Source organism: Mogibacterium diversum, from assembly GCF_938028775.1.
GTDB classification, from domain to species: Bacteria; Bacillota; Clostridia; order Peptostreptococcales; family Anaerovoracaceae; genus Mogibacterium; species Mogibacterium diversum_A.
Genome location: NZ_CALIZG010000023.1, coordinates 115,343 through 230,685, shown reverse-complemented (window position 1 = coordinate 230,685; position 115,343 = coordinate 115,343). Strand labels below are relative to the sequence as shown.

The window sequence follows — 115,343 nt, the reverse complement described above, 5'->3', positions numbered from 1 at the left end:
AACAGGTACTTAAGGATATAACTAACTATGTGGCAAGAGTACGCAGGGAGATGAAAAAGAGATCCAGCGAGCCAGTGAAATATGTGTATGTAATCTCAAATCACAAGGGAGATGATACTGGCTCAAAAGCTAGACCCCATATCCACATGATATTTGGAAATGTGGATAGAGACGTCATAGAGGATAAATGGAAGGCTGGATTTTCTAATTCTGACAAGCTCAAATTTGATGAATACGGAATCACTGGCAAAGCTCTGTATATGGCTAGACAGGGTAAGAGTAAAAGATGCTGGGGTAGTTCAATAAATCTAGAAAAGCCTGATCCTATAGTTTCAGATAAAGCTATAACGAAATCTCAGATGGAGAGAATTATTAATGACCCATCAGATGGACTATATATATCTAAGCTTATTAATAAAAACAACAAGACAAGGTATACCTTTACGGACTGCCTTGTTGAACATGATGGAAGACAATTGGCTTTGTTTGGGCAAGATGAAGAAAGCGGAGGTAATGGTTCCGGGTTCAGCTTGCTTATACGAATGCGAAAAACAGAATACTGCAGAAGATGATGAGTTACTCTAGCGAGTAAGATTGTTTAAGTGGGATGAAATATGACAAAAAAAGAAATGGAAGAGCTTATATCGATTAAGCAAGAAATAAACGCAATAGAGATGTCATTGTGTGCTCCTAAAAGCACATATACTTTTGCGTTCTATAAAGATTATAAAACTGGATATCCTGTTCCTAAAATAGAGATGGGATATGATGACGGTTCAATATGCAAGGACCAATTGATAAAAAAGCTTATTGCGACAAAGAAGAAGTTGCAAAGAAAAATAATTGAAGCAGAGAAATTTATCGAGATTCAAACAGATAGTGAACTTAGAACCATCCTGCGTAGCTATTACATAAATGGATTAAGCCAGGAAGAGATAGGGAAGCTTCTCGGTTATGACAGAAGCACAATAACTAAGAAGTTAAAACGGTTTTGGAAAATGAAGATTTAATAGTGAAAAAGTAAGATTCACACAATTCACCTTTTTTCCTGATAAAATGATAGTGTAGAAAGTGTCGAAGAGACACAGATTTTTCTCCCAAGCTATAAACATTCGGAAAAGGACGCCTTGCGGCGACCTTTTTCAATGCATGGGTATAAAGAAATCACCAGATAAGACGAATTTGAACAGCTGCTTCGTTGCATGCTGTTTTTTTAATGAATTTTAAACAGTGCAGGAAGAACGATGCAGTCGAATGAAGAAAAGAAAAAGACCGCAAAGGAACTTTATGAAAGCGGTGAAAACTTAATATTTATTGCCCAAAAACTAGAGGTCAAAGAGTCGACTTTAAGGTCATGGAAAAGACGTGGGAAATGGGAGCAAAGTGCAACGCCAAAAACGTTGCAAAAAATGCAGTCAAAAAAGGCTACTGAGAAGCATCTGAAAAAGGAACTCGGAGATGAGGCGGAAAAACTTGTCGAAAATAATTTTCTTACATCTAATCAAAAATTATTTTGCATGTATTATGTGACCTGTTTTAATGCTACAAAAGCATACCAAAAAGCATATAAATGTAGCCGTAAAACAGCAGGGTCAAATGGATACAGAATGCTGAAAAATGCTGAAATCAAAAAGTGTATTAGGGAGCTAAAGGAAAACAGGCTTAATAAAGCCATGCTAAATCCATCTGATATCTTCCAGAAATACATAGATATTGCTTTCTCAGATATAACAGATTTCGTTGAGTTTGGAAGTGAGAAATCCGAAGATGGGATTCGTTATGACTATATGAGATTCAAGAGTGATGCAAAAGTAGACGGAACCCTGATAGCCGAAATATCTATGGGACAGACGAAAAAGATTAAGCTCGAAGATAGACAAAAGGCTTTAGCCTGGCTAGCCGATCATATGGATTTAGCCACAGAAGAGCAGAAGGCTCAGGTTGAATATATTAAGTCAAAGACAGCTACAGTTAATAAGGCTTTAACTGGAGAAGGGGCAGAGATTGAAGATGTTGATGACCTAGAGGAAGAGATATATGGCAGCACCGAAGAGTAAAGAACCTGTTAAGAGAAAGAGTATTCCTTACAGATTTGGAGATAAGCACAAGGCGTATATGAGACGATCCAGGGACTGCACATACAATGTTGCGGAGGGGTCTATCCGTGCTGGCAAGACAACGGATAATATATTTGCTTTTGCTCATGAGCTGAAGAGGACAAAGGACAAGCTACATCTAGCTAGTGGTTCAACACTGGGAAATGCAAAACTTAATATCGGAGATGCAAACGGATTCGGACTTGAGCACATATTCAGAGGGCAATGTCACTGGGGAAAGTTCAAGGGTAATGAGGCTCTGTATATACAAGGACCGTCTACAAACAGGAAACTAAGAGTGGTTATATTTGCAGGTGGCGGCAAGGCTGACTCATATAAAAAAGTTCGTGGTAACTCATATGGTATGTGGATAGCCACAGAGATAAATCTGCATCATGATTCAATGATAAAAGAGTGTATCAACCGTACGGCAGCAGCTAAGATGCGTAAATTCTTTTGGGATTTAAACCCTGATAATCCATATGCATCGATATACAAGGATTACATAGGCAAGTATGCTGAGAAAGCAGCTGCAGGTGAGTTTCCTAGTGGATATAATTACGAGCATTTTACCTTGTTTGATAACGTAACGATTAGCAAGCAGAGACAGAAAGAACTGATGGCAGACTATGATCCTGCATCAATATGGTACAGGAGAGACATACTCGGAGAGAGATGTGCTGCAGAGGGTGTCATATATAAAAGCTTTGCTGATAATCCAAGTAAACACATTCGGATATTCAAGGACTATAGCGAAAAGCAGGAATGGTTAAGAACCATACACTTTATCTCAATAGGGATAGACTTTGGAGGAAACAGATCTCTAACAACATTCGTAGCTTCAGCAGTCCACTACAGATTCCAGGAGGTCGATGTAGTAAAAGATGCGAATATCGAAGGGAAAAAGGGTGATATAGATCCGGACAAGCTTAATAAGAGCTTCTTGATATTTTACGAGGAGCTGAAGAGGGAGTTTCCAGGAATCCCTATACTCTATATATTCGCCGATAATGAAGCACAGTATCTGATAAATGGATTGGCTAAAGCATGTAGGGCAGCGGGTATCACAGCAAGCATAGGTGATAGTGCGAAGAAGAAGATTACGGATCGTGTGTACTGCGGTAATACTTTGCTAGCTAGTGGAAGGATGAGGGTATTACCGGAATGCAAACTTCTGATAGCTGGTCTGAAGTCAGCGATATGGGACCCAAAGGAAGCTGAAAAGGGAAAGGACGTTCGCCTAGATAATTTTAGCAGTGACATAGATATATTAGATGCATGGGAATATTCATGGGAGCGATTTATGAAAAAGCTGCTTCCTGAATCCAAAAGGAGTAACTGATGAATATAAATACCGTTATTGATCACTTAAATAAAAAGTACGACATAAATCTTGATAGTAGCTATTACCAAAATATATCGATATGGAGAGAATGGTGGATGGGCTATTATGCTCCATTTCACACTTTTGCAGAGGTTGGATTGGATGGCAAGAAGAAAGAACGCAAACTCTATACATTAAAGATGGCAAAGCAAGTATGTGAGGACTGGGCATCAGGACTACTGAATGATGAGCTACATATTGCCATCGATGATGAAGCATCCGAGACGTACATACTCGGAGAAAAGGATGATGCTGAAGAGGGAAAAGAAGGCAAGAAACCTAAAAAAGATATATTCAAGGGTGTACTTAGAAACAATGCCTTCCGTCAGCAAGGTAATCGACTGATAGAAAAGAGCTTTGCATTCGGTACAGGTGCATTCGTGTTAAGAGCTGAAAATATAAAGCTCGGTAGGAACAATAAGATAATACCAAGTTCTGACATAGACATTAGGATTGAGTATCTATCTGCAGACCACATAATCCCTCTGTCTGTACATGCAGGCAAGATAACAGAGGTTGTATTTGCCTCTGAGGTGCTGCAGCTAGGTGAGAAGATGATATATCTTGAAACTCACAGGCTGATAGACGGACAGTATGTAATTACAAACGAGTACTTTAAAGCTGAAGAGGGTAGTCTGATAAAGCAAGAGCTTCCAGGTGGAATACTTAAAGAAATGACAACAGGGGGAAACGTTCCTCTGTTTTCTATCGTTATGCCAAATATCGAGAACAACATAGCTCCAGGGTCGCCACTAGGAATTTCTGTATTTGCGAATGCGCTAGATAACCTTGAAGGGGTAGACCTTGCATACAATAATTTCAACAAAGACTTCAAGCTTGGCGGCAAAAAGGTGTTCATGAATAGCCGCATTGTTCGTAGAAATGAGAACGGAGAGACTATTACTCCCGATGATGTAGCACAGCAGCTATTTGTGGAAACAGGTGATGACCTGATAGATGATGATGGAACAAAGAAGTTTATTCAAGAACACAATCCGTCCCTCAGAGTATCAGAGAACGTAGAGGGAGTTCAGGCTCAGCTAGATTTACTATCGTTTAAGTGCGGTCTGGGAACTAAATTCTATCACTTCAACAGTGGTACAGGGTCTGTTCAGGTAACCGCTACAGAATATCTTGGTGGACGTCAAGATTTGACTAGAAATACAGGGAAACACTCTCTTATTGTCAAAGATGCACTTGAATCACTTATCAGATCAATCCTATGGGTAAAGAAAGAGCTTGGAGGTGGCACGGTAGATCCAGAAACAAAGATTGAAATAGACCTTGGAGATAGCTTCATATCTGATAGTGCGTCTGAAAGGGCTCAAGACATGCAGGATGTAAGAGAAGGTATTATGAATAAATGGGAGTATAGAGCTAAGTGGTATGGAGAAAGTGACGACACTGCAAAAGCTAATATTCCTGAAAGCAATTATGAAGAGGATCCGTTCGGGTTTAATCAAAAATAGAACAGCTTATAGTTATTAAGGAGGATATATGCTTACACCGGAATTCTTGCATGAAGCACCAGAAGGTTTGCTTGAACTATATAGAGAAACAGAGGAAGCAATACTTGCTGATATGGCAAGGCGTATATCCACATATGATTTTTATATCCCTGCTGCACAGTGGCAGAAGAGAAAACTCGAAGCAATGGGAATGGTGGAATCCGAGATAAATAGGAGACTGTCACAGCTCACGGGAAGAAGCCTTGAAGAAATCAAGGAGCTAATGAAAGAAGCCGGAATGGAGACAATAGCTAATGATGATCGGATTCATACAATGGCAGGAAAGAAATGCCCACCACTGGAAGCTAGTCCATCTCTGATAGCTGTAATGAATTCTGGATATAGACGAACAGCAAAAGCTTTTCGTAATCTCACAAGAAGTACTGCAGCTAATGCATCCAAACAGTTTAGCAAGATACTTGACCAAGCATATATGCAAGTAATATCTGGAGCCTTTGATGCAGAAACCGCAATAAGGAATGCAATCAAGACATTAGCTGCAAAAGGAATTGAGTCTGTAAGGTATCCTTCAGGACGTGTTGATAATATAGAAGTGGCAGCTAGAAGAGCTATTGTGACCGGTATTAATCAGACAGCTGGAGACATGCAGCTTGCAAGAGCGGAAGATGTGGATAGCGAATACGTGGAAACGACAGCACATGCCGGAGCGCGTCCTGAACATGAGGTGTGGCAAGGCAAGGTGTTTAAACTACATGGTAAGGAACCGGGATACCCTAACTTCTATGAAGCTACAGGGTACGGAACAGGACCAGGGTTGTGCGGATATAATTGCAGGCACAATTTCCATCCGTTCTATCCTGGATTATCAACTTCTGCTTATAGCGATGAGATGCTGGCCGAATATGTAGCTAAGGATTACTTATACAATGGCAAGAAATATACAGAGTATGAAGTATCTCAGATGCATAGGTATTACGAAAGAGCTCGGAGGAGATGGAAACGAGAATACCTAATGCAAGAGGCTGCAGGACTTGATACAACAGAATCCAGTGTAAAGATGCGATCATATATGGAAAAATTGAAGAACCTGGAAGATCAGACAGGCATGCCATCACAGCATGACCGTATGATAGTAGCAGGTTTTGGAAAAGGTGAAGCCGGTAAATCTCAATGGGAAGCGAGGAAATATTACCAGTGGTTTCGTAAAGCTTATTCTCTTGAAGGTCAAGGAATGAGAAAAACACTTGCAAGCTATTACGACATGAAGTACAATAACCCTCCTGAGTACAAGCTATTCAAAAAATATGTGTTGGCTGTTAATAAAGCTGAGTTTTCCCCACTAACTGGGTTTCTTGTATATAGAGAAACAGCACGTCAGATTGAAGAGCAGATTATGGGGCTAAAGACGCCGCAGAATATCGAGATTATGGATTATTCCTCTCATTTTGTCGGCAGAATGATTGGGCGTTCTGCTTTGGATAGAGAATATAATAGAGCAGGTGTTAGTGTTGAACAATTAAAAGCTTGTATAACTAATGGAAAAGAGAAAAAGTCCGAACGTCATAAAGACACTATAATGTTGATAGGCTCAGGATGCCAAGTTACATATAATCCTAAAACTGGTATGCTTGTACAAACTAACAGAAAGGATAGAGGGATATGATTGTTGTAAAAATAAGTGGTGAAGAACAAGAATTTTTAAAACCATATGTAGATGAATGGTCTGAGCTAGCAGCAATTAAATTGGAACGTACTGATATTAGGAAATACCTTGATGCTCTTGATGACATGATTCTATGCTATGGTTTTGATAAAAAGATGGAGTTCTATAACGAGATTGGTGAAGGTGCACAATTGATATATGATCGCGTTTTAGATGCATGTGATGATTATGATGATAGAAAAGTTAAAGAGGAGTAATAGACTCAAAACGTTAAGTAATAGTTGAATTTTAAAGCAGACCAAGCGGTCTGCTTTTTGCATGCAAAGAAAAGGAGAGATAATGGAATCTTTAGAATTAAAAGACAAAGTAAATATACTTGGGACAGAATATAGCATCAAGGGGCAAATAGGAAAAGAAACTCCCAAGCTCCAAAACTACAAAAAGCATTTGAAGAGGCAGGGTGCTTATAACATTAGATAAATTGCAGAGGGTGCGCACCTCTGTTTTTTATATTCGCCCAGTCAAGGCGTAAAACTGACTGAATTTTATTACTCGCCTGCTCATCGGCGTAAAATGTGAGCCGCATCGGCGTCGCCTGCCGTAAAAGATGGCGTAGCGGATAAAAGAATGGAGGACACAATGAAAAGAGAAGAGATCGAGAAAGTTTTGAAGGAAGCTGGAGTATCTGATGAAAAGCTGAAAGATACCGTCGAAAACATCCTTGCAGAAAATGGCAAAGACATTAAAGCAGCACAGGATAAGACAGCACAGGACAAACAGAAAGAACTTGATATTGCTGATCAGACTATCAAGGGTCTGAAAGAGAAGGTCGATAAGTTCGATGGGGTCGATGTTGACAAGCTGCGTAATGATGCCAAGGAATGGCAGGATAAGTATGATGCTGATATTGCAGCAGAGAAAAAGAAGACTAGCGACCTACAAAAGGAATACGCCTTAAAGGATGCACTAAGAGGTCAAGGGGCACTGGATCCTGATTACATCATGTATAAACATGGTGGCATCGATAAGTTTGCTTTTGATAGTCAGGGTAACCCTATTGGTCTATCTGACATCCTAAAGCCAATGATGGAAGCATCACCCGCATTGTTTAAAAAGGATGATGGTGACGATGGTGTAACTGGCGGAGCAGGAGGGTTCTCGAGTGGTGGAAATCACGGAGGCGGAGCAGAGCCTGATCTCGACAAACTATCAGATGAAGAGTATTACAAAAGACTCGAAGAAAACGAAAGGAAGTAAGAATTATGCCAAACAATTTTCTTGAAGTAAAAAATATCGCAAGACAGACACTGCCTAGACTAGTGAACAATCTAGTGTTCCCTAACCTAGTGCACAGAGATTTCTCAAATGATTTTGTGCCAGGACTTGGAACCAAGATTCAGGTCAAGAAGCCTGTAAAACTCATTGCAGAGGAATTCAATGAGGCGCAGGGAGTTAAGCCACAGGGAATCGAGGAGGAATCTGTAGAGGTTAAACTAGACAAGCTAGCTACAGTAGATGTGGAGTTTAGCGCAATACAGAGAGCTACTAACGTAGATGACCTAAACAGACTATTTCTTGAACCAGCAGCAGTCGCTCTTGCAGAGAAGATTAACAATGATGGACTAGATCTATATAAGTTCATTCCTACAGCTGTGGGAAAGGCAGGTACGACGCCAACTGAACTGACGGATCTTGCAAATGTAAGAAAGCAGCTTAATAAGCAGCTCGTGCCAGTTGCTGGAAGAGTTGGAGTATGGGATGCTGAAGCTGATGCTGCATTCTCCACTGTCCCAGCAATCGTTAATGCTGAGAAGTCAGGTTCTACCAGTGCTCTCAGAGAGGGCTCAATCGGTAGAGTAATGGGACTTGATAACTACATGTCCCAGGCTGTGAGAAAACATACTGCAGGTACACTCAAGGTAACTAGCGGTAACATTACTGTTAAGACACAGGTTGTAAAGTCTAACGAGGTTGTACTTACAGGAACAGGACTTACAGGAACCCTCGTTAAGGGAGATATTATCACTATTGTTGGAAAGCAGTATGCTGTTACAGAGGATGTCTCAGTTTCAGGGACCGATATTCGCGTTAGTGTAGCTCCAGAGATTACAGCTAATGCGGGTGTGCAGGCTGAAGTGCTTAAGAGCCATACTGCAAACCTTGCATTTAACCCTATGGCTTTTGCGTATGTAACAAGACCACTTCAGGCACCAGCAGGAGTTGAGAGTTACGTAACTAGCTACAACGGAATCTCTCTTCGTGTAGTAAGAGGTTATGACATGACGAAGAAGAAGGAGATGCTGTCAATGGATGTGCTCTACGGTTACACAGCAATTTATCCTGAACTTGCGACAAGAGTGCTTGGATAAGCAAGGAGGCCTTAATGGTTGAATATAAGTTTTACACGGACGAATTCTGCGGCAAGGCAATATCTGAGGAAGACTGGCGGGGGCGTGAAGCTTTCGCCAGTGCTTATATTCGAAAGCATTTCGTAGGATTTAGTGTTGAAGCAGATGATTATAAGCATGGTATATGCGCTGTTGCAGAGGCAAAGCAGACCGTAGATCAGGGGGTGCTGGAGAGTCAGACTGTGGGGTCATGGTCAAAGCACTACAGCGTGAATAGTGTATCTGATAAAGATAGGCTTCTTAATGCAGCCATGCTTTATCTATCCGAATATCGGAAGGGAGTTGAGTGGGCGTGAACATGTTCACACAAACTGTAACGATTTATCACAAGGTGGAAGATAATAAGTGGCTGACTAGAGTGGTGAATGATGTGCATGTAGAGAAGATTGAGGGAGAAACAATCAGAAAGCATGGTGTTGAATCCTCATCTAAACTGATTGCATATATACCACTTACATCTATCAATGATGTAATCATAGAAAAAGGTGACATCATATACGATGGAATTTCACCTGTAACAGCCATAAATAAGGCAAACGATATCTTATATCACAAGAACGCATTTCTCGTCACATCGGCTGAAAATTTTGATTTTGGCGATGGGCAGAAGCATATAGAGGTGGTTGCAAGATGACAAACAAAATAGAAACACCGCGGGGGTGCATTGTTGTAACTAAGAATGGCACTGCGGAGCTAAAGTGGAATCCAGGATTTGGAAATCTATGGGGCAAAAGCTTTGATAAAGCTCAAAAGTTTATTGACCATGAAGTAATTAGGTTATGCAGCCCAATGGTTCCATTTCGCTCGGGTATGTTAGATAAGTCCGGCATACTAGGAACTGTACCAGGTGAGGGTGAAGTAGTGTATAACGCACCATATGCTAGATATCACTATTATGGCAGGCTGATGGTTGGGAAAGCACCTAAGAAGCTTACAAACCGCAATATGCAGTATCACGGAGCACCTAGGAGAGGACCTAAGTGGTTCGAACGAATGAAGAGGCAACATCTACACAGCATACTATCCGGAGCTGCTGCAATAACGAGGGGATAAAACTAATGAGTATCATTAAAAGCGTACAAGATTATTTAGCCAAGTATGATGGAATGCAGCTTATAAATATGTCAGAGATGGAAACGGACTATACACCGGGAAAGAGAGGTGTAAAAGGTGGAACTTCCGCACTTGCACCAACAGGTAATTCTAGAACGAGAACGGATGTTCTTGGGAATAAGACTTATGAAAATTCATATATTTTTTTCGCAAAGGATTTGGCCGTAGATAATTCTGCGAGAGAAGATATGTATGACTTTTTGGAGTCTCTTTCAGAATGGATTGAAACAAAGATTGATGAAGGACTCCTTCCTGAATTACCAGGTAAGTATGAAGCAGTCAATCTAGTTCCATCAAATCATATGCTATATGACATCGAGGAAAGTGGTGCAGGAGTATATCAAGTAGAGTTAATACTAACAATCAATAAGAGAAAATAGGAGGACAATATGAGCAATGTAATTAAAAGAGAACTATGGCAGACGTTTTTAGGAATTCCGGATGCAGGTGGGACTAACTTGGACTACGAGGCAATTGGAGAAGATAACGATACATTGACTGAAGAGCTCAATGCCAATGTCAGCAAGACCAAAAATGTTCTTGGTAAGAACAGTACGGCGGTAGACGGTTATTCTCCAAGTATGTCTGTTTCACCCTATAAGGCAGATAAGGGGACAAAGACCTTTGCATTCCTAAAAGGAATTGCTGATGGTCTCAAGACACATGGTGACTGCGAGACACACGTAATAGACGTAGACCTATTTGCTGAACCGGAATCATCTGAATATCCGGCAATCAAGAAGGGGGTAATCGTGGAGGTTAAGTCTCTTGGAGGCAACACGGATGCTTTCCAGATTCCTTACGAGCTGCACTACACTAATGTGAATGAGAAGGGTAAATTTAATCCTACGACAAAGAAATTCACAAAGACTCTATAAGGATAAGAAAGGATAATAGGTCATGGCTGGTACAAATTTGAATTTTGATACCGGGACAATCACCCTGTATGTGCAGGGTGATCCATCCCGAAAGTTTTCGTTTAATCCTACAGATCAGAAAGTACTTAAAGGCTTTTTGAGACTGGTTGATGAAGCGGAAGAAAAGATGAAAGATTTTTCAAAGAGGGCAGAAGGTATTGAGGAGTCAGGAGATATTACTGAAGCTGAATTTACATCTCAAACTGCAGACCTTATGGATGATATAGACAGTTGGTTCAGAGGTTCTTTTGATAGTATTTTTGGTGAAGGACAGGCTCAAATTGTTTTTGGAGACACATCCTCCGTTGCAATTAATAGTGATGGGGAGTACATCATGATAGCAATGCTCATGGCTTTGTATCCTATCTTTGAGAAGGAAATTCAAACTAGATCTGATAGAATCGACAAGGTTTGTTCTGAAATAGTAGAGGATTTACCTAGAGATGAAGAAGTAATTGATGCTACTGAAGAGGCAGAAGAAGAGAATGCTGACTCTGCCGAATAGCATTAAGCTAGGAGAAAAGGAATATTCTATCAGGAGTGATTATAGAGCTGGTATCCGCTTGATGCAGATGTTTGAAGATCCTGAACTGACAGATAGTGAAAAGCTTTTTATAGCAATGAAGGTAATCTTCAAAGATACAGTAATTCCAGGAGTTTATTTACAAGAAGCACTAGAGAAAACAGTGTGGTTTCTAAATGGTGGAGAGCTGAATCAAACATCTTCTGCCGGCAGTCAAAGAAGACTATATTCATGGAATCAGGATTTGAGATTCATAATAGCGGCAGTAGATAAAACCGTGGGGTTTTCCGTTCGTGGAAAAGCCTTTTTTCATTGGTGGGACTTTCTATCGGCCTTTTCAGAAGTTGGCGAATCCAGTTTCACAACGATAGTATCTCAACGTTTGCTGAAACAAAAGGGTAAGCAAACAGAAAGTGATATTGATTGGTGGGCGGAAAATGCAGATATTGCAGAGCTTAAGGTTCAAAGGTCAAAAGAGGAACAAAACGCTGTAGATAGATTCAATAAATTACTTAAAGAAGGGAATGGTTAGTTATGGCTCAAGAATATGCAGGATATCTGATGTTCAATACAAAGCTCGACTCAGGTGGCTTTAATAAGGGCGCTAAAAAGATAGGTGGCATGGGAGGTAAGCTTACAGATCAGCTTGCAAAATATGCAAAACGCGGAGCTATAGCTATGGGAACAGCTATTACAGCTGCTATGGTATCCGGTGTTAAGTATAACGCTCAAATGGAGCAGTACTATCAGTCTTTCAAAACAATGCTTGGTAGCACAAAGGAAGCTACAAAGCACATGCAAATGCTTAAAAAGTTCGCTGCAGAAACACCCTTTGAAATGACAGATTTGGCTAATGCATCCCAAACGCTCCTTGCTTTTGGAGAGAATGTCAATCTGATAGAAGGTGACCTCAAAATGCTTGGAGACATATCCCTTGGTAACAAGGAGAAGTTCTCGGCATTGGCTCTGGTATTTGGCCAGGTTAAGTCACAGGGTCGTCTAATGGGGCAAGATTTACTACAGATGATTAATGCAGGCTTTAACCCGCTTACTATCATATCCAAGAAGACCGGAAAGAGTATGGCTCAGCTGAAGGATGAAATGGCAAAAGGTCAAATCACCTTTGATATGGTAGCGGATGCTATGAAGACAGCAACATCTGCAGGTGGTCAGTTTAATGATGCCATGAAAACACAGTCAAAAACTGTAATCGGTCTTTGGTCGACCCTAAAGGATAATGTCCACGCGAAACTTGGCGAAGCAATGGAGAGCGTAAGCAACATAATTAAGTCATCGCTTCTTCCTAACGCTATCAAATTCGTGGATAAATTCAACGTAAAAAAGACTGTAGCTGGAGTAAGAACACTTATTGATGTTCTCAAGATAGTATCTCCTCTTATTGCAGGTTTATATGTAGCACCAAGAGTAACTTCTGGCGCTGGTGCACTAGCTGGTCTTTGGAGTAGAGGACTGCTAGAAGCAAAGAAATACAAAATTGAGATGGCGGCTATTGCGCGGTTGAGCTTGAAAGGCACAAAGGCGGAAATATCCGGTGTTGGTGTAGTGGTTGGATTGTTGACTCAGAAGCTTACAATTGCAGAAGCAAAAACTCTTGCTCTAGGTAGAGCGCAAGCTGTAATGGCCGGAATCAACCCTTATGTAGCTATAGTAGTTGGTGTACTGGCGTTTGTAACAGCAGTGGAGCTGGCAAAGAAGACGATGCAGGCACACGCTTTGGAAGCGGATAAGGATTACAGTGCAGTTCTTAAACTTGCTAAGGCTAACGAAGAAGCGGAGAAGGCGTATAACAGCCAAAGAAAAGCCGCTGCAAATGATATGGTTCAAAAAGGCGCGGAAGTAGAAAATGCTATTAATCTCAAGAGAGAGCTTGATGGTATCGTGGATGCATCCGGACGTGTTAAAAAAGGCTATGAAGGCAGAGCTGCTGCTATTGTATCGATATTGCAATCCCAAGGTGCTGAAATCAGCATGCAGAATGGAGTAATTAAGAACTATGGTGAGCTTAGCCAGGCCATAGATAACTACCTTGTTAAGAAAAGAGCTCAAATTGTGCTTGATGCATATGAGGAATCGTATAAGACTGCACAGAGAAATATTCGTAAATCGACAGAGGCATACACCAAAGCTAGCAGAGAGCTTGATAAGCATACCAAATCTCAAGCCGAAATTAATAGGATGTCTGCAAGGCAGGTAAGCGAATACGAAGAGAAACAGACAAAGCTCATAAAGGCCAAAAGCAAGGCGGCAGCCCAAGTTAACAAATACAATAAGGATATTACCAGATATGAACAAGCACTTGCTGAGTTTGAAAAAGGTAATTACTCCAAGATTAATGCAGTACTTGATGGTCATGCTCAAGCGATGGCTGATATCAACAAAAAGAACAAGAAACAACTTCGAAAGCAAAGGCAAGATACAGCTGAAGAGCTTAAGGCATTGAATAAGCTATATAAGAAGACTGGATCAGATAACGTAAAGGCTGCTGCAGAAGCTAAACAAAAAGAGCTAGCTGCTATAGATTCTAAGCTGGGAGAACAGACTGCGAGAGTCAAAGGTAATCGTGGAAAGATGAAAGCTGCAACTAAGGATATGATGGGCGGCGTACAAGAGGGCATCAAGGAATCAGATATATCTATTGATGATCAGCTTGATAAATTATCAGAGTCTCCTAAAAATTATGCTGGTGGAATTAAAGCTGCAATGAATAGTTTGGTATCTGCTGCAAACAACGCTGCAGGAGGAGCAAATCTTAAAGGCGCATTTGCTCCTAGATTATCTCAGCTATCAAGTTCTCCTCATGGATGGAGAGGTACAATTTCATCTGCTATGTCATCCCTCATGAATGCAGCGCGATCAAGTGCTGGTAGTGTTTCATTTTATGGCGTCGGATACAACGCAGGTACAGGTATTAAATCCGGCATACTTGCAGCAAAAGCACAGGTTATTGCTGCAGGTATAGCGATAGCGAATGCAGTTGTCGATAATATGAAAAAAGCAATAGAGTCTCGTTCTCCATCAAGGAAAACGGCAAGGCTTGTCGGAGCACCAATCACGCAAGGTGTGGGAGTTGGCATGATGCGCGAGTCAAAGGCTCTGTATAAGAAAGCTAGACAAGTAGCTAATAATACAGTGGCTGCTATGAAGGTTGATCCTGTCACCATAGGACTTGGTGTAAAAAAGCAAATTAACATTCCTATTGCTGCGAAAGGAACAACGCTTCCAGTGCAAGCTAGGACCTCAATTATGATGCAGTCAAAAGAACGAGGATTACTCGATAAACTCATAGACAAGGTTGAACAGATTAATGCTAGACCAATAACGCAAGAGATTAACTTCCATGAAAGAGTTTACACACCTGCAGATGCTCGTGACAGATTGGCTGAATTAGCTCGTTTGGGATTGGAGGTGGATGCATAAATGATATTTTTGAAGTTTATCAGAGACGATGGCGCCATCATGAATATAGGAGATGGTGCAGAAGATTACGAACTGCTCAGTAAGACTGGTACAAGTAACGTAGAAGTTGAACACTACTACGATGCGAAAGGAAGTGGATATGGTGATTGGCATTCAGGAGAAAGAGTTAAAGGTAGGACTCTGAAATATAAAATTACAAGTCATACAGGGATAACGGCTTCACGAAGATTTATGGAGTTTTTTTTTAATGTGCTTCATAAATTCAGAGTGGAGTCGTATTTTAATGGCAGAGAGGTTTACCTAGATGCTGAATTACTGACTCCTAAGCATACAGAGGATTTATATTCTCATGAAGAGGTTGAGATTACTTTTTATGCAGCTGATCCATATTGGAAGTCACTTGATGATACTGTAAGAAACTTTTACACCCAATCTGCACTCTGGCATTATCCGTATGCATTTATTGAACCGAATCAAAATCTACCGGCTAATGCATATACTGTATTTGAGAGAATCAACGTAAATAAAACAGTTTACGTATATAACGACGGAGATGCGCCGGCACTATTTACAATCACAATTCACGGTGCAGTTGATAATCCTGAAGTGAAAATCAATGATGCGCTTATCAAATACAACGGAACTGTCGGTTCAGGAGAGTCTCTATTTATAGATTCCGAAAATGGAGTTTATCAACTAGATGGTAAGAATGTGCTGAAGGATATGATTGTGCTTGGTGAACCTATGTTAAAGACGGGTGATAACGTGTTAGTCAGCAACAAGGAGATGTTTGGTACTGTCAATTATCATAAGTTGTATAACGGAGATATGTAGCTATGAAAGTATTTGCATTTGACGAAAATATGAACCGCATAGGAGAACTAAAGTATATACAACTTCTATGGGATAGGAACAATACAGAACCCGGAGGGTTTACGCTCTATCAGCAGTCAAAGCATTATATTGAAGCTGCTTACATAATGGCCGAAGGTCGCAGAGAGGTTGGTATTGTATACAAGCCCTCGTACAAATCTGATCCAAATGGTCGATATGTTACAACGGAAGGCAAGTTTGCAGAGGATATGGCCAATGATGCTACGACGGGTCATGGAATGACAATTGTTGCATCAAAACGCATGAATGACCAGCTCATGACGTACTTAAATGGTAAAGGTATTAAGGAAGCAAACGATAGTGAGTCTATGAAGCAGAGAGATGAAGTAATGACACGCTGTCTTGACGTTGGAGTGGAGATGTATCGAATCTTGGCTCTTGACCAGGAATCATTTCAGATCAACTGGAATGGTGGCTGGGAAATTAAGTTTGTAAAGCCGCGTGAGACTGGAATAAGATTTTCAAAGGGTATCGGCAATGCAAAAGAGATTATCTATTCCCAAGACATGTCGGTTTATAAGCATAAATGTACAGGGTATGTAGAAATCCCAGATGATGTTGTAAAAGAAGGGTACAGTGGAACTTCCTATGTAGGTGGCAAATACTATGAGACAGATTCTTTTATAAGCACTCTTAAAGTTGAGGATAGGTTTAAACAGAAAGAGATGTCAATGGACTTCTCTATGCCTGAAGGACTTGATATTACAGCATCTAACAAATCTAAAATTAAAGCGCAAATTGTGCAGATGTGTCAGCTTGAACTTTTAAATCATTATGTAATTAGAGATATAGAAGTTACACCACTACAGATAGCAGGTTGTCGATATCTAATAGATTACGATCTTGGAGATATTGTGTTGGTGGAAATCCCAGAAGTGGGGATTACATATGAGGCCCAGATTATAGAAGTTCATGAGGTTTGGGAAAAGAATACACAGACCTATACTATAACACTGGGGCATAAAAGAGTTAAACGTTAAAGAGAAGAAATGAAGAGGTGAGATATGAGAGCATTTCCTTATCAATCAATATATGACCAATCGGCAAACCCTCCTTGGGACCGTTTGACTGGAGCGAGTGACCATAGAATTGAGGCATTCGCAAACTGGACAGATGGAGTATATCCAGGTGGATGGGAAACTACTCCGGGAGTAGGGATGTCAGTTATGGTGAGTCCTGGTATGGGCAGAATTAGAGGAATTTTTTGTTACGATGACGACCCTCACTCAGGAGGCTTATCCACTGAGAGTAGGACCCTTGCAATTCAGGCAGCAGATGAAAGTTTGGATAGGATAGATAGAGTTATTGTTAGGCATAATGATGCCCTTGATGTAAGAGCAACGGATTGGTATATCCTTAAAGGGACTCCATCTGCGAATCCATCGGCTCCTGAGTTGACAAGAAACAGCAGCACATATGAGTTGTGTGTAGCTGAAATCTTTGTAGCTAGGGGTACAAATGCAATATCTGCACAGCGCATTACAGATACGCGCCTAAATTACAACTTATGTGGTATCACTACAACAAGAGTAATGGATTTAGCAATCGATGAGATTAAGAATCTACTAAGTTCAGCTATAGATGGAACCACTGCAGGAAAACTACGAAATAGCATGTCTAAAATGATAACAATTGAAACAGATGTCAAAATATACGGCTCTGTTGCTGTTGAAGATAATACGTATGCTAAATATCCTTTTAGAATTGATATACCTATTAATCGCTGTACAGAAGAACACATCCCAGATATTTATTTAGAATCAGGGAAAAGTGATCTAGTTTATGAAATTTGTGAGACGCGATCAGGGTTTGTAAGAGTGTATGTTTCAAAAAATACATTTGGCAATATTACAATCCCAGTAATAAGGCTAACAAAAGAAGTTACCGTTTAATCAGAAGGAGGATACGTAATAATGGCAATAGGCAAAGTTAATGGTGGGGGTAATGGTTTACTACAGCTGAAAGTTGCAAACAAAAGCGTAACAATAGCGACTAACGGTGGTGTAGCAATGTCGTCGATATCTATGGCGGAGCTAGGAATTCCACAAGATAGTGAGGTACTGCTAGCACAAGTACATCCTTTACATAAGGCTGGCGCTGATGATATATGGACAGCGGTATTTTATGGTTATTCTTGGGATAGCTCGAAGAAAACTGTTGAAATTGCAGTCAACGGAAGAGTGACAGGACTGCAAAAGCAGGTCTTTGAGATTAATGTTTTGTACCAATAAAAATAGCTAATAAGACTGGGTTATAAGCCCAGTTTTTTTAATGGTCAAAGAAAGGAGGTTTGAAATGTCACCAGAAGCATTAGGAACAATCATATTAGGATTATCAACATTAGCAGGTTTGATTTATAGCCTTAGCAAGTTAGTAAGCGAACCGATAAATAAGCTGGATAAATCCGTATCAGCATTTACAGTTCAAGTTGAAATACTTAGTAAAAATATTTCGAAGATTGAAGATGATGTAAAGGCTCAAGAAGCTCATGATCAGGAATCACATGCACGCATGTGGACGAAACACAATGAACACGATAGCCGATTAAACGAACATGAAAAACGAATCGGTTATCTGGAAAACAGGAAGGAGAAGTAGGAAATGAAGATAAATTGGAGGATTAGATTCCGGAATGGTAAATGGGTAGCTATGTTCCTTGGTGCAGCAGTAACCACAGGGTACATGATTTGTGAAACACTAGGAATTAAGCTTCCTATTCCTCAGACAGATGTTACTAAGATTGTAACAGCTATACTAGGACTTTTGAGTATGCTTGGGGTTATTACAGATCCTACGACAAAAGGCATAGGAGATAGTGACCTAGCTATGACTTACAAAAAGCCTAGAGGCGAGATTGGCGGAGAACATACACCAGGATTTACAGCAATATTACAAGAGGAACACGATCCATCAGACGCGCCAACAGACAAGGAGGTGTAAGATGAATGGGAACAAAGTTATAGAGTATGCTAGAAAATTCCTCGGACAAGGATCTGCGACATTCGCAGATTGGTACTATGGCTCATCCTCGTACAGAGGATGGGCGTGGTGCGCAGTCTTTGTGTCATACGTACTCTCCCACTTAGGAATTAAATGGGAAAAGAATAACAACGTTGCAAATGCGCAGATTTGGTGTAGTAAAAATCTGAAGTGGGTAAACCTATCAGAAGCTCAAGCTGGCGACATCGTGATATTCTGTTGGAGCGGTAAGGGAAACAATTCTGGAAGTGGTTCTAGAGACCACATAGGATTTGTTATAAAGAGAAATGCGAATGGCACACTTACAACGCTCGAGGGAAATACAAGCGGTTCAAGAGTAGCTATAAGAATCAGATATGCAAAGAACATCAGAAATATTTATAGGCCAGATTACTCGACCACTCCAACTGTAGGATGGATACAAGACTCCAAGGGTTGGTGGTATAGAACTAAAGAAGGTAACTACTATAAATCAACCTGGGCGCAGTTAGATGGTGCGTGGTATTACTTTGATAGCTCGGGTTATGCGGTTACTGGATGGCAACAAATCAAAGACAAGTGGTACTACTTTGATAGCAGCTGCAAGATGCACACAGGGTGGCTGTCAATTAGTGATAAATGGTATTATTTAGAACCTAACGACGGAAGTGCCTATATAAATGGTATGCATGCGATATCGGGCAAAAATTACTACTTTAACTCTGATGGAGCTATGCAGGTTGGTTGGGTAAAAACTGATAACGAGTGGCAGTTCTATAACAATAATGGCAGTAGAGTTGAAAAAGGATTAGTTATGGGCGATAATGCTGTCTTTGCTGTCAAAGACGGAACTCTTATCACTGATGGAACGGTAGACATTAAAGCAGACAAAGACGGAGCTATTAGCGTTGTGTAGCTGATATTTACGTATTAATAGAGCAGATGAGGAGAATAGATATACGAGGGAGGGCTATGCCCTCTCTTTTTTATTATCTCAAATATGATGAAAAAAATACCACACTTTGTACCACACCGACATGTGGTATTAGGTGGTAATATCGACAATAAGGGTAAACTCTAACAATAAAGAAAAACACCGTAACTCGTTGGAATTACGATGTTTTACGTGGTGCGTGATCAGGGGTTCGAACCCTGGACACCCTGATTAAGAGTCAGGTGCTCTGCCAGCTGAGCTAATCACACATATTAGGTTGTTTGCTTAACAGCTTATATAGTCTAGCATTGATTTATAAGGCAGTCAAGAAAAAGTTTGAAATAAATCGAATTAAATTAGAATTTAATTTAAGCGTTTAGTTGCGCATGCATTCAGATAGGGCGTGTGATGTGCATAAGCAATTTTATTTGCTTATATCTTATCGTTCATACACAAATGTATTTATAAAATACGTTAAAAACATTTCAATTCATCACAATAACTAAACCTTAGCAAAATCAATCATGATACAATAAAAAAAGAAGCAGCGCGATTTAAAACAGGTGCAGGAAATACAATATTTCCACAATAAATAGGAACACGGGTGGGACTAATTCCTATCTATTGATGTTGCGCGTGCCTCTTGACGGATAATGTTATCATAAAAAAGGCGGAAAAGATAGTACAAAATGACGATAATTTTGTATAAAATTATGTATTTATTGCGCGAATTCCACTAATCGCAAGCGAAATCTTGCTATTAACTTATCCTTGTTGTATAATTTCCAATGAATCTTTATAGAAGATTGACAACCAGCACAAAAGCGAGTTTCTCGCTCGAGTGTTTTTAGTGGATTTGGGAGGTAACAATGTTCTGTAGCAATTGTGGCAATGAAGTAACAGAAGGCGCTAAATTTTGCAGTGTATGTGGTGCAAGATTGAGCCTTGATGCAGAACCATCAGTACACGAACATACAGCGTTTAGTTCGTCGAATAGAGAAGGAAATATGATGGACAAGAGAGAATCTTCTACGAAGTTCGACTTTAATTTCGGATCCGAGGATTTAGAGATTAAGGAGCCTAAGAAGAAAACAAGTTCGGTTTCTTTCGATTGGAGCTCTGTAATTGAGGAGAGCCATAAGAAACCTACTAAGAAAATCAGATCCCCTTGGGAGACAACTGGGATTGACGATGAGGAAGCTGAAACCGTAACACAGTCGTTCAGTTCAGTTAATAATGATCGGGATAGGCACAATACTGCTGAGCCTGCGCATAAGGCTGAGGAGCCGGATTCCCTCGAGGAAATTCTAAAGCGTGATTCCGCAGCTGCTCCGGCATCTGGTCACGGACGCACTATGAACTTCATAGAGGTCATGAAGCAGGAAAAAGAAGAGCGAGAGAAGGCTGCGAAGGAAGCTGAAGAAGCATCCGTTTCGGCTGACTCTGATTTTAGTGATTCTATTCTACCTAATGAAGAAAGGGAGCACACTCAGGGATACACAGAACTCAAGGACGATATCGTTGCTGAACTGGAGAAGCAGGCAAGCGAGATGGATGAGAAGGAAGTTTCGCATAGACTAGATGCAGCTTCTGCGGATTTTGATGAGTATCTAAGTGCTCGCCGCAAGTCGCACGAGGAAGTGTTCCAAGCAGAGCCACCACATAACTTCGTTGATGATATGGTTCATGTGTCCGCAGCTGACACTAGGGACGAGTTTAAGCTTCCAGAAGATGAATTTGAGACAGAGCTTTCTGCATTTATCGGTAACCATGAGGACGCTGATAAAGAAGATGTTCATGCAGACAAATCAGACGATGATTTATTCAACTTTGATATTGATATTGAAGATACAGATGAAGATGAGGAGACTGTAAGCCAGTATCTCGACTACGTGAAGCCAAGCAGGGTTTCGCGTGCACAGGAACGCGCTGAAGCTGAGGAATTTGATCTCGATGATGAGGATGACGATGATGAGCCAGAGACATTCTCGTACGATGAGCTTACAGATGATAACAAAGAGCCAGAGACGGACTACGAACTTGAACCTGAAACTGAATCTACAGCAGAAGCAGATGATTTCGCATTCGGTAATGATGACATAGATGTTCCTTATGAGGAGCCTGTCAACTACTCTGAACTATACATGGATGAAGAGACAGAAAAGGCTGATAAGCCGGTGGCATTAGAGACTGCTGAAGCAGTTGATTCGCATGATACTAGTGATGATGCAGCTACAGAAGCAGTTGCAGCAGTTTCGGAAACTTCGACTGAACCAAAAGAGCAAGAGGAGCCAGTAGCTACAGAAGTTGCTGCGGAGCCAGTTTCAGAACCAACTGCAGAAATAGCTTCAAAACCATCACTGGCAGAGCCCGTAAATGCAGCATCAGAAACCGTAGAGGTAGCTTCAGCACCTGCTGAAAAGGCTGAGGATGCTGAGCTAGCAGCTGCAAAGGCTATAGAAAGTGAAATTGCAAACCTGCAGAAGCGTCTAGCAGAACTTCTCGGCAAAGACACTTCAGAAACAGTTGAACTGCCAGCAAGAGAAGTTGTTTCGGCCGAAGAACTAGTGCAGGAGCCTGTACAGGTGAAGGCTGAGGCGGAGACTGAAGCAAATGCTACAGAGACAGGGGCTCGCTCTGATTTAACTAGCTTAGAGGCAGAATTGGCTGCTTTAGGATTCGATACAATTGATGATGAACCAGATGAAGAGGCTGATATGCTGTTCTCTGCAGAAGATGTAGCAGATGCTAACACTTCAGCTGTGGAAGAGGATAACGAGGATCTAAATCAAGAAGAGGTTATGTCGATTGACGATCTACAGAAGGATCTCTTTGGTACAGATGTTGATGATGCAGGGATGGAGGCAACTCGTAAGATAGACAAGTTCTATACTCTCTATCGTAAGAATGAAGAGTTCCAGCAGCTTCTTGATGAGGAATATAAGAAACTGCAAGATGGCAGTGCTGACTATACGCTTATGGAGGATGTGCTAGCTGAGTATCAGGATGAGGAAGAAACTGAAGAAACTCCATCTGAAGCCCATCATGAGACAGTCGAAGCTGCAGTTAAGGCCGAGTCAGCTAAGCTTGAAGCAGCAAAGAAGGATGCAGGATCAGAACTCAGTAATAGCGCTAATGTTACTGAACCTATTACTGCTGCGACAACTCTAGTTAGTTCGCCAGCTCAGGCTGCAGTTAATACGGCAAGTAAGGCAAGCAGTGTAGCACCGTCTGTAGTCGACGATGACGATGAAGAGTCGCGCAAAGGCGGAGTTCTAACGGTAATTGCGGTTATCGTAGCAATCTTGCTAGTTCTGCTATTGGTTGTGATACTAATACTTAACTTTGCGCCGGACAGCAGTGTTGCGCAGCGAATCAGCGAAGTGATTGGAAAGTTTACAAATTTCGCATCGCTGGGTGATAATTCTGAATTGCTACTATAAGGGTGATTTATACGTATATGCAGCGGCAGGCTTGATGGCTACCGCTGCATTATGTGGTTTTTGGAGAAATTATGGCTAAGGATAAGAAAAAAGGAAAAGTTACGTACACATTTAATGGTGAAGGTAAGCGAAGGAATGTCTTTGGAAAGCTACTTGTTATAGCAATTTTTGTGATAGTTATAGTCGGTAGAAGTGTCGGTTTTCTCACAGACTGGATGTGGTTTAGAGAACTTGGCTTTACTAGAGTCTTTTGGACGCAGCTTGCAACAGAGTTAAAGCTCGGGATTGTAATATTCGTGCTTTCAGGGCTTTTGGTGCGAGTTTATCTAAATAGCCTTAGAAAGGGATATTTTAGTAAGATAGAATCACACGAAATTCCGGATATGCACAAGCTAAACGTGTTATCGTGGGTAATATCTGTGATTTTCGGAGTTGTGGCAGCGTTTGTATCGGCTACGAGCACGTGGCAATCATTTCTCATGTTTGCGAACTCCTCAAAGTTCGGATTAAAGGATCCAATTTTTGGACTAGATATTTCGTTCTATATATTTAAACTTGAGTTTTTAACTAAGCTTAATTCAATCGCGATATTCGTTATTGTCGGAGTGGTTATTGTAACGTTAATTTACTATGCCGTTTTGCTTTCGGTAAGGAAACCGGATATTTTCGACAAGAAGGATGTCTTTGAGGATCTTGAAGCAGATGATGCAGCGAAAGAGGCACAGGCAGTAGATGAAGCTTCGGCAGATGATGAAGTTAGGAGAGGACGTCCCGATAATAGTATTCCGTTCGGCAAGAGAGACCCTTTAGATGATGTCGCGAGAGTCATAAAAGGATTTACGGGTAAAGCGAAGGAGCAAGCTAAGAAACATAGAGAGAATAAACGCGAAGTCAATCGGTCAAATGTGGACCATCTATTTAGCCTAGCCTCTGGTAAGGCGATGATTTTAGGCGTTGTTTTCTACGTTATGCTAGGAATCCACTTCGTATTAAAGCAGTTCACACTCTTACATGCACATACTGGAACGGTGTATGGTGCTGGATTTACGGATATTGCTATTACGCAAAAAGTATATCTGCTGGTTATGATTTTAGCGGTAGTTGGGGCGATTAGCTTGGTAAGGCACGTGCATAAGAAAGAATATCTTAAGCTCGCTAGAGTTCCGATGCTCATAATAGGGGTGCTTTTCCTCGGAACTATTCTTAAAGTAGGTGTTCAGAGCCTGATAGTTGCTCCAGATGAAATCAACAAAGAAAGCAAATACATCAAGAATAACATCCAATATACAAATCATGCGTACGGTCTAGACAAGGTTAAGGTCGATTCTTTTGCAGCACAGAACAATCTGACAGCTGCAGATATAGCTAGTAACAAACCAACTATCAGTAACATCAGAATCAACGACTATGAGCCTGTAAAGGACTACTACAATCAAACCCAGAGTATTCGCCAGTATTACGATTTCAATGATGTAGATGTGGATAGATACGATATAAATAGTTCTGAAACGCAGGTATATCTGTCGGCGCGTGAGATTAACGAAGCCAAGATTAGCGATACATGGATTAACAAGCATTTGAAGTACACTCATGGTTATGGGGTTGCGCTATCCAAGGTTAACTCCGTAACTTCAAGCGGACAACCGGATGTGCTCGTAAAAAATATTCCACCTGAGTCAAATATTCCTGAAATAAAGATTAAGAGACCTGAGATCTATTTCGGTGAGCTCACGAACAACTATATAATCGTCAATGGGGATGAGCAGGAATTCGATTACCCAGATGGGAATAACAACAAGTATACCAAGTACAAGGGCAAGGCAGGTATAAAGCTCGGAATTTTAAGCAGACTGCTGTTTTCAATCAGAGAGGGAAGCATGCAGATGCTCGTGTCAAGGAATATCAACTCGGATTCGAGGATAATCATCAATAGAAATATTCTTGAGAGGGTAAATAAAATTTTGCCGTACCTCGAGTATGAGAAGGACCCTTACATGACCATCGTGGATGGTAGGCTGTACTGGGTTATAGATGCGTATACGACTAGCAGCAACTATCCGTATTCTGAGCCTTATTCGGGTCAGATTGGGACTACGAATTATATCAGAAACTCGATCAAGGTGGTTGTTGATGCTTACAATGGAGATGTAAATTACTACGTTGTGGATGATAAGGATCCGATTGCAAAGACGTATGCGAAGATATACCCGACGCTATTCAAGGGTAAGGATAAGATTCCTTCGGGATTGAAGAAGCATTTTAAGTATCCATCGACGCTCCTCAATATCCAGGCGGGTGCTTACACCAAGTATCATATGAATGAAGTCAAGGTCTTCTATCAGAAGGAAGATCTCTGGGATGTTGCAAATCAGATATATGGCACAAAAGAGAGACCGATGAGTTCGAGCTTCTTCATATTTAATCTACCGGGAGAAAAGCGTGAAGAGTTTATAAATATGATTCCGTTCACTCCTAAGTCGAAGCAGAACATGACGGCGATCATGATGGCGAGAAATGACGGAGATGAATACGGCAAGCTCGTTGTATATAAGTTCCCTAAGAACAAGACCGTATACGGTCCAATGCAGGTTGAAGCGCAGATAGATCAGAACTCTGAGATTGCCAAGGAGTTCTCGTTATGGAATTCATCAGGGACTACGTATAAACGTGGCGACATGTTTATAATTCCTGTAAATAATTCTATAATGTACGTAGAGCCGGTATATCTCGAGGCCTCAAATCAAGCGATACCTGAGGTTAAGAGGGTAATAGTCGCTTACGGAGACAAGATAGCATACGCATCTACACTGGATGAGGCGCTTGAGAGTTTATTTGGAGATGGCGCAGGGAATTCGGGCAGTGTTAGCAGCAATTCTTCAGGAGGTTCCGATGGGGCTAGTGGCTCCAGTAACCAGAAAGAGCTGATTGGCAAAGCCAAGGAGGCGTATGATAATGCCGTGAAGGCCCAGAAAAATGGGGACTGGAAGGCTTATGGCGAGTATCTAGATGAGCTGTCTGGATATCTCGATCAGCTTGCTGGATAGGAAGCTAGGATCAAATTACTTTTTACTTTGCGAGATAAGGAGATGTTATGATAAATTTCGATTTGGAAAAGATGCTCTTTACAATTCCTGCTGAAGAACATGGAGTTGAAGCGGTAGCAAATGTGCTTCGTGCACATACGGAGGTCAAGTTCGTGTCATTTGCGGGCGTTGACCTTGGTGGTCATTTTACGGATGAGAAAATTCCTATCAAGACATTCATCGATGATATGGAGAAGCTTCTTGAAAACGGTGTTCAGACCGACGGATCCAGCGTAGCGCTACCTGAGATTGCAAATCTTGCGAATGCCAGAGTTGACATACTTCCAGATAAGAATGTGAATTGGTACGTCGAGTATAATTTCAGCAACATGGATTTTGCGACCGGCTTGCCAGTCGGTACACTGAGGATTCCATCATTCCTAAGACACAACAATGATAGGATGGTTGGATCGAGAATTTTCTGCAAGGATTCTATACGCAAGTTCAAGACAAGACTCATGGAGATGCTGAAGCAGTATCCATATGTAGTCGAGTACCTAGACGGCATTAATTCGATAGACGATATTGAAGAGATTAACCTAACTAGTGCAACTGAGCTCGAGTTCTGGGTAAAAACCCCAGATGACAAAGCGGACAGAGATCAGCTTTCCACTTCGCAGGAGCTTAAGGAGCAGTACTGGAAGAGGACTATAGGACCTGTAAATACAGCTCTTGAGCAGACGCTCGAGATACTTGACCGCTATGGCTTCGGTGTCGAGATGGGACACAAGGAGGTCGGCGGAGTAAGAGCTAAGATGGGCAATTCTGGAAGCTATGACCATATCATGGAGCAGCTTGAGATTGACTGGAAATACTCATCGCCAGTGCAGGCTGGGGATAATGAAGGTCAGATTAAGCACATAGTGAGGGATGTATTTAGGGCTAACAACCTGGAGGTAACATTCCTTGCAAAACCTATGCCAGGCGTTGCAGGTAGCGGAGAACATACTCACCTCGGTGTATCTGCAAGGCTTAAGTCGGGAAAGGTCGTAAATCTATTTGAGTCAAAGGATAGAATGAACGAATATATGAGTCCTGTTGGATTCGGAGCGCTCATGGGAATTTTAAATAACTACGAGCTTTTAAATCCTTTCGTGGCACAGACGCATGATGCATTTAGAAGGCTAAAGCCAGGATACGAGGCTCCGGTCTGCATCGTAACCTCGCTGGGTAAGGACTGCGTAACACCTTCTAGAAATAGAACGGTTCTGATCGGATTAGTCAGAGACCAGAACAACCCTATGGCTACAAGGTTTGAGCTCAGGTCGCCTAACCCTCATAGCAACACTTATCTGGTTGTGGGAGCGTCGTTCATGCTTATGCTAGATGGCATTGAGGCGGTTCTCTCTAATGGCAAGACACCAACAGAACTCGCAGTATCTATCTCTAAAAAAGCAGGAGAAAAAGACTTCTATCTAGCAAAGGACAGGGAATATAGGAGTGAGCTCAACGTTTTCGAATGCTTCACGAAGAGAGAGAGAGAAAAGCTTTTCGGAAAAGCACCTGCTACGGTATGGGAGAATTTGAAGGCATTTGACACACACGAAGATGAACTCGCTAAGCTTACAGGCGGAGATGAGACGGCTAAGGATGTGATTATGTCATACCGTGCACAGATGTCTATGAAGTGGGTTATGGAGTTCCGCGATAGGATTTTGCCTAATTCAATGGATTTTGTCAGAAACTGCAAGAAGAGACATAATGAGCTCGAAGCGACTGATTATGATATAATGAACTGGAGAAGGGTCAACAGCCTGCGCATTGCGCTCGGCAAGGACTCCATCGATAGCAAATCGATTTTGACGCTTGCGAGAGAAGCGATTGATTCTGCGGATTTTGATGCGGCGTCTAGATATGAGCTGCTTATTCAGGAGAAAATCGAGGAGCTTAGAAGTGCGTACAGCACTTATATTAAGAACTTATTTTAATAGATTTAGGAAGATACGATAATATGGGGGTTAAGAAATGCTCGACGTCAAAAGAGTGAGAGAAAACTTCGAGAGCGTTAAAGCCGATGTGGAAAGACGTGGAAAAGGTGACTTTGGCATCGACAACGTGTTAAAGTTTGATACCAAGAGAAGGGAGCTTCTTGCGGAAGTTGAACAGCTTAAAAACAAGCAGAATACAGTATCGCGTGAAGTGCCAAAGCTCAAGAAGGAAGGTAAGGATACCTCGGTTCTATTTGCAGAGATGAAGGAGTTAAGTGCAGAGATTAAATCCTTAGATGCAGAGGTTAGCGAAGTGGAAGAGGAACTCAGAAAGGCGCTACTCTACGTCCCTAATACACCTCACCCAGATGTTCCAAGCGGAGAGGATGATAGCGAAAATCTCGAGCTTCGTAAGTTCGGAGAGCCGACTGAGTTCGCATTTGAACCAAAGGCACACTGGGATATCGGAGAAGCTCTAGACATACTGGATTTTGAACGTGCAGCCAAGATTTCTGGCTCGCGCTTTACCGTGTACAAGGGCATAGGTGCAAGGCTAGAGAGAGCTGTGATTAACTTCATGCTCGACCTCCACACGGAAGAACAGGGCTATACTGAAATCTTACCACCGTTCATGGCTAACCGTGATGCTATGACAGGGACAGGACAGCTGCCTAAGTTCGAGGACGACATGTTCTATGTGCCTGCGAAGGATTTTTTCTTGATTCCGACAGCAGAGGTTCCGGTTACTAATCTCCGTTCCAATGAGATTATCGAGCCAGAGGAAATGCCTGTTTATTACACGGCATATACGCCATGCTTCCGCAAAGAGGCGGGGTCAGCTGGACGCGATACTAGAGGGCTGATCAGACAGCACCAGTTCAATAAGGTTGAGATGGTTAAACTTGCGTATCCTGAGAATTCCTATGAGGAACTAGAAAAGCTCACACACGATGCGGAGGAAGTACTACAGAAGCTAGGTATTCCTTACAGAGTAGTTAGACTCTGCTCTGGGGATCTCGGATTCTCAGCGGCGATGACTTACGATATCGAAGTGTGGATGCCAAGCTACGGCCGCTATGTTGAGATTTCAAGCTGCTCAAACTTTGAAGATTATCAGGCTAGAAGAGCTAATATAAGGTTCAGAAGAGAGAAAAAGGCAAAGCCGGAATTCGTACACACGCTGAACGGATCCGGTCTAGCGGTAGGCAGAACTGTAGCTGCTATCCTTGAAAATTTCCAGCAGGAAGATGGTACCGTGGTAGTACCAGAAGCGCTGAGGCCTTACGTAGGAAGAGACGTGATCAAGTAGGAGATACTAAATTAGCCAATCGAGATTTAGATTGGAAAACGAGCGGAGCTCATTATATATGATGCGACATAAGCACAAGGAACTAGATGGCCAGGTAAGGTCGCAATCAGTTCGTTGTGCTTTTTTACTAGAGTAAGGCAGCTACACCTCAGCTGCCACCTGAGACGGAGGATACCGAAAGATGAAAGATAGAGTCAGCTTGACAGACTTCCTTATGTATCATAAGGAGACTCACCCGATTTCGTTTCATATGCCTGGACACAAGGGGAGAAGCACGCTGTATGGGATCTACGGCTTTGGCGACTTCATCAAGAACGTCGTGGGAAACGATATAACGGAGATTCCTGGAGCTGATGCGCTGCAGCAGCCACGAGAACGAATCAGGGATATGATGGAAGGCTACGCCGGGCTCTATGGGGCAAAGCATACGGAGCTCCTTGTAAATGGCAGCAGTGCAGGGCTCATGGCTTCGATATTAGGTAGTGTTCCAAGAGGAGGTAAACTTCTTATGGGAAGGAATTCCCATAAATCCGTATATGGAGCGCTCAGACTTGGCGGGATAGATCCTGTCTACATAATGCCTGAGATAGATGGCGAAACTGGGCTTCAGCTCGGATTAGACCCGGACAAGATTGAGGCGGCCTTGATTGAAGACGGTGGCATCAAAGCCGTGCTGGTGACCAGTCCGAACTACTACGGTGTATTATCAGATATCGAGCGAATTGCCAGCATCGTTCACCTGCACGGCAGGATTCTGATTGTGGATCAAGCGCACGGTGCGCACCTTAAATTCTTTGATTACCTGCGCAGTGAAGATGGGCTCCCGCACCGTGCGGCAGAGAATTGCGGAGCCGACATTGTGGTGGACAGCACGCACAAGACGCTGCTGTCATTTACGGGCTCCGCAATTCTCAACATCTGCACCGAGAGGCCAGATGTTTCTCGGATTAGCGAGCTCCTCCGCATGCTGCAGACTACGAGTCCGAGCTACCTGCTGATGGGCAGCCTCGATATCAATCAGCAGATACTCAGGATGGACGGCTACAATCTCATCAAGAACTGGGATGCAGATATCAAATACTTCTATGAGGAGGCTGCCCAGATCGCCGGCCTCGGGCTCATCGATCGCATCGACCTTGATGAAACCAAGGTCAGCATCACAATGTCAGCCCTCGGCTTCAGCGGCCCCGAACTGGCGGAGGAGCTCGAGAAGAGAAACATCTGGGTGGAACTCACGCATGGCGATTATGTGATGCTGATGACAGGGCTCGGAAACGAGAGAGGCGACTATGAAGATGTGCTTAGCGCCCTGCGTGACCTCTCGGCGCACCATGGCGGCAGAATCCAAGGTGTGGAACCGGAAAGCTCTGCCTCTAAAACCGAGTCTGCCGCCCAGGACGTGGCGCATAAGCAAGCTAAAAACGAAGCGCAGGCGATGGCTAAAAACGAAGCGCAGGCGGCGAACAAGAATGCATCACAGCCGGTAGACAAGATTGCAGAACTGAGAACTCCATCATCAGATTCAGCACTTATAGAGCGGCTAGAGCAGCGCAAAATCCCAGACACCTATGAAGAGATTCCTTTATATAGCGCCGAGGGAAGAGTTCTCTACGAGTCCATCATCCCTTATCCTCCTGGAACGCCAATCGCCTGCCCTGGTGAAGTGCTAAGCAAATCGGTTATCTTGTACGTCCGAGACCAACTAGTAGCACAACATGTGGTTCTAGGGGTAGATGAAGAGGGACGAGTTAAAGTTGAAAGCGATTGTGTACTTTTCAAGGAAATTTGAGGTGACTTATAGGGAATTTTGATGTATAATTTTTCTCATGCAATGGATATTATTTGTACGAATCTAAGAAAGGAAGGGTTCTTAAGGATGAGCCAAGGTAAACATTTACCAAGCATTTTGGTTAAGCATCACAAGAATACTGCAGGTCGTGAGACCGAAGTGATGCCGATTCCAGATGTGGTTGAAATCTGCATGTCGCAGAGTATTGGTGCTCCTTGTCAGCCTCTCGTAGCAAAGGGCGACTATGTCAAAGTCGGTCAGAAGATCGGTGACACAGAAGCTTTCGTTAGTGCTCCTATTCATTCCAGCGTATCTGGAACAGTTACTGATATCACATCAGTACGTTCCTCGATGGGCGGGATGGAGACACATATCGTTATTGAGACTGATAAGAAGCAGGAAATCAGTGAAGAGGTTCAGATTCCTCACATTGAGAGTCATGCTGATTTCGTCAAGGCAGTAAGAGCTAGTGGTATGGTTGGATTAGGAGGTGCTTCATTCCCAACGAGCATCAAGATGGATCCAAAGAATCTAGACGAATGTACTACCCTGGTTATCAACGGTGCTGAGTGTGAGCCATTCATCACAGGTGATAACAGAATTATGGTAGAGGATGGACAGGATGTTCTCGACGGTATGCTTCTAACTATGAAGTATTTGAACCTAGAGAAAGGTATCATCGGAGTCGAGGAGAACAAGCCTGACGCTATCGAAAATTTAAACAGACTGATTCAGCAGAACGGTATCGATAACATCGAGGTGTTCAAGCTGCAATCGAGATACCCTAAGGGAGCTGAGCGAGTGCTCGTATATGAGACCACCGGTAAGGTTATGAATGCTGGTGTTCTTCCTGCACAGCTTGGTGTAATTCTATGTAATGTTTCGACAATCGGAATTCTGGGACAGTACTTCAGAACAGGTATGCCTCTCGTTCAGAGAAGAATCACCGTTGATGGAGATGCTGTTGCTGAGCCTAAGAACGTATTCGTTCCAATCGGAACACGCATCGCTGATGTAGTTGCATTTTGCGGTGGATACAAGCAGGAGCCTAAGAAGATCGTGATGGGTGGACCTATGATGGGTCGTGCAACTCATTCAGATGAGACTCCAACTGTTAAGAATACTGGTTCGCTCCTATGCTTCGGCAAGGAGACAGCTACTGTAAAGACCGAGACTGGATGTATCAACTGTGGTCGTTGTCATCGCGGATGTCCATTCAAGCTCGTTCCTATGCTCTACGCAGATTTCTACGAGAGACATGACGCAGAGTCACTTGATAAGTTCAAGGTTATGCAGTGTATGGAGTGCGGAAGTTGCTCTTATGTATGTCCTGCAAGACGACCTTTGAGCTTTACCAATAAGCTCGCGAAAGGCTTGGTAAAGGAGGCAGCGAAGAAGAATGGATAATAAGAAATTTCATAACAATCTGATAGTATCCACATCTCCACACATTGTTACAGATGAAGATACTACCAAATTAATGGGAACTGTTCTGCTTGCAATGCTTCCAGCACTAGTTGCCAGCACATATATTTTCGGAGCTAGAGTTCTGCTGCTTGCAGCTGTATGTATCGTTGCCAGCGTAGGCTTCGAATGGATATACAACATGCTCGCTAAGAAGCCACAGACAATCAGCGATCTCAGTGCAGCAGTAACAGGTCTACTAATCGCATTTAACGTTCCATCCAGCTTCCCGCTATGGATGGCAGTAATAGGATGTTTCGTAGCTATCGTTGTTATTAAACAGCTCTACGGTGGAATCGGAAGAAACTTCGTTAACCCGGCAATCACTGCCAGAATCTTCCTTTTCATCTCGTTTGCAGCACAAATGACAACATGGCCACTTCCAAGAATGGCAGCTAAGACTGATGCTGTAACAGGACCTACACCTCTAGCACTCGTTGCTGGTGGCGCTAGCAAGTCTGATCTTCCATCCAACATGGATATGTTCCTAGGATTCACTGGCGGATCCCTCGGTGAAGTAAGTGCTCTTGCGCTTCTCGTTGGAGGACTTTTCCTAATCTGGAGAAAGGTGATTTCCCCAGCAATTCCATGTGCATTCCTCGGAACTGTATTTGTTATCGCTCTTGCATACTACAAGGGTGACTTCAACATGGCTATCTTCCACCTCTGTGCTGGTGGTGTAATGCTTGGTGCATTCTTCATGGCTACAGACTATGTAACATCGCCTAAGCTAACCAAGGGTCAGATTATGTTCGGTATCGGATGCGGAATTATCACTATGGCTATCCGTCTATGGGGTAACTATCCAGAAGGTGTTTCGTTCTCAATTCTACTTATGAACATCTGTACACCACTTATCAACAGATGGTCGTATAAGAGCTATGTAAAGGGAGGTGCGAAATAATGAAGAAAAAAGAAAGCACATTTTCAAGTTTCATTTCGCCGATCCTCGTGCTCGTACTGATTTGTTTCGTAGTTACATTTGCACTTGCTATGGCGTACGGTGTTACGAAGCCAATCATCGATAAGAACAACCTCAAGGAGTCGAACAAGGCTAAGTCCGAACTGATTCCAGAGGCAAAAGGCGAATTCAAGAATTACGACGGAAAGCTCGTGGTAGTTCAGAAGAATAAGATATACGTTACAGAGGCATCCAAGGCTGTAAATGGCTCAGGTGTAGTAGTGACTGTAAACTCAAACAGTTATGGTGGTACCCTAACTGCTATGATAGGTATCGACAACAAGGGTAAGATCACTAACGTTAAGATTATGAGTGCTCAAGATACTCCTGGTATCGGTACAAAGGCTCAGGATCCAAAGCACCTTGGACAGTACAAGGGACTATCGGATCTTGGAAGCGAGACTATCAAGGATTCAAAGTCGAAGGTTAAGTATATCACTGGAGCTTCGATTTCCTCACAGGCTATTCACGAATCTGTTTTTGCTGGTCTAAAGCAGTATAAGGCTATGGGAGGGGCTAAATAAATGAGCAATAAGAGTAAATTATCTATCATCACAAACGGTATCATCAAAGAGAACCCAGTATTGGTTCTTCTAATCGGTACCTGCCCTACACTAGCTACATCTTCATCCGCTTCGAACGGTCTTGGTATGGGACTCTCAACTACAGCGGTACTGATTGCAGCTAACGTAGTAATATCACTACTTCGTAAGGTTATTCCTGACAAAGTAAGAATCCCGTGCTACATCGTAGTAATTGCTGGATTCGTAACAGTAGTTCAGTTCTTGCTAGAGGCATACGTGCCAGCACTTTATAAGTCGCTAGGTCTATTCATTCCTCTAATCGTAGTAAACTGTATCATCCTCGGAAGAGCTGAGGCGTTTGCTAACAAGAACACTGTATTTGATTCTGCTCTAGACGGAATCGGAATGGGTCTCGGATTCACGCTCACACTTACAGTAATGGGTACAATCAGAGAGCTACTCGGAGCAGGAACGTGGTTTGGTATGACAGTATTCGGTTCATGGTTCACGCCAATCGGATTTTTCAACCTCGCACCTGGTGGTTTCTTCGTATTCGGAGTTCTCATCGCAGTACTAAATGTACTCACTAATGGCAAGGCTCTCAAGAAGAAATCGTTTAGCTGTGGCACATGCCCAATGTACAATTCATGCAACCTAGCAGAAGCTAAGGAAGTTGCAGCAGAGGAGAAAGGAGCTGAGGCATAATGTTAAATTTAGTTATCATCTTTATGTCGATCGTTCTTGTAAATAACTTCCTGCTATCGCAGTTCCTCGGAATCTGCTCATTCCTCGGAGTTTCTAACAAGATGGAATCGGCGGTTGGTATGAGTGGTGCGGTAATATTCGTAATGGTAATTGCGGAAATTACAACGTGGCCAATCCAACAGGTACTTAATAAGCTAGATATCGCATATCTACAGACTGTAGTGTTTATCCTCGTAATCGCGGCTCTAGTACAGTTCGTTGAGATGTTCATGAAGAAGTTTATGCCAGCGCTTCAGAAGTCGCTCGGTATCTACCTTCCGTTGATCACAACAAACTGCGCTATCCTCGGTGCGACAATTAACGCTATCAACTATAACTACACATACATTCAGGCTATCGTTTACACAGCTGGAGCTGGAGTTGGTTTCGGCCTTGCGATGGTACTGTTTGCAGGTGTTCGTGAAGAGAAGCTCTGGAATGAAGAGGGCGTACCTGCTGCATTTAAGGGAGTTCCAATGGTACTCGTAAGTGCAACAATCCTCTCGCTTTCATTCATGGGATTCTCAGGATTATTCCAGTAAGGAGGGGTATAGATGAATGCAATTATAACAGCAGTAGTACTTGTAGTTTGTGCAGGATTCATAGCTTCTCTCTTGCTAGTAATCGCTTCACACGCTTTCTACGTTCCAGTAGATGAGAGAGTATCCGAGGTAAGAGAGATTCTACCTGGCGCTAACTGCGGTGGATGTGGATTCGCTGGATGTGATGACTACGCAAACGCAGTAGTTAACGATGAGTCAACAAGCTGCAGTGCTTGTACAGTAGGTGGAGCTTCTTGTGCTGAGCAGATCGCTAACATACTCGGTCGTGCTGCAGGCGGCGCTGATAAGCAGATCGCACAGGTAATGTGCAACGGAACATGCGATGCTTCCAAGAAGATTCTTGAGTGGCAGGGTATGCAGTCATGTGCAGGTGCTAAGACCTTCTTTAACGGCAACTCAGCTTGTTCCCAGGGATGTATCGGTCTTGGAGACTGCGTAGGTGTCTGCGAATTCGATTCTATAGGCATCATCGATGGCGTTGCTAAGGTTAATAGAGACACATGTGTTGCATGTGGTAAGTGCGTAGTTACATGCCCACAGACTATCATCAAGATGGTTCCTTACAAGAAGGAAGTGCATGTGCTATGTATGAATACTGAAAAAGGCGGAGTTACTCGCAAGCAGTGTTCGAACGGTTGTATTGGATGTGCAAAGTGTGAGAAGACATGTAAGTTCGATGCAATTCACGTTAATAATAACGTCGCAGCTGTAGATTACGAGAAGTGTAAGAACTGCGGAATGTGTATGGGCGTTTGTCCTACAGGATCAATCAACAGCTACAATGAGAGACACGCTAAGATGGCAATCAATGCCAAGAAGAAGGCTGAGGCTGAGAAGGCTGCTAAGGCAGCTGAAGCGAAGGCTAAGGCGGCAGCTCAGGCGTAAAACACGATTCGTACAATCGAATATAGCGATTAGACACGACTGGCGGTATGCTGGTCGTGTTTTTTTGTTCAAAAAGTTAAATGATGTTGGGAATCATGAAGGACGCTCTACTTCATTTACGAGTTACTTTTATCTTAAGACATGATTTTGCTCATAACATGGAATTAGAACGGATTCAGTTGTATTGCGATACAAAATAAAGGCTTTGAATTGTTATACAAAACAATAAAATAAAAAATTATTTATGTGTTGACACAAATAAATCTCTTTGCTAATATAATTTTATGATGTACTTATAAAAGTACATCGCGCTAGGAATCATAAAGACTAGCAGTTAGGAATTATTTAGTTAAAGGAGAGAACAGATGCTTCCGATTGTGCAAGAGATAAATGCTTATTTATCAGACTATGTGTTGGTATTCATGTTGCTTGGTGTTGGACTATGGTATACGTTTAGGACTAGGTTTGTCCAGGTAAGATATTTCAAAGAGGGATTCAAGAGAACCTTTGGCGGAATATCCCTAAGAGGTCATAAGCACGATAACGGCATGAGCTCATTTCAGGCTCTTGCGACAGCTATTGCGGCTCAGGTTGGAACTGGTAACATCGTAGGTGCTTCAGGTGCTATTTTAACCGGTGGACCGGGTGCTATCTTCTGGATGTGGGTTATAGCATTCTTCGGGATGGCCACGATATACGCAGAAGCTACGCTCGCTATCGAGACTAGGCAGAAGGCACCATCTGGTGAATTCCTTGGAGGTCCTGTTTACTATATCAGGACTGCATTCAAAGGCGGTTTCGGAAGATTCCTGGCAGGATTCTTTGCAGTAGCTATTACGCTTGCGCTCGGATTCTTCGGTTGCATGGTACAGTCAAACTCCATCGGAGCAACATTTAGCACAGCATTTGGAGTACCTGGTTGGACAGTTGGCGTTGTTTTGGTTTTACTTTGCGGATTTATCTTCCTAGGTGGCACCAAGAGACTGGCTTCCGTTACGGAGAAAATCGTACCAATCATGGCAGCTATATTCATATTAGGTGGACTGATTCTGTTGATAATGCGTATAAAGTACATTCCAGCTACATTTGGCATGATTTTTAAGTATGCGTTTGAGCCACAGGCTATTATCGGCGGCGGCTTCGGTATGGCGCTTAAGACTGCTATCTCGCAGGGAGCTAAGAGAGGGCTTTTCTCGAATGAAGCCGGTATGGGTTCGACCCCACACGCTCACGCTCAGGCTCACGTTAAGAACCCTCATGAGCAGGGTACTGTAGCTATGATCGGTGTATTCGTAGATACATTCGTCATCCTAACGCTCAACGCGCTAGTGGTTATTTCGACCATGTACGCAGAAGACGGTGCTATCGCTGACGGAGTTATTCCTAAGGGCATAGATAAAACGAACCTCGCTCAGACTGCATTTGCATCAGCTTTCGGTGATAAGATAGGACCGATGTTCGTAGCTATCTGCCTATTCTTCTTCGCCTTCTCGACTATCCTAGGATGGAACATGTTCGGCAAGATCAACATGATTTACATGTTTGGTGAGAAGTCGGTAAAGGTCTATACGGCAATTGCGCTTGTATTCATATTCCTCGGCACTTGTGCTTCGAATGACCTTGTATGGGAGCTCTCAGATATGTTTAACCAGCTGATGGTAATCCCTAACGTTATTGCACTCTTCGCCCTCACAGGCATGGTTCTACATATAGAGCACACCAGAGATGAAGAAAAGCATAAGGTCATAGAGGAGAAGAAAAAGAAATAATATTCATTTAAATTGACAACATATCATTAAAGTACTTTCTTTCATGAACAGTGGGTGCGGGGTAGCGCATCCACTGTTTTTATGTGCGAGAATTGGAATAATTGCTATAAATTCAGTCTTAAATCCTGCTGATGGAGATTATAGACTACTGCAAATAAACAAATAAAATACAAGTGATTTAAAAGATTGATAAAAATTATATGTACTTCTATGATATACTAAAGTTAGTCATGGTTAACTTTAATTCAATCTATCTAACTATTATTTTAGGAGGAATGAATGGGTAAGAACGCGATCTTAAAGCCGATATTGATCGGCGCACTCATCCTAGCAGTGGCAGGGGGAATCGCTTTCGCTATGTTCGGAGGAGGGGCTGAGAAGTCTGGGAAATCTACAGTCTCCAACAAGAAAGAACAGACGGATGTAGCTGATGAGCAAAATATGCCACAGGAGAGTGAAGATAAGGGTACTGCAGGGGACTATGAGACTAATAGCAACGGGGAAAGCGGTAACAGCGCGTTAAACAGGAGCTCGGGCGATAGCCAGAGAGCAAGAAAAGTTATTTCTCATAACAGAGTTCAGAACCAGGCGGCTACTTCACGAGTGGCTAAGAACGGAACTAGCACAGCACCAGCTGTAAAGCCTTCGAAGCCAGCCGTAGAGCCATCAAAGCCTGTCGTGAAGCCATCTAAACCAGATGTAAAGCCAGGCGAAAAACCTGGAGTAAATCCTGGTACAAATCCTGGTGAAAACTCAGGCACACACCCTGGCTCAAATCCAGTGAACCCTGGTACTAATCCTACGGTTAATCCAGGAGAGCAGGTAACTCCTGAGATGGATCTAGATGCTAGGGTAGAAAAAGAGATCAGTGAATTCATGAGAACAGGAGAGCTTAAGGACGGAAAGTTCATCGGACTCGGTGATGGATTCGATGAGGCTAGAGGCGGAGTTAAGACTGTTGTCAATATCAAGAACAACGTCATCGAGAGCATCGTATTCGTCGAGGGTCAGGGCTACTCAGGACTCGATTACATGGGCATCTCATCGCGAGTAATACCATACCTATGCGGAGAAGCTGGCAAGAGAAATGTCGCTATTCTCAAGGTATACAGAAAGTACATCGACCAGATTGCTGGCGCAAAGGATCATGCCAAGGAGGCGGAGAAGCTTCTAGGTAAAGAGTATGCGAGCAAAATTACCGATGCGAGAAGAGCAGAGCTAGTTTCGCCAGTTATCAGACAGTATCTAGGAGAGCATCACAAATGCAAGAAGATGATGGATGCAATCTCCGGTGCTACACTAACTACAGGCGGAGTTGGGCTATCCGTGGATAACGCTCTAGAGCTTTCTGAGAATGACAAGAAGACCGGAAACGACATAACAGATATCAAAATGCTAGAGCCTACAGAGGTGAACGGATATACAGGTCAGAGAGTGCTAAAGTCCGATATAGCGAAGCCTCTTGATCTATCGAGCATAAAGGTTGAACTCGTTAAGGAAGATGGCACCAAGATCGTGGTTCCATACTCTGAGTTCGGCAAATACGGAATAGAAGTGACCAACAGGGACACCGGTGAGAAGCTTTATGATAAGATGAATCTTTCGGACGAGACTAAGAGCCAGGCGTTAATCGCTAGAGTTACGCATAAGGGCTCGAAGAGACGTACGGAGTTTGCGATATTCTTTGAATCTTACAGCACAGATTACATCACTAAGATGGAATACAGCTTCGATGGCGGCAAGACTTGGGAAGAGGTAACTGACCCTGCTAAGTCTGAAGAAAATAGCAATAACATAGCGTACAGACAGACGATAAAGCTCAATAAAGACTACTTCGGCAAGAAAGCTATATTCAGAACTACATCGATTAGTGGCAAGCACTATGTATACGAGAGCAGATTCAAGGTTGATGAATACAACTACAAGTTCAGCTTCAACTGCATCAACAAGGACTACGAAAAGAATAAGAACGCTAACTTTGCGCTCTACATCACTTTCGTAGAAGATGTCGACAATGAAGAGCCAGGCACCGTTGATAATAACCATGACGAGGGAAATCCTGACGAAGGAACTGAAGTTGAAGATGAATTCACACCAGTGCTATCATCTAAGATAATCAACAAGAAGGTTGGAGATGCAGAACCTACTCTAGACGAGTACAAGGCGCTCATCTCAAACTTCCCAAATGACGGAAGCGTAACACTGGAGGTGCTCGATCACCCAGATATGTCGGAGAACGGATACACTTTAGTAAAGGTAAAAGTAATCTCGCATAGCACAGGCAAAGAGTCCATCGTAACGATTGGAGTAAGTGTTGCGTAGGATGCGCATAAGGCGAACTAGGGGCATAGCAAGCACCTAGAGGCTATGATATTTAATCAAGTGATAATGGTAATAAGAGCGAGGCGTCTGCCCCGCTCTTTTTCTTGCGCAGATATTCGATAGTACTTAGCGCGTGTACTGATTGAGTGATATGTCAGGACTATTTTTGCAATACAATAAAAAAATTTTTATTTGTACAAAGCGTGAAAGTCTTGATTAAACTATGAAATATATATAAAATTTAAATATTAAAGGTAAAGATTAAGGACAATAGGAAATTAACTAGAGATAATGCTTTCGGTGATGTATTCGTAATGTAAAAGGAGCGAAGATACATGAATAAAAAACGCATTTGGAGTATTGTGCTCTCTATCTTCATGGTAGTGAGTGCAGGATTTAATTCACTTTTTGTATGGGCTGATAGCGGCTCTCCGTCAGGGACGACAGCTACTAGATCAGGCTCATCTCAGCCTCTTGACTACAATTTTAATGTAGACTGGGCTAACGGAGTATCATCTGGGGTAGTCGACTATCACTACGATGATGCTACAGACCCAGATCATAAGAAGCTTATTATGACACCTACTAACGACAATCTTAAGGTCGGGACTGTAGGGTATTCTTTGGCTATCAATAGCGATGCAAATACTAAACTCCCAGCAGGCTCTATCAAGATAACCATGCCGAACTACCTGTTCGATTCATGGACTGATAAGTATGCGGTGAATAGAGTAGATAGTGGCAGACCTAGGAATACAGTATCCTGGCAGATTCCTAAGTCTCCTGAGACATCTGCAGTGAGTGACTTTAATTACGTTGATAACGGCGACGGCACCTATACAGTGACCAACTTCAAGGAGGTTGCAGGTGGTGCTAAGCTTCACTTTGAGCAGGCATTTCAGTTCAGACCTTCATATATCAAGGTAGATAGTGACGGCGTACAGCAGAGGAATCTAGACTTTAAGCTTGAGATAGACACCAACGGTGACGGCACTCCTGATGTGACCACTAACCGTTCGCTTACGGCGGAGATACAGAACAAGACGAAGCCAGTATCGTTAAATCTAAAGAAGGATAATCTATCGAAGGCTAATGGCGTATACATGAACTGGCAGAACTCTTGGGGGCCAGCTCCTAGCGATGCCAAGGATTACTTCTACGTAGTGTGGTACGCAGATATGAAGCGCGGTAGGACCGATACCGTTCCTTTTGATTATGAAGTAGTTCAGGATAACAGCGATGGAGAGCTGGTTGGAGCGACTAAGCGAAACAGCTATTATGTGCCACCTTACGACAAGCGTGGATTTCTGAGTGCATTTGATATCGACCGATACACTGTTACATCATATCCAGATATCGCTGCCAGCGGATGGCAGAGCAGGCTTAACCAGACGGGAATGTTTAAAGAATACACACCTGGGTTTATGCTACATACATTGCAGGGATGGACTTACACAGACTGGGATAGTGATAGGATGGTAATGCTGAAGCGTTATCCTATGACGATGCTCGAAGATGCTAAAAACCGAGGTGTAGACCTCTCAACTACCGGTATACCGGTGAGCAATAAGGTTACGGTCAAGACTAAGCTTGCAAGTGGCAAAGTTCTAACTGAAACAGATACTGCTACAGCGACGGTTAAAGTAGGTAATTACACTGGTGCTAATAATATCTGGAAGTATGACTACGGTAACCACTCTTATGGCGGATCTAACATGTCAGGTGTTCTTGAGTTCGTTTTGAATGGGGAAACTAGAGAGCTTCGTAACCGTGGGCAGTATAAAACCTTTGAGACTGAGGTTGAGGGAAGTCCGCGAACTGAACCGACATACAACAATGCTACCGGGGAGTATACTGTGAAGCCGTATACTGCCGAGATTGAAGAGGGTCCTCTATACAGTTCCTCTAAGATGAACAGGCTTAGACCTAATAACAGTTTCAGCAGCAACATACCGGATATGACGAAGCTCCAGGATGAAGATGCGACCTACAAGAGTGTGGCGATAACGCTAACTTCTCATGATGGAATGAAGTCGGTGATAGGAGGATGGACCACAGATAACAACGAGGATGTTACCCAATCCAGATCGCATCCTATAGAGATATGGACTAGGAAGTCAGGTGAGAATTCTTACACCAGGTATGGCAAGATAACGTTTGACAGCACTGGCAAGTACACGTTCACTTCTGATGATGGTAATACAGTTGTAGACGATGCAAAGGGCAAGGAGATACCTCTGCCGGCTAATACGAGCGGACTGAAGTACAAGTACACCAGTGAGTACTACAATTACAACTTCAAAGCTGATACGGTTGTTGAGGTTCATCCGACGGCGAACATGAAGAGCATATTGCAGGCTGATAAGGATCAGTATGGGGCTTCATTCATATCATCTAGTGCAAAGGTGAGTTACTCCGAGAATGGACAGGCAGGTGTGACTACTAATACAGAAGGCAATCCGCTAAAGATACAGTCTGTGGCCATGACGGCTATAACATCGAGCTTCGGAGAGGGAATTGTTTACTATCCACAAGATATCGTAGATGACCCTGTAAGGGGTGTGCAATCCAACAGGGTAACAGCTCGCTATTATCAGATTTCATCTCTTAATGATACAGGGCTACCCGATAGGGACTATCTAAATAAGTACGTGTACAAGAAGGGTACGATTTACACGCTATTGCCACTAGGTACGAGCGTTCAAAAGTCAAGCGTGCAGATGACCGCTGGACCTGCATATCAGGATCGCGCTATCTCTCAGGGGAGTGACTTCAATGTTGAGATGATCGAAGACTGGGAAGGCTCAGGTCAGACCATGATGAAGGTTGACTACAAGCTTCCGCCTAGCGTTACAGATGTTAGAAACTTTGACAATCACAACTATTTCATATATTTAAGGTATACACTAGATAATCCGTACAGCAACATAGTTGACAGAGGTAATAGTGTCATGCTTACATCTGCCCTCAAGGTGGATCCGGATGGAAACGATTACGTGCTGCGTAAAGAAAGCGATATTGCTAATAAATTCAACAGACTTACGGAGAAGGATAAGTTCAATAGCCTCGTAAATGGTGATTATAAGTATTGGCGCTTTATTGGTGATCCCGTTCAGTTCAACCCTGTAACGGTTACACAGTCAGGACTTACCAAGGAAGTTGCTAACACTATTGACAATTCGTATGGTAGCAAGACAGATGCATTTATCGGCAACCAGTACAGCTATAGATTGGCATACACATCTTCCAACTATACGAGAACTGATAAGCTCGTGTTCTACGATGTGCTCGATAACGGAGGCGAGAATGCCCCTACAGAGTGGAAGGGAACGCTAGACAGAGTAGATGTTCGTTCTATGTCTAATAGATCTGCTTACGGCCGCCAAGGTGAGTATGCAAAGCCAGTCGTGTACTATGCGACAACGGTGCCAAGCACATTTGACGTAGATGATCACTCTGTATGGTCTACAACTATGCCTGCCAATAAGAAGGATATAAAGGCTATAGCCGTAGATGTCCGCAAGACGAATAAAGGCAATGATTTTATACTAGACCAAGGTAATAGCCTCAGCTTCTACGTATATATGAACGCGCCACAGGACAAAAACCTTGCAGGCAAGAAGGCAGTAAATGAGACTGTAGCCAATGCTCGTAACTTTGCTGGTGATTCGGCAGGACCAAGCGACAGGCTGTTAAAGTACAAGGCTCACTCGGAGATTACACTTCATAACCCTGAATTAGAGCTTCATAAGGAGTCGAACCCAGCTACTGGCACAGAAGCTGCGCCAACTGAGGTTACAAATGAAAAGGATACTCCTATCACGTACACTCTCAAGATCAAGAACAAGAATGACCTACTAGCAACCAGAGATATAAACGTCGAGGACGTTATACCTGATGGTCTGACAGTTGATAAGGATAATATCCGCATCAAATCAACTGAGTTAAGGCTCAATAATGTGCTGCTGAGAGATGCGACTGGAGTAGGGCTCATAACAGATGGTCAGAAGCTGAAGTTCAACGTAACTCTGCCAAAAGACAGTGATATGTCGATAACTATCCCAACCAAGCTAACGGATAAGACAGTTAAGACCACTGTGTTCAAGAATACGGCTAAGATTACAAGCGCCGACGGCGTACCGATGAATGTAAAGAGTGAGACTACATATCACAAGGCTATCCGCCAGTACGATTTAAATTACGTAGTGACAGGAGATTCTACTTACGGTCTGCCAACTGACAATGCAGTGCCAGCTACAGTAACAGGTATCGAATATGACCACAACCAGACATTAGCTGCTCCACTATCATCAAGCACACATGCTACAAGCGCAGGCGTACAGGGTGAATGGAAATTCGAAGGCTGGAAGAAAGCAGCTTCCGATACGAGCACGATTAGCTCAGTCAATGTTCGCAAGAACGAGACTGTGTATGGAAACTGGAGATTTGTGCCATATAAGAATGTTAAAGTCACTAAAAAGTGGACAGACCACACAGGGGCAACAGATACAGCGCCTGTTAACAGCGTAAAGGTTGATCTGCTTCGCGACGGCGTAGTAATAGATACCAAGGATGTTAAGGCTGCTGATAACTGGACTTATACGTTCAGCAACCTAGTGTCGTTCGACATCGCAACAGGCCATAGCTACACATATACAGTTCAGGAGCATGGACTTAACGCACAGTCCAAGATTGATTATGGCGCTTATAGGTACACTGCGACTACGACTGGTGATGTGACTAGCGGATATACCATCACTAATAAAAAATCCATGCCGTGGACACCTATGATTCCGGCAACTCGCAGTGTTACGGTAACGAAGCAGTGGAGCGGTGTATCGCAGAATTACAGGGATACACGTTCGGTAGTGGTGAAGCTGTATAAAAACGGAACTGCTACAAATAGAACAGCTACTCTGTCGAGCAGCAACAATTTCAAGGCGACATTTGCAGGACTCCTCGATTCGGATACGGTGACAGGTGCAAAGAACGTGTATACGTTCAAAGAGCTAGATGCTGATGGGAATTCGCTTGAGGAAGGTGCAACTCTTGACATCAACAATAGACACTTTACCGTGCACTATGATGGCAATAAGATTATAAATACGTTTAACAACGTAGAGCGTTCAGTATCCGGTGATAAGCACTGGGATGACGCCGATGATCAGGACGGAGTAAGACCTAGCGAAGTGACCTTTAAGCTGTTTGCAAATGGTGTTGATACAGGTAAGACCGCGAAGGCGACAAAGGCAAATCACTGGCATTACGAGTTTAGCGGACTCGATACATATGACGAGGATGCTGCAGTGATAAACTACACCGTTAAGGAAGTACCAGTAGCGAAGTACACGGCAGATCAAAACGGTTACGATTTCACCAACAAGCATGTGCCATATACCAGAACAGTCAAGGTGACTAAGAATTGGAAAAACGATACCGCAGCTAACCGTCCGGCTTCTATTACAGTTCGTCTAAAGGCGGATGGAAATGAGGTAGATACCAAGACAGTTAGCCCTGACTCAGATGGAAAGTGGACAGTTGATTTTGAAAACCTGCCAGTCAACAAGAACGGCAAGGAAATCAAATACACTGTCACTGAGGATGAGGTTCAGAAGTACAATGTAGAGTACTCTGGCAACATGGATGATGGAATGGTGATAACCAACACTAGGGTCAATGATCCAACTCCTAAGGTAGTTAAGAAGCATGGACCTAAGACTGGAGATACTATGTATCCACTAGTGTATGGAGTCGTACTGCTATCATCGATTCTAGCGCTGATGGTGATCATCATCAGAAGAAAGTCTAGAAGGGCATAGGAATTCCTTTCTCAGAGATACACACATAATTATGAGAAAGACAAAAGCGAGGTAAGGGTTAACCTTACCTCGCTTAACTTTTTGTTGTTCTAGCCCAAGCCTTTTACGTGGCTATAGCTCAACCGGTTCGAATTTTAAGCCGTGTTCTCTGTCAGATTTGTCATCAGTGATGTGATACACATGGTATTCATCAGGTGACAGGTCAGTGCTACCGAGGAAAATCTCCTTGGAGCTACCGAACTTATCTACATCAACTCTCACCGATATACCGCAGCTCGTCGAGATATGACGAGGAACGGGCATGACGGTGCATCCGAGAGCCTTTAGAAGCTTCTCTGTAGCTATAGCGCCGTGAGTCGACTCGAATGTGTATAGATAATACTCTTCAGTCATAAAATATTTACTCCAATATTACAGAGTGATAACCTTGGATACTTCCTGCATTGCACCGAGAATATCGAACATGTTGCTAATGGTTCCAACCTTGCAGTCGTCCTTAACTCCGTAGAAGTTTAGGCAAGTTCCGCATACGAGAACTTTAGTTCCCTTATCGATTAGAGTGTTTAGATTATCGACAATCTGCTCCTCGATTCCTGTTGTAAGCTTAACGCCATCGTTCATAAATAGAACGTATGAAGGGATGTTGTCACCCTCTGAGAGAGTGAATATAGCCATCTTGGCAAGGTTTAATCCAAGCTCTGGGTCTCCAGTACCTACGGAAGCCTTGTTGAAAAATACTGCGTAGCTATCAGCTGAGAAGCTGCTTGCGCTCTCAGGGACTTTTCCGTCTCCATCAGCAAAGCTTACGAGGAACTTATCTCCCTCTGGTGCTGAACTGATAGGTCTGCCATATGCGTTACCGAGTCTCTCTAGGTTATCGATCTGTGTCTGTCCGTCAACGATAATCTCGAGGCCCTGAGTACCATTATCTAATTCTTTCTTTGCCATAATTACAGGGATTGGGCATGCCTTGCCTGCTGCATCTAGTCTCATCTTGTGATACCTCCAGACTAATAATTCAAAATATAATATACATTATTATCATAACAGTGTAGGAAAGTTACTTCAAATAGAAATCTAAAATATTGGCAGGCTAAAGTATCTGGTGAATTTCCGTGTATTTTCACACAGATAGTCACAAAAGACACGCGTTTTATAGTAATATAATTATGTATATATATGTGCAGATAGAGAGGTGGAATTTTGCTCAGGAAATTTGTAAAGAGTCCGTATATCAAAGCTTCAATCGCATTAATTGTCAGTGGTTCGGTGCTTATCATGTTGTCAAATGTGCTTAATAAGACGAAGTTTACCGACGGCCTAGCGACTATTAATAAGACACTCATGCCGGTGTATATCGGCGTGTTCATAGCATTTCTGCTGTGCCCTATATACAATAAACTGGTTAAGGCTATTTATACGAAGCTTAGGGATAGCAGCAATCGCTCTCCGGAGGACTGCAAAGGGCCAGTTTGCATGAAGTTTGCTGGCGGGCGAAACATGCCACAAGAAGATGCTACTACTCGTACTAAGAGGAATCTCGCAATTGCCAAGATTAGTGCGAGTGCAATTTCTATACTGATAATCGTAGCGTTCTTTGCACTTATCGGATACTTTGTGGTGCCACAGATTGTCATGAGCATAGTTAACCTGATGAACACCATGCCACAGAGACTTGCATACTTCTCGTCATGGTCGGAGCATCACCTGCAGAACTTCCCGCAGATTGTTAAGTGGATAAACGAAGCTGCAAACGCAGGTACTAGCGAAATTATCGACTGGATAAGAGACAACATCCTAAAAGACAACTTCCAGAATGTTGCCAGCATGGTTTCAGCGCAGATTATTAGTGTCGTGCGCGGCAGTGCAAATCTATTCGTCGGAATACTCATCTCAATCTATTTGCTAAATTATAAAGAGACAATATTCGCAAATACTCGTAAAATCGTTGCAGCGACATGCTCCGAGCAGAAGTCGAGAAGCCTTTATGAGTTTGCAAAGATCATAAACGAGACATTTATCGGATTCATCGTCGGAAGAATTCTCGATGCGATAATAATCGGTATCCTGACATATGTGTGCCTGCTAGTTTTGAATATGCCACTCGCACTGCTCATCGCAGTGATTGTCGGAGTGACGAACGTAATACCGTTCTTCGGACCGTTCCTAGGGGCTATTCCATCGGTGTGCCTCCTCATGTTGGAGGATCCCGTTAAAGCTGGATACTTTATCATCATGATATTCGTAATTCAGCAGCTCGACGGAAATGTAATCGGGCCTAAGATTGTCGGAAGCGCTATCGGAATAAGCAGCTTCTGGGTTCTTATCGCTGTACTTATCGGAGGAGGACTGTTCGGATTCCTTGGCATGGCGCTGGGAGTTCCGGTTTTTGCAGTGTTCTACAGATATGCAGGCAAGCTAACTAACAACAAGCTGAGAAAACGCAGCAAGGAGACCGACATCAGGTCATATACAGATTATGCCAAGTTCGGCATTGAGGAGAATGAATTATACGGAGAGAATCATGCCACAGAGAAGCTTAATAAAGACAAGCCTAATAGATAAGATAAGGGAGAACATACCTGAGGCTCAGATAAGACTGGATGAGCCGATGAGTAAGCACTCGTCCTTTCGCATAGGGGGTCCAGCTGATGTAGTTGTGACCGTCTGTAATGAAGAGGAGCTCAGCAACATCCTAAGCTTACTTCATAGTGAAGATGTGAGATATATGCTAATTGGAAATGGCTCCGACCTACTCTTTGCAGACGAAGGATACCGCGGCGTGATAGTGAAGCTCGGTGGAGATTTCGAGCATATCGAGCTACTCGAAGCGGGAGATGATGTGATAAGAGCTGGAGCGGCTCGCATGCTGTCAAGCACTGCTAACTTCGCAAGGGATAACGGCCTCGCTGGACTCGAGTTTGCATCGGGAATCCCGGGAACATTTGGCGGAGCACTTTTCATGAATGCTGGCGCATACGGCGGAGAGATGAAGGACGTAGTCGTAAGCGTAACTCTAATGAAATCTGACGGAAGCTCGGTATATGAACTGTCTGGAGAAGAGATGGAGTTCTCATACAGGGATAGTGTACTGCAGCATAATGATGATATTGCAATTTATGCAAGGGTTAGATTGCAGAGAGATGATAAAGAAGCTATCTCAGCGAGGATGAATGATCTCGCTGAGAAGCGCAGAACGAAGCAGCCGGTGAATTTTCCGAGCGCAGGCAGTACATTCAAGAGACCTGTAGGCGGATATGCGGCAGCTCTAATCGAGGAGGCTGGACTAAAGGGCAGGACAGTCGGAGGAGCACAGGTATCTGAGAAGCACTCTGGCTTCGTTATCAATATAGGGGGCGCTACCTCTAAGGACGTGAGAGAACTAATCGATATAGTGGCCCAGGAAGTCGAGCAGAATTCGGGGATTAAGCTCGAGCCTGAGGTGAGAATTATCGATGCGGAATAGAATTAAGAGGGTACAAGGGGAAAAGGAAGCGATAAGCTGATGAAAAACAACATTAAAAAGCTATATAAATTGACGGCGGACTACCACACTCACACGAGGTATTCGCACGGTAAGATGTATGCGCATGGCAAGGGGACAGTCCTTGAGAATGTCGCTGCAGCTTCAGCTAAGGGACTGCACGAGCTGGCGATTACGGATCACGGACCGGGACATAAGTTCTACGGGCTCAAGATGGGCAAGCTGGCAGCTATGAGAGCGGATATCGAAGAGGCTATGAGGGAGTTCCCAAATGTCAAAGTCCTGCTCGGAGTAGAAGCTAATATCATCAACACTCCTAATGGACTAGATATCAAGAAGGAGAATCTAGATAAATTCGATATCGTCAACGCTGGATACCACTACGGACTTCCGCACGGCTACATGACTGCAAACTACATATGCTGGCACGCAGGACTGCCGTCTGGAAGCAGGGAGCAGCTAAGAAATAAGAACACCGATATGGCTCTCAGAGCGCTGTATGAGAACGATATATTTCTCCTAACTCACCCTGGTGACAAGGGTCCGTTCGATATGAAGGAGCTCTGCAAGGCATGCGAAGAGACGAACACACTTATGGAAATCAGCACACGCCATACACACCTAACTAAGGAAGAAATCGAAATAGCGGCGAATTACGATGTGAAATTTGCCATAAGCAGCGATGCGCATGTGCCGGATAAAGTTGGTAATTATATTGCTGGTGTAGAGAGAGCGCTGGAAGCGGGGCTTGACCTAGAGAGAATCATCAATATTGAGAAGAGGTAAGAGATGAAGATTGTCATAGTCACAGGGATGTCGGGTGCAGGCAAGACTAAGGCCGCAGATTGGCTTGAGGATCAGGGGTACTACTGCATCGACAATATGCCACCTAAGCTGGTGATGAATTTCGTAGAACTTTCGATGACAAATGGCATGGACAAGATTGCGTTCGTTGCCGATGTCCGTGGTGGTGAGTTTTTCTCCGATCTGGTAGAGGTTATCGATCAGCTAAAGAGCAGCGAGCAGATAGAGAGCGAGGTATTCTTTGTGGATGCTTCGACTCCAACGCTCGTCAGGAGATTCAACGAGACGAGAAGGCACCATCCGCTCGCGAGCGGAAAGGTTACACAGGCGGTAATCGAAGAGGAGCGAACACGGCTTGAGAGCGTGCGCAAGAAGGCTGATTATATCATCGACACCAGCACCATGAAGGTTGCTGATTTTAACCTGGCGATGAGAAGGATATTCCTCGGCAAGGAAGGGAATCAGTTCAATATCAACGTGACTTCATTTGGCTTCAAACACGGTATTCCGAGTGAATCAGACATCATGGTGGATGTAAGATTCATTCCGAATCCATACTATGTCAAGAGTCTCAAGAAGCTCACCGGCAACAATAAGAAAATCGTAAACTACGTGTTCAAGTCGGACCTCGCAAATGAGTTCGTGGACAAGTACCACGCGCTCATCAAGGAGCTCATACCTGGATACATCCACGAGGGGAAGTATCATCTCAATATAGCATTTGGATGCACCGGCGGTCACCACAGATCAGTGGCAATCGCCAACAAGATGGCAGAGCTCTTCCACGAGGACGGATACAGAGTGACGGTGACACATAGAGACCTTGATTTCATCGCAAAGGGAATTAGCAAGAAATAGATAGACTATAGATAAGCGCTAGCCCTTATGCAGTGATCAAGCGGTACAAATTATAACTTGAAGGGAGTCATACAGACAGATGTCTTTCTCATCACAGACTAAGGGCGAACTAGCGCGCGTCATGCCGAGCAAGAAGTGCTGCATGCTTGCGGAAATCACGGGATTTCTGAGAGTTGCAGGCAGCCTCAGACTTGCTGGCGGTGGAAAATTTACAATAGTAGCATCGACAGAGAATCCAGCGATTGCAAGGCACTATAAGACCTTAATCAAGGAATACTTCGGTAGCAACGCTGGTATCGAAGTCGGAAATTCACAGATGCCGGGGAAATCACGCGGTAACTATAGATACAGATACTCTCTGGTTATCAGGCCAGATGAGAAGAGCTCGCAGATACTACGCGAGACTGGCATGATGCTCATCCGAGAAGGTGATGAGTTCCTTAGTGACGGCATCTACCAGCCGATTGTCAGAAGTAAATGCTGTAAGAAGGCATACCTAAGGGGTCTATTCCTGGGCGTCGGCACCATGTCCGACCCCAAGAAGAGCTATCATCTGGAATTCGTGCTCAATAGCGAACATGTCGCACATGACCTAAGGAAGCTGATTGGAAGCTTCGTTGATTTGTCAGCTGGCCTAATTGAGCGCGGTGAAGAGCACATCGTCTACCTGAAGCGCGCTGAATACATAAGCGATATGCTAGGTATCATGGGTGCTAATGAGGCGATGCTGGAATTCGAAAATATCAGAATTGGTAGAGGGCTCAGGCGCGAAGTAAACAGGATCTCGAACTGCGACAACGCCAATGTAGACCGAACCCTGACCGCCGCCGAACAGCAGATACGCCATATAGAAATCATCAAGGAGAGGCTCGGTCTAGAAAACCTCGAACCTGTACTTCGCGACACTGCGGAGCTCAGGCTTGAGCTCCCAGGTGCCAGCCTATCGGAGATAGGCGAGGCTCTGAGCCCGCCAATCAAGAAACCGGGCGTGAGCAAACGCTTCGCAAAGCTGAAGGAGATAGCGGAGGGGCTTGCGAGGTAGAGCTTGGTGCTGAAAGTGATGATTGAGGGCTGGTGGATGCTGAAACTTAAGTAGTTAGAGATCAGAAATTGCTGGGAGATTTTTAGTAATCGGGGATTGGGAATTCGGTTTTGCTGGCTGTGATAGATGAGAGTGCAGATTTTAGACTATTTGGTGTGAAACTTAGGGAGTTTTATGGCTAATAATTTGGTAGAGATTTTAGCAGGGGCAAGACTGAGAAGCAAGTAAAAAGAGGATGGGATTTTAGCGGTTTGGAATTCAAAAATCAAGCACAAAGTGGCCGATTTTAGCGGCTGGAGGAATAAAAATCAAGCCACAACTCGTATAAAATTGGTGGATTTTAGCAGTTGTGATTTGAGAAATCAAGTCCTGCAGATAATGAAGGCGGGATTTTAGCAGACGCGGAGGATGAAAGCAAGCCCTTTAATGAATAGATTTGAAGGATTGTAGCAGAGGTGAGGCTAGAATCAAGCACTTCTATAAATAAAATTCAGAGGATTTAGTAGACGCAAAGTTTTGAATCAAGATTAATTTTGATGAGGATTCTAGCAGGAGAGAAGCCTCGAATCAAGCACTTTTATAAATAATGTTGGATTTAGGTGGAAGATTTTAGAGGATGGGAAATCGAAAAGCAAGTAATCTGTGTTTAAAAAGCGAAAAATTCTAGCAAGCAAATTGTTAAAAAGCAATACTAGGTAAAGATAAATTTAGAAAAAACATTCCGAGGTGAAAATGAGCGATAATATTGATAAGACTGCTGCTCTTGTAGTTAATGAAGGGCAGATTGTAGAGCTCGAAATTACAGATATGACTGATGATGGCAAGGGACTGGGCAGGTTGTCTGGCCTTGCTATTTTTGTGGCGGGCGCCGTTCCGGGGGATAAGGTGAGCGCCCGCATCACGAGGCTCAAGAAGCGCTACGCATTTGCTGAGACAATTACGCTTCTTGAGGCTTCCGCAGCCAGAGTACAGCCGCCGTGCCCGTACTATCAGGACTGCGGCGGCTGTTCGATGCTCGAGCTTAGCTATGAGGAACAGCTCCGCATCAAGCGCAAAAACATAATCACTAAGCTCGAGCGTATAGGCGCCCTTGAGGAACCAACTGTCATGGAAGTCCTGGGCGCCGCAGATAGAATCGGAGCCGACGGAGGGCAGGCTGGGCAGATCGGGCGACCTGGGAAGACCGAGGAGTCTGAGGAGACTGGGCAACCTGAGATAACTGGAAAGACCGAGGAGTCTGAGGAGGCTGGGCAACCTGAGCAGACTGAGAGTGCTGGCGGTACTGCCAGCGAGGCTTTTGACTCAATGCTTAGATACCGTAACAAGGCTGAGTTCGCAGTTGCGATGACGAGCGCTGGCCCGCTCGTCGGCTTCAACAAGCGCGGTAGCAACAAAATAGTCGACTGCACCGACTGCCTCCTTCAGAAACGTGCAACTATGGCGGCAGCCAATGCAATCCGCAATCTCCTACAGGACAAGCTGATTTCCGTATACGATGTGAGACACGGCAAAGGATTTCTAAGGGGATTCACCATCAAGGTCTGCGAGGGCACGGGTGAGATGATGCTCATATTTACAGGCACAGCCAAGCATCTGCCAAATGCCGAGAAAGTCATCTACACCATCAGCGACGCAATCGATGCGGTCTCGACCGAAGCCGAACCATACTTCCTACAGAGCGTGGTTGTCGAGGTGAATAAGGCAAAAGACGTCCGCGAACCCGCTACCGCTTACGAGGTTGTGGCAGGCTCCAATACGGTTACCGACATAACGGACGACGGCATGAAGTTCGAAATTTCCGCACCTGCTTTTTACCAGGTCAACACGAAGCAGATGAGCAAGCTCTACGCCAAGGTCAGGGAATACGCCTGTCTCAAGGGCGGCGAAACCATCTTTGACCTCTACTGCGGCATCGGAACCATCGGCCTCAGCATGGCGACTCAGGCTGGCATGATTATCGGAATCGAGTCAGTAAAAAATGCCGTTATCGATGCCAATCGCAACGCAGTAATCAACGGCATTGTAAATGCACGCTACTACACCGGCCGCGCCGAACATGTGATGCCGAGACTCCTCGACAAAGAGGATAAGCTTTTCCTAGATTATATCGATGAAAATGCCCCAAAGATCGCTATCCTCGACCCTCCGCGCGCAGGCTGCGATGAGGCGCTTCTCCGAGCAGTCGCAAGTTGTGAGGTGGACAAAATAGTGTACGTGTCCTGCAACCCAGGAACACTGGCTCGCGATATCAAGCTACTAGGTGAACTCGGTTATGAGTTCGTGGAGGCGACACCAGTGGATATGTTTGTGGCGACGATGCACGTCGAGTGCATAGCGTTGATACAAAGAGTGAAATCGTAAAAATCCTGTATTTTAAGCAGCTTTACAAGCATTTTGTATTTGTAGAAGATGGCGATGGAGGACGAAAAAAGTCCTGAGAAATTATATTGATGTGAATGGTTGTATTGATATGGTTTGTGGAGATACAAAGAATGCTTTAGAAAGTGAGGATTACTATATGATGAGATGGATAATAAAAAAATCTTGTTTCCAATTAGCTTACTGTTAAGTATCTTCACTGCCTTTCTGACATTCTTACTTGGTATAGGAACAATGATATTATATTTATTGATGCTTATGTGTGTCGTTGTCGGGGCTGTATCATTGTTTCAAAAAGATTTTTCAACTGGCATAGAAGCATTGATATTAGGATTCCTGTTAAGTCCATACGGAATACCGATGGTTGGAGCAGCAGTTACAGCTTTTTTACAAGGTATCAATGAAGCAATAAAATCAATCTAAAAATTTTCATAAAAATGGTTACCAAAGGCGATAGAGAAAAAACTATCGTCTTTTTCTTTGCAAATTTTTAAGAAGGGAGGTGATCCTGCATGGACTTTGACTATTTCTATAATCGTGAAGCAGAGCGATTTAACTTTCTGAAAGTGCCTGAAATATTGGTAGACGGAGAAGAATTTAAGGGACTGTCTGCTGAAGCCATTATCCTATACTCCATGCTTTTGAAACGAACTGGAATGTCCTTTAAGAATAACTGGATAGACAAGGAAGACTTTTGGTTAATCTGAGGCAGGGTATCCTCCAATAGATATAAAATTAATGGATAGTATGGAATATTATAAGGCTTTTGACGAGTATCATGAAAAAAATAATCTTTCTGCAATGGAGAAACTGTTTGCAGGTTATGTAAACTCCAGACTTGACATGTATTTGAAAATATTGGAATAGAGTGAAAGGATTAAAAAATTATTGCTATTTCATAGAAATGCACTATAAATCTAGTCATTTATAGTGCATTTTTAATTGACAGAACCTTGGCAGTATGTAAAAATAACTGTGTATTTGTACAAAGTCCACATATAATATGTAAACAATACATATACATTTGAATATTTTAACTATTATAAGGAGGTAGTTTGCTATGTCAGATTTTTATAATGAGGCACTGGAGTTTGCGAAAAAGCATGTAGCACCTTATGCAAAGGAAACCGATGAAAATGCGGCTTTTCCTGTGGAAACCTTTAAGGAGATGGGGAAAGCAGGATACTTCAAATTGATAATTCCTACAGAGCTTGGGGGCTTAGGAAAAGGAATAGTAGAGCATCAGGAGGCAGTGCTTGCATTTGCAAAATATTGCCCAACAGCAGGCCTTTGCTATATGATGCACAATGTTGCACTTAACTGTGTACTTGCAAATGCAACAGAAGAAACCAAGAAAGCTATTTGCAAGGATGTTGTAGAAAATGAAGTATTTTTAGCACTTGCTTATTCTGAGTTCGGCACAGGAACACATTTCTATCTGCCTGAAGTAAAGGCTGAGTATAGTGCAGAAGGAGTTGTATTAAATGGAGTTAAATCCATGGTAACTTCCGCTGAACAGGCTGCTTATTATCTTGTACTTGCTCCTGCTGAGAAAGAAAACGCAATCAATAACTGGATAGTACCAAAGGACAGTGTCGGACTTTCATTTGCAATGAATCAGTGGAAGGGTATCGGTATGAGAGGTAATGTATCCTGCCCAATGAAGATGGACAATATAAAACTTCCTATGTCTATGAGAATTGGTGAGGACGGAAGTGGTATGGATCAGGTATTTGCTCAGGTAGCACCTATGTTTATAGTTGGTCTTGCAAGCGTATATACCGGTTTAGTACAGGCTCAGCTTGAACTTGCAACCAATTATTCTATGAGCAGAAAATATCCTGATGGAAGATCACTTTCCAATATTGAAACAGTACAGATTCACTTAGCTAGAATATATACTATGGCTCAGACTTCTGAATTCTTAACAAGAGAAGCTGCAAGAAGCTTTAACGCTGGTGAAGCTGATGCAGTTGCAAAAATCATTGCGGCAAGAATCAATGCATCTGAAAATGCAATTGAAGCATCAAGACTTGCTATGAGAATAGGAGGAGGAAAGACTTACAACAAGGCAACGCAGATTGAGAGACTTTTAAGAGACTCTTACGCAGGTCAGATTATGGCTCCATCTGTAGATGTACTCATTGTATGGTTAGGAAAGGCTATTACAGGACAGCCATTAGTATAATAGTAAATAATCTGACAAGAGGGAATATATGAAAAAATTAAAAGTAGGTGCAGTTTTATATGATCCTAAGGTGTCTGTTATATGGCAGATGATAGAGGATTATTACAAGGAAAATGGTGCGGAGATAGAAGCCGTATATTTTAAAGATTATGATTTGCAGGTAACTGCATTAGAAAATAAAGAAATTGATATAGCTTGGAATTCTCCATTAGCAAGGCTTGATTCACATCTTAGACTGGCTGGAAAAGATAAGTTTGGGCCTATGAGAAATACAGACAGAGACCTTTGTACTTATATGGTTGTTAGAAAAGACAGGGGCTTTAAGAATGTATCTGATCTTAAGGGCAAGAAGATTGGCTTCGGTGCCATAGATTCTCCACAGGCAAGACTCATACCTATCAAATTCTTAAGAGATAATGGTCTAGAATTTGGAAAGGACTATGAGGAAGTAAGATTTGATATTGGAGTTGGACTTCATGGTGACCATGTTGGTGGTGAAAAAGATGCAATGTATGCAATGATTGATGGCAAAACTGAAGCAAGCTTTGTACTTGCACCAAACTTTGAAGCTTGGCTAAAGGACGGAAGTGTTGATGAAAATGTTGTTGAAGTTTTAGCCAAGACAGAAAAGTTTGATCATTGTCTGTTCTCTGCTCATCAGGATGTAAGTGATGAGGATTTGAAAGAGTTCTCCGATATAATGCTTAAGATGGACTATTCCAATGAAAAAGAAAAAGAGATAATGGATATGGAAGGTCTGACTAAGTGGGTTGAGGGAAGAACAACAGGCTTTGAGCAGATTACAGAAGCAAATAAGTATCTGAATTTCTTGGAAAATTTTAACGAAAAGAGATAAAAATATGGCGGTAGATAAGTTTAAACCTTTATCTACCGCTCTTATTGGTTCTATGCCTAGAAGTGAAAAGGTACTAAAGGCTAGACGCATGGTAAGAGCTGGTATGATGGAGAAAGAAGAATATATGAACCTTGTCGAGGAACAGACGAGGGAAATAATTAAGATGCAGGAAGAACTTGGTATAGATATCATAACTTCCGGTGAGATAGCAAGGGATAATTATGTTTCGTTCATTTCAGAAAAAATAGGTGGAGTCATTGAAATGACTCAGGCTGATATGCTTGAATATATAGAAGATAAGAGGGAATTTGAAAATCAGCTCAGTATCTTGGATGTACCAGCTCAGTCAATTAAAAATGCAATCTGTAATGATAAGCTTGTTTACAAGGGAGACATAGTAAAAAATGAGCTTCTGATGGTAAAAAAATATACTGATAAGCCTATTAAGATCACAATGCCGGGGCCTTATCTGGTTACCAGAAGTATGTGGCTGTACGAACTTTCTAAAAATGGATATCCGTCCAAAGAAGCTTTAGGTGAGGCTGTAATTGATATTTTTGAAAAAGAAATATTAGAAATTCAAAAAATAGGAGTGGATGTAATCCAGCTTGATGAGCCTGTTCTGACTGAGATTGTGTTTACTGAGGGTAAGCCAAGAAGTTTTATGTGTGCCAGTCTGTCACAGAGAAAAGATCCAACAGAAGAGTTGGAATTTGCTACGCATCTAATAAGTTCAGTCATTAGCAAAATTAATAAAAAATTATCAATGTCAGCCCTGCATGTCTGTAGAGGGAATTGGAGCAAAAAAGAAGAAATTTTACTGGAAGGACCGTATACTCCTTTGGTTGAATTATTTAGTAAATCAGGTTGCGATAATCTCTCTCTTGAATTTTCGACTCCAAGAGCCGGAGAACTCAAGGCGTTATTAGCAGATGATAGGATTAACAGTGATATTATTCTTGGTCTGGGAGTGTTAAATCCGAGAATGGATGAGGCAGAGAGTGTAGAAGGCATAGTGGAGAGAGCCAGGGAAGCCTTAAAATATGTAAAAAAAGAAAATCTTTGGCTCAATCCTGATTGTGGTTATGCAACATTTTCAAATAGACCGGTGAATACATATGGAAATATAGAAAACAAGATTAAAAACATGGTTACAGCAGCAAGGATATTAAGAGATGAGTGTTAGAGAATCTGAAATTTATGAAAAAAAATATAGATTAATTGCTGTAAATAACGGCGTGAAAGCCTATAATGAAAAAATTAGTATCAATATAAATGAAAATATCAGCTTTGATTCTAAAGAAGAAGAATTTACCTCGCTTGACCACTTTGTTGCCTCTATAGTTTCGGATTTGCTTATTACAATAGATAAATATGCAAAAAAACAGGGTGAAACAATAATGGACTTAGAAAGTCAGACTGTGGTAACTGTGAAAAATCCCCTGAGTCTCTTGGCTGTAAAGGGCTTTGATGACTTGCCTTATATTGAGAGTATCAAGATAAAAATATACCTATATACCTTTATGGAAGCTGATAAGGCTGAGACTTACTTTAGAAATATCATATCAAAATGTTTAATCTATAATACCTTAAAAGATAGGTTGGATATTAGCATTGAGTTTGAGTTCACCATTTAGATTTAAGAAGATTTTGTGGAGAGGAGGGTGCGGACATAACCTTGGATTAGTCGGATAGACTGTCCAAGAAAATGTCCGCACCCTCGGTATCGTTGCGGGCTGATTTTAGCACCTCTCTCCGTGATTGCCATAGCTATTGTTTTTGGAAAGGGAACGGAGACGGTGGGAACTGTTGGCAGTATTATCACGATGATACAGATGATTCCTTTAGCTGGAGTGATTATTTCAACAGAAATCGCATTGAAGAACAATTTTGATGAAAACGGGAGAAGGAAATAAACTTGGGATTTATTTTTGTATCTGTTACATTAGAAAATATGATACAAACAAATCAGAGTTTGAAGCACTGGTAAAAAACAGTCTTGCCAAAGAACAGACCGAAAAATCTTGAAAAGTGCCGAGAGTACGAGCGGATAAAAGCAAGAGAATATAGAGCAAGAAAGAGGCTACAAGCAACAACCTAAAACCAAATATCAACCAATATGAAAAGAGGTTTCCTAATTACAGGAAATCTTTTTTGTGCAAGTCGAAAGGAGGAACTAAATGGCAGAAAATGAGAAAACAGATATTAAAGAACTAAAGACAGAAGAACAATCACCCCACCAAAATCCTGATGGTATTCTTACAAAAAAGATAAATGGAAAGACCTTTGTAACAGAGATATATTTTGATAAAAAGAGTAAAGAGACATTTCAAGATAAGCTGTTTAAAGTAATACAAGCTAAGGTGAATAGTGGTGATTGAGTATGAAATCTGGCAGTAGAAAAATGCCTAAAAAATACCATAATATTAAGCGACATAGACAAATAAATTAGAATTTGACGATGGGAATGAGAAAGCATGAAATATAACAAATTATCAAAATATCTAATAATTACATTTGCTATCACATATTTCTGTTATGATCAAAAACTGATAGAGATACAGCAGGCTGGGGATATTGATGCACAAGCAGAGCTTGTAAAAGAAATAGATTATAAATATTTTGTTGATGTAGTTGGCTTGCCAAAAACAAGAAGTATCAACGATAAAGTTGCAAATTTATGTAAGTATTTTAAGGTTGCAGATTTAAGAATTATGTTGCAGCCGGATTTTCTAATAAATTTTAGATCAAGTTCATCTTTTAATAGTGATAAGAACATCATTAATTCTAGAGCATGGATTCAAACAGCTATAAACATCTCAAAAGATATTGAGACGAAGCCTTATAATGCAGCGAAGTTAAAAGGGTATTTACCTGAGCTTAGAGGTATGACGGTAAAGAAGCCGAAGGAATTTTTGCCAAGAATGTATGAAATATTTGCTGAATGCGGTATTGCATTTGTTTTATTACCACACTTGAAAAATTCAGGCGTGAATGGTGCTGTCAAGTGGGTAACAGAAGATAGGGTCGTTCTTGCGATAAACAATCGAGGAGTTTATGCAGATAAGTTCTGGTTTTCTTTATTTCATGAAATCAGGCATGTACTTCAGCAAAAGATTAAGAAGGTCTTTATCAGCAGTACGCTAGAAGAAATGATGGATATTAATAATAAACTGGAAATAGATGCGGATAAGTTTGCAAAGAACTATTTGATTTCGCCTGAGGATTATAGAAGATTAGCTCCTTCAAGATATACATCTGATGATGAGATTGTTGAATTTGCTAAAACGATAGGAATTCATCCAGGAATTGTAGCCGGCAGATTGCAACATGAAGGAATAATTCCACAAGAAAGATGCTCAAAATTAAAAGAAAAGTATGGTTTTGAAATAAAGAAAATGAACCGTCAAATTTTAGGGAAAGATGAAATGTAAAGGGATTGGGCATTTTGCCCAATCCCTTTTGCATGGGGAAACATCAGTTATTAGTTTGTTGACCTTTGTGAATTGGATTACTGCGAGTAGCAAAAAGAATTCCTTTCTCGGATGTTTACCCAAAAACGTATTATGAGAAAGTGAAAAGCGGGGCAAGAGTAAAAATTGCCTCGCTTTTCGTATACCGAATCTGACTCTAGGCTCTATAAATTTTAATTATTCTAATCTATTTGTGTATTTACTTGAGTAGAAGTATAATACTTCTGTAAATATTGTAAGGCATAGTAAGTTTAAATTGAAAACAATGTATCTGTTTATTTGCTAGTATTTATGCAAGTGGATGTTAGTAAAATACTGAGAAATATAGAATTTAATTTAATCTCATTAGGTCGGGCAGTCTTTTCATGTGGAAAAACGTCAGGCTATTATTGTGCCTTCTTTTAGAATAAGGAGGGATCTTAATGGATAGAAATGATCTATCAAAAATCCAACAAATTATTGCTTTTAATTTCAAAAATCTAGATTTGCTTCAACAGGCTTTTGTGCGCAGATCATATTCAAAGGAGTACGGTGGCGAGAACAATGAGGTGCTTGAATTTATTGGCGATAAAGTACTTGATTTTATAGTGGTGAAAATACTTTCTGAAGAGTTTGGTATGCTTGCATCAGAAAGGGATAATTTTAACACAAATGAAGATTTTAATGAGTTTGTATCTAAATACCAGGAAAACAAACTTACTGAAATTAAAAAAAGATTGGTTAAGAAAGACACACTTGCAAATTGTATTTATAATCTAGGGCTGGCTGAGTATTTGATTATGGGAAATGGTGATCAAAAGAATAATGTCCAGGAATCACATTCGGTTATGGAAGATTTGTTTGAAGCTATACTTGGGGCAGAAGCAATCGATTCGAATTATGATATTTCACGAATACAGGATTCAGTTATGGTAATGCTTAATCCAAAGGCCATTATATTTGAAAATAAAATCAATTATATTCAAGAAGTTCAAGATTGGAACCTAAGAAGAACTGGAGATTTACCGGAACGTGAGTTTGCGGAAACCTACAGATATTATTTCACAACTCGCGACTTATTGCATTCTAAAGCACCCAATAGATACGAAAAGTACGTTTGTTTTATCACTGTAGACGGAGTTAAAAAAGCCGTTGGTTATGGTGCGACCAAGGCGATGGCGCATGAAGAAGCATCAAAAAACATATATGACTATTTGGAAGCAAATAGCATGTTATATACAATTAAGGATGAAATCGTTAATCCCTCATTAAATATGGCGATTAACCAGCTAGAGACTTTATCGCGACGCGGCTATTTTTCTATTCCAGAGTATAGTTTTAAAGAGTTTCATGATAATGACGGCAACCCTTTTTGGAATGTGGAATGTCATATTGATGAAATGGAGTACTATTTCTATGCAGCAGCCTCTTCTAAGAAACAAGCAAAGAAAAAGGCAGCGTATGAAATGTTGAAGTATGTATTAGATAATTTTGAGGAAAACTAATTATGTCAAAGTGAGCTTTTAATTGTGATTCTGGTGAATATGAAGAGATTGATAGTATGGAATTAGCTGGACTATAAGTGAATATATTTATAATTATAATGATAGAGAATACCATCGTGAAGAGGAAGAAGTTGGACTTCGTAAGAATAGCATATTTAATGATGATGAAGATGAGTTGTTTTGCTAGAGAAAGGAACTATTGATGCAACTATTAACAATAGATGAAATAATATCTTCGATAATGAAAGAAACTGAGGGACTTGATGCTGAAATAACAGATGGAATTGTCCTTAGCAAAAAAGAGATTCCGCAGTCTGAAATCGAGAAATTAAAATCCGAACTTGGAATAGAGTATTTAGATTCGACATTTTCGGAGTATATTTTAGGCTATAATTGGGGGAATTTCGGTTTTCTCAGCTACCAGTTTGGATATGGAGATGAAACGAGCCTAAGCTGGCTGATTAACCGCAATCTTGATTATGATGAGTATCCCGTTCTTCGCAAAAAGAACCTAATAATTATTGCAAACGGCGACCCATACACTATTCTACTAGATTGTAAGTCCGGCGAGATATATGCATTCACAAGCGACATGAGTTATGAGGAGATAGTACCTGTTGCTTCCGATTTTGAAGAATTTGTAAGAGCGATGGGAACTGCGGAGTATGCTGTTTGGAAAAACGCTGAAAAAGAGTTTATAGAATCGATGGAGCGTGAGTATTCCGAGAGCAGCCTTAAGTTTTGGAAAGAACTTGTGAGCGTGTACTAAGCACTATGTAAAGGAGGCACCATGGAATTTATCATAGCTAATGAAGGCATTCCTCAAAATATCGGCTGTGAAGGAGCGACTATTGCGTACTATGGTAGTGAGATAGAGTTTCACTATGAGACGGTTCCTCCGCATGGCGACGAAATCTTTTCCGCAGAATTACCACTCCTAGATATTAAGCTTCCGTTCTGGATATATGGGAGGAATTTGATTTTTCTTGATGCGTATTATTTGCTTGCAGAAACAGTGGAGGCGCACACTTGGAGTCCCATAACTAGCAGGCTTATCAACATACATACTGGCGAAAGTGTCAGTCTTGGTGATTGGTATAATAATGTGAAGGTAAAAACGAATTACGTTGAATTAAAAAATGACTTCACTGGGGAAACGATGATGTTAAAGGATGTTAAGAAGCTGAGCTGGGTTTAAAATGCTGTAGGGATATGGAAGAGTTACGGAACCCGGAGAATGGCTTGGCGATATTATTGGTGTTTCTGACAGCAGACCAGAAGGATATTTGCTTTTAAAGAAAATATATATGGATAGGTAAATGATAAAGAGTGATTCTCGTAGAAAAAACTGAATGATATTGAAGAAATGAAAGGCTTGTTAGAAAGCGGATTAAGTAGATAAAGATCTATTTTAAGAAAATGATTTGAATAAATTAGATAATTAAGGAGATGATACAACTGAAAATAAAAAATGATGAGTTGGAAAAAATAGAGCCTAGAATATTATGTGAAGAGGCCTGGCAAGAAATAGCGAGTCATTTCCCGGATTTTAAGGTGCTTTCAAAGGGGCAAAAATTAAAGAGGGTTGCGAAAGATAAGGATATTTTCTTCGAAATATATTTCCAAGCAAATAGATATAATAATAAGGATAGCATAGAATTTATTCCACATATTGGTATTTATTCCAAATCAATAAAGCGTGCAGGTATCAATAATGGATTTATATATGGCGGTGATTTAGGCTCGTTAAGTTCAAGAAAACCGCATGCGTGGTGGCAACTTGCAGGTGCGAGCTATAAATGTACTGTGGAAGAAGTAAGCAATCTTATAAAAATACACGTTATTCCAATTTTCAATTATTTCGAGGATACTCAAGCAAATATTGATAGAATTTTAGAAGGAAATTGCACGTCAGAGAGTTTGTTATACTATATATACTATTTTGGCGGTAAAAATAAAGCGCAGCAGTATTTCAATAGAATTCTAAAGGTAAATAAATTTAAAAATAAATATATCAGTTTCTATGAATCATTGAAAAGTATGCCTGAAGAAAACATTGATTTGAATTACTCGGAATTTTCTGGGGCTATTATGATTAAATTCGCATATCTGAATGGTATTGAAATAGAAAAATAAATTTGAATTTAGTGGAAAAAATAAGAGCAATCAAGTTAATAGATAATGTAAAACTATCGGATTAATCATACACCAAAAGAGGCGATAACATGCAAAAAACAAACACACTAGAAAATAACTTAGTTGACGATTCGCTGCAAGAAGCACTAGTAGATACTACAAAAGAATGTGCTTCAAGCGACTAGGAATCAAGATAGATGAAATTTGCAGATAGAGAGCAGGATTTGATGGAGCAATCCATTTTATTCCAGACTTACTTAAGGATGAATACAAGTTCCGTTCTATTGACATGAAAACAGTCAAAATGATAATCGAACAAGTGAGGGGCTATGGAAGAGTTACGGAACCCGGAGAATGGCTTGGCGATATTATTGGTGTTTCTGACAGCAAACCAGAAGGATATTTACTTTTAAAGAAATTGTATGTGAATTGGTAAGTTAGAATGATTTGCTCTCACGCATTCAAAAACGGAGGGAATGATATTGCTATTTAGCTTTATCAATTAACTAAACCTGCAAAGCGGCTTGCTTCGAGAATGAATCCATATAAATTGATATGTTATATTTTTAGATGTAATGCACAAGCATTAGGAGGTACCCATGACCACCATTACTGATTGGCTTGGAAAAGTTGAAGATCTCACAATTACATACGATGCAGTCGTTTCCCAAAATAACCTTCTCGCTGAAAGTATTTCTGAAAAAACGGGGTTACCTTCTGTAATTTATCCGACTTCAGAGAATCTCAGAGAAGTTGTTGAAGTAGATTGGACTGATAACGTAAAAAAGGCGGATAGAACTGATTACCTTTTGGCTATCACCAGTGGAGCAATAGCGGGTCTTATTGACTCTTTCTTTGCCGGCAAATTCTCGCTTGAACATGCAAATAAGTGGGGAAGTAATGAGATTAATAAATTCGTAAAGATTGTGGCACACCGAAATGGATATGAAGGAGATAAATTATCTGGGGCAATCGCTTTCATGGAGAGAAAATATGCCATTGCTGCAGATAGTAAAACAGCTGACTTTGGAGGAGGGCTGCAGCATCATCTTCGTGACTTTTCACATCATTTCAGCCTATGTGGTCTAATGTGCTCAATTTTCACGCAGTTCTCGAGTAAGGTCATTGGAACTGACACTAACGGCAAACTGCTAATTGTTGATGTTGCTGATAAGACCCTTATTGGCGAGAATTTTGCAGAAAAGGTTTTGTTCGGAATTGTACATTGGTTTTTTCATATGGTTAGCGATATGGCTGGTTCGAAATCAACCGCAGGAAAAGGCACTGGTATTCCAGGACCGATTTTATCACTGATAAAGGAAGCTTCCGTACTTCCGTGTTTTAGAGATAGAAAAATTGGAGAAAATGAGATTCACGTTTGGATCTCAAAACTATTCAATGGAACACTTTTGGCAAAGCGTGACAAAAATGGAAAAATCATTAAGCCAGTGAAATTCGATTTGAGAAGCGAAATTGGTATATTGCAAGAGTTTGGTAGACAGAGTGTTCCCGTAATTATCAATGAATGTTTGGTTCGCGGAATGTACTTCTTAAGAAGACTTAACATTGCGATAAACGAAGCAGATGTTAATTCCGTAAAGGATTTGGAAAACATAGATATCTCAGAACTTTTGCCATTCAATAACCGAATAATTAGGAGGATGGTGACAGTTTCATCTGGAACATTTCTAGCGGTCGATAGCATTGATGCTACGATAAGATCTGCGATCAAGAATAAGGGAATAAACCCAAAGACCTTTGTAGACTTTGCGGTTCATATAAACTATGCAGGCATAGGACGATTTGTCATTGCTTGCAAAGCAGATGGGTCAATAGTTGCTGAAGATATTAGGGAAGAAAAAGAAAAGAAAGTAGAAATAGAAAATGAATTCGAGAAGGGTGTTGCAAATCTCGAATGCTTGTCATTAAATTATGAACAGCTTAGAGTTTTATACTCTCTAGAGAAGCTCATCTTAGAAGATGATATTTATATTACGGAGAAATACTCCTCGAAAAAGTTGAAGCTTGAGTGGGCAAAAGCATGGGTTGATAAATTAATAGAGAATCTATCTATCGCTCAATCTGAGAAGGATGAATTTTTCTTAAGTGAAGAGGAGCTAGGAAGGCGTTTCCAGGACAATGCTAATAGAACTTGGGTTTTCCTGGTATCTATGGAGGCAAGTCTCTTTAGACCTTATTACCCAATATTCGGTGATGATAAGGACAAGAGCTTTAAAAAGCTTCAAAATAAGAGCAAATATCTAAACAACCGGTTCATTGAAATACAAAATAAGGTCAAAAAAGAGGATATTGAAGCTTTCACAAAAATACATAAAAAAGCTGGCGCAACAATTACTGGCACAAAAAGAAGCATAGTAATTAGTGCAGTCGGAACAACTGTGGTAGTTCTTGTGTCTGGAGGGCTTGCATTTACATTTGCACCTGCAATAGCAACTGCGATTATCGGCGAGGGTGCGGCAGGGTTATCAGGAGCTGCACTTACCAGCTATAGCCTCGCAGCTGTTGGAGGCGGTTCTCTTGCAGCTGGTGGTTTAGGAATGGCTGGCGGTACAGCGATTATTACTGGTGGCGGAGCAATTGTCGGAATGATCAGTGGAACTGGAATATCTGCAGTTACGACGATGAATCTTCTTTCGCAAGATGGATATGTACTAAATGAATGTTGCAAACTCCTAACCTTTAGTCAAGTTGTTTTACGAGATAAGATAAAAGACTATAAAACGATAGAAACAATATATAGCAAGGTGGATTTTAGAGTTAAGACCCTAGAGCGAGTTGTTGAAGAATTCTCAAAACAGTCTGATGAGATGGATAAAGAGCAGAAAAAGGAAATCAAGACCAAGGTTAAAGTAGCAAAAAAGAGCATAAAATATCTGAAGAGATGTGCCGAAGCGCTACAGAAACTCTCCAATGGTGTTGATGTTGAAGTTCAATATTTATTACTTCCAGATTCGGAAAGTACAAACCGTTAATTATACACGAAAACATAGAATTGCTTATCAATTATCAAAAATCACCCAAACTCAACCACCAGTTCCTGTACCCACACATGAATTTATCATATGCTCGAGTCATGAAAGGAGGTGTCCGATATGGATCAAATCAAAATTGGAAAATTCATAGCATCCTGCAGAAAGGAAGGACACATGACTCAGGCTGATCTCGCCGAGAAGCTAGGCATCAGTGACCGAGCAGTATCGAAATGGGAGACTGGAAGGTCCATGCCAGATTCGGGAATCATGCTAGAGCTATGTGCGCTTCTACACATTAACGTAAACGAACTCCTGTCGGGCGAAAGGATCATGACAGAATCATATGACAAGAGAGTAGAGGAAAATCTTTTAGCCATGAGGCGAGAGATAGAACAGCGCGACAAACGGATGCTCAGACTGGAGATGTGGCTGACCGTACCGACAATCGTAGTGGGAATCATCCTCATAGTTCTTGCGGTGCTCCTCGCCATGCCGATGTGGCTCAGAGTAGCGCTGGTTACATTCACTGTCGCTATGGTTGTTGTAGTGGGATTCATTGCGGTTGGCATTGAGCAAAATGCAGGTTATTATGAATGTGAGTGCTGCCATCACAGGTACGTTCCGACCTATAGAGAGGTAATCTTAGCTCCGCATAGAGGTAGAGACAGGTATATGAGATGCCAAAAGTGCGGTAAGCGGTGCTGGCAGAAGAAAGTGCTCACAGCTGAAGACTCAGATCTCTAAACCGCGATAGTACATATTGCAATAATCAATAATCAATAATCACTAATCACAGGGGATAACACATGACCAAACAACAACTCCTCGCCCTCTGGCAGGGCAAATCATGGGACAGCTCACCAGCTGGAATATACTTTGTAAGCCGCAAGCCCGGTAAGGATTTGCACTTTAGCTTCTCTGGATATAGCGAAAAGGATATAAAATCTATCCCAGACTCAATAATGAAAAGGCTAAGTGTCGAACTCACCGAGTTGGATCAAGAGGCACTACGCCTTATAAAAGAAAATTTCCCCGAAGAGAATGTCGAAGGTATCACGCTAACCGACGTAATGTTCGATAAGAGTGGATGCTACGATGCATTTGCGTTAGGATATTATGTGGGTGAATCACCAGCGGGTGAACTGTATCTGCTAGTTAGCTTCGACGAGGAATTTGAGGCTAATAGAGAAGTGATCTGCGAAGCGTATTAAAGAGTAGCATCGGGAAGCATTAGATATACGCGGTTAATCGGTATCTTTTCGCCGAAATCCATACCTAGACTCCATGCTACTACAAACCACTACACACCAAGAAAGGCAATACTATGAACGATAAAATAAAAGCTTTCATCGAAGATTTCAAGAAAATCGAGAACAGAGAAACCATAAAGATCAATTTAATACCCGAAACCAGGACTCCGTTGACAAGCAGCAACGTTGCGGGCTGGTTCTATTTGCCGAAAACCGCGAACATCCCTACTACCGATAGGGGTGAACAGCTAATGTATATGGCGCAGATAAACTGCGAGGAGCTGCCTGAGAACAGCATCTACCCATCAAAGGGCATCATGCAGTTTTGGATTTTTGGCGGAGACTATAATCTGGGCAACGACTATACAAAGCCTACTTCAGATAGCAAAAAAAGGGTTATTTACTATCCAGAGATAGACAAGCATTTCTCTGAAGAGGAACTCAGAGAGATGTACGAACCACAGAAGGATAAGAAGGAAGATGAACTTATCACACCTATTAATGACGGTGCACCATTTGCCATGTCCTTTGAAAAAACTAGCCAGTGGATTATGCCGAACGATTTCCGATTCGAGGAGATTTTTACTGAGAAGCTTAATGAACATATCGATGAGCAACAGGCAGAGGGTGACGAATCATATGACATCGACGATGAAGAGGTTGATGAGATCATAGAAGAGCTCGATATTTCGAATCACACTCAGATTGGTGGCTACGGCCATTTCACGCAGGAAGATCCACGCATGTACGAGGACTTCGAGGATTACACTGAGTTGCTGTTCCAACTGGACTCCGAGTTCGGAACTGACGACTATTACATCCTGTGGGGAGACTGCGGCGTAGGAAATTTCTTTGTGACAAAAGAGCAACTTCGCAACTTGAACTTCGCCGAGAGCCTCTATAGCTGGGACTGCTGCTAATCGCAAAATAGACTATAGGATTTTACTGCCCGATACCTGAGCCGCGTGTAAGGGGGATATATATGAGAAGACAGGACAGAGAGATAACAGAATTAGACGAACTGATGGAGATAATAAATCGCTGCGATATATGCAGGCTAGCGCTTAACGACGACGGATATCCGTATATACTTCCGCTCAACTTCGGCACAGAGGTGAATGACGGTAAGCTGACGCTGTATTTCCACAGTGCACTCGAGGGCTACAAGGTTGGACTATTCGAGAAAGATAATCGTGCTACCTTCGAGATGGACTGCAAGCATGAGCTCGAGTATTTCGAGGACAAAGGGTACTGCACGATGGCGTATGAGAGTGTAATCGGAAGAGGCAGGATTCGAATCCTCTCGGATGATGAGAAGATGCACGCCCTGAGGCAGCTCATGAATCACTATCATGAGGATAAAAATGCATATTTTAACCCTGCCGCTGTTCCGAGGACATTGGTGTATGCGCTAGAGGTTGAGCATATGACGGGGAAAAGAAAGAAGCCAAAAGGTCATATACATTTATAAGTGATCTAGGGTATGATTATATAGTACCTATTGCTTCAGTGTTTGAAGAATTTACAAGAGCGATGGGAACGATTCAGTGCGCAGTATGATGGCAAAATGAGAAATATTTTGCAAAGCTGATGGAGCGAGGAGCTCCCGAGGTTAACCTAAATTTCTGAAAAGAATGGGTAAGCGTATATTAAACAAAGTGTAAGGGGTGAAATTATGATTACTGAGAAAATGACATTGGCAGAAGTCGTTAGGCTTTATCCACAAACAATTCCTTATCTAAATGAGCTACATCTCGATTATTGCTGTGGGGGACATCTACCGATGGATGAGTCTTTTCCTGATGGTGAAGTAGATGTGCAGAAAATTGTGGCAGAACTTAATAAACTAGCTGCAAAGCCAGCTCCATCACAGGATGGTGGCGCTGCATCTATCGAAGCATTCAAGCGTCTAAGCGTTAACGACATGCTTGCAGACCTTGAAGTGACACATCATAGAGTTGAACGCGAGATGATGACCCAGCTAGATCAGCTCATCAATAAGATTCTAGTTGTTCACTACACGCACCATGCGGAGGAACTAACGAAGATCCATGATCTATTTGCAGCTATGAAGGCTGAACTTGAGGTTCACTTTGCAAAAGAGGAGCGCTTAGTATTCCCTCTAATGCGTGTTAATCCGCATCCAGACAATGAGACGCTTGCCTTTATCAAGCAGCTTGAAGATGAGCACAATGCGGTGGGCGATATGATTAAGGAGATGCAGAGGCTAACTAATGATTATACAGTGCCTCAAGATGCATGTGTGACTTATGAGCGCACATTTAACTTAATTAGGGAGTTTACCGAGGATATCTTCGTGCATGTTTTCAAGGAGAACAGCATAGTTTTCCCTGAGTATGAAGAACAAGCTTAGAGCTACGACTCAGCCATGCTGCATATTTGCAGATGGGATAGACAAAATATGAGCAAGCGAATACTAGAAGGTGCGGTTTATATACCGTACCTTCTGTTTTTTTATTTTTTTGAATCTCAAAATGTATAAATATAATAAAAATGAATTTAAGTCAGAAAAGTGAGGTTGTACACAAAGCTGCTATTAATGCACTTTATTGTTCTTTTTTCGCACTTTTTATGGAATTAGCTTGCTTGTCTATCCGCTATAGGCTATACTCCAATAAAATGCATAAATATTATTTTTTGAACTGAATGACTACGTTATTAAAAGGAGGAACAACGTGAAACTTGCAAAACGAATTATTGCATTCATTGCAGTAATAGCGATTACAATTGGACCATTATCATCCCCGCAGGATGTTAGCGCTGCGACTCAGAAGGACGGCTATAACATCACGATTTCTAATGTGACGGTGTCACCTAGCCCGGTGAACGTCGGCTCTCTAGCTTCTCTGAAGTTCGATTACAACATCGATACGCAGTCGGGGAATGCGATGAAGCCAGGTGATACGATTAAGCTGTCGACGAATATCGGGACGATGTTTGGCAATCTCCCAAGCTCCGATGTTCCGCTCTATTCCGAGAGCGGACAGAAGGTTGCGACAGCGACAATCACAGGGACAGAGATTAAGTTCACATTAGATCCAGATTTTCCGACAGACAGAAACTTCATGTCGGGAAGTCTATACACAGGGGCTAGACTGAAGGCGCTAGATAACGGTGCTACAGCAGGATCTCCAGTGACAAAGCCTCTCACCATTGAAGATGCTTCGGCTAATGTAACCTTCAAGGTTAGAGATGCAGTTCCGGGGACCAACACTGGTGGTGTACCTGCTGATCCAAGTCTCAGGACCATTAACAACAGACTGCTTGAGAAGCAGGGCTGGACTTCGGCATACGACACAGCTAGGATTAAGCTGATCTCCAATCAGCTGGGTTCGCTGCGTCTCTTTAACACTTACAACAATATCGATAGCACCTTCGGAACTTATCAGGAACAGACTAACATGATGATCGTTGATAAGATTCCAAGAAATGGCGTTGTTGACCTAAGCACTATCTCGATTTCCGCAGTTCGTTACAACTGGACAGAGGTTCCTGCAGGTGGAAACACATTTTACGGACAGGCGGCTCCTGGAACAGTGATGCCGATAGAGCGCGGAAGCAACTGGATTCCAGTGACGCAGTATTTCAGCCAGATAACTCAGTCATCTTCAGATACTTACGACAGCTTCTATGCTAAGGTTAAGGCTCATAAGATGAGCTACGGTGTATTTACAGACCCTGAGACAGGAGGAGATACCTTCATTGCAAATATGTCTAACGACTCCCTGAAGTACACCGACCTCGAGCCAGCGCTCGCAGGCATTAACAAGATAAAGGACATCTACGGAACTAACGGTCCTTCTCATGGAAATGTCGTTACCTTCTTCGCCGAGTTTGACACTCACTACCCAGAGATCACAGCGGTAGAGACTGTTACTAACACAGGAAAAGCTAAGTCCGACCAGGCAGAGGATTCCGCATCTGTTTCATACACGATCGACAAGGCAAACGGAACTGCTACTGTTGCGGCAGGAAGCATACGTGTAAAGGCTGTAGATGACATCGATGGAACTACTCCAATTGCTGGGGCTGAGTTCAAGATTCAGACTAAGATTGGCGGAATTTGGATGGATTACTACATCAGAGGTCGTAAGGCTGCCGCTAAGACTAATTCGAGCGGCGAGGCTACAATCTCTGGACTATCAAGGGGTGACTACCGCCTAGTGCAGACGAGCACGCCGGCAAAGTACACATATACCAACAAGGTATTTAAGCCAAACCCAGCATTTACAACATCGGGTTCTCTAAATGCCACAGAAGGAACGTTCTCAATTCAAAGCGCGACGCAGCCAGGATTCTCAGCGATCGTTCCTAACTACCAGACTGCAGAAGCCGTGATTAAAGGCCACAAGGACTATGTCGATTCAGAAGGAACTGCGGTAACCATACCAGAGAACACCTTTGAAGTAAGCGTTAGCCAGATTGCGGGTGAGAACTACGATGGAGTGACGATGCCTGGCGATGTGACAACATTCGTGCACAGCGATGGACGCATCGAATTTGATAAGATAAAGTTCACAAAGGTTGGAACATACAAGTTCAAGGTTAAGGAAACAGCATCAAACCCAGTAGCAGGTGTATCATATGATACAGCTGAAAAAGAGGTTAAGGTAACTGTTGCTAACAATGGCGGAACACTCAAGGCTACAGCTGACAGCGAACCAAGATTTAGAAACGTGTTTACGTCCGTTAAGAAAAACCTAAGGGTTAAGAAGACTCTAAGTGGAGACACCCCGCCGGCAGCAGGCGAGTTTAAGTTCGAACTATCTCAAGCTGGAACTACAGCATTAGGATTAAGCGAGGCGCCAATGCCAGCAGGTTCTGTGCTAGGCAAGAAGGTTGTTACGGTTAACGGAGCAGGCGAAATTGACTTTGGCGACATCGAGTTTAAGGCGGTTGGTAAGTACACATACAAGGTAGTTGAGCTAGATACAGGCCTTGCAAATTACACTTACGATAAGACGGAGTACACGGTTGTCGTAGATGTTACAGCTGATGCTAATAACCAGCTCGTAGCAAATTACGAGATTAAGAAGGGTGCAGAAACTGTAAACGATTTAACATTTAACAACAAGTACGAAATACCAAAAGCGCCTACATCACCTTCAAAGGATAAGGCGGTTAAGAAGCACAAGTCACCAAAGACAGGTGATAGTACTGGAAACCTAATGCTAATGCTCAGCATCTTCGCAGCATCCGTACTAATGCTAATCGGTGCGGTTGGTTACAAGAAGAGAATGAGATAACTATAGACTTTATGAATCTACAAGGTAAATGATTATAAAGTTATAGCCAAAAAGCATTAAAGTCTTTACTGACAATCATATTAACTATAAAGCGGATAGTAGCTACGAGGCGGCTATTCGCTTTTTTAATGATTTGAAAGCTTGAAATAAAGTATAATTAATCAAAGGAATATGAATAGCAAAAGATAGCAACGGATAGCAACATATAAAATCAGGTAGCACCCGATAAAAACATAGAATTAGGGGGATAATAAATGGCAGGTAATGAACGAGTGCTCAACGAAGCGGAGCAAAGAAGACTAGAGAGATATAAGGTAAAATGTGAAGAACTAGAAAGCGAAGGGTACACCAAGACAGACCTTACGATATCAGTCGCAAAGGCGAACGTCGGGGCATTATATGGACTAATCATGACTGTGCCCTTTATTGTTATTTATGTTCTTAAATATAATGGAGCTGATTTTGGGAGATCACGAATTTCAGCTAGTTCGGGTATAACTGTTTTGGCACTACTATTATTGTTAACGATGGTACATGAACTAGTTCATGGTGTAACATGGAGCAGATTTACAAAAAATGGTTTCAAAGATATTGAATTCGGAGTGATTTGGAAATATATAACACCGTACTGCACTTGCAGTCAGCCACTTGGAAAGTGGCAATACATAACAGGCGCTTTGATGCCAGGACTGTTACTAGGAATAGTACCATGCATAATCGGGTGCCTTACGACCAATATACTTTTTCTTGCAGCTGGAGTGCTGATGACTATCGCTGCAGGTGGAGACATTCTAATAGTCAAGATGATATTGGGTAATAAAGCGTCTAAAACAGCGCTGTATCTAGACCACCCGACAGAGATTGGGCTAGTGGTGTTTCAGAAATAAGTTTCGCTACCACCTTATGAGACCAAGTACAACAAGATGGGCAGGATAGAATAAATAGAAAAACCATTTGTTAAATGAAGCCTTGCTACCACGCTCGCCGTTATAAGCATAGATAATCGGGATAACCAAGAGCGTGCCAATCTGCCACACCTGACCGTACCAAGGTAGACCGTGGCTTACACACATGAACGCTGACAATGAAAAACTAAGGACGCTGATGGCCGCATAACAGATGGCCTGACGGTCCTTATTTTCTTTGTTCATATAAATCGACAGTGTGAATAGCGGCCCAAATATCAGCCAGTCTGTCTTCATCGACAGTACAAGTAATACGATGACAGCGATAATACCCTTTAATGTGCCAATCTTCTTCCAATTATCTACAACCTCCATCAAGGCAAATGAACATGCAAATGTAAATAACACATTGCCAAGTGGCAGGGTGAAGGTTCCCGACTCGAAGAATGAGAATGGTATCTGTGCGATTACCGCAAAGGTGAGAAGCCTAGAGAAATACTTTTTTCTGTTGGATGTATGAACGAAGCCTTCAGCGAGTGCAAGGCACATCGAGGGTGCCGTTATTCGCCCTATCAATCTAAGGACAATATAAATACTGGCATCCGGTGCAAAAAACACGGATGCCAGATGATCACAAACCATTGATATTATCGCTATGTATTTGATCTTATTTATGCTCATTTTTATACCAGTTTCACTATTAAAATGATAATCACTTTTCGCTTGTATTTTACCATAGAACATCAATTATCTTAAAGAGCTTACTCGCTTCCTGATATAAATCGTAAAACCAAGGCTTATTATCATTGTCCCAAATACGACTAGCCAAGCAGTGACATTCGTATTATCTCCAGTCTTTACAGTTTTCTTTGACTTTAACGGAGTATTTTTACTCTGACTAGCAGCTGGCTGCTTCGACTTAGTGTTGGTTATAGTCGTAGTTTTGCCGTCTGCTGAGACATCAACTTTGGAGCTATATCCAGTTGGGACATCGAGTTCCTTTACAGTCCATGTATAGCTATCGTCGAGGTTGTTCCAAGTATACGACCAGTTATTTGTAGCATTAAGCTCTACTGGTGTGCCGTAAGCGGTACCGTCCTTGTACAGCTGAGCCTTTGCGGACGACTCGGAACCATTCTTCCAGATCTTCTTAACCGTGTGTGTCACATATTTGATAGTGGTGTTGTTAAAGGATATAAATCCATTTCTGTCTCCTGTGTAATTCATTGAGCCATCCGGATTGAAGGTTAATCTAACACCGTCGTATGTATAGTAGTTTCCGTTAATCTCAACGTAGTCAAGATCATATGAATACCTACCAGCAAAATATGGATAACCATTGAAGTAGCACTTTACAGTATAAACGGTCTTATCATACTTGATGCCTGGAACATCTGTAGGGATCTCTTCCACTGTAAAAGTTACATATTTTGTCTCAGGTGAAGGCTGTTTTTCTTTTAAATAATAAGAGACAATACTATCGAAATATACAAAAAAAGTGTTGCCTCCATTACCAATATTTTCGTAAGGCTCGTGTGTAAGCGGTGAATCGTAATCCTCGTGCTTACGAATGTTGCCTTCGGGATCCTTGATAACTATTTTAAATTTCCCTATGTATTCAGTGGGAACTGGTCCATTATCAAGAGTTTTAGTGAATTCGGCTGGGTATGGTTGGTAACTGGCAAAAGCGGAGCCCAGCGAAAAAATGTTTATAAGCATGAGTGCGAATACTAACACTGCTAGCTTTCTGATTGTTCTTCTTGAGTCTGTCATAACGCCCTCCTTTTATGTGGTTTATGGATTATATCATAAGCATAACTAAAATATACCTGAATAATCTAAATTGTTTTTTAAAAAAACATTTGTAAAATTTTATATAAAAAGTCTCGCTAAATCCGAAAAATTTGTGAACTTAGACTCATAAGACTAAGTGAACCCAACGGGTACAGAATATTTCAATATGTCAATACTGTGTTTTTTGGTGTCGAACTCGTGAATATATAGTCAAATTATAAGTTTGATTATATTTTATAACTTTGATAATATACTCTGGAATAGATAGAATCGGTCTTTTTATGGGCTAATGTGTGTAACACAGTCTACATGTTATATCAGATAAACGAATTTATTTGGTAGAGGTTTATTCCCATTAATGAGGAATAACAAACAGAAAGGAAAGGTACTAATGGGTAACTCTGAAGAGACAAAGAAAGGAAGATGTATGAGTACCAAGCTATTTAAGAAAATGGCTGCGTTGGCGCTCTCCCTTGCCATTGGGCTAAGTGGATTTGCAATGCCAACATTTGCAGCAACACTTGATTCAACACTAACTATTAAGAACGTTGAGGCAGGCGCTACTGTAAAGGGTTACAGAATCGTTAAGGAGTCTAACGGCAAGTGGGTAGTAGGCAAAACTGGAATCACAATCGCTGATCCTGCAAAGCCAACTGCTGCTGAAGTATATGCAATTGCATCTGCTGGAGACTTCACAGGTCTAGACACAGTAACATTTGCCGAGACAGCTGGAAAGTACGTTGCAAATAGCCCTAAGGCAGGTATTTACCTAGTAATGGTAACACCACAGGCAGGAAGCACAGGCGTATATACACCTATGATTGTCAGCGCTGACTACAAGCAGGATGCTGGCGAGGACAAGTCTTCTGTTCTTGATGTAAACGATGCTAACAAGCAGTTTAAGATCGGAACTACAGCATATGCTAAGAAGTCAACACCTAAGGTTAAGAAGGAAGTATACAACAAGACTGAGAATGATCAGGTAACTGGTGATACTACTAAGGCTGGAGACACTCACAAGATTGGAGACAAGGTAGAGTTCAAGATTGGAACAGCTATCCCTCTATACACAAGTGACTACAAGAATCCTAAGTTTGAAATCTCTGATAAGCTATCAACAGGTCTTGAGCTAGATCAGACTTCAATCAAGGTATACAACGGAGATCCTGCACCAGCTAAGCTGCTCACAGAAAACACCGATTATACTATCGAAGGCAAGACTGCTACAGGATTCACAGTAAAGTTTACTAAGACATTCCTTCTAAATAGCGCTGACAAGACTAAGATCAACGTTACTTACAAGGCTACTCTAACTGAGCAGGCTAAGTCGGGATTTGATCCAAGCACAAATACTGCTACAATCGATTACTCAACATCGCCAACAACTAACGATGGTAAGGATACTGACAGAACTAAGCACTACACATTCGATATCAACGGAGATGTAGGTACTAAGCTAAACCAGACCAATAGAAAAGAAGAAATCGTTAAGGTTGGTGTGGACGATGAGAATAACACAGTTACGGACGTAATTACTTCTGCTGAGACAACATCATCTGCAGGTAAGAAGGCAGGTGCAAAGTTCAGACTTTACAAGAAGGATGCTAGCCTCACAACTGCCGCTGAATATAAGAACCACGAGGCGACCCTTCTAGTTAAGAGAGGACTTGACGCAAGCGACAATATCGCTGACGAATCAGAGACTAAGGCAGACGGTAAGATCAGATTTAGAGGTATCGATGCTGGTGAGTATGTGCTTGTAGAGACAGAGGCTCCAGAAGGATATGCTAAGAACGAAACTCTAGTTCCAGTTAAGATTAGTGCTGAGCTAGATGCAGACGGAAACCTAAAGTCATACACAGTAACTATCAATGGAGTTGAAGCTGGAAAGTACGTTGCTACATACGAAAAGGATGAAGTAAAGACTACTACAGGAACATACAACCCACTACACTTCAACAACTACAAGCTAGGAACGCTACCAAGCACAGGTGGAATCGGAACATACCTATTCTACATCGTTGGTGCAGCTCTACTTAGCCTTGCAGTTGCGATGATGGTTAAAAAAAACAAAAGTAACGCTGCTGTAAAGTAGTGATTTAAATGCGGGTGCGGATAAGTGCACTTATAGTTAAGACTCTTATCCGCATCTTTTAAAAGAAGGATATTAGAACAAGAGTAGTGAATTTTAATGCGGGTAAAAGAGAGACAGAATCTTATTAAACAAAATAAAAGCTTTGTCGGAATAGCACTTCTCTTTATCGTCGGACTATCAATAATGATGTATCCTCTGGTTAGCAACTGGTGGAATCAGCGATTTGCAAAGCAGATGGTGCAGAGCTATAACAAGGCGGTGAAGCATGGAAATGTCGATTTCAACAAGGAGTTTGAAAGAGCAAAGGTATATAATCGCGAGCTTTCTCCGAAGGCCGTTCCTGATGCGTTCTCATCTAAGGAGAACAAGCGGGATATGGAGTATGAAAAGTGCCTTAACATCAACAAAGACAGTATGATGGGCTACATTATAATACCTGCCATCGATGTTGAGCTACCAATATTCCATTACACTAATGAGGAGGTCTTCCAGAAGGGCGTAGGACATCTGTGCGGAAGCAGCCTTCCAATCGGCGGCGAAGGAACACACGCAGTACTTTCAGCGCATCGAGGACTTCCTAGTGCAAAATTGTTTACGGATTTGGACCTGCTCAAGAAGGGTGACAAATTTTACCTGCACATAATGAACAAGAAAATGGCGTATAAAGTGGATAGCATCAAGGTCGTTAAACCTAGCAACACCAAGTCGCTTCAGGTTCAGAAGGGCAAAGACTACGTAACGCTTGTAACTTGTACACCGTATGGCGTTAATTCACACCGACTACTTGTTCGCGGACATCGAGTTCCTTACGATGGACAGAATGCTTCAGTGAAGAGAACCAATATAGGGCACATTTTTAAAGTAATTTTGTGTATACTTATCGGATGCGGTATCGCAATATTCATAGGAAGGGTTTTGGACAAGAGGAAGAAGTCCACAGATAGTAGATGGAAACACATAGAGTAAAAAATAATTTAAAGGGTCGATTGTTCAACCTCGTCATGGTTCTTCTGTTCATTTCGGGTGCAGCGGTAGTTCTATATCCTGCGGTGAGTGACCTTTGGAACAGTCAGTGGAATAATAGGATGAAGTCAATTTATGACAAATCCGTCAATCTCTATTCTGAGGACACGCTGAAGGACGAGTGGAGTAAAGCTAAGGCATATAACGCACAGCATACGGTTAATACTGTGAAAGATGCTTTTGATAATGATGAGTACATCAAGACTCATCCGTACAGCGACCTTTTAAATCCTAGTAAAAACGGGGTCATGGGATATGTCGAGATTCCAAAAATCGATCAGGAAATCATCATATACCATGGCACATCGTCTAAATCGCTCGAGCGAGGCGCAGGGCACGTAGAAGGGACGAGCCTGCCGATTGGCGGTAAAAGCACACATGCTGTAATTGCGGCACACAGGGGATTACCGGGGGCCAAGCTGTTTACAGATTTAGACCAATTAAAAAAAGGCGATAATTTCTATTTAAGAATTTTAGACAAGAAACTTGCTTATAGGGTTGACCAGATTAAGACCGTTAAGCCAGAGGAGCTGAGCGATCTACAGATAACCGAAGGCAAGGATTTTGTCACACTGCTAACCTGCACGCCTTACGGGGTGAATACGCATCGGCTAATGGTCAGAGGCCATGGGGTGCCATACACAGATCATGATGGCGTGAGATCGCCACTACTGGTCTTTTTGAACTCATGGCAGTTCAAGCTTATGGTCGCAGCAGCAGTAATCATAATTGCGCTGATTTTCATGCGAAAGCAGAGAAAACACAGTAATTAGTGTGAGAGATAGGACATTGAAATAATGCAAAATGACAGTTTGGTAAAGTTTAAAAAATCTATATGGATAGTAGTGCTTTGCTCGCTGATTATGACTATGTTATCAGTGCAGAGTGTTATGGCAGCGCATCCTGATCTAGTTCCAGATGTAGACACTGGAAGGCAGGACTCGCTTACTATTAACCTCGTGTACCACAAGGACAGAGTCAATCATGTGGCAGTTCCAGGCGCTACATTTGAAATACACAAGGTTGCGAACTTGACCACTAGTGGAGGAAGTGCAAAGTACAGAGCGGTGGCTGATTTTGCTTCAGCTAACGTCAAGTACAACGGGCTTACCAAAGAGTCTTCTGTTGTAGCTGCTAAGAAGCTATCAGCACTAGTTGATAGAGATAGCATAGCGGGTACTTCAAGGACTACCGATTCACAGGGTCGCGTGTCCTTTTCGGGATTATCACATGGAATTTATCTAGTAAGACAGACTGGTGCTACAGGTCACGCTAAGGCGTACCATCCAGTAGGACCTTATCTAGTTGTCGTTCCAGGTATTGAGAGAGTGAATGATGAGAACAAGTGGAAATACGATGTTACAATGGAGCCTAAGGTTGCTCTAATTAAGAAGGACGTTCCACCTGTCGAGGTTGCTTTCAAGCTAACTAAAAAGCTAGAGGGCAAGGACCTTAAGAAAGGCATGTTCAAATTCACGCTCAAGGAAGCTGACTCAGATTGGAAAATTAAGCCTAACGGCCTAACCAAGACAGTTTCAAATGAAAGCGATGGCGGAATTTTATTCAGACTAAACATCGCCAAAGAAGGAACTTACAACTATATCGTCAAAGAGGTAAATGACGGTCAGAGTGATATAGTTTACGACAAGCGCGAGGTGCGTGTTGTCGTTAAGGTATATGAAAACGAAGAAGGTCAGCTCAAAGTGAGAGATATCCAGCAGCAAGGTGACGGCGTCTTCACTAACAAGGTTAGGCGCATAATCATCAAGACTGGGGATACGACGAGAATTGCGATTTATGTAATCGCACTTGCGAGCGCTTTAACAGCATTAGTGGTATTAGTGAAGAAGAGAAAGAAGAAGGACTCCTAATTTGCAAGGAATTAACAGTGGATATTAGGAGAATTGCTTATGAGAAAAAAGACATTAATTAAGAGTATTGCATCGATTTTCGTCGCCGTATTACTCATTGTCAGTTTGATGCCTTTGTCTAATTTATCTGGTGTAGGTACAGAGACATACGGCGCAGATGAGGATATTGAGTATAATGTTTCACCTATAAAGAGCAGCTACGCTGCCGGTGATGTAGTATCTGTTACAGCGGAATACAGGAATGTCGATGCAAGTAATACGGAGAAGAAGTTCTCTATCAATCTTGAATACAGCAAGGGAGATTTGGAGTTAACCTCAGGTGCGGAATCTCAGATTGTGCAGCTTAAGAGTGGAAAGTCCGAAGCCTTTGAATACAAATTCAGAGTTAAGAAGAACATTGTAAAGCTCAGCGACAAGATAAAGATAAAAGCATCAGAGAACACAGGCTCTGCAGGATTCAGAAGTAGAGGCAGAGTAGCTGGTACGAGAGCTTCAAGTGGGACTAGCAGAGCGACTGTCTCTACTGCTGATATACTGGAGCACAAAAAGCGAATTGACTATCTAGGGGATGGTGTAACAAACAGCGACACGACGGTGGCTCAGAATCACAAGAATGACGTGAAGGACCTATATCGCATTTACGTTGACGTTACAGGCAAGGAGATTAAGAAGCAGCCCTTTGATATCCTGTTTGTAGTTGACCGTTCATCCAGTATGGAAGAGAAGGATATGTATAGCACACGTTCCAATTCGTACATCTCTAGAGACGGTGCTGTATCTGAGATGCTTAACGGATCACAGACTAGTTATACTGGCCGTGGACTAATTCCTGAACTGCTCGATCTCAATCCGGAGAATCAAATAGCGGTAATATCATTCGGTGGAGACAGAAACCATACAGTAAACAAACAAGATGCACAGATTGACAGAGACTGGGGCAGGAATAAAAGCTTCGTTAACACTAAGGCTTTTTACTGGAACGGCACTAACTATACGGCAGGGCTTGAGGTTGCAACTGATATGTTCAACAAGCCTGCTGTGAAGAATAACGGTCATAGAAAGCTTATGGTCTTTATCTCTGACGGTGTACCTACATTCTATGTGGATAACAGCGGTGTCAGACACGGAGATGGTGGTATTAATTGGGCGCCATATGCCAAGGAGCCAACTAGGCAGAAGATTGATGAGTTTATTGCTGATCACAAGGATGTAATGATTCATACGATAGGTGTTTCTAAAGATATCAATGGAACTACATCTTCTAGTAGCCCGGAACTACTTCAGCACATGGCTAAGAAAGGCGGCGGAGAATACATCGGTGTATTCGATAATGCCAACCTTTATGAAGAGGTTAAGAAGCTTCTGGAAGCCAATATGGTAAATGTCCTGAACGTGACAGACGAACTCAGCGACTCGGTCGAACTTTATGCGGCACAATCTGATGTGAAGGTTACTCGTAAAGAGAAGGCGACTGGCATCGAAAAAGTCCTTTATGAGAACGGTAACAGCACCGCGGATAACTGGAACAATGGTCATCGCATCATCGAGTCGGTTACATATACTCCTTCGAGTTCACCAGATTCGACAGGAAAGATGTTCCTTCAGTTCCACGAAGATGAAAAGGTTGACAGCAAATTCATTTATACGCTCTCCTATAACGTAAAGGTCACTCCTAAAGCATATGAAAAATATGAAAATGGTGGCTACACATCAACTGGAGATACAGATACGGACTACGGAAGCAATGACACTAGCTCTGGCAAGCCAGGGTTTAGATCTAATAAATCTGCAAGGATTAACTACGAATTTCAAGATGAAAAGATCGAGGAAGAGTACAAGCATCCAGTAGTTCAAGTCGCAGATTCAAAGCTCGTTTTGGAGAAGACGGATAATACTGGAGAAGCGCAGCTGAAGGGTGCAAAGTTTGACATATATAAGGTTTCGTCCCAAGGCACCGCAGGAGCCGTTAAGCTCCCAGGTACGACGGATAAGTGGGGGATACCTTTTAAGAGCAATCTAGTTGTTGATAAGAAGATTGAACTTACAGCACCAATCGGAGAGTACTACATCGTGGAAAAGGAAGCTCCGGAAGGATATTCCATTATCTCTGAGCCTATCAAGGTTAAGGTCAGAAGGGATACTGTTGCGGTAGTAACAGGAGCTTCTTGGACGGAGACAGAAGCTGCAGATGATAGCACGGGGACACCTATGAAGCTCAGAATCAAGGATAATCCTCTGTATGAACTGCCAAAGGCAGGAGGGATTGGAACTTACTTGTTCTACCTCAGTGGGGCTTTCTGTATGACCGCAGCAACTATATTCTATAGAAGAAGGCGCAGCGAGGCTTAGACAGTAGAAACCCATATAAATCAGGGGTTTGCAACGATTCAAATTAATGAACTTTAATTTGAAATTTGATAATTGTTTTGAATCAATTTCTGCTTAAATTTGATTTATATTTATAAATCTGATAGACTTCTAGAAAGTAGACAAAATTAGTCTTTTTATAGACAAAATGTGTGTGTTTTTAGTATACATTTGTCATCAAATAAAGACATTGCGCGTTATTTGGACAGTTTTTCTACTAAAAGGGTATGTGAAATAAAAGAAGGGCTGAGATTTAGGGGACTTTATTATATTAATGATAAAGAGAGACAGATGCATGAGTTTCTAGCCTAGTTTGGTTTGAGCTTATGCATTTTTCTTTATTTATAAAACTTGTGACTAGAGTCACTAAAACGTTAATCCATTATTATGTAAAAGGAGAAAGAGTATGCAGAGATTAGTAAAAAAGCAAATTAGCTGCATCGTAGCAATGGTTATGGTATTGCTACTAGCTATGTCTGTAATTGTTCCAGACAAGACTTATGCAGCGACAACTCACAGTCTTAAGATCACTAACGGTGGTAAGACTGCACACACTTTTGAAATCTATCAGGTTTTCAAGGGTGATCTATCAGGTAAGGTTCTGACTAACATCAAGTGGGGTAGCGGAATCAAGGATGCATCTAAGGCATCGCTAGGAAGTGCAAGTGCAAAGGCAAAGACACTTACTAACGTAACAAAGGCAGAAGAGTTTGCTAATGACCTTCAGTCTCACCTTGGTACACCTGCAAAGACACAGCAGGTTGCAGCTGGCGGAAGTGAGACAGTAACAGGACTTGAGCCTGGTTACTACCTGGTTAAGGATACAGCAAGCTCACAGAGCAACAAGGAAAACGGTGCATATACATCTTACATCCTTAAGATCGTATCTGACACTGAGACAAATGCAAAGCTTGACGTTCCTACAGTTGTTAAGAAAGTTCAGGAGAACAGCGACAATGAGTGGCAGGATGCTGCTGATTACAACATCGGCGACACAATCCCTTATAAGCTAACTGGTACTCTTCCTACAAACTATGACAAGTACACAAAGTATGCATACAAGTTCCACGATGAGATGTCTGCAGGTCTGACTCTAGATCCAACTTCAATTAAGGTTAAGATTGACGGAACTGAGATTGCAAGCAGCAAGTACACTGTTACACAGGATGCTGGTTCAAACAGCTTCACTGTAGCTTTTGCTGACCTTAAGGCACTCGACACACCAACAACTGCTAACAGCAGCATCGTAGTTGAGTACAATTGTAAGCTAAATGATAATGCCGTTATCGGTTCTGCTGGTAACCCAAATACAGTTTACCTAGAGTACTCCAACAACCCTAACAGAGGTGGAGAAGGAGAATTCGGTAAGACTCCTAAGGATAAGAACATCGTATTCTCATACAAGGTAATCGTTAACAAGAAGGACGAGAACAACGATCCTCTAGTTGGTGCTGAGTTCACACTTTACAAGAAGACTGCTACTGGTAAGGAAGCAATCACAAGATTCACTATCGATAATACTATGGCTGCAAACAAGACCACATTTACATATAAGGGTCTAGATGCAGGCAAGTATGTACTCGAGGAGACAAAGACTCCAGCTGGCTACAACAGCATAGAGCCTATCGAGTTCACAATCAAGGCTGATTACGATAAGACTTCAGATGATCCTAAGCTAACTAAGCTAGAGAGTCTTGGTGTGCTAACATTTACAGCAGACAAGAATGCTGGATCGCTTTCCGCTGACGTTGTTAATAACAAGGGATTCACTCTTCCAGAGACTGGAGGAATGGGTAGAGCTCTAATCTACGTACTAGGAACAATTCTCGTAATTGGTTCATTCGGATACATGAGACGCAGAAAAGGAGCAACTATTAAGTAAAAATGGGTAAGATGAAAAGAATCATCCCCAACATAATAGTTGCAGTAATGCTGATTGGGGGTATCGGGCTTTTGGCTTATCCCACGATCAGCGATTGTATCAACGAATTGCACTCCTCTAGAGCAATCGGGAGCTATGTAAAGAAGACTAAGGATTTATCCAAAGAGAAAAAAGCACAACTTCTAAGCGAGGCGAGAGCATATAACGAGACTTTGGTCAACAAGAAGAATCGTTATTTCCTTAAGCCCGAAGAAAAAGAGCAGTACAACAAGCTGCTCGATGTAACCGACACAGGCATCATGGGGTATGTGGATATACCTAAGATCAAGACATACATACCTATATATCATGGTGTTGATGCAGGTTCGCTTCAGATAGCGACAGGGCATATACCTGGGAGCTCTCTGCCGGTAGGTGGTCCTAGTACACACAGCCTGATTTCAGGCCATACGGGACTTCTATCTGCGAAGCTTTTTACAAATATCGATCAACTTGAAGATGGCGACATCTTTATGATCCATGTATTTGACGATGTGTATGCATACAAGGTTAACAAGATTAACACTGTACTGCCTGATGAAGTTGAAGATTTGGAAATCGAAAAGGGCAAAGACTACGTGACGCTGATTACGTGTACGCCCTATGGAGTTAACTCGCATAGACTTCTCGTGAGAGGGGAGCGCACCAAATATACGAAGACACAGAACGTAGAAGACGTTATTAAAATAGTCATGCTGAAATATATTGCCATATTAGCTGTTGGGGTTATAACTCTGATAGTTTTGATAAGGCTGTATATCAAAAGGCGAAGAAAAAAAGAAAGGGATTAAATGAAAAGTAATAGAATTTCTTTAATATTAATTCTATGCTTCAGTTTTGTATCTTTCATACTTCCTTCCCATGCTGCATATGCAGATGATAGCGCGAGCCTAAACATCACGCTGACTTATGAGCATAAAGCCATAAGTGGCGCGCAGTACTCTATCTATCAGGTCGCAGATCTGAAAGCAGATAGGACTGGTTATGTCGGAAGAGCTCCGTTTCAGTGGAATGGGAATTTAGAAGAACTTAAAACCGTAGATGCCCAGATAAAGCTAGCGCGTCGTCTTGAGAGGAAAAGCCGTAATGCAAGTGCGGCGATGACACTCACGACTGGTCGTGACGGTACGGTTCGTTTTACAGGTTTGAGAAGTGGAATGTATCTCGTGGTACAAACAGGGGCAACTGGGGAAGCTGCAGACTACACAACGATGCAGCCGTTCTTAGTGATGGCTCCAAGGTTTGAGAATGGCGTTTGGAACAAGGTTGTGAATGCCAAGCCAAAGCCTGAGGTACAGAAGAAACAGAAACCTAAAATCACCAAGAAGGTAAAGACTGGTGATAACAGCGAACTGTTCTGGTGGAGCGGGTCACTGATGCTCAGCGTCGGACTTATGGCCCTCCTCGTACTGAGGAGAAAGAATAAGATGGGAGGGGTTAGCTGATGAACAAGAAGACTTTAATGAAAAAGCTCTCTTCCTTGCTGATAATCCTCGCCATCTTGATACAGATGTTTCCGATCGCTACGTATGCACAGGAAAACGCGACACACACATCTCGAGTTAGACATGTCAGAGCACTTAGGGCAGGGGCTCCAGAAACCTATGTGAAGTTCAGTATACGATCTCACACCGGCGAAAATATAATAGGACAGGTACAGTACAACCTAATGGAAGTGGACGGTGGTTCTGAAAAGATATATAAAAATGGCTTCGTGAGTTTCGTGAAACCAGATGTTGAATTTACAGGGCTAAAGCTAAATACTACCTATAAGATGTACATAAAAAATGTACCACCAGGATACGAGAGGCCAGTTCAGAGTGTAGCAGAGTTTTACTTCGATACTTCTGGGATTCACTTCACTAAAGGCAGCGGTGGCATAGTCTTACGTCAAACTGCTGAGTCTGCAAAAGTCGGAATGGGATTCTTTGTACAGGATACGTCTGGCGCTGCAGTTAAGCCTGTAACCTTTGAACTGACAAAGGAAGACGACAATGGCGACACTCCTATAAGCATTCAGGCCAGGCCAGGAACTGGGAATAGGTACGACATCGATATTACAAAGCGTGATATCGAGCTTAATAAGAAGTATAAGCTGAAAATTAAGAGTGCACCGAGTAAATACCAGCTTCCTACAGGCAATGTGGCTGAATTCTATTTCTCTAATGAGGACGGTAAGCTATTCATAAGGTTTACAAAAGGCGGTAACACATCAATCCTTAAGAAGGTCGGTGAACAAGATAAACCGCTTGCTGCTAATGAATACTACGGATTTGTAGGATACGGAGATAAGATCAAAGTGTCCAAGAGCAACGAAAGCTCCTCTGGGGTAGAGGCATTTTGCATTAGAGCAGAGGATACTTTCCCAGGCTTCGGAGACAATGCTGTATATAAGGAGTACATTAACGATGCGGATGCTCTATATAGATCAGCTCAGAGACCTAGAGTTGGTAAAAAAGAGCTCTACGACGTAATGCGTAAGATTTATTACTACTGCGAAACGCACAAGGATGAACTCCTGAAGGATTACGGACTCAACGATGCGGGATTCTGGAGAGATTCAGTAGATCACGAACAGGATTACGGATACTATAAAACGATGCAGGAGGCATTTTGGTACTACTCAAATAGCCTGGATGATATAAAAACATATAGTCAGGGCTCTAATGAGTACACCAGGATGAAGACGGCAGTTAACCACATCCTATCCGAGAGCAAGAAGGTTTCCGATGCGGAGATGAAATCCGTTAAGGTCAAGACCTACATTACAGAGATGACTGGCAAACATTCTCAGCCATACCAGCAGCTGGTTTCGTTCGAGCTGAACAGAACGACTGAAATCAATGTACTGAAGGTTGATGATACAGAGAACGCACTTAATGGAGCTGTATTCAAGCTTGAAAAGCTTGGCGATGCGTCATTTACACCGATGTATGTAGGTAGAAACCAGAATATATCGCAGTTCAAGTTCGAAGGGCTAAGTGCTGGCGAATATCGCCTCACGGAGGAGAAGACGCCGACAGGCTACAAGCCACTAGATGGACCGATTGACTTTAAGATTGAAGAGCAGAACAAAAAGTTCACTATCACGCAGACTTCGACCAATCCAATGGTAACCTTAAGCGGAACTAGTATGACTTTTAAAGTTAAGAACGAAAAGCTTAAGACGAGAATCACTGTTAATAAGAAGTGGTTCGATGCTGATGGACAAGAGGTGCAGCGTTCAGCTGGGTCAATCACCTACAACTTGATGCAGATTTCGACGAGTGCGAACGGAACGACTTCAGAGAAGGTCTATAAGGCTGGAGAGACACTGTCAGCTTCAGATAACTGGACGAAAACCTATACGGATTTGCCGGTGTCAGGAAAAGCGGACAATGGCGATGACGTTACTTATGGTTACTACGTAGTTGAGACAGCCGTGCCAGATTACGGTACTAGCTACAGCAATAGTAACGGTGCGGAAGTTCAGACACCAAAGGATGCAGCGGTTTCATCAGGAACTATTACAATCAAGAATACTGAGAATATGAGGTTCCTGCTGCCTGAGACCGGAGGCCTTGGTAGAACCGTGCTGTATATCGCAGGGGTGATACTCGTGCTCATATCGGCAGGGGTGATTATCACTAGGAAGAATCGTTTAAAGAACGGTACGAAATAAGAAGCTAGAGAGCGACTGCTTTATGTGGTTGCTCTCTTTTTTATGAAAAAAGCGTTGCGATTCATTTTGCGTTCATCTTTCTCATTTATTATATGGACAACAAGAAGCAAAGATGAGGAGTTTAATTTCAAATTAAAACAGAAAGAGGTAAAGACATGAAAAAGATTTTCAAAATAAAGACATTAGCAAAGTTTATCGCATTAGCAGTTTCTATCTCAGCGCTCGGTTCAGCAGTTGGATGCTCAAGCAATCATGATGAAAAGGCTGTGCGCAAGGCGAAAGTAACAGTTCAGCAGGCAGAGGAAACGGCACTCAAGGAATCGAATGGAGGAACTGTTATAGGATATGAGATAGATGTTGACAATGAAACTGTAGTGTATGAAATTACCGTTAGCGACACTAATTCTGTAAAGGAATATAAAATCGATGGAGAATCAGGGAAAGTCCTGAAGGTTGAGGCAGATAACTTCAATTCAGATTCTGAAGACAAGGCTCTCATAGGTGCGAAGCCACAAGTTGACCTTGCAAAGGCTGAAACACTAGTGAAAGAAAAATATGCTAAGGCAATTATCATGAAGCTTAAGCTGGACATTAATGAAAATGCTCTCGTATACAAAGTAACTGTAATAGATGGTAAACAGACGATTGATGTAAAGATGAGTGCTGTCGATGGAGCGTTCTTAGCAGAAGAAAATGAAGATCAGGATGACTAGTTAATAGTATATGATTGTATATAAAATCTCGGTTAGATTATCTAGCCGAGATTTTGCGTATAAGATGATATAATAGGCGACAATAAAGAAAGTAAAGGAGCGAGACCATGAAGCTGTTAGTAATCGAAGATGAGGTTATGCTTAATAGAAGTATAGTAAAGCTTCTAAAGACTCAGCAGTACAGTGTTGATGCGGCATATGATGGGGAAGAAGCGATTGACTACATAAGAGCAACTAATTACGACGTAATAATTTCAGATATCATGATGCCTAGACTTGATGGACTTGGTGTGCTTAAGTATCTAAGAAATCATCAGATTAAGACGCCTGTCCTCATGCTAACAGCAAAGGATACGCTTGAAGACAAGGTGACTGGGCTAGATGCTGGTGCGGATGATTACCTCGTTAAGCCTTTTGAATTTGATGAGCTCCTCGCACGCATCAGAGTTATGCTGAGACGCAATAATAGAGAGATTCTCATGAGTACCGTGCAGTTTGGTGATTGTTGCTTAGATTTTATAAAGAAAACAGTTACCAAGAATTCGTCTCTAGTAGACCTTACAGCCAAGGAGTACGCTCTGCTCGAGTGTTTGGTTAGGCATCCTAATGTTATATTGAGTAGAGAGCAGATCAGAGAACATATCTGGGACTTTGACTATGAGGGTGAGTCGAACATTATCGATGTATTGGTAAAGAACATTCGCAAGAAGCTAGAGAATCCGATGGTCATAGTGACGAAGAGAGGTATGGGATATGTATTCAAATCAGAAGAAAAGGAATAGAAAGAGAACCATCGTCTCGAGGGTTACTCGTTGGTACACGGTATTTGTAGCAGCTATATTTATTGCAATGTTCAGTGTAGCGCTTGTGCTTTCTGATACGTGGTCGAGTTATACAACCAGAACAGAGCTCGAACGAGCAACGATAAGGATGGCTTCAGACCTCGATGATTTTGAGTCCTATGACGACGGTGTATATTTCGCAATATACAGTAAAGATAAAAAACTCGAGCGAGGCACGCTGCCACAAGGGTTTCATGAAAATGCTCCATTTTCATCAGGAGAGATATCGAAGTACAGTTCTGATGGCTTAAATTATTATTACTTTGATACGTATAACAAAGAGGAGCAGAAGTGGGTTCGTGGAATTCATTCCATCAAATGGCTGAGCTATGAGCTGAAACTATTTCTGCTTGCAATTGTTGTTCTTGCACCTCTTTCAATGATTTCGATGTCACTTGGGGGTAGAAGAATACTTAAGCGCGGTTTACTTCCGATAAATGATGTTACTAACATGGCAGAGGATATCACGGAGAGTCGTGACTATACGAAGCGCATCAATACGTCGTATAAGCATTCGTATGATGAGACGGCGAGACTTGCAAATGTATTTAACAAAATGATTTTCTCTATACAGGAAAATTTCGATAAGGAGAAGCAGTTCAATCAGAACGTATCGCACGAGCTCAGAACACCACTCTCGGTGATAATGGCAGAAAGTGAGTTCGGAGCGAAATACGCTGACGATTTAGAGAGTGCAAGGGAGTCTCTTGAGGTAATAAACCACCAGGCTAAACTGATGAAGGATATGACAGAGCAGATTCTTGAGCTTTCTAAGGCCGAGCAGTTATGTTGGTCTGATTTAGATAGGCTGTCGCTTTCGGAGCTTGTCACAGAATACTGCAGACAGCACGAGCGAAAGTGGGTAGAATCGGGACTGAAATTTGATATAGAGATTCAATCGGATATATGGATTTATGGTCACAAATTGATGCTTTACCGTGTGCTTGATAATCTCGTGAGCAATGCGATTAAATTTTCTAAAACGATGGTGTTAATAAAGTTGGAGCGTGATCAAGGGCAAGGTTTTGGCGAGAATCAAAAGAACACATCGTTTAAGTGCGAGAAACCCGAGGAAATCACTGACCTTACGACGGCTACTTTAAAAGTAGTGGATGACGGAATCGGCATATCACCAGATCATATAGCTAAAATCTCGGATAGGTTTTATCAAGTCGATGAATCAAGAAATAAAGAAATTAACAGTGGGCTCGGACTCGGACTATCATTTGTGAGGGAAATTGCGGAGCTTCATAGGGCGGAGTTCAAGATAGTCTCAGAGGAAGGTGATGGTGCTGAGTTTAGACTCAAATTTATCATGTGTTAAGGAGCTATGCCCTCAATCTATGCTCTAACATTGGACTGTAACAAAAGCAATAACAAAACAAGGTTAAAAAACAAAGAAAAGTTGCAGTAAATGCCAATCTTATCGATTTTGTAACATTTAGTAGTGTGTACGCGATTTGCAAAATATCTGGACTTCGTGTAAAATAAACGAAATTAGTTAAGAATTACTTATATAATGCGGTAGTGCGTTATATAGAGAATTTTTGCATTATATCATTAAAAGCTGCGCTGTACATTTTGGTGTATGTGTAGCTTAAGATAAGTGTATTTATAAGGAGGGATTATGAAGGCAATTAGAAGCAAAGCGGTGTCCATACTGTGCTTGATGGCCATGATTATCACAACTCTGATATCTGGTATTCCATCAGTAAGTGCGGCGGCTTCAGGTGCGTCATCAGGAACTAGTGCGTCAGCTTTCTCTGACACGATTAATTTTGGCCAGAGCGGTTCTCTTACGCTAAACCTAAAGCCTACTTCGCCTACGACAGTAAGGACAGAGACGAATATCACAACAGGAATTGAGATTGATGCGACGGCGCTGACGAAGCCAGTCGAGGGACTGTATCTCGAGATTGAAGTGCCAACGAAGCAGACATCGAAGAACCAAAACGATACCAACAATATCGCTGATGGAACTTACCTGGATAACTTCGCGACGCCAGCTTCCAAGACACAGCCTATCATTAAGTCAGAAGAGACAATCGTGACTAACGATGGGAAAACTATTAAGCGAATTTATCTGAACAAGATAGACAATACGGTAAGATTGCAGCTTCCATATGTAATGAGCTTTGCAGATAAGACTACACCAAGTGATTTTAAGCTTAAGCCAGTAGTTCGCATGTATAGTGCTGATGGCACTAAGCTTTCTACACTTGAGGATAAGACTTATGGTGTTACTTATCCAAAGCCATGGCTCATGAAGATAGTTGCGGGAGAAGAGACAGACGATCAGCTCGTATATGCTGGTGCATCTAGCAGGACGAATCCTTCGTCTATTTCAGAAGATGGTGCATCGGATATTAACTACAACTTTAAATTGTATCAAGAGTACAGGGCATATCGCTCAATTATAATCACTGATAAGCTTCCGACATATGTTGATAGCGCAGGCAATACTAGGACTGCTAAGTTTGACCCGGCAAAGAACCCTAACTGGACTCTAAGCTCCGACGGTAAGACGGTTACGCTAAGATTCGACATACCTACGGGCGTTAGGGATTTGCACGATTACATCAGGGATAATCTGCCAGCTTATTCAAATCTTAAGCTGTCATTCCCAGGTGCAAAGTACATGAATGGATCTAATAGAGTAAACTTTACGAACACTGCAGAGATGCAGGGAATTCCATTTAATCCGGGTGCAGCTGAGGCTACTGTCGGAAAAGTCGCTGGAAATGAACACAATTTTGATGATGATACGAAGCGTTTCCGCTTAGCAGGTGATGACTACAACGGCGATGGAATGCTCGGCAAGAAAGGTCTACTTACCATTCCGTTCGACAAGAACAGTCTTGCGGTAAGAGAGCTGGAATATGCTATCAAGTTGGTTAACAAGCTCGATAGACCGCTTACAGACATTGAGATTTATGAGGACGTTCAGAACACTGGTGGTCGTCTATTTATGACGATGATAACGGGGAACCTCGTAGGTGTAGGTTCGAGAGCAAATCTCAATCTCTCACAGCTAGAACTAAGAGGCTATAAAGCTGACGGAACGTACGATGTTATTCCGCTTACTAATAATGGTGCAGCATGGCTATTTAAAGGCGAGGTAAATGCTGACAGCAAGGAAAAGCTACAGTCATACCTTGATCAGATCAATCAGGGCACGTTAGATCCTGCAAACGCTGGTGCAGTTGATCCTAAGTACAAGAGAGTGGGCTTATACCTCAAGGATTTCACACTCGCACCTTCAGCAAACTTAGAGTTTAACCTCAAGATGATGTTTATCAATCCTTTCGGGGAAACCTATAACGATAGACCTATCAACAATACAGTCAAGGCCGATGTCAACAGGGTTAACGAAGATGGCTCCAAGACGAAGATGGATCTGTCTGGTAGCTGGAACTCGTACTTTACTCCTTTCACCGAGAAGGTGTGGTTAGGTAAGGAAACTCGCAATCAGAGGGTGGGGATGCCAAACGAGAGATTCACTGCCAGGGTAGGTTTTAGGCTTGATACGCTCTCAGGAGCACGATATCTAAAGAATCCAACATTCGTGGATTTGCTGCCAACCGGTGTTTCGTATGATCAGCTTACGAACGTTTCGCCGATAGTTGGTTCGAAACCAGTTCAGTCGGTGGAGTTTATTAAGAACTACAACGAGACTGGCCGAGATGCGGTTAAAATCGTTCTACCTTCAGGCTACGTATATGAATATGCGAATATGGCTTATGATATTGTCGATTTATATGTAAATAATGACGTAATACCTAGCAAGGCAGAGAATGATCAGTTAAATAATAATAACGATGTATATTTCTACGCCGACAACTGGACAAAGGGAACGCCAGCAGATTTCGCTGGTCTCTATAATACGAACAACTTCGTAAAAGACACACTAGACATCAATATAAATGGTGTCGTGGATGAGACTATACTAAAGGCAACTGCCAAGGTTCTGGGTAACAACGTAGAGAGTATTCAGTCGGATAAGCACATAAGAAGCCTCGAGCCTAATACTCCAGGCGGTGCTGCTGTATACGGAAGGGCATTTACGAGAAATACAATCTCGACAGATTTTGCCGATGTGACAAACACAAGCGGATTATTCCAGTATCGCCTAAGTGTTCGTAACTATTACAACATGGCGATGGATAAAATTCTCATGTATGACGTGTTCCCACATGTAGGCGATGGCAGAAATTCTGCATTTAGCAACACCCTTCAGGGACCACTCGAGCTAAAGATCGGTTCTACAGATGTAAGCAATAATTACGACATATATTACCGCACGGATAAATATCCTGATAGAACGGATAAAAACGAGCTAAACAGCTCTGCTTGGACTAAGAACCCTGGGGATTACACTAAGGTTAAGGCTATCAAGATTGTAGGTAAGAATGGTACGACTTTGGAGCCGTACACAGTTCTGTCTGCATACCTCACGATGAAGGCCCCAACTTACGATCCTAAGCTATCAGAGGCTGTTGCTAACAACACATTCAGTGTTATATATAACGACGAAGTAAAGCTTCGTGAGACCGATGTTGTTTCTAACAAGCTGATTGATAAGATGGATGTTGAAGCAACTAAGAAGTGGGTTGATACTGAGGGCAATGAAATTGCAACTCCGGATGTTAACGAAATTACGGTAAAACTCTTTGCCAATGGTGAAGATACTGGTAAGACCGCTAAGCTGACAGCAGCGAATAACTGGAAAGCAAAGTTCACACAGCTTCGCCAGTACACTGTGGTTCAGAATAATGATGGCACTACAACTAAGACGCCAATCGTTTATACGGTGAAGGAAGCTAACCAGAACGGGAATAACAAAGTAACGTACAGTGGCAAGACATATGATGTTACAGCTAATTCTGTTCAGGTAAATCCAGCTTCGCCAACATCTCAGCTAGGCATCACCATAACAAATACGATGGAACAGGAGCAGGTAGAAGTTTCAGGAACTAAGACGTGGGATGATAACTTCAACCAGGATGGCAAGCGTCCGACATCAATCAAGGTGAACCTACTTGCTAATGGCTCAAAGGTGCAGGAAAAGACTGTGAGCGCTGGCAGCAACTGGACATATACATTTGCAAATTTACCTAAGTACAAGGCTGGGCAGGAGATCACCTACACAGTTACAGAGGAAGCTGTAGATGGATATACGGCTACGGTAAATGGCTATGACATCACTAACAAACACAAACCAGAATATATCGATATCCCTGTAGAGAAGGTATGGGTGAACGATAGCAGTGTAATCAGCAGCCGTCCTAACAAGATCCATGTAAAGCTTTATGCTAACGATGAGATGATTGAGGAGCGCGATATCAAGGCAGCTGATAACTGGAAGCATACATTTGCAAACTTACCTAAGTACAAAGGTGGCAAGGAGATTAAGTATGCTATAAAGGAAGATGCTGTAGGTGGATACACCACTAAGGTTACCGGAGATTCGGCTGGCTTTGTAATCACTAACACGTATGAGCCAGAGAAGCCAAACGTGCCAAAGACACCAGATAAGCCTAAGAAGACAGGACTACCTAAGACAGGAGATAGCGCAATACTAGTATTCTATGTAGGGGTGCTTCTACTTGCACTCGCAGGGCTAGCACTTTTAATCAGAATGAGAAAGAAAATAGGTGAATAATTATCAGTTCTGAGATTTAATGCCTTGTGTATTAATTAAGAAGTCGAGCATGATTGATTAGTAAAATTGTCAATCGTGCTCTTTTTTTGTGCAAAGTGAAAGATATAAAGATATGATATTGAAATAAATATACATAATTGGTAAACTTAACAGGAGTTAGGAAATTAGCGTGTAAATAATTGCAAAGGAAAGGATTATGAAAAGAGTAAGAGATTTTATTGGATATCTACTATCTCTAGTTATGATAGTAGGACTTATGCTGCCTTTGGCGAGCATGGATGTAAACGCTGCTACACCTAGAGAGGTGACAGCACGTGTAACTAAATTTACTATTCAGAATATTGCTGGAACAGACAAGAATAGTGTTTATAAGGGAGATACGTTCTTCCTAGCTATGGAGTGGGATGCTAGTGCTAATGGCGATAATATGCGTGCAGGTGATTATTTCGATATCAAACTGCCTGATCAGGTGTTCTATCCAAACGGCGCAGCGGCACTAGACTTCGATATATACGATTTAAATGGAAATGTAGTGGTTGGAAGGGCTCACATTACACCGGGCGCAAACAACCGCGGCGGAAAAGTCAGAATCACATTCAACAATTGGGTGAACGGAAGAGAAGATGTAAAGGGTAAGATTAACATAGCTGCAAAGCTCGAGCTAAGCCAGATTACTATAGATTCAAATAACACGCTAGTTGTTACGGTTGGCTCTCAGGTCTATCCAGTGACTATACGCGTTGATGGCCCTGGAATACTTCCACCTGAGGTTCTAGGTAAGTGGGGCAGTGCAGCCGCAAGTGCTAATGAAGCTAACTGGGTTATACGTATAAATCACAAGAAAGACACGCTGACTAACCTTGTAATTTCCGACAAACTCACCGATGGTCGAGGCGACGAGACATATATACCTGGAAGCTTTGTTTTGACAGAGACCACTATAGATGCAAGGGGATATGAACATGGTACCCCGACAGTAGTTAATCTGACAGGAAAGCTCAACCTCGCTGCAGACGGAAGATCGTTCAGTATAAGGATGGGAAATATTGCTCAGAAGCAGTACATACTCACCTACCGTTCGACTTATCACCCTGGTACTCTACTTAAGAACCTGGCGCAGCTCGTTTCTAGCGAACAGAGCACACAAATCGTTTCTAACTACAAGGTCATGGATTCATCGGGAGATGCTAGCGGAATCTACTCCAAGACGACTGTAAAGGTTGAGAAGAAGTGGGTTGGCAAAGCAAAGGATTCCGTAACCGTCAAGCTATATGCAGACGGTGCAGATACTGGAAAGTCAGTAGTTCTAAATGCAGCAAATCAGTGGAAGGGTGAGTTCACAAATGTACGCAAGTACAATGATGATGGCGATAAGATTGAGTATACCGTTAAAGAGGCAGACGTCTCGGGGTATACAGCAAAGGTCACTGGAACACAGGAAGACGGATTCACAGTGACAAACACAGAGATTCCACCATCGACTCCAGGGCCTAAGACTCCAAAGAGCAGACTTACACCTAAGACTGGAGACAGCAATGATATCGGAATGTATGGACTGATTTTACTATCGGCTATTACGGTTACAGGTGGGCTGCTTATGAGAAGAAAGAGTCTCTAGGTTCACGATAATTAGCAGATAACATTGTATTTTTTTAGAACAATATAAAAAGGGCGGTGCTATTTGGCACCGTCCTTTTCTAGTGTCTAAAATAATTTCAGTTATAGATGCTAGAATTATCAATGGAATTAAGCCTTTGGAATATAAATTAAACTTAAAAAGTCTAAAATTGAATAAATATGCGAATAATGATAAAATACATTGATTATGTGAATGTTTTGTAAAAGGAGGACATATGAGTAAAACTATCTCAAAGATGCTATCTTGCGTACTTGCATTGATGGTAGTTATTACGGGTGCAGTACCTAGCATAGGCGAAGTCAGTGCAGCGACTACAGACCTCAAAATCACTTCGGTTAAGGTTGTAAATACTGAAACTGGAGCTGTTGTTGCGGATCTTATGGCTGGTCAGAAACCTAAACTAAATGTCGGAACGACGTATTCTTTAGACGTGGATTACAATATCCCGCAGGAGTTACGAAATTCCGATACGTATTTTACTGCAACACTTGGAAATGGGCTTTATTTCAAGTCGTTACCGGGTGCTACATTTACACAGGGACCGATTACATCAACTGGCTTTGAAGAACTTGTAAAGACACCGACAGGTACGGGAACATCACCATACAATTATCCGACGGCTGGTTCAAGTAAAGCGCGCTCAGGGGAGGTTACGTATAAGACCAAGAAGGGTCTTGATGCAGCGGCTTCCCACAAAGAGATGATATTTACAGTCGATGAGGCGTATGTAAATCAGGATAAGAACCAGGTTTTAGCTGACGATATCAAGGTTAGGGTTGGCACGAGCACAACAAATGCGACTGATTCGAAGTCCTATGATGTGATTGCTGCCGATGAATTTACATATGCATACTGGAATGACCAGAGCTCAGAGGTTATTTCGAAGGGGAACACCACTTCGATTATCCAGACGTCGACGTCTTTTTCGCATCAATGGCAGAATATCAGCGATAAAGCATTGACGAAAGCGAACAGCAAGACGACAGTCGAAATAGTATATCCTAAGGATGTTGAGCTCGTCGGGCTCGAAGAGACAGGTCTCTATCATGCAAACGGAACGGTTGAATCGACTACGATTGTGGGAGATAACAAAGTTTCCGTAGTGTCATGGAATGAACCTGGCTCATATAGCGGCGGACTTACATTCAAACCGCACATCAAGGTCGACGCAAACAGTACGCGTGCAAATGGAAGTTCTTTTAACGTGCAGATTAAGAATTTGCATAAGACCGTGTGGAATGATACACAAAATGCAGGTAGGACTAGCAAGAACAACGTGGCTAATCTCACAGTTCAGCTTATCGATGGTTCTGATCCAGAATCCATAAAGAGCAGAACTACCGTTCAGAGTGCTCCAAACTGGTCATACAAGAAGAATGATTCTTACAATGTAAGATTGGGATCGCTCCTCATCAAGAATGATCTTGCTATCCCATCTCGCAAGGCTAAGACTATCGAGATGAAGCTAGATACTACTAATAAGGCTATCATCAGAGGTGTGACTATTCCTTATAAGGCAGGAATGACGTATGGACCTATTCACTGGACTGCTTCCGATGGGACAAGTGGTACTGCTGATCCTAGCATCCTCGAGACGTCAGGTGGAGTATCTGCGCTTATCAAGAATACTAAGCTAGGGCTCGATATCAATACATCGATTAAATCGATTAAGGTAGATATCGGCAAGCTACCGGCTGGATATGACGGCATTAGACCTAACGATGATCTCCTAGATGGTAACAAACTTGGACCTGGCGAGTTTTACGGATGGAGCTACATACCAGCAGGAGTTTTCGGAACTTGGAAGAAGGGTGAGAAGGACGATGTAGTAAGCACGATTAGCTTTTACAACTCTGACGAAACACCTACCGCAGCAGATACGGTTACAACTAAGGCAACTAGCAGAGCTCCTGAGGTTCTAAACGGCGTTGGAAACATCAACAAGACACAGGTACTCGGAGGCGATGAGTTCAAGATAACTGGCCGCATCAACGATGCTAACTGGGATTGGAACCCACTTCAGGAACCAGTGCTATATGTGATGATGCCAGAGGGCTTCAACTACAAGGATTTAACCATTACTAATGGTACCCTCGGAAGTCCTAAGTATGTAGGTGAATATCGAGATGTGAACGGAACACCTGTTAGGGTGTGGAAGTACAATGTGGATATCGGCAGTGAGACTAGAGGTCAGTATCAACCAGACTTCTCAATCAAGTCGATGAACATGAGCATGACCGTCACACCTAATGAAAATGCTGCAAAGGGAACTTATCATATCAATGATTTCTTTGCCTTTACCACCAAAGACTTCAAGGAAATTGATGCTGTGATTAAGCCTGAGAAGTGGGATAGAAGCAACTGGTCGACTAACAACAGCAGATATGCAAAGACGGAGAACGGCAAGGCAAAGAGCGTATTTGACAGCAAGGTGAATTCCGGAGAGTTCATGGTATCGCTATCAGAAGGTCCTGGAGTTACAGTGCAGCAGGCAGCTGCAGTGCGAGGTGACTCAAAGCTTCTTGTTGAGGATAAAACTACTGGCGAGAACAAAGAGTATAAGTATAATCCGACTAGTGCAGAGACTAAGACGGATACTACGCCAGTACTCAAGAGAGGCGATAAGGCGACGCTGAGAGTTACCCTTAGAAATAACGCTGCTCAAGGACTGGATCACGCGAATGTGTTCGTGCCACTACTTAAGAAGGATGCAAACTACGGACAGAGCTTTAATCCAGAGGGCAAGAACAATCTGCCACTCAAACTAGACTCTGTAAATGTTTCACCTAACTTCCGAGTGGAATATATCAAGCTTCACCCTGGTAAGACATATAATGTTAATAAGGCGCCAAGCGCTTCAGATTACGACGTAGTGACTGACCCAGCGGATGCGGATATGGTTCATCTAGTTTCGACTAAACCTTTGGCGGAAGGTGACGGCGGCTCGATAGATGTTGTATATAAGGTAGCATCCGATTTGTCCTATGACTATAACGAGAAGATTGACGTTCTATCGCCGGTACTCGATTACGATATCAGCGGTAACAAATCGATCACTACGCTCTCAGCATCGGCTATCACAGTTTCTATTCCAGAGCCTGAGAAGGTTGAGGTTTCAGGAACTAAGACATGGGTTGATGCAAATGACCAGGATGGTAAGCGCCCAAGCTCGATTACCGTTAAGCTGTATGCTGACGGTAATGACACTGGCAAGACTGCGACTGCTAATGCGGCAGGCAACTGGAACTACTCGTTCGGAAGAGTTCTCAAGTACGACGATAGCAACAGAGAGATTAAGTATACAGTCAAGGAAGTTGCTGTAGATGGATACACATCTAAGGTGACAGGCTATAATATCGAGAACACTCATAAGGTTGAGAAAACCACTGTTTCTGGTAAGAAGACTTGGGATGATGCGAATGACCAAGATGGAATCAGACCTAACGGTGTTACCTTTAAACTCTATGCAGATGGCGTAGATACTGGTAAGACAGCGACTGCTGATGCATCGAGCAACTGGAAGTATAAGTTCGAAAACCTCGATAAATACAAGGCGGGAAATGTCGTTACTTACACTGTGAAGGAAGCTTCGGTAAACGAGTACACAGTCATTCAGGATGGGTTCAACTTTACCAACAAGCACACGCCATACACAAGAACAGTTAAGGTTACAAAGAAGTGGGCTAACGATGTAGCTGGTGACAGACCTTCATCAATTAAGGTTCGCCTTATGGCAGATGGGACTGAAGTAGCAGATAAGACTGTTACACCGGATGCAAATGGTGATTGGAAGGCTGAATTCGATAATCTACCTGTCAATAAGGACGGAAACAAAATCAAGTATACCGTCAAGGAAGATCAGGTGCAGGATTATACAGCGGCGTATACCGGTGATGTGGACAATGGATATATCATTACGAATACCCACATCGAGAAGCCAAAGCCTAGTAAAACGGGCAAGAAGCTCGTAAAGAGACACGGTCCTAAGACTGGTGATATGACAAATATCATGCTGTATGGGGTTGTTCTCCTAGTGGCTGTACTTGGGCTTTTAATCGCTGTGATTAAAAGGCGCAATAAGTAAATAATATATTGGAAGCTACCCGAGTCATCGGGTAGCTTTTTGGTTGATGAAACTCTCCGGATATATGTTAGATTATCTGGTTGGACCTTATTATTTTAGGATGAGAGTGATATTATTAGCATATTAGTAGAAATGATAATCTCGCCTGGCAAATACGATTGGAAGTCGCAAGTTCAGCATAGTGGTAAAAGAGGATAAAAATGGCGTATATTGAGATGAGACACTGCTTCAAGCGGTATGCTTCTGGAGAAAGCGAAATAATAGCAAATAATGATGTAAGCTTTGAGATTGAAAAGGGAGAATTAGTTATTATTCTCGGGGCTTCGGGTTCCGGGAAATCCACAATCCTCAATATCTTAGGCGGGATGGATACCGTTAGCGAGGGCGAGGTAATTGTTGATGGAGTTGATATCGTCAAACTCAGCGATAGAGAACGCACCCTATATAGAAGAAATGACATAGGATTCGTATTTCAGTTCTATAACCTAATACCGAACCTTACAGCAAGGGAGAATGTAGAGTTAGCTTTAGAAATTGTCAGAGATACAAAGGATGTTGATGAGACCATTAGGTCGGTGGAGCTAGGAGATAGAATGGACAATTTTCCAGCACAGCTTTCTGGTGGAGAACAACAGAGAGTTTCCATCGCAAGGGCTATTGCTAAGAATCCCAAGCTCTTACTCTGTGATGAACCGACTGGAGCACTTGATTATAAGACTGGAAAACATGTGCTTCATATCTTGCAAGAAATGTCTAGGAAAAATGGCGTAACAGTCGTAATTGTGACGCATAATTCGGCAATTGCACCAATTGCTGATCGCGTGATTTATTTGCACGATGCCAAGGTTAGGTCGGTTGAAGTTAATGAGAACCCGTCAGATATAGAGAGTATAGAGTATTAGGTGGTGTATATATTATTATGAAGCAAACTATGGGGAAAGTGACACGAAGACTGATAAAAAAATCGCTAGGACGTTTTCTATCTATCGTGCTGCTGACTATGCTTGGGTCGATGACTTTAATTGGATTAAAATCTGCGGGTCAGGATATCAATAGGAGCGCAAATGAGTACTTTGAGAGGCTAAGCACTATGGACTTAGCGGTTATTGGAAGCCAAGGTCTTGGAGCAGCCGACGAGGAGGAAATTAGGGAAGCGCCCGGTGTAAGTGAAGTGGAGTTCGGGAATTTCGTAGATACAGGCCTTGCAAATTCTTCATCAGCTATACGCATATACTCAGCGCCTCGTAAGTTATCGAAGTTTGAGGTAGTCAGGGGAAGGATGCCATCACGAGAAGATGAAATCGCGCTCACAGATAGGTACAGAGGGAAATATAAAATAGGTGATATCGTTGAATTTTCTGAAAAAAGCGATAATTTAATGCAATTAAAGAGGCATGCCTACAAGATTACGGGATTTATAAATTCATCTGAAATTATCGCTGATAATACGCTAGGACCAGCTAATGCAGGCTCTGGTGCGCTTTCAGGATATGCAGTTGTAGTAAAGTCTGCTTTTAAGCAGAATGTTCCAGTGATAGCTAGGATAAGATTCAAAGATCTAAAGGATGTGGATAGATTTGGAGACTCGTATACCGATAAGTTAAAAAAGCACAGCAAGGAGCTGGAAAAATTAGTGAGCGACAATGCTCCCGCTAGAAAAGTAGAGCTGGAAAGAAAGCTAAGAGCGGAATACGAATGGCGGCTTACAAGGAGTAACACCAGTGGTTTTTACGCAGGTCAAACAAATATAGGCAAAAACCATCTCAATGGAAAAGTTGCGCATCCTTCGAAGCTATCAGTACCTGAACCTGAATATCATGTCTATACATTCAGAACAATGCCGGGTAGCGATGGTGTAAAGATGCTAAGAAATATGTCGTTTGGTATAGGAAAGGTGGGAAATGTATTCCCTGTCGTTCTATACTTAGTAGCAGCACTCGTAACTGTGGCTAATATGACACGATTTGTTTATGAAGAACGCATCAATGCTGGGGTTATGAAAGCGCTCGGGTACACTGAACATGACGTGACTAAGCAGTTTGTTACTTTTGGTCTCTGTTCAGGTGGAATTGGGTCATTCCTTGGAGTGCTACTTGGGACTTATGGGATACCATATATCCTATGTTCATCCCTGATGGCGAATATGACTATGCCTATTCCGGCACTTAAATTTAATTGGACCATTGTAGTTATTGCAGTTTTACTTTCGTTATCGTGCACGGTTATGCCAGTGCTTGCCATTGTACATCGAGAGTTTAAGGCGAATGCGGCACAGCTGCTACTGCCTAAGCCGCCAAGCAGTAGCTCAAGGATTTTGCTAGAGCGGGTAAAATTCATATGGAAGAGGATGAGTTTCATTCAGAAAGTTACTGCAAGAAATATATTTAGATACAAACAGCGAATGTTAATGACAATATTCGGAGTCATTGGATCAGTTGCGCTACTCTGTGCTGGGCTTGGAATTTCATCTTCGGTCAATGATATAGAGGGAAGGCAGTTTGGAGATCTTATAAAATATGATGTAGTTGTTACAAAGTCTGATGAGATTACAAATGATGAGCAAATTAAATTTGATAAGATTTTAAAATCATCAAGTGTTACAAGATATGAAGATGTGTATATTAAGCAGGTATCACAGCAGATAAAAGGAGTGGATGATGAGCAAGATATTACCATCATGGCGACATCTAAGAAAAGCTTTGCCCCTCTCATTGATATAAAGACAAAAGCCCTACATAAATCCATTACTTTACCAAAGAATGGAGTTGTAATTACCGAAAAGCTAGCTAAGCTATTAGGGGTATCGAAGGGCGACACGTTTAATCTTAACGATGGAGGCAAGACATATACCGTTAGAGTAAGTGAAATTGCTGAGATGTATGCAGGACACTATATGTTCGTTAGTGACGATTACTATTCACAGATATGGGGTGAGACTCCTGCTGCCAACAGCTATTTGGTCAAGGTCAATGAGAAGAGTGATATTGCTAATGTGGCATCAAAATTCATGAATCTAGAGGGTGTTAAAGGAGTAGCTCATAATCTCAATATAATCGAGCAGGTTCGTGGTGTATCAAAATCTTTGCTGACGGTAATGTTTGTTTTGACGATTATGTCGACCCTGCTAGCCATAGTGATTCTCTATAATCTAACTAACATAAATATGGTAGAACGAATCCGCGAGATATCTACCGTTAAGGTCCTTGGATTTCTTAATAAAGAAGCCACCATGTACCTATACCGTGAGACTATAGTGCTATCAATTATCGGAATTGGACTAGGGCTTATATCGGGTAAAATACTACATGATTTTATAATCGCGTATGTTGCTCCATCGCACGTTATGTTTACGCCCAATATAGAGATATGGGGATATATAGTTCCGAGCGGAGCAGTTATAGGAATACTATTTGTGTTGTGCGTTTATGTAAATCGCATGATTAGAAAACTCAATATGCTGGACGCATTAAAGTCGGTTGATTAGAAACCAGCTTTATATGGATAATACTATTGACGTCACTAGAATAACCAGTATAATCGTCTTAATAGCACATTATTTAATTGTGCGAAATCTTTTGTTTCTATCGACATGTAATGATGATTAGGTAGGTATATATGAAAGCAGTAGAGGCATTATTTCCGGTGTTTTTTATGCTCTTTTTAGGGCTACTGGCAAGAAAAAGGCAGTGGATTACATTTGCACAGAACGAAGGTGCAAAGAAATTAGTATTTACAATCTTATTTCCGTTACTAGTATACAAAGTGCTTGTAACATCCGAGCTCAAGAGTACATTCCTCATCCAGATTATATATATGGATATAGTCTGGCTAATTGTGCTGTTTATAGGGTTTAAGCTAACGCCGTTTACCGGCAAAAAGTTTGCACATATCTCGCCTTATCTACTAGTAACTTGTGAGGGTGGGAATGTAGCTTTGCCACTATACATATCTATAGTCGGAGCGGCACATGCGGTTAATATAGTCACATTTGACGTTGCTGGAATCTTGATTAACTTTGGAGTGCTACCGATTCTTGTGACTAAAAAAGTCGTTGGCCAGGTTGAGTGGAAGGAGCTGTTAAAGAAGATTTTTACAAGCTCGTTCATGGTTTCGGTCATCGGGGGAGTGTTCATGAACCTTACAGGACTTCATAAAATGATTATGAGCATGGGACTCGAGTCTACATTTAATTCAACGATGGAGCTAGTTATAACACCGATAACAGGCATTATACTATTTACACTGGGATATGAACTGAAATTCGAAAAGGAGATGATTTCTTCTCTAATAAGACTTGCGCTAGTTAGACTCGTCCTCTGCTCGATAATCATAGGGTTATTCTATGTAGTTTTCCCAGAGCTCGTATCTGAGAAGGTTTTCGAGATTGCTATTCTGCTGTACTTCATGTGCCCAACTGGATTCCCAGTTCCACTTCAAGTACAGGCGCTCGTTACGGGTGAGGATGATGAGAGCTATATGTCAGCATTTATCTCACTATTTCTTGTAGTTGCGCTAATCGCATACACGCTAATCACAATCTTTGTGGCATAACGGATAGTTATAATGTAAATTTTTAATGATATTAAGGAAATTATGGAGGGGATTATGAGTGAGATTAAGAGCCCATGGCCAGGACCAAAGGGATTGATACCTGTTACAAGCGGGAAGGCAGATGATGCGAACGTATATAACAGGGCATATCTGGACAGCATTCACGTGGAGATGAGGGTGATTGATGCAGTTATTCCGGACCTAGGCTGTGAAATATTTGGAGAGAAGTTTTCTTCGCCGATTATGATGCCTGCTTTTTCACACCTCAATAAGGTTGGTAAGGACGGCAAGAAGCCTATGGTTCAGTATGCAGAATCGGCACTCGAGCTCAATGTTCTAAACTGGGTCGGTATGGAGCCGAACGACGAGTATGCAGAAATTGCTGCTGTCGGTGCGAAGACTGTGAGGATAATAAAGCCTTTCATGGATCATGATAAGATTCTAGATGAGATAAAGTTTGCTGAAGAACACGGGGCAATCGCTGTAGGTATTGATATCGACCACGTGCCTGGAACTGATGGCAAATACGATATTGTAGACGGATTCCCTCTTGGACCCGTTATGCAAGTAGACCTTGAGAAGTATGTAACGGCAACTGAACTTCCATTTGTTGCAAAAGGCGTACTGTCAGTTCAAGATGCGGTTAAGGCTAAGGATGCAGGCTGTAAAGCGATAATCGTATCGCATCACCACGGAAGGATACCGTTCGGAATTGCGCCAGCCCAGATACTCCCAAGAATCAAAGAGGCTCTAGAGGGAAGCGGCGTGTTAGTATTTGCTGATTGCTCTATCGATACTGGATATGATGCGTATAAACTTCTCGCACTGGGTGCAGATGCGGTTGCTGTAGGACGCGGAATACTTGGACCACTACTCAAGGATGGAAGAGAGGGAGTAACCAAGAAGGTGATAGAGATGAATCAGCAATTATCTGAGCTCATGATGTACACGGGCATTAAGGATGCTTGCTCTTTTGATAAATCGGTATTGTATATATAGCTGATAAATTTATCACAAAAATACATGATAAAGTCTTGACAAAGTTATGGAATAGGATAGAATGGAGATAACAAAATAAGAAATGATTATATAGATAAAAAATCTTGATTAAGGAGGAATATGATATGGTAAGTGCAACAGTTGGATTTATAATTTCGGGAGGATGCATGGCCTTATCTTATGGTTTAATCAAGATGACATATAATAGAAGCAAATATGGTAGAGCGTTCCATTAGGGAACATACCATAGGTAACATTTTCTCTATATTCCTAAAAATGCGGAGGGCGAGCTAAGAGTGCTCGTCCTTCGCATTTATATATTTTTTTTAAAAAGTCATAAAAAACCTCTTTACAAAGTTAGAGAGCTCTAATATAATAAGCATTAGTTAGAGATAACTAACAAAGCAGTATATAATTACCAGGAGGTGTTTACATGTACGTTGTATATTGGAGTGCTACAGGCAACACTGAAGCAATGGCTAACGCCGTTGGCGAAGGCATCGGTGCAGATGCTAAGGTTGTGTCTGTATCTGAGGTGAGCGTTGCAGATGTAAAGGGTGAGGACAAGCTTGCTCTAGGATGCCCTGCTATGGGAGCAGAGGTGCTTGAAGAGGAAGAGTTTGAACCATTCATCGCAGAGCTAGAAGGTTGCTGTTCGGGCAAGAAGGTTGTTCTATTCGGATCGTACGATTGGGGCGATGGCGAGTGGATGCGTTCTTGGAAGGATCGTATGGAAGAAGCTGGCGCAGTAGTTGTAGAAGAGCCAGTTATCTGCAACAACGAGCCTGATGATGCAGGTCTAGCACAGTGCAAGGCTCTCGGTGAAGCACTAGCAAACGCTTAATCATACCTAAAGCGTGAGCTTGTGACCAGAGATGGCACATTCGAATAATCGTACAGATAATATAAACATAATTATGCTTAATAACCATAAGCAAATATATCCAAACCATAATAATCATACTTTCAACCTACATATTTAAGTCATTTTGTTAATCGCCAAAAGCCGGGGGCATTAGCCTCCGGCTTTTGGTTTGTATATTCAAAACCCTTGCTATAATGATTTGTTGCCTTCGGATATTTTATGTGCAAAAACTATGATCGCTATACTGATCAACATCACTACAACTGACATGATCGTCCCCTCTAGTCCAAAACCAGTATTGTATGCGAAGCTGTTTGTATCATGCTTAGTATCGAGAATGAATATTGAGTAGGATGATACCTCGCCACTGTTTGGAAGACCTAGTATTATATTCTGATTGAAATTCCAGGTCGTGTGACAAGCCATCGCCATCCATATGCTATCAAAGTAATGAACCATGAGTGCGAACAATAAACCTGTGAGGAATATGTCGAGAAGTGGTAAAAATGAAACATGTTCATTTCCAAGGTGAAGCGTCATAAAAAATAAAGAAGTCACCAATATCGCCACCCAAGGACTCGAATATCTGTGCAATACCCTTTGATACATGAATCCGCGGCAGATAAGTTCCTCTGCAGAGGACTGAACGAATACCGCAATAAACATAAGGAGTATCGGGAACAACTCAAATTTCGCAAAGCTGAGCTTAATATCGCCGTGAAGGTACGCGGTGAGCGCACAGGCACCGTTCATGACAAATCCAGCTCCGAAACCAATCACAAGGTTTTTGATATTGTTTCCGTTCTTTCGATGCTTTAACGCATCTAGTATGTAGCGATTGTCTTTGATGCTTAAAATGGCTATTAGGAAGACAAACCATATTCCCCAAAAGGTTATATAAAGATTAAATGTCTCCGTATACGCATCGCTGAACAGCGTGTAGTTAATGGGAATTAATGATATTAAATCGCCACCTATTGTGAGCAGGAAGGTTAGTGCCAAAATCCAGAGTATGTTATCTCTGAATCCGTGTTTTTTTGTCATGTTTTCTGTCATTAGATATATATATCCTTTCTACTCCATGTCTATTTATATTTAGCTCGTTCGAGCATAACAATCATAATGTGTAAGATAAAAGATTATACCATATATGATATATGGAAAAGAAAATTTTGCATCTCAAAACGTGCATTTGCGTGAAGAATATTTCATAAAATAGTTTTGCACAATTAGTCTAATACATGTATAATTAAGTCGAAAGTAAATGCAGCTGGTTACTGCATGATTGATTAACGAAATTTTTTTAAGGAGGGTAATTATTATGGCTAAGAATAAGTACGCAGGTACACAGACAGAGAAGAACCTAGAAGCAGCTTTTGCTGGTGAATCACAGGCAACTAATAAGTATACATATTTTGCATCAAGAGCTAAGAAGGATGGTTTTGAGCAGATTGCAGATATCTTCCTGAAGACAGCTGCAAACGAGAGAGAGCATGCTAAGCTTTGGTACAAGGAACTCAACGATGGAGTTGGCGATACAGCATACAACCTAGAGGATGCTGCTAATGGTGAGAACTATGAGTGGACAGACATGTACGAAGGTTTTGCTAAGACTGCTGAGGAAGAGGGGTTCCCAGAGCTAGCAGCAAGATTCCGTCTCGTTGGAGAGGTTGAGAAGCATCACGAAGAGAGATACCGTGCACTTCTTAAGAACGTAGATATGAAGAAAGTATTTGAGAAGAGTGATGTTAAGGTATGGGAGTGCCGTAACTGCGGACACATCTGTGTTGGAACTAAGGCTCCAGAGGTTTGCCCAGTTTGCAATCACCCACAGTCATTCTTTGAGGTTCACGCAGAAAACTACTAAGGAGATAGTCCATACGGCTTATCTGGGCTTCGGTTCGCCGAAGCCCTTTTTATATAGGATATATACATGATTGAAGTAAGAGAGCTTAAAAAAGAATATAGGACTGGTGACTTCATCCAGAAAGCACTAGATGGTGTATCGGTCACATTCAGGGACAATGAGTTCGTAGCAGTTCTAGGACCATCTGGTTCTGGTAAGACTACGCTGCTCAATATCCTCGGCGGTCTCGATACTGCCGATTCAGGCGAGATTATTATAAACGGTACGTCGACTAGGGAGTATAAGTCCGCTGATTGGGATACATACAGGAACCATAGAATTGGATTTGTATTCCAGAGCTACAATCTAATACCGCATCAGACAGTGAGGGCTAATGTAGAGCTAGCTATGACATTGACTGGTGTAGGTGCCGATGAGAGGCGCACGAGAGCTGAAGAGGCACTTGATAAGGTTGGGCTTAAGGGCCATGAGAACAAGAAGCCGAGCCAGCTTTCTGGTGGGCAGATGCAGCGAGTGGCGATTGCAAGAGCACTTGTAAATAATCCCGAGATTGTACTAGCGGATGAACCGACAGGTGCGCTAGATACTGAGACTGGTATCCAGGTTATGAACCTATTACAGGAGATTGCCAAGGATAGGCTCGTAATCATGGTTACACATAACCCTACACTTGCTGAGCAATATGCAAATAGGATTATCACGCTTAAAGATGGTTCGATTCTCGAAGATAAGAAGCCGGTTACAGCAGAGGAACTAAAGAGTAGCGCAAGAACGAAAATAGGCGAATCTGATGCCGGAACTAAGACTTCGATGAGCTTTCGAACAGCTCTTTCACTTTCATTCTCCAACCTGATGAGTAAGAAGGGACGTACGGCTCTAACAGCTTTTGCAGGATCGATTGGAATTATTGGAATTGCGGCGATTTTAGCACTCTCAAATGGTGTAAACGGGTACATCGCTAAGGTCGAGGAAGATACGCTCTCGTCATATCCGCTCACTATTTCTAAGAATGCAGCGGATATCTCGAGCCTGTTTGCAGGAATGTCTGGAAATTCCAAGGATGATAAGAAGAAAGAAGCGGATTCAGACTCTGCAGTTCAAGAGGATTCTGGCAATACAAATAGTGCAGCCAAAGCCGAGAATACGGAAATCAAGCAGAGGAACGTGCTCGGAAACGTCTTTGGCAGCACCAGAAAAAACGACCTAGTTGCCTTCAAGAAATATCTAGACGCAAAGGGCAACAAGGTCCGCCGAAACGCCTCGGTGATAACATACAACTACGGAATCACACCGCTTATCTACCAGACCAAGAGTGAATCAGATCCAGTGCAGGTCAATTCGACTGATGGCATGGATGCGAACTATGAGAGCTTTGGAATCCAGAATTCGAGCAACACGGGCTTCTACCAGATGCTCGATGACGAAAAGCTTCTGAAACAGCAGTACGAGGTAGTTGCTGGAAAGTGGCCTAAGGAGTCAACAGAAGCAGTGCTCGTTTTAAACAAGGATGGCTCAATCCCTGATTTCACTCTATATCAGCTCGGATATTACGACCGTAAAGAGTATGACCGCGCCATGATCAAGTACAGAGAGACGGGAAAGCTTGAGATGAACACAGAGAAGCAAAAGCCTTTTAGATACAGAGATGCTCTAAAGCTCAGCTACAGTGTGATTTCTCCGGGCGAGATTTATTCGTATAACTCTCCAACAGGTACATGGCTCGATCAATCGAAGAACAAGGCGTTCATGATCGGTAAGCTGGAGAATGGAGTTAAACTTAAAGTAGTTGGTGTGATAAAACCTAATGGTAAGACCAGATCCAATGCCCTTCAGCCAGGTGTAGGTTATCTGCCATCCCTAACATCGCAAGTTATCGATAGAATGAAGGATGCAGATATAGTTAAACAGCAGCTTGCTAATCCTGAGGTGGATGTATTCACAGGCAAGACATTCGAAGCGCTCAAGGAAGAAAACGGAGCATCGCTCGATATGAGCAAATTGTTCAGCGTAAATCAATCCATGCTGGCGAGCGCATTCAAGTTCGACGCATCAAAGCTTCAGAAAGCATTTGGTATGAGTCCGCTGGCGAATATCGACTACTCTAAGGCGTTGTCCAAAGTTAATACGACGAGCCTAGCCCAGAACATGATGAGCGACATCATGCAGGAACTGGCAGAGTTCCCAGCATATCTGCAGCAACAAAATATCACGCTGACTCCAGCCGAGCAGTCGATGATCACCACAGAGACGAGTCAGCTCATCGCAACACTGCTCGCTGGTTATCCGGCATTTGCAAGCGACTATGCGAATAATCATCCTGGTGCAGCACAGAGCGAAATCATAACTGCATATCTCTCGAGCACCAATTCGAGAACCGCAATCTCAAGCACTGCAACTCGCATAGCACAGAATCTAAATAGAAGCGATCTTCGGGGAACGATTGAGAGGGCTCTCACCAATTACATGCAGGGCAGAATGGCCAAAATTATGGGTAAGTTTATGAATCAGGTCATGACCGAGATGCAGAAGCAACTAGGCGCGCAGATTAGCAGCGGTGCGACTATGAACGGTGATATGGCTAGTGCTATGAAGAGTGCATTTAGTGTTAATCCTTCGGCGTTTGCAAAAGCATTTTCGCTGAATATGGATCAGACGCAGATGGCAGCACTGTTCTCTCAGTTCATGAATAACGGTATCGTTACATACGATTCAAACCTCAAGAAGATGGGTTATGCAGATAAGTCGAGCCCTGAATCGATTTCGATATATCCGAGCAGCTTCGAGCGAAAGGATAAGGTGATCAATGGTATCGACAGTTATAATGCCCGTATGAAGAGGTCTGGACACAAGTCGCGTGTTATAACTTACACTGATATCATGGGTACGCTCATGTCTTCGGTCACAGATATCATAAATATGATAAGCTATGTGCTAATGGCATTTATCAGTGTGTCACTGATTGTAAGCTCAATCATGATAGGAATCATCACTTACATATCGGTACTGGAGCGCAGGAAGGAAATTGGAATTCTGCGCGCAATGGGTGCATCGAAGCGAAATATTGCAAATATTTTCAACGCTGAGACATTCATCGAAGGACTGCTATCTGGTGTATTTGCGATACTCTTCGTATACCTCGTGAGTATTCCGATTAATATGGTCGTTCTATCATCCTTTAATGTCGAACGAATTATGAGGCTGCCGATTGGTGCAGCACTCGTGCTGATAGGGATATCTGTATTCCTAACATATATAGCTGGACTGATTCCTTCTAGGTCAGCAGCTAAACGCGATCCAGTGGAGGCACTCAGAAGCGAGTAATCGCGAATATAAAAAAATAATTATTAAAATAGCCTTATGAATTTATAATTTTCATAAGGTCGAAACCATCATCTAAAGCGTGAGTTCTACGGCACGAGAGACTTTTAGGTCCGGTGCTTGGGCTTGCGCTTTCTTGTTATATGCATAAAATTATATTATGATTACATGTAACCTATGTACGGGGGTATTTTACAAAGAGGAGGTAGAATATGACAGGTTATAAGAAAAGGACAGTCATATTGATAATCGGTCTGATAGCTCTACTTGGGCTTGTGGGCTGTGGAAAGAAAGGCGAATATGGCAGCTTGTCAGAAGAAGAGAAAATCGACAAGGGGCTGGATGCTTTTGAACATCTCAAGAACGGAAAAATTGAGATGAAGAACCATCTTAAGTACGAATTGAAATCACCACAGGAGGGACAGCAGTCAAAGTTCGACGCTACTCTCACCTTTAAGGGGGATTTTGAAGAGAGCCCAGACCACCTGCTTGGTGTTTACTATGATGGTAAAAACAAAAACGATTTCTATAACGATGCGATCTCACATTACT

General features: G+C 42.2%; 92 protein-coding genes, 1 tRNA gene and 3 pseudogenes (2 of these 96 running past the window's edge). 90 read left to right on the top strand and 6 right to left on the bottom strand.

The window, feature by feature from the left end; translation table 11 throughout:
- The 25 genes from Q7O90_RS07000 to Q7O90_RS06880 all read left to right on the top strand — a co-directional run.
- A protein-coding gene (locus Q7O90_RS07000; RefSeq protein ID WP_304128884.1) for a rolling circle replication-associated protein crosses the window boundary here: on the top strand, positions 1-572 show its 3' portion. Its footprint begins 241 nt before the window's first position; the window shows 572 of its 813 coding nt (coding positions 242-813); its start codon lies beyond the left edge, outside the window; its stop codon occupies positions 570-572.
- 42 nt (positions 573-614) lie between these two features.
- Complete coding sequence (locus Q7O90_RS06995) at positions 615-1,010, top strand: helix-turn-helix domain-containing protein (RefSeq protein WP_304128883.1); 396 nt, start codon at positions 615-617, stop codon at positions 1,008-1,010.
- A gap of 234 nt (positions 1,011-1,244) precedes the next feature.
- Entirely contained in the window at positions 1,245-2,057 is an 813-nt protein-coding gene (locus tag Q7O90_RS06990) for a terminase small subunit (protein ID WP_304128882.1), read from the top strand.
- Positions 2,038-3,438, top strand: coding sequence for a terminase large subunit domain-containing protein (locus Q7O90_RS06985; protein WP_304128881.1), 1,401 nt, complete (start codon positions 2,038-2,040; stop codon positions 3,436-3,438). Before Q7O90_RS06990 ends, Q7O90_RS06985 begins: the two co-directional genes overlap by 20 nt.
- On the top strand, positions 3,438-4,949 hold the full coding sequence (locus Q7O90_RS06980) for a hypothetical protein (RefSeq protein ID WP_304128880.1): 1,512 nt from the start codon (positions 3,438-3,440) through the stop codon (positions 4,947-4,949). Before Q7O90_RS06985 ends, Q7O90_RS06980 begins: the two co-directional genes overlap by 1 nt.
- 28 nt (positions 4,950-4,977) lie before the next feature.
- On the top strand, positions 4,978-6,612 hold the full coding sequence (locus Q7O90_RS06975; protein ID WP_304128878.1) for a phage minor capsid protein: 1,635 nt from the start codon (positions 4,978-4,980) through the stop codon (positions 6,610-6,612).
- Positions 6,609-6,869, top strand: a complete 261-nt coding sequence (locus tag Q7O90_RS06970; protein ID WP_304128876.1) for a hypothetical protein — start codon at positions 6,609-6,611, stop codon at positions 6,867-6,869. Before Q7O90_RS06975 ends, Q7O90_RS06970 begins: the two co-directional genes overlap by 4 nt.
- A gap of 82 nt (positions 6,870-6,951) precedes the next feature.
- Positions 6,952-7,092, top strand: a complete 141-nt coding sequence (locus tag Q7O90_RS06965; RefSeq protein WP_304128875.1) for a hypothetical protein — start codon at positions 6,952-6,954, stop codon at positions 7,090-7,092.
- A gap of 159 nt (positions 7,093-7,251) precedes the next feature.
- Positions 7,252-7,869 (top strand): phage scaffolding protein, encoded by a 618-nt coding sequence (locus tag Q7O90_RS06960; RefSeq protein WP_304128874.1) that lies wholly within the window; start codon positions 7,252-7,254, stop codon positions 7,867-7,869.
- A gap of 5 nt (positions 7,870-7,874) precedes the next feature.
- Positions 7,875-8,981: a P22 phage major capsid protein family protein gene (locus tag Q7O90_RS06955; RefSeq protein ID WP_304128872.1), complete on the top strand. Its 1,107-nt coding sequence runs from the start codon at positions 7,875-7,877 to the stop codon at positions 8,979-8,981.
- Positions 8,982-8,995: 14 nt separating this feature from the next.
- Positions 8,996-9,316 carry a hypothetical protein gene (locus Q7O90_RS06950; protein WP_106057862.1) on the top strand — a complete coding sequence of 107 codons (321 nt, stop codon included), beginning with the start codon at positions 8,996-8,998 and terminating at the stop codon, positions 9,314-9,316.
- 2 nt (positions 9,317-9,318) lie between these two features.
- Positions 9,319-9,654 (top strand): hypothetical protein, encoded by a 336-nt coding sequence (locus tag Q7O90_RS06945; RefSeq protein WP_304128869.1) that lies wholly within the window; start codon positions 9,319-9,321, stop codon positions 9,652-9,654.
- Complete coding sequence (locus Q7O90_RS06940; protein ID WP_304128867.1) at positions 9,651-10,073, top strand: minor capsid protein; 423 nt, start codon at positions 9,651-9,653, stop codon at positions 10,071-10,073. Before Q7O90_RS06945 ends, Q7O90_RS06940 begins: the two co-directional genes overlap by 4 nt.
- Before the next feature lie 5 nt (positions 10,074-10,078).
- Positions 10,079-10,513, top strand: a complete 435-nt coding sequence (locus Q7O90_RS06935; RefSeq protein WP_304128865.1) for a hypothetical protein — start codon at positions 10,079-10,081, stop codon at positions 10,511-10,513.
- Between the two features lie 9 nt (positions 10,514-10,522).
- Positions 10,523-11,011, top strand: a complete 489-nt coding sequence (locus Q7O90_RS06930; protein WP_304128863.1) for a hypothetical protein — start codon at positions 10,523-10,525, stop codon at positions 11,009-11,011.
- 22 nt (positions 11,012-11,033) lie between these two features.
- A complete protein-coding gene (locus Q7O90_RS06925; RefSeq protein WP_304128862.1) occupies positions 11,034-11,555 on the top strand; it encodes a hypothetical protein in 522 nt (173 codons plus the stop codon).
- The gene (locus tag Q7O90_RS06920; protein WP_304128860.1) at positions 11,509-12,105 is read left to right on the top strand and encodes a Gp15 family bacteriophage protein; all 597 of its coding nucleotides are present in this window, start codon (positions 11,509-11,511) and stop codon (positions 12,103-12,105) included. The genes Q7O90_RS06925 and Q7O90_RS06920 overlap by 47 nt, the downstream gene beginning before the upstream one ends.
- Before the next feature lie 2 nt (positions 12,106-12,107).
- The gene (locus tag Q7O90_RS06915; RefSeq protein ID WP_304128858.1) at positions 12,108-15,011 is read left to right on the top strand and encodes a tape measure protein; all 2,904 of its coding nucleotides are present in this window, start codon (positions 12,108-12,110) and stop codon (positions 15,009-15,011) included.
- Positions 15,012-15,845, top strand: a complete 834-nt coding sequence (locus tag Q7O90_RS06910) for a phage tail domain-containing protein (protein WP_304128857.1) — start codon at positions 15,012-15,014, stop codon at positions 15,843-15,845.
- A 2-nt stretch (positions 15,846-15,847) separates the two neighbouring features.
- A complete protein-coding gene (locus tag Q7O90_RS06905; RefSeq protein ID WP_304128855.1) occupies positions 15,848-16,885 on the top strand; it encodes a Gp37-like protein in 1,038 nt (345 codons plus the stop codon).
- Positions 16,886-16,909: 24 nt separating this feature from the next.
- Positions 16,910-17,797 (top strand): hypothetical protein, encoded by an 888-nt coding sequence (locus Q7O90_RS06900; RefSeq protein WP_304128853.1) that lies wholly within the window; start codon positions 16,910-16,912, stop codon positions 17,795-17,797.
- Between the two features lie 21 nt (positions 17,798-17,818).
- Entirely contained in the window at positions 17,819-18,136 is a 318-nt protein-coding gene (locus Q7O90_RS06895; RefSeq protein WP_273280508.1) for a hypothetical protein, read from the top strand.
- A 64-nt stretch (positions 18,137-18,200) separates the two neighbouring features.
- Positions 18,201-18,503 carry a hypothetical protein gene (locus Q7O90_RS06890; RefSeq protein WP_106057874.1) on the top strand — a complete coding sequence of 101 codons (303 nt, stop codon included), beginning with the start codon at positions 18,201-18,203 and terminating at the stop codon, positions 18,501-18,503.
- A gap of 3 nt (positions 18,504-18,506) precedes the next feature.
- Entirely contained in the window at positions 18,507-18,845 is a 339-nt protein-coding gene (locus tag Q7O90_RS06885; RefSeq protein WP_304128846.1) for a phage holin, read from the top strand.
- A gap of 1 nt (position 18,846) precedes the next feature.
- A complete protein-coding gene (locus Q7O90_RS06880) occupies positions 18,847-19,779 on the top strand; it encodes a CHAP domain-containing protein (protein ID WP_304128845.1) in 933 nt (310 codons plus the stop codon).
- 211 nt (positions 19,780-19,990) lie between these two features.
- Here the strand turns inward: Q7O90_RS06880 and Q7O90_RS06875 are convergent.
- A tRNA-Lys gene (locus Q7O90_RS06875) sits at positions 19,991-20,066 on the bottom strand.
- A 600-nt stretch (positions 20,067-20,666) separates the two neighbouring features.
- Between Q7O90_RS06875 and Q7O90_RS06870 the strand changes: the two genes are divergently transcribed.
- The 14 genes from Q7O90_RS06870 (at position 20,667) to Q7O90_RS06805 (ending at position 46,400) form a co-directional block, all read left to right on the top strand.
- Complete coding sequence (locus Q7O90_RS06870; RefSeq protein ID WP_304128842.1) at positions 20,667-23,240, top strand: zinc ribbon domain-containing protein; 2,574 nt, start codon at positions 20,667-20,669, stop codon at positions 23,238-23,240.
- Between the two features lie 71 nt (positions 23,241-23,311).
- Positions 23,312-26,284, top strand: a complete 2,973-nt coding sequence (locus Q7O90_RS06865; protein ID WP_304128840.1) for a UPF0182 family membrane protein — start codon at positions 23,312-23,314, stop codon at positions 26,282-26,284.
- Positions 26,285-26,331: 47 nt separating this feature from the next.
- A complete protein-coding gene (locus Q7O90_RS06860; protein WP_304128839.1) occupies positions 26,332-28,251 on the top strand; it encodes a glutamine synthetase in 1,920 nt (639 codons plus the stop codon).
- Between the two features lie 37 nt (positions 28,252-28,288).
- The gene (gene serS, locus Q7O90_RS06855) at positions 28,289-29,560 is read left to right on the top strand and encodes a serine--tRNA ligase (RefSeq protein WP_106057880.1); all 1,272 of its coding nucleotides are present in this window, start codon (positions 28,289-28,291) and stop codon (positions 29,558-29,560) included.
- 181 nt (positions 29,561-29,741) lie between these two features.
- Positions 29,742-31,349, top strand: coding sequence for an aminotransferase class I/II-fold pyridoxal phosphate-dependent enzyme (locus Q7O90_RS06850; protein WP_304128837.1), 1,608 nt, complete (start codon positions 29,742-29,744; stop codon positions 31,347-31,349).
- An 87-nt stretch (positions 31,350-31,436) separates the two neighbouring features.
- Positions 31,437-32,756, top strand: coding sequence for an electron transport complex subunit RsxC (rsxC, locus tag Q7O90_RS06845; protein ID WP_304128835.1), 1,320 nt, complete (start codon positions 31,437-31,439; stop codon positions 32,754-32,756).
- The gene (locus tag Q7O90_RS06840) at positions 32,749-33,717 is read left to right on the top strand and encodes an RnfABCDGE type electron transport complex subunit D (RefSeq protein ID WP_106057883.1); all 969 of its coding nucleotides are present in this window, start codon (positions 32,749-32,751) and stop codon (positions 33,715-33,717) included. Before rsxC ends, Q7O90_RS06840 begins: the two co-directional genes overlap by 8 nt.
- The gene (locus Q7O90_RS06835) at positions 33,717-34,298 is read left to right on the top strand and encodes an FMN-binding protein (RefSeq protein WP_106057884.1); all 582 of its coding nucleotides are present in this window, start codon (positions 33,717-33,719) and stop codon (positions 34,296-34,298) included. The genes Q7O90_RS06840 and Q7O90_RS06835 overlap by 1 nt, the downstream gene beginning before the upstream one ends.
- Positions 34,299-35,003 carry an electron transport complex subunit RsxE gene (gene rsxE, locus Q7O90_RS06830; RefSeq protein WP_106057885.1) on the top strand — a complete coding sequence of 235 codons (705 nt, stop codon included), beginning with the start codon at positions 34,299-34,301 and terminating at the stop codon, positions 35,001-35,003.
- The gene (locus tag Q7O90_RS06825; protein WP_106057886.1) at positions 35,003-35,584 is read left to right on the top strand and encodes an electron transport complex protein RnfA; all 582 of its coding nucleotides are present in this window, start codon (positions 35,003-35,005) and stop codon (positions 35,582-35,584) included. Before rsxE ends, Q7O90_RS06825 begins: the two co-directional genes overlap by 1 nt.
- A 12-nt stretch (positions 35,585-35,596) precedes the next feature.
- Positions 35,597-36,490 (top strand): RnfABCDGE type electron transport complex subunit B, encoded by an 894-nt coding sequence (locus Q7O90_RS06820; RefSeq protein ID WP_106057887.1) that lies wholly within the window; start codon positions 35,597-35,599, stop codon positions 36,488-36,490.
- A gap of 365 nt (positions 36,491-36,855) precedes the next feature.
- Entirely contained in the window at positions 36,856-38,259 is a 1,404-nt protein-coding gene (locus tag Q7O90_RS06815; protein ID WP_304128832.1) for an alanine/glycine:cation symporter family protein, read from the top strand.
- A gap of 279 nt (positions 38,260-38,538) precedes the next feature.
- The gene (locus Q7O90_RS06810; protein WP_304128831.1) at positions 38,539-40,581 is read left to right on the top strand and encodes a hypothetical protein; all 2,043 of its coding nucleotides are present in this window, start codon (positions 38,539-38,541) and stop codon (positions 40,579-40,581) included.
- Positions 40,582-40,916: 335 nt separating this feature from the next.
- Positions 40,917-46,400 (top strand): Cna B-type domain-containing protein, encoded by a 5,484-nt coding sequence (locus tag Q7O90_RS06805; protein WP_304128829.1) that lies wholly within the window; start codon positions 40,917-40,919, stop codon positions 46,398-46,400.
- Positions 46,401-46,511: 111 nt separating this feature from the next.
- Here the strand turns inward: Q7O90_RS06805 and Q7O90_RS06800 are convergent, their stop codons facing one another.
- Positions 46,512-46,793 carry a DUF3343 domain-containing protein gene (locus tag Q7O90_RS06800; protein WP_304128827.1) on the bottom strand — a complete coding sequence of 94 codons (282 nt, stop codon included), beginning with the start codon at positions 46,791-46,793 and terminating at the stop codon, positions 46,512-46,514.
- A gap of 18 nt (positions 46,794-46,811) precedes the next feature.
- Positions 46,812-47,393, bottom strand: a complete 582-nt coding sequence (yedF, locus tag Q7O90_RS06795; RefSeq protein WP_304128825.1) for a sulfurtransferase-like selenium metabolism protein YedF — start codon at positions 47,391-47,393, stop codon at positions 46,812-46,814.
- A 210-nt stretch (positions 47,394-47,603) separates the two neighbouring features.
- Between yedF and Q7O90_RS06790 the strand changes: the two genes are divergently transcribed.
- The 28 genes and pseudogenes from Q7O90_RS06790 to Q7O90_RS06655 all read left to right on the top strand — a co-directional run bounded on the left by Q7O90_RS06790 (position 47,604) and on the right by Q7O90_RS06655 (position 75,501).
- The gene (locus tag Q7O90_RS06790; protein WP_304128823.1) at positions 47,604-48,965 is read left to right on the top strand and encodes an AI-2E family transporter; all 1,362 of its coding nucleotides are present in this window, start codon (positions 47,604-47,606) and stop codon (positions 48,963-48,965) included.
- Positions 48,925-49,866, top strand: a complete 942-nt coding sequence (gene murB / locus Q7O90_RS06785) for a UDP-N-acetylmuramate dehydrogenase (protein ID WP_304128821.1) — start codon at positions 48,925-48,927, stop codon at positions 49,864-49,866. Before Q7O90_RS06790 ends, murB begins: the two co-directional genes overlap by 41 nt.
- A 39-nt stretch (positions 49,867-49,905) precedes the next feature.
- Positions 49,906-50,670 carry a PHP domain-containing protein gene (locus Q7O90_RS06780; RefSeq protein ID WP_304128819.1) on the top strand — a complete coding sequence of 255 codons (765 nt, stop codon included), beginning with the start codon at positions 49,906-49,908 and terminating at the stop codon, positions 50,668-50,670.
- Positions 50,671-50,673: 3 nt separating this feature from the next.
- Positions 50,674-51,546 carry an RNase adapter RapZ gene (gene rapZ, locus Q7O90_RS06775; protein WP_273279557.1) on the top strand — a complete coding sequence of 291 codons (873 nt, stop codon included), beginning with the start codon at positions 50,674-50,676 and terminating at the stop codon, positions 51,544-51,546.
- A gap of 79 nt (positions 51,547-51,625) precedes the next feature.
- Positions 51,626-52,588, top strand: coding sequence for a DNA-binding protein WhiA (whiA, locus tag Q7O90_RS06770; protein ID WP_304128817.1), 963 nt, complete (start codon positions 51,626-51,628; stop codon positions 52,586-52,588).
- Between the two features lie 732 nt (positions 52,589-53,320).
- A complete protein-coding gene (gene rlmD, locus Q7O90_RS06765) occupies positions 53,321-54,949 on the top strand; it encodes a 23S rRNA (uracil(1939)-C(5))-methyltransferase RlmD (RefSeq protein WP_304128815.1) in 1,629 nt (542 codons plus the stop codon).
- Positions 54,916-55,100, top strand: a pseudogene (locus Q7O90_RS06760) (hypothetical protein); the annotation flags it as partial. The gene rlmD and the pseudogene Q7O90_RS06760, both read left to right, overlap by 34 nt.
- A 9-nt stretch (positions 55,101-55,109) precedes the next feature.
- A pseudogene (locus Q7O90_RS06755) lies at positions 55,110-55,390 on the top strand (CD1845 family protein).
- 89 nt (positions 55,391-55,479) lie between these two features.
- Positions 55,480-55,656: pseudogene (locus Q7O90_RS06750) on the top strand (replication initiator protein A); the annotation flags it as partial.
- A 371-nt stretch (positions 55,657-56,027) separates the two neighbouring features.
- Positions 56,028-57,155 carry an acyl-CoA dehydrogenase family protein gene (locus tag Q7O90_RS06745; protein ID WP_273067580.1) on the top strand — a complete coding sequence of 376 codons (1,128 nt, stop codon included), beginning with the start codon at positions 56,028-56,030 and terminating at the stop codon, positions 57,153-57,155.
- 28 nt (positions 57,156-57,183) lie between these two features.
- Entirely contained in the window at positions 57,184-58,011 is an 828-nt protein-coding gene (locus Q7O90_RS06740; RefSeq protein WP_273067578.1) for a phosphate/phosphite/phosphonate ABC transporter substrate-binding protein, read from the top strand.
- Positions 58,012-58,015: 4 nt separating this feature from the next.
- Positions 58,016-59,197 carry a cobalamin-independent methionine synthase II family protein gene (locus Q7O90_RS06735; RefSeq protein WP_273067576.1) on the top strand — a complete coding sequence of 394 codons (1,182 nt, stop codon included), beginning with the start codon at positions 58,016-58,018 and terminating at the stop codon, positions 59,195-59,197.
- Positions 59,187-59,648, top strand: a complete 462-nt coding sequence (locus Q7O90_RS06730; RefSeq protein WP_287300108.1) for a hypothetical protein — start codon at positions 59,187-59,189, stop codon at positions 59,646-59,648. Before Q7O90_RS06735 ends, Q7O90_RS06730 begins: the two co-directional genes overlap by 11 nt.
- A gap of 543 nt (positions 59,649-60,191) precedes the next feature.
- Positions 60,192-60,392 carry a transposon-encoded TnpW family protein gene (locus tag Q7O90_RS06725; RefSeq protein ID WP_287300107.1) on the top strand — a complete coding sequence of 67 codons (201 nt, stop codon included), beginning with the start codon at positions 60,192-60,194 and terminating at the stop codon, positions 60,390-60,392.
- A 96-nt stretch (positions 60,393-60,488) separates the two neighbouring features.
- Positions 60,489-61,445 carry an ImmA/IrrE family metallo-endopeptidase gene (locus tag Q7O90_RS06720; protein ID WP_304128808.1) on the top strand — a complete coding sequence of 319 codons (957 nt, stop codon included), beginning with the start codon at positions 60,489-60,491 and terminating at the stop codon, positions 61,443-61,445.
- A gap of 461 nt (positions 61,446-61,906) precedes the next feature.
- Complete coding sequence (locus Q7O90_RS06715; RefSeq protein WP_304128806.1) at positions 61,907-62,968, top strand: ribonuclease III domain-containing protein; 1,062 nt, start codon at positions 61,907-61,909, stop codon at positions 62,966-62,968.
- Between the two features lie 202 nt (positions 62,969-63,170).
- Complete coding sequence (locus Q7O90_RS06710; protein WP_304128805.1) at positions 63,171-63,737, top strand: SMI1/KNR4 family protein; 567 nt, start codon at positions 63,171-63,173, stop codon at positions 63,735-63,737.
- Positions 63,738-63,758: 21 nt separating this feature from the next.
- A complete protein-coding gene (locus tag Q7O90_RS06705; protein ID WP_304128804.1) occupies positions 63,759-64,166 on the top strand; it encodes a hypothetical protein in 408 nt (135 codons plus the stop codon).
- A 281-nt stretch (positions 64,167-64,447) separates the two neighbouring features.
- On the top strand, positions 64,448-65,104 hold the full coding sequence (locus Q7O90_RS06700; RefSeq protein WP_304128802.1) for a DUF4304 domain-containing protein: 657 nt from the start codon (positions 64,448-64,450) through the stop codon (positions 65,102-65,104).
- A 304-nt stretch (positions 65,105-65,408) separates the two neighbouring features.
- Positions 65,409-65,540: a hypothetical protein gene (locus Q7O90_RS06695; RefSeq protein WP_304128800.1), complete on the top strand. Its 132-nt coding sequence runs from the start codon at positions 65,409-65,411 to the stop codon at positions 65,538-65,540.
- Positions 65,541-65,703: 163 nt separating this feature from the next.
- Positions 65,704-68,097 (top strand): hypothetical protein, encoded by a 2,394-nt coding sequence (locus tag Q7O90_RS06690; RefSeq protein ID WP_304128798.1) that lies wholly within the window; start codon positions 65,704-65,706, stop codon positions 68,095-68,097.
- Between the two features lie 120 nt (positions 68,098-68,217).
- Positions 68,218-68,841 (top strand): helix-turn-helix domain-containing protein, encoded by a 624-nt coding sequence (locus tag Q7O90_RS06685; RefSeq protein WP_304128797.1) that lies wholly within the window; start codon positions 68,218-68,220, stop codon positions 68,839-68,841.
- 62 nt (positions 68,842-68,903) lie between these two features.
- The gene (locus Q7O90_RS06680) at positions 68,904-69,308 is read left to right on the top strand and encodes a hypothetical protein (RefSeq protein ID WP_304128796.1); all 405 of its coding nucleotides are present in this window, start codon (positions 68,904-68,906) and stop codon (positions 69,306-69,308) included.
- Between the two features lie 113 nt (positions 69,309-69,421).
- Positions 69,422-70,267, top strand: coding sequence for a YwqG family protein (locus Q7O90_RS06675; RefSeq protein ID WP_304128795.1), 846 nt, complete (start codon positions 69,422-69,424; stop codon positions 70,265-70,267).
- Positions 70,268-70,329: 62 nt separating this feature from the next.
- Positions 70,330-70,818, top strand: coding sequence for a pyridoxamine 5'-phosphate oxidase family protein (locus Q7O90_RS06670; RefSeq protein ID WP_304128794.1), 489 nt, complete (start codon positions 70,330-70,332; stop codon positions 70,816-70,818).
- A gap of 204 nt (positions 70,819-71,022) precedes the next feature.
- Positions 71,023-71,721 carry a DUF542 domain-containing protein gene (locus Q7O90_RS06665; RefSeq protein ID WP_304128792.1) on the top strand — a complete coding sequence of 233 codons (699 nt, stop codon included), beginning with the start codon at positions 71,023-71,025 and terminating at the stop codon, positions 71,719-71,721.
- 322 nt (positions 71,722-72,043) lie between these two features.
- Positions 72,044-74,614, top strand: a complete 2,571-nt coding sequence (locus Q7O90_RS06660) for a Spy0128 family protein (protein ID WP_304128791.1) — start codon at positions 72,044-72,046, stop codon at positions 74,612-74,614.
- Between the two features lie 254 nt (positions 74,615-74,868).
- Entirely contained in the window at positions 74,869-75,501 is a 633-nt protein-coding gene (locus Q7O90_RS06655) for a DUF3267 domain-containing protein (RefSeq protein WP_304128789.1), read from the top strand.
- Between the two features lie 6 nt (positions 75,502-75,507).
- Here Q7O90_RS06655 and Q7O90_RS06650 read toward each other — a convergent pair whose 3' ends face one another.
- Both Q7O90_RS06650 and Q7O90_RS06645 read right to left on the bottom strand, forming a co-directional pair.
- Complete coding sequence (locus tag Q7O90_RS06650; RefSeq protein WP_304128787.1) at positions 75,508-76,200, bottom strand: TraX family protein; 693 nt, start codon at positions 76,198-76,200, stop codon at positions 75,508-75,510.
- Between the two features lie 66 nt (positions 76,201-76,266).
- Entirely contained in the window at positions 76,267-77,292 is a 1,026-nt protein-coding gene (locus Q7O90_RS06645) for a Cna B-type domain-containing protein (RefSeq protein ID WP_304128785.1), read from the bottom strand.
- A gap of 412 nt (positions 77,293-77,704) precedes the next feature.
- On the opposite strand from Q7O90_RS06645, the gene Q7O90_RS06640 reads away from it, so the two are divergent.
- From Q7O90_RS06640 to Q7O90_RS06545, 20 genes are all read left to right on the top strand, one after another.
- Positions 77,705-79,408, top strand: coding sequence for an isopeptide-forming domain-containing fimbrial protein (locus Q7O90_RS06640; protein WP_304128784.1), 1,704 nt, complete (start codon positions 77,705-77,707; stop codon positions 79,406-79,408).
- A 96-nt stretch (positions 79,409-79,504) separates the two neighbouring features.
- On the top strand, positions 79,505-80,374 hold the full coding sequence (locus Q7O90_RS06635) for a class C sortase (RefSeq protein ID WP_304128783.1): 870 nt from the start codon (positions 79,505-79,507) through the stop codon (positions 80,372-80,374).
- Positions 80,356-81,204 carry a class C sortase gene (locus Q7O90_RS06630; protein ID WP_304128781.1) on the top strand — a complete coding sequence of 283 codons (849 nt, stop codon included), beginning with the start codon at positions 80,356-80,358 and terminating at the stop codon, positions 81,202-81,204. Before Q7O90_RS06635 ends, Q7O90_RS06630 begins: the two co-directional genes overlap by 19 nt.
- A gap of 24 nt (positions 81,205-81,228) precedes the next feature.
- On the top strand, positions 81,229-82,302 hold the full coding sequence (locus Q7O90_RS06625; protein ID WP_304128779.1) for a Spy0128 family protein: 1,074 nt from the start codon (positions 81,229-81,231) through the stop codon (positions 82,300-82,302).
- A 39-nt stretch (positions 82,303-82,341) separates the two neighbouring features.
- The gene (locus tag Q7O90_RS06620) at positions 82,342-84,651 is read left to right on the top strand and encodes a DUF7604 domain-containing protein (protein WP_304128777.1); all 2,310 of its coding nucleotides are present in this window, start codon (positions 82,342-82,344) and stop codon (positions 84,649-84,651) included.
- A gap of 424 nt (positions 84,652-85,075) precedes the next feature.
- Positions 85,076-86,551 carry a SpaH/EbpB family LPXTG-anchored major pilin gene (locus Q7O90_RS06615; protein WP_304128775.1) on the top strand — a complete coding sequence of 492 codons (1,476 nt, stop codon included), beginning with the start codon at positions 85,076-85,078 and terminating at the stop codon, positions 86,549-86,551.
- An 11-nt stretch (positions 86,552-86,562) separates the two neighbouring features.
- Positions 86,563-87,381: a class C sortase gene (locus Q7O90_RS06610; protein ID WP_304128773.1), complete on the top strand. Its 819-nt coding sequence runs from the start codon at positions 86,563-86,565 to the stop codon at positions 87,379-87,381.
- Positions 87,382-88,035 (top strand): pilin N-terminal domain-containing protein, encoded by a 654-nt coding sequence (locus tag Q7O90_RS06605; RefSeq protein WP_304128770.1) that lies wholly within the window; start codon positions 87,382-87,384, stop codon positions 88,033-88,035.
- Entirely contained in the window at positions 88,035-90,251 is a 2,217-nt protein-coding gene (locus tag Q7O90_RS06600) for a SpaA isopeptide-forming pilin-related protein (protein WP_304128769.1), read from the top strand. Before Q7O90_RS06605 ends, Q7O90_RS06600 begins: the two co-directional genes overlap by 1 nt.
- Positions 90,252-90,406: 155 nt before the next feature.
- Positions 90,407-90,964, top strand: a complete 558-nt coding sequence (locus Q7O90_RS06595) for a PepSY domain-containing protein (protein ID WP_304128768.1) — start codon at positions 90,407-90,409, stop codon at positions 90,962-90,964.
- 107 nt (positions 90,965-91,071) lie between these two features.
- Positions 91,072-91,746: a response regulator transcription factor gene (locus Q7O90_RS06590; protein WP_304128767.1), complete on the top strand. Its 675-nt coding sequence runs from the start codon at positions 91,072-91,074 to the stop codon at positions 91,744-91,746.
- Entirely contained in the window at positions 91,718-93,130 is a 1,413-nt protein-coding gene (locus tag Q7O90_RS06585; protein WP_304128766.1) for a sensor histidine kinase, read from the top strand. Before Q7O90_RS06590 ends, Q7O90_RS06585 begins: the two co-directional genes overlap by 29 nt.
- Positions 93,131-93,433: 303 nt before the next feature.
- Entirely contained in the window at positions 93,434-97,468 is a 4,035-nt protein-coding gene (locus Q7O90_RS06580) for a Cna B-type domain-containing protein (RefSeq protein ID WP_304128764.1), read from the top strand.
- A 196-nt stretch (positions 97,469-97,664) separates the two neighbouring features.
- Positions 97,665-99,086, top strand: coding sequence for a Cna B-type domain-containing protein (locus Q7O90_RS06575; RefSeq protein WP_304128763.1), 1,422 nt, complete (start codon positions 97,665-97,667; stop codon positions 99,084-99,086).
- A 235-nt stretch (positions 99,087-99,321) separates the two neighbouring features.
- Positions 99,322-103,191: a Cna B-type domain-containing protein gene (locus Q7O90_RS06570; protein ID WP_304128761.1), complete on the top strand. Its 3,870-nt coding sequence runs from the start codon at positions 99,322-99,324 to the stop codon at positions 103,189-103,191.
- A gap of 200 nt (positions 103,192-103,391) precedes the next feature.
- Positions 103,392-104,093 (top strand): ABC transporter ATP-binding protein, encoded by a 702-nt coding sequence (locus Q7O90_RS06565; protein WP_304128759.1) that lies wholly within the window; start codon positions 103,392-103,394, stop codon positions 104,091-104,093.
- 29 nt (positions 104,094-104,122) lie between these two features.
- Positions 104,123-106,675: an ABC transporter permease gene (locus tag Q7O90_RS06560; protein ID WP_304128757.1), complete on the top strand. Its 2,553-nt coding sequence runs from the start codon at positions 104,123-104,125 to the stop codon at positions 106,673-106,675.
- A gap of 131 nt (positions 106,676-106,806) precedes the next feature.
- Positions 106,807-107,742 carry a transporter gene (locus tag Q7O90_RS06555; RefSeq protein ID WP_304128755.1) on the top strand — a complete coding sequence of 312 codons (936 nt, stop codon included), beginning with the start codon at positions 106,807-106,809 and terminating at the stop codon, positions 107,740-107,742.
- A gap of 54 nt (positions 107,743-107,796) precedes the next feature.
- Positions 107,797-108,741 (top strand): alpha-hydroxy-acid oxidizing protein, encoded by a 945-nt coding sequence (locus Q7O90_RS06550; protein WP_304128753.1) that lies wholly within the window; start codon positions 107,797-107,799, stop codon positions 108,739-108,741.
- A 433-nt stretch (positions 108,742-109,174) separates the two neighbouring features.
- Entirely contained in the window at positions 109,175-109,585 is a 411-nt protein-coding gene (locus Q7O90_RS06545; protein WP_106057930.1) for a flavodoxin, read from the top strand.
- Between the two features lie 210 nt (positions 109,586-109,795).
- Here the strand turns inward: Q7O90_RS06545 and Q7O90_RS06540 are convergent, their stop codons facing one another.
- A complete protein-coding gene (locus tag Q7O90_RS06540; protein ID WP_304128750.1) occupies positions 109,796-110,662 on the bottom strand; it encodes a CPBP family intramembrane glutamic endopeptidase in 867 nt (288 codons plus the stop codon).
- A 265-nt stretch (positions 110,663-110,927) separates the two neighbouring features.
- Here Q7O90_RS06540 and rbr point away from each other — a divergent pair, with 265 nt between their 5' ends.
- The 3 genes from rbr to Q7O90_RS06525 form a co-directional block, all read left to right on the top strand.
- Entirely contained in the window at positions 110,928-111,473 is a 546-nt protein-coding gene (gene rbr / locus Q7O90_RS06535; protein WP_304128748.1) for a rubrerythrin, read from the top strand.
- A 66-nt stretch (positions 111,474-111,539) separates the two neighbouring features.
- Positions 111,540-114,794, top strand: coding sequence for an ABC transporter ATP-binding protein/permease (locus tag Q7O90_RS06530; RefSeq protein ID WP_304128747.1), 3,255 nt, complete (start codon positions 111,540-111,542; stop codon positions 114,792-114,794).
- 209 nt (positions 114,795-115,003) lie between these two features.
- On the top strand, positions 115,004-115,343 hold the 5' portion of the coding sequence (locus tag Q7O90_RS06525; protein WP_304128745.1) for a DUF6612 family protein. Its footprint extends 443 nt past the window's final position; the window shows 340 of its 783 coding nt (coding positions 1-340); it begins with the start codon at positions 115,004-115,006; its stop codon lies beyond the right edge, outside the window.

Coding starts and splice junctions, on each gene's coding strand:
- Q7O90_RS06995 (WP_304128883.1), top strand. CDS start 615: ATGACAAAAAAAGAAATGGAAGAGCTTATATCGATTAAGCAAGAAATA.
- Q7O90_RS06990 (WP_304128882.1), top strand. CDS start 1,245: ATGCAGTCGAATGAAGAAAAGAAAAAGACCGCAAAGGAACTTTATGAA.
- Q7O90_RS06985 (WP_304128881.1), top strand. CDS start 2,038: ATGGCAGCACCGAAGAGTAAAGAACCTGTTAAGAGAAAGAGTATTCCT.
- Q7O90_RS06980 (WP_304128880.1), top strand. CDS start 3,438: ATGAATATAAATACCGTTATTGATCACTTAAATAAAAAGTACGACATA.
- Q7O90_RS06975 (WP_304128878.1), top strand. CDS start 4,978: ATGCTTACACCGGAATTCTTGCATGAAGCACCAGAAGGTTTGCTTGAA.
- Q7O90_RS06970 (WP_304128876.1), top strand. CDS start 6,609: ATGATTGTTGTAAAAATAAGTGGTGAAGAACAAGAATTTTTAAAACCA.
- Q7O90_RS06965 (WP_304128875.1), top strand. CDS start 6,952: ATGGAATCTTTAGAATTAAAAGACAAAGTAAATATACTTGGGACAGAA.
- Q7O90_RS06960 (WP_304128874.1), top strand. CDS start 7,252: ATGAAAAGAGAAGAGATCGAGAAAGTTTTGAAGGAAGCTGGAGTATCT.
- Q7O90_RS06955 (WP_304128872.1), top strand. CDS start 7,875: ATGCCAAACAATTTTCTTGAAGTAAAAAATATCGCAAGACAGACACTG.
- Q7O90_RS06950 (WP_106057862.1), top strand. CDS start 8,996: ATGGTTGAATATAAGTTTTACACGGACGAATTCTGCGGCAAGGCAATA.
- Q7O90_RS06945 (WP_304128869.1), top strand. CDS start 9,319: ATGTTCACACAAACTGTAACGATTTATCACAAGGTGGAAGATAATAAG.
- Q7O90_RS06940 (WP_304128867.1), top strand. CDS start 9,651: ATGACAAACAAAATAGAAACACCGCGGGGGTGCATTGTTGTAACTAAG.
- Q7O90_RS06935 (WP_304128865.1), top strand. CDS start 10,079: ATGAGTATCATTAAAAGCGTACAAGATTATTTAGCCAAGTATGATGGA.
- Q7O90_RS06930 (WP_304128863.1), top strand. CDS start 10,523: ATGAGCAATGTAATTAAAAGAGAACTATGGCAGACGTTTTTAGGAATT.
- Q7O90_RS06925 (WP_304128862.1), top strand. CDS start 11,034: ATGGCTGGTACAAATTTGAATTTTGATACCGGGACAATCACCCTGTAT.
- Q7O90_RS06920 (WP_304128860.1), top strand. CDS start 11,509: ATGCTACTGAAGAGGCAGAAGAAGAGAATGCTGACTCTGCCGAATAGC.
- Q7O90_RS06915 (WP_304128858.1), top strand. CDS start 12,108: ATGGCTCAAGAATATGCAGGATATCTGATGTTCAATACAAAGCTCGAC.
- Q7O90_RS06910 (WP_304128857.1), top strand. CDS start 15,012: ATGATATTTTTGAAGTTTATCAGAGACGATGGCGCCATCATGAATATA.
- Q7O90_RS06905 (WP_304128855.1), top strand. CDS start 15,848: ATGAAAGTATTTGCATTTGACGAAAATATGAACCGCATAGGAGAACTA.
- Q7O90_RS06900 (WP_304128853.1), top strand. CDS start 16,910: ATGAGAGCATTTCCTTATCAATCAATATATGACCAATCGGCAAACCCT.
- Q7O90_RS06895 (WP_273280508.1), top strand. CDS start 17,819: ATGGCAATAGGCAAAGTTAATGGTGGGGGTAATGGTTTACTACAGCTG.
- Q7O90_RS06890 (WP_106057874.1), top strand. CDS start 18,201: ATGTCACCAGAAGCATTAGGAACAATCATATTAGGATTATCAACATTA.
- Q7O90_RS06885 (WP_304128846.1), top strand. CDS start 18,507: ATGAAGATAAATTGGAGGATTAGATTCCGGAATGGTAAATGGGTAGCT.
- Q7O90_RS06880 (WP_304128845.1), top strand. CDS start 18,847: ATGAATGGGAACAAAGTTATAGAGTATGCTAGAAAATTCCTCGGACAA.
- Q7O90_RS06870 (WP_304128842.1), top strand. CDS start 20,667: ATGTTCTGTAGCAATTGTGGCAATGAAGTAACAGAAGGCGCTAAATTT.
- Q7O90_RS06865 (WP_304128840.1), top strand. CDS start 23,312: ATGGCTAAGGATAAGAAAAAAGGAAAAGTTACGTACACATTTAATGGT.
- Q7O90_RS06860 (WP_304128839.1), top strand. CDS start 26,332: ATGATAAATTTCGATTTGGAAAAGATGCTCTTTACAATTCCTGCTGAA.
- serS (WP_106057880.1), top strand. CDS start 28,289: ATGCTCGACGTCAAAAGAGTGAGAGAAAACTTCGAGAGCGTTAAAGCC.
- Q7O90_RS06850 (WP_304128837.1), top strand. CDS start 29,742: ATGAAAGATAGAGTCAGCTTGACAGACTTCCTTATGTATCATAAGGAG.
- rsxC (WP_304128835.1), top strand. CDS start 31,437: ATGAGCCAAGGTAAACATTTACCAAGCATTTTGGTTAAGCATCACAAG.
- Q7O90_RS06840 (WP_106057883.1), top strand. CDS start 32,749: ATGGATAATAAGAAATTTCATAACAATCTGATAGTATCCACATCTCCA.
- Q7O90_RS06835 (WP_106057884.1), top strand. CDS start 33,717: ATGAAGAAAAAAGAAAGCACATTTTCAAGTTTCATTTCGCCGATCCTC.
- rsxE (WP_106057885.1), top strand. CDS start 34,299: ATGAGCAATAAGAGTAAATTATCTATCATCACAAACGGTATCATCAAA.
- Q7O90_RS06825 (WP_106057886.1), top strand. CDS start 35,003: ATGTTAAATTTAGTTATCATCTTTATGTCGATCGTTCTTGTAAATAAC.
- Q7O90_RS06820 (WP_106057887.1), top strand. CDS start 35,597: ATGAATGCAATTATAACAGCAGTAGTACTTGTAGTTTGTGCAGGATTC.
- Q7O90_RS06815 (WP_304128832.1), top strand. CDS start 36,856: ATGCTTCCGATTGTGCAAGAGATAAATGCTTATTTATCAGACTATGTG.
- Q7O90_RS06810 (WP_304128831.1), top strand. CDS start 38,539: ATGGGTAAGAACGCGATCTTAAAGCCGATATTGATCGGCGCACTCATC.
- Q7O90_RS06805 (WP_304128829.1), top strand. CDS start 40,917: ATGAATAAAAAACGCATTTGGAGTATTGTGCTCTCTATCTTCATGGTA.
- Q7O90_RS06800 (WP_304128827.1), bottom strand. CDS start 46,793: ATGACTGAAGAGTATTATCTATACACATTCGAGTCGACTCACGGCGCT.
- yedF (WP_304128825.1), bottom strand. CDS start 47,393: ATGAGACTAGATGCAGCAGGCAAGGCATGCCCAATCCCTGTAATTATG.
- murB (WP_304128821.1), top strand. CDS start 48,925: ATGCCACAGAGAAGCTTAATAAAGACAAGCCTAATAGATAAGATAAGG.
- Q7O90_RS06780 (WP_304128819.1), top strand. CDS start 49,906: ATGAAAAACAACATTAAAAAGCTATATAAATTGACGGCGGACTACCAC.
- rapZ (WP_273279557.1), top strand. CDS start 50,674: ATGAAGATTGTCATAGTCACAGGGATGTCGGGTGCAGGCAAGACTAAG.
- whiA (WP_304128817.1), top strand. CDS start 51,626: ATGTCTTTCTCATCACAGACTAAGGGCGAACTAGCGCGCGTCATGCCG.
- rlmD (WP_304128815.1), top strand. CDS start 53,321: ATGAGCGATAATATTGATAAGACTGCTGCTCTTGTAGTTAATGAAGGG.
- Q7O90_RS06745 (WP_273067580.1), top strand. CDS start 56,028: ATGTCAGATTTTTATAATGAGGCACTGGAGTTTGCGAAAAAGCATGTA.
- Q7O90_RS06740 (WP_273067578.1), top strand. CDS start 57,184: ATGAAAAAATTAAAAGTAGGTGCAGTTTTATATGATCCTAAGGTGTCT.
- Q7O90_RS06735 (WP_273067576.1), top strand. CDS start 58,016: ATGGCGGTAGATAAGTTTAAACCTTTATCTACCGCTCTTATTGGTTCT.
- Q7O90_RS06730 (WP_287300108.1), top strand. CDS start 59,187: ATGAGTGTTAGAGAATCTGAAATTTATGAAAAAAAATATAGATTAATT.
- Q7O90_RS06725 (WP_287300107.1), top strand. CDS start 60,192: ATGGCAGAAAATGAGAAAACAGATATTAAAGAACTAAAGACAGAAGAA.
- Q7O90_RS06720 (WP_304128808.1), top strand. CDS start 60,489: ATGAAATATAACAAATTATCAAAATATCTAATAATTACATTTGCTATC.
- Q7O90_RS06715 (WP_304128806.1), top strand. CDS start 61,907: ATGGATAGAAATGATCTATCAAAAATCCAACAAATTATTGCTTTTAAT.
- Q7O90_RS06710 (WP_304128805.1), top strand. CDS start 63,171: ATGCAACTATTAACAATAGATGAAATAATATCTTCGATAATGAAAGAA.
- Q7O90_RS06705 (WP_304128804.1), top strand. CDS start 63,759: ATGGAATTTATCATAGCTAATGAAGGCATTCCTCAAAATATCGGCTGT.
- Q7O90_RS06695 (WP_304128800.1), top strand. CDS start 65,409: ATGATAATCGAACAAGTGAGGGGCTATGGAAGAGTTACGGAACCCGGA.
- Q7O90_RS06690 (WP_304128798.1), top strand. CDS start 65,704: ATGACCACCATTACTGATTGGCTTGGAAAAGTTGAAGATCTCACAATT.
- Q7O90_RS06685 (WP_304128797.1), top strand. CDS start 68,218: ATGGATCAAATCAAAATTGGAAAATTCATAGCATCCTGCAGAAAGGAA.
- Q7O90_RS06680 (WP_304128796.1), top strand. CDS start 68,904: ATGACCAAACAACAACTCCTCGCCCTCTGGCAGGGCAAATCATGGGAC.
- Q7O90_RS06675 (WP_304128795.1), top strand. CDS start 69,422: ATGAACGATAAAATAAAAGCTTTCATCGAAGATTTCAAGAAAATCGAG.
- Q7O90_RS06670 (WP_304128794.1), top strand. CDS start 70,330: ATGAGAAGACAGGACAGAGAGATAACAGAATTAGACGAACTGATGGAG.
- Q7O90_RS06665 (WP_304128792.1), top strand. CDS start 71,023: ATGATTACTGAGAAAATGACATTGGCAGAAGTCGTTAGGCTTTATCCA.
- Q7O90_RS06655 (WP_304128789.1), top strand. CDS start 74,869: ATGGCAGGTAATGAACGAGTGCTCAACGAAGCGGAGCAAAGAAGACTA.
- Q7O90_RS06650 (WP_304128787.1), bottom strand. CDS start 76,200: ATGAGCATAAATAAGATCAAATACATAGCGATAATATCAATGGTTTGT.
- Q7O90_RS06645 (WP_304128785.1), bottom strand. CDS start 77,292: ATGACAGACTCAAGAAGAACAATCAGAAAGCTAGCAGTGTTAGTATTC.
- Q7O90_RS06640 (WP_304128784.1), top strand. CDS start 77,705: ATGGGTAACTCTGAAGAGACAAAGAAAGGAAGATGTATGAGTACCAAG.
- Q7O90_RS06635 (WP_304128783.1), top strand. CDS start 79,505: ATGCGGGTAAAAGAGAGACAGAATCTTATTAAACAAAATAAAAGCTTT.
- Q7O90_RS06630 (WP_304128781.1), top strand. CDS start 80,356: ATGGAAACACATAGAGTAAAAAATAATTTAAAGGGTCGATTGTTCAAC.
- Q7O90_RS06625 (WP_304128779.1), top strand. CDS start 81,229: ATGCAAAATGACAGTTTGGTAAAGTTTAAAAAATCTATATGGATAGTA.
- Q7O90_RS06620 (WP_304128777.1), top strand. CDS start 82,342: ATGAGAAAAAAGACATTAATTAAGAGTATTGCATCGATTTTCGTCGCC.
- Q7O90_RS06615 (WP_304128775.1), top strand. CDS start 85,076: ATGCAGAGATTAGTAAAAAAGCAAATTAGCTGCATCGTAGCAATGGTT.
- Q7O90_RS06610 (WP_304128773.1), top strand. CDS start 86,563: ATGAAAAGAATCATCCCCAACATAATAGTTGCAGTAATGCTGATTGGG.
- Q7O90_RS06605 (WP_304128770.1), top strand. CDS start 87,382: ATGAAAAGTAATAGAATTTCTTTAATATTAATTCTATGCTTCAGTTTT.
- Q7O90_RS06600 (WP_304128769.1), top strand. CDS start 88,035: ATGAACAAGAAGACTTTAATGAAAAAGCTCTCTTCCTTGCTGATAATC.
- Q7O90_RS06595 (WP_304128768.1), top strand. CDS start 90,407: ATGAAAAAGATTTTCAAAATAAAGACATTAGCAAAGTTTATCGCATTA.
- Q7O90_RS06590 (WP_304128767.1), top strand. CDS start 91,072: ATGAAGCTGTTAGTAATCGAAGATGAGGTTATGCTTAATAGAAGTATA.
- Q7O90_RS06585 (WP_304128766.1), top strand. CDS start 91,718: ATGTATTCAAATCAGAAGAAAAGGAATAGAAAGAGAACCATCGTCTCG.
- Q7O90_RS06580 (WP_304128764.1), top strand. CDS start 93,434: ATGAAGGCAATTAGAAGCAAAGCGGTGTCCATACTGTGCTTGATGGCC.
- Q7O90_RS06575 (WP_304128763.1), top strand. CDS start 97,665: ATGAAAAGAGTAAGAGATTTTATTGGATATCTACTATCTCTAGTTATG.
- Q7O90_RS06570 (WP_304128761.1), top strand. CDS start 99,322: ATGAGTAAAACTATCTCAAAGATGCTATCTTGCGTACTTGCATTGATG.
- Q7O90_RS06565 (WP_304128759.1), top strand. CDS start 103,392: ATGGCGTATATTGAGATGAGACACTGCTTCAAGCGGTATGCTTCTGGA.
- Q7O90_RS06560 (WP_304128757.1), top strand. CDS start 104,123: ATGGGGAAAGTGACACGAAGACTGATAAAAAAATCGCTAGGACGTTTT.
- Q7O90_RS06555 (WP_304128755.1), top strand. CDS start 106,807: ATGAAAGCAGTAGAGGCATTATTTCCGGTGTTTTTTATGCTCTTTTTA.
- Q7O90_RS06550 (WP_304128753.1), top strand. CDS start 107,797: ATGAGTGAGATTAAGAGCCCATGGCCAGGACCAAAGGGATTGATACCT.
- Q7O90_RS06545 (WP_106057930.1), top strand. CDS start 109,175: ATGTACGTTGTATATTGGAGTGCTACAGGCAACACTGAAGCAATGGCT.
- Q7O90_RS06540 (WP_304128750.1), bottom strand. CDS start 110,662: ATGACAGAAAACATGACAAAAAAACACGGATTCAGAGATAACATACTC.
- rbr (WP_304128748.1), top strand. CDS start 110,928: ATGGCTAAGAATAAGTACGCAGGTACACAGACAGAGAAGAACCTAGAA.
- Q7O90_RS06530 (WP_304128747.1), top strand. CDS start 111,540: ATGATTGAAGTAAGAGAGCTTAAAAAAGAATATAGGACTGGTGACTTC.